The 91,788-nt window shown below is 72.8% G+C and carries 73 protein-coding genes, 1 tRNA gene, 4 pseudogenes and 1 riboswitch; of the genes and pseudogenes, 31 read left to right on the top strand and 47 right to left on the bottom strand.

The genetic code is table 11. The features are described 5' to 3' along the window. The 4 genes and pseudogenes from ACIQGV_RS02850 to ACIQGV_RS02835 form a co-directional block, all read left to right on the top strand. Positions 1 to 378, top strand: a pseudogene (locus ACIQGV_RS02850) (glucose-6-phosphate isomerase); the annotation flags it as partial. A gap of 2 nt (positions 379 to 380) precedes the next feature. Further along, the gene (gnd, locus tag ACIQGV_RS02845) at positions 381 to 1,256 is read left to right on the top strand and encodes a phosphogluconate dehydrogenase (NAD(+)-dependent, decarboxylating) (RefSeq protein ID WP_402489430.1); all 876 of its coding nucleotides are present in this window, start codon (positions 381 to 383) and stop codon (positions 1,254 to 1,256) included. Between the two features lie 8 nt (positions 1,257 to 1,264). Continuing rightward, the gene (locus ACIQGV_RS02840) at positions 1,265 to 1,867 is read left to right on the top strand and encodes a histidine phosphatase family protein (RefSeq protein WP_402489427.1); all 603 of its coding nucleotides are present in this window, start codon (positions 1,265 to 1,267) and stop codon (positions 1,865 to 1,867) included. Between the two features lie 34 nt (positions 1,868 to 1,901). Further along, positions 1,902 to 3,365 (top strand): membrane-associated oxidoreductase, encoded by a 1,464-nt coding sequence (locus ACIQGV_RS02835; RefSeq protein WP_402489424.1) that lies wholly within the window; start codon positions 1,902 to 1,904, stop codon positions 3,363 to 3,365. Positions 3,366 to 3,375: 10 nt separating this feature from the next. Here ACIQGV_RS02835 and ACIQGV_RS02830 read toward each other — a convergent pair whose 3' ends face one another. Next, on the bottom strand, positions 3,376 to 3,816 hold the full coding sequence (locus tag ACIQGV_RS02830) for a PPOX class F420-dependent oxidoreductase (protein ID WP_402489422.1): 441 nt from the start codon (positions 3,814 to 3,816) through the stop codon (positions 3,376 to 3,378). A gap of 127 nt (positions 3,817 to 3,943) precedes the next feature. Here ACIQGV_RS02830 and ACIQGV_RS02825 point away from each other — a divergent pair, with 127 nt between their 5' ends. The 3 genes from ACIQGV_RS02825 to ACIQGV_RS02815 are packed head-to-tail and all read left to right on the top strand — an operon-like array spanning position 3,944 to position 7,233. Next, complete coding sequence (locus tag ACIQGV_RS02825) at positions 3,944 to 4,555, top strand: TetR/AcrR family transcriptional regulator (protein ID WP_402489419.1); 612 nt, start codon at positions 3,944 to 3,946, stop codon at positions 4,553 to 4,555. 26 nt (positions 4,556 to 4,581) lie between these two features. Next, positions 4,582 to 5,943, top strand: a complete 1,362-nt coding sequence (locus ACIQGV_RS02820) for an MFS transporter (protein WP_402489416.1) — start codon at positions 4,582 to 4,584, stop codon at positions 5,941 to 5,943. A gap of 57 nt (positions 5,944 to 6,000) precedes the next feature. Then, positions 6,001 to 7,233 carry a serine hydrolase domain-containing protein gene (locus ACIQGV_RS02815; protein WP_402489413.1) on the top strand — a complete coding sequence of 411 codons (1,233 nt, stop codon included), beginning with the start codon at positions 6,001 to 6,003 and terminating at the stop codon, positions 7,231 to 7,233. On the opposite strand, the gene ribA is transcribed toward ACIQGV_RS02815, so the two are convergent. After that, positions 7,223 to 7,885 carry a GTP cyclohydrolase II gene (gene ribA / locus ACIQGV_RS02810; RefSeq protein ID WP_402489411.1) on the bottom strand — a complete coding sequence of 221 codons (663 nt, stop codon included), beginning with the start codon at positions 7,883 to 7,885 and terminating at the stop codon, positions 7,223 to 7,225. The genes ACIQGV_RS02815 and ribA overlap by 11 nt on opposite strands. Positions 7,886 to 7,922: 37 nt before the next feature. Between ribA and ACIQGV_RS02805 the strand changes: the two genes are divergently transcribed. Then, positions 7,923 to 8,705, top strand: coding sequence for a creatininase family protein (locus tag ACIQGV_RS02805; RefSeq protein WP_402489530.1), 783 nt, complete (start codon positions 7,923 to 7,925; stop codon positions 8,703 to 8,705). Positions 8,706 to 8,818: 113 nt separating this feature from the next. Here the strand turns inward: ACIQGV_RS02805 and ACIQGV_RS02800 are convergent. The 5 genes and pseudogenes from ACIQGV_RS02800 to ACIQGV_RS02780 all read right to left on the bottom strand — a co-directional run. Continuing rightward, positions 8,819 to 9,565, bottom strand: a pseudogene (locus ACIQGV_RS02800) (lysylphosphatidylglycerol synthase domain-containing protein); the annotation flags it as partial. Positions 9,566 to 9,762: 197 nt separating this feature from the next. Further along, a complete protein-coding gene (locus ACIQGV_RS02795) occupies positions 9,763 to 10,794 on the bottom strand; it encodes a class I SAM-dependent methyltransferase (RefSeq protein WP_402489408.1) in 1,032 nt (343 codons plus the stop codon). Beyond that, positions 10,791 to 11,936: a glycosyltransferase family 4 protein gene (locus ACIQGV_RS02790; protein ID WP_402489527.1), complete on the bottom strand. Its 1,146-nt coding sequence runs from the start codon at positions 11,934 to 11,936 to the stop codon at positions 10,791 to 10,793. Before ACIQGV_RS02790 ends, ACIQGV_RS02795 begins: the two co-directional genes overlap by 4 nt. A 98-nt stretch (positions 11,937 to 12,034) precedes the next feature. Then, a complete protein-coding gene (locus ACIQGV_RS02785) occupies positions 12,035 to 12,433 on the bottom strand; it encodes a 6-pyruvoyl trahydropterin synthase family protein (protein ID WP_402489405.1) in 399 nt (132 codons plus the stop codon). A gap of 115 nt (positions 12,434 to 12,548) precedes the next feature. Next, a complete protein-coding gene (locus tag ACIQGV_RS02780; RefSeq protein WP_402489403.1) occupies positions 12,549 to 13,526 on the bottom strand; it encodes a zinc-binding alcohol dehydrogenase in 978 nt (325 codons plus the stop codon). A 111-nt stretch (positions 13,527 to 13,637) separates the two neighbouring features. Here ACIQGV_RS02780 and ACIQGV_RS02775 point away from each other — a divergent pair, with 111 nt between their 5' ends. Together ACIQGV_RS02775 and ACIQGV_RS02770 are read left to right on the top strand one after the other, a co-directional pair. Then, positions 13,638 to 14,402 (top strand): CDP-alcohol phosphatidyltransferase family protein, encoded by a 765-nt coding sequence (locus ACIQGV_RS02775; protein WP_402489399.1) that lies wholly within the window; start codon positions 13,638 to 13,640, stop codon positions 14,400 to 14,402. A gap of 67 nt (positions 14,403 to 14,469) precedes the next feature. Further along, positions 14,470 to 16,338: a hypothetical protein gene (locus ACIQGV_RS02770; protein WP_402489397.1), complete on the top strand. Its 1,869-nt coding sequence runs from the start codon at positions 14,470 to 14,472 to the stop codon at positions 16,336 to 16,338. A 44-nt stretch (positions 16,339 to 16,382) separates the two neighbouring features. Here the strand turns inward: ACIQGV_RS02770 and ACIQGV_RS02765 are convergent, their stop codons facing one another. The 5 genes from ACIQGV_RS02765 to ACIQGV_RS02745 all read right to left on the bottom strand — a co-directional run bounded on the left by ACIQGV_RS02765 (position 16,383) and on the right by ACIQGV_RS02745 (position 23,001). Then, positions 16,383 to 18,263: a discoidin domain-containing protein gene (locus tag ACIQGV_RS02765; RefSeq protein WP_402489396.1), complete on the bottom strand. Its 1,881-nt coding sequence runs from the start codon at positions 18,261 to 18,263 to the stop codon at positions 16,383 to 16,385. A gap of 185 nt (positions 18,264 to 18,448) precedes the next feature. Further along, positions 18,449 to 19,807: a GH1 family beta-glucosidase gene (locus ACIQGV_RS02760; protein WP_402489393.1), complete on the bottom strand. Its 1,359-nt coding sequence runs from the start codon at positions 19,805 to 19,807 to the stop codon at positions 18,449 to 18,451. Between the two features lie 29 nt (positions 19,808 to 19,836). After that, the gene (locus ACIQGV_RS02755) at positions 19,837 to 20,691 is read right to left on the bottom strand and encodes a carbohydrate ABC transporter permease (RefSeq protein WP_402489390.1); all 855 of its coding nucleotides are present in this window, start codon (positions 20,689 to 20,691) and stop codon (positions 19,837 to 19,839) included. Beyond that, complete coding sequence (locus ACIQGV_RS02750; RefSeq protein WP_402489387.1) at positions 20,684 to 21,679, bottom strand: carbohydrate ABC transporter permease; 996 nt, start codon at positions 21,677 to 21,679, stop codon at positions 20,684 to 20,686. The genes ACIQGV_RS02755 and ACIQGV_RS02750 overlap by 8 nt, the downstream gene beginning before the upstream one ends. 5 nt (positions 21,680 to 21,684) lie before the next feature. Next, complete coding sequence (locus tag ACIQGV_RS02745; protein WP_402489385.1) at positions 21,685 to 23,001, bottom strand: ABC transporter substrate-binding protein; 1,317 nt, start codon at positions 22,999 to 23,001, stop codon at positions 21,685 to 21,687. Between the two features lie 199 nt (positions 23,002 to 23,200). On the opposite strand from ACIQGV_RS02745, the gene ACIQGV_RS02740 reads away from it, so the two are divergent. After that, on the top strand, positions 23,201 to 24,991 hold the full coding sequence (locus tag ACIQGV_RS02740) for a coagulation factor 5/8 type domain-containing protein (protein WP_402489382.1): 1,791 nt from the start codon (positions 23,201 to 23,203) through the stop codon (positions 24,989 to 24,991). A 40-nt stretch (positions 24,992 to 25,031) separates the two neighbouring features. On the opposite strand, the gene ACIQGV_RS02735 is transcribed toward ACIQGV_RS02740, so the two are convergent. The 3 genes from ACIQGV_RS02735 to ACIQGV_RS02725 all read right to left on the bottom strand — a co-directional run bounded on the left by ACIQGV_RS02735 (position 25,032) and on the right by ACIQGV_RS02725 (position 29,402). Beyond that, positions 25,032 to 25,952 carry an LLM class flavin-dependent oxidoreductase gene (locus ACIQGV_RS02735; protein WP_402489379.1) on the bottom strand — a complete coding sequence of 307 codons (921 nt, stop codon included), beginning with the start codon at positions 25,950 to 25,952 and terminating at the stop codon, positions 25,032 to 25,034. A 191-nt stretch (positions 25,953 to 26,143) separates the two neighbouring features. Next, positions 26,144 to 28,198, bottom strand: a complete 2,055-nt coding sequence (fusA, locus tag ACIQGV_RS02730) for an elongation factor G (protein ID WP_402489377.1) — start codon at positions 28,196 to 28,198, stop codon at positions 26,144 to 26,146. A 502-nt stretch (positions 28,199 to 28,700) separates the two neighbouring features. Then, positions 28,701 to 29,402 carry a DNA polymerase beta superfamily protein gene (locus ACIQGV_RS02725; RefSeq protein WP_402489375.1) on the bottom strand — a complete coding sequence of 234 codons (702 nt, stop codon included), beginning with the start codon at positions 29,400 to 29,402 and terminating at the stop codon, positions 28,701 to 28,703. A gap of 289 nt (positions 29,403 to 29,691) precedes the next feature. On the opposite strand from ACIQGV_RS02725, the pseudogene ACIQGV_RS02720 reads away from it, so the two are divergent. Next, positions 29,692 to 30,249, top strand: a pseudogene (locus ACIQGV_RS02720) (glycerophosphodiester phosphodiesterase family protein); the annotation flags it as partial. Positions 30,250 to 30,332: 83 nt separating this feature from the next. On the opposite strand, the gene ACIQGV_RS02715 reads toward ACIQGV_RS02720, so the two are convergent. Both ACIQGV_RS02715 and ACIQGV_RS02710 read right to left on the bottom strand, forming a co-directional pair. Next, on the bottom strand, positions 30,333 to 31,097 hold the full coding sequence (locus tag ACIQGV_RS02715) for a CbtA family protein (protein WP_402489372.1): 765 nt from the start codon (positions 31,095 to 31,097) through the stop codon (positions 30,333 to 30,335). 18 nt (positions 31,098 to 31,115) lie between these two features. Continuing rightward, a complete protein-coding gene (locus ACIQGV_RS02710) occupies positions 31,116 to 31,343 on the bottom strand; it encodes a CbtB-domain containing protein (RefSeq protein WP_402489370.1) in 228 nt (75 codons plus the stop codon). Between the two features lie 61 nt (positions 31,344 to 31,404). Further along, positions 31,405 to 31,492: riboswitch (cobalamin riboswitch) on the bottom strand. A gap of 112 nt (positions 31,493 to 31,604) precedes the next feature. Between ACIQGV_RS02710 and ACIQGV_RS02705 the strand changes: the two genes are divergently transcribed. Beyond that, positions 31,605 to 32,216 (top strand): histidine phosphatase family protein, encoded by a 612-nt coding sequence (locus ACIQGV_RS02705; protein ID WP_402489367.1) that lies wholly within the window; start codon positions 31,605 to 31,607, stop codon positions 32,214 to 32,216. Between the two features lie 215 nt (positions 32,217 to 32,431). Here the strand turns inward: ACIQGV_RS02705 and ACIQGV_RS02700 are convergent. From ACIQGV_RS02700 to ACIQGV_RS02630, 15 genes are all read right to left on the bottom strand, one after another. Beyond that, positions 32,432 to 32,516 (bottom strand) — tRNA-Leu (locus ACIQGV_RS02700). Positions 32,517 to 32,900: 384 nt separating this feature from the next. Continuing rightward, entirely contained in the window at positions 32,901 to 33,965 is a 1,065-nt protein-coding gene (locus ACIQGV_RS02695; protein ID WP_402489365.1) for a sugar phosphate isomerase/epimerase family protein, read from the bottom strand. A gap of 60 nt (positions 33,966 to 34,025) precedes the next feature. Next, entirely contained in the window at positions 34,026 to 35,423 is a 1,398-nt protein-coding gene (locus ACIQGV_RS02690) for a nucleotide pyrophosphatase/phosphodiesterase family protein (RefSeq protein ID WP_402489362.1), read from the bottom strand. Then, entirely contained in the window at positions 35,420 to 36,589 is a 1,170-nt protein-coding gene (gene eboE / locus ACIQGV_RS02685; RefSeq protein WP_402489359.1) for a metabolite traffic protein EboE, read from the bottom strand. Before eboE ends, ACIQGV_RS02690 begins: the two co-directional genes overlap by 4 nt. A gap of 3 nt (positions 36,590 to 36,592) precedes the next feature. Further along, positions 36,593 to 37,441 (bottom strand): TatD family hydrolase, encoded by an 849-nt coding sequence (locus ACIQGV_RS02680; RefSeq protein WP_402489356.1) that lies wholly within the window; start codon positions 37,439 to 37,441, stop codon positions 36,593 to 36,595. Next, on the bottom strand, positions 37,441 to 38,229 hold the full coding sequence (locus ACIQGV_RS02675; RefSeq protein WP_402489354.1) for an EboA domain-containing protein: 789 nt from the start codon (positions 38,227 to 38,229) through the stop codon (positions 37,441 to 37,443). Before ACIQGV_RS02675 ends, ACIQGV_RS02680 begins: the two co-directional genes overlap by 1 nt. Beyond that, positions 38,226 to 39,197: a sugar phosphate isomerase/epimerase family protein gene (locus ACIQGV_RS02670; RefSeq protein ID WP_402489351.1), complete on the bottom strand. Its 972-nt coding sequence runs from the start codon at positions 39,195 to 39,197 to the stop codon at positions 38,226 to 38,228. The genes ACIQGV_RS02675 and ACIQGV_RS02670 overlap by 4 nt, the downstream gene beginning before the upstream one ends. Beyond that, positions 39,194 to 40,219 (bottom strand): SCO3242 family prenyltransferase, encoded by a 1,026-nt coding sequence (locus ACIQGV_RS02665; protein WP_402489348.1) that lies wholly within the window; start codon positions 40,217 to 40,219, stop codon positions 39,194 to 39,196. Before ACIQGV_RS02665 ends, ACIQGV_RS02670 begins: the two co-directional genes overlap by 4 nt. Beyond that, positions 40,216 to 41,373 carry an inositol-3-phosphate synthase gene (locus tag ACIQGV_RS02660; RefSeq protein WP_402489346.1) on the bottom strand — a complete coding sequence of 386 codons (1,158 nt, stop codon included), beginning with the start codon at positions 41,371 to 41,373 and terminating at the stop codon, positions 40,216 to 40,218. Before ACIQGV_RS02660 ends, ACIQGV_RS02665 begins: the two co-directional genes overlap by 4 nt. A gap of 472 nt (positions 41,374 to 41,845) precedes the next feature. Then, on the bottom strand, positions 41,846 to 42,844 hold the full coding sequence (locus ACIQGV_RS02655; protein ID WP_402489343.1) for a sugar phosphate isomerase/epimerase family protein: 999 nt from the start codon (positions 42,842 to 42,844) through the stop codon (positions 41,846 to 41,848). A gap of 13 nt (positions 42,845 to 42,857) precedes the next feature. Then, positions 42,858 to 44,006, bottom strand: a complete 1,149-nt coding sequence (locus ACIQGV_RS02650; protein ID WP_402489525.1) for a Gfo/Idh/MocA family protein — start codon at positions 44,004 to 44,006, stop codon at positions 42,858 to 42,860. A gap of 220 nt (positions 44,007 to 44,226) precedes the next feature. Then, complete coding sequence (locus ACIQGV_RS02645; RefSeq protein ID WP_402489340.1) at positions 44,227 to 45,270, bottom strand: substrate-binding domain-containing protein; 1,044 nt, start codon at positions 45,268 to 45,270, stop codon at positions 44,227 to 44,229. Between the two features lie 17 nt (positions 45,271 to 45,287). Beyond that, complete coding sequence (locus ACIQGV_RS02640) at positions 45,288 to 46,307, bottom strand: ABC transporter permease (RefSeq protein WP_402489337.1); 1,020 nt, start codon at positions 46,305 to 46,307, stop codon at positions 45,288 to 45,290. Further along, positions 46,304 to 47,821, bottom strand: a complete 1,518-nt coding sequence (locus ACIQGV_RS02635; RefSeq protein ID WP_402489335.1) for a sugar ABC transporter ATP-binding protein — start codon at positions 47,819 to 47,821, stop codon at positions 46,304 to 46,306. Before ACIQGV_RS02635 ends, ACIQGV_RS02640 begins: the two co-directional genes overlap by 4 nt. A 350-nt stretch (positions 47,822 to 48,171) precedes the next feature. Beyond that, complete coding sequence (locus tag ACIQGV_RS02630; protein WP_402489333.1) at positions 48,172 to 49,353, bottom strand: ROK family protein; 1,182 nt, start codon at positions 49,351 to 49,353, stop codon at positions 48,172 to 48,174. A gap of 242 nt (positions 49,354 to 49,595) precedes the next feature. Between ACIQGV_RS02630 and ACIQGV_RS02625 the strand changes: the two genes are divergently transcribed. Continuing rightward, positions 49,596 to 50,768, top strand: coding sequence for a low temperature requirement protein A (locus ACIQGV_RS02625; RefSeq protein ID WP_402489330.1), 1,173 nt, complete (start codon positions 49,596 to 49,598; stop codon positions 50,766 to 50,768). 7 nt (positions 50,769 to 50,775) lie between these two features. On the opposite strand, the gene ACIQGV_RS02620 is transcribed toward ACIQGV_RS02625, so the two are convergent. Together ACIQGV_RS02620 and ACIQGV_RS02615 are read right to left on the bottom strand one after the other, a co-directional pair. Then, the gene (locus tag ACIQGV_RS02620; RefSeq protein WP_402489523.1) at positions 50,776 to 51,507 is read right to left on the bottom strand and encodes a GntR family transcriptional regulator; all 732 of its coding nucleotides are present in this window, start codon (positions 51,505 to 51,507) and stop codon (positions 50,776 to 50,778) included. Between the two features lie 192 nt (positions 51,508 to 51,699). Next, complete coding sequence (locus ACIQGV_RS02615; protein WP_402489328.1) at positions 51,700 to 52,647, bottom strand: beta-ketoacyl-ACP synthase III; 948 nt, start codon at positions 52,645 to 52,647, stop codon at positions 51,700 to 51,702. A gap of 238 nt (positions 52,648 to 52,885) precedes the next feature. Between ACIQGV_RS02615 and ACIQGV_RS02610 the strand changes: the two are divergent. The 3 genes and pseudogenes from ACIQGV_RS02610 to ACIQGV_RS02600 all read left to right on the top strand — a co-directional run. Then, positions 52,886 to 53,026: pseudogene (locus ACIQGV_RS02610) on the top strand (Fe-S-binding domain-containing protein); the annotation flags it as partial. A gap of 16 nt (positions 53,027 to 53,042) precedes the next feature. After that, entirely contained in the window at positions 53,043 to 53,891 is an 849-nt protein-coding gene (gene fdhD / locus ACIQGV_RS02605; protein ID WP_402489325.1) for a formate dehydrogenase accessory sulfurtransferase FdhD, read from the top strand. Between the two features lie 173 nt (positions 53,892 to 54,064). Next, positions 54,065 to 55,291: a DUF4185 domain-containing protein gene (locus ACIQGV_RS02600; protein WP_402489323.1), complete on the top strand. Its 1,227-nt coding sequence runs from the start codon at positions 54,065 to 54,067 to the stop codon at positions 55,289 to 55,291. Here the strand turns inward: ACIQGV_RS02600 and ACIQGV_RS02595 are convergent. Next, positions 55,227 to 56,276 (bottom strand): bile acid:sodium symporter family protein, encoded by a 1,050-nt coding sequence (locus ACIQGV_RS02595; protein WP_402489321.1) that lies wholly within the window; start codon positions 56,274 to 56,276, stop codon positions 55,227 to 55,229. The two genes, ACIQGV_RS02600 and ACIQGV_RS02595, sit on opposite strands and share 65 nt — an antisense overlap. 173 nt (positions 56,277 to 56,449) lie before the next feature. Between ACIQGV_RS02595 and ACIQGV_RS02590 the strand changes: the two genes are divergently transcribed. Then, positions 56,450 to 57,304: a LysR substrate-binding domain-containing protein gene (locus ACIQGV_RS02590; RefSeq protein WP_402489520.1), complete on the top strand. Its 855-nt coding sequence runs from the start codon at positions 56,450 to 56,452 to the stop codon at positions 57,302 to 57,304. A 164-nt stretch (positions 57,305 to 57,468) separates the two neighbouring features. Here ACIQGV_RS02590 and ACIQGV_RS02585 read toward each other — a convergent pair whose 3' ends face one another. Continuing rightward, positions 57,469 to 58,449, bottom strand: a complete 981-nt coding sequence (locus ACIQGV_RS02585) for an Lrp/AsnC family transcriptional regulator (RefSeq protein WP_402489319.1) — start codon at positions 58,447 to 58,449, stop codon at positions 57,469 to 57,471. A 126-nt stretch (positions 58,450 to 58,575) separates the two neighbouring features. Here ACIQGV_RS02585 and ACIQGV_RS02580 point away from each other — a divergent pair, with 126 nt between their 5' ends. The 3 genes from ACIQGV_RS02580 (at position 58,576) to ACIQGV_RS02570 (ending at position 63,098) form a co-directional block, all read left to right on the top strand. Next, positions 58,576 to 60,078 (top strand): MFS transporter, encoded by a 1,503-nt coding sequence (locus ACIQGV_RS02580; RefSeq protein ID WP_402489316.1) that lies wholly within the window; start codon positions 58,576 to 58,578, stop codon positions 60,076 to 60,078. Between the two features lie 237 nt (positions 60,079 to 60,315). Continuing rightward, entirely contained in the window at positions 60,316 to 62,142 is a 1,827-nt protein-coding gene (locus ACIQGV_RS02575) for an AMP-dependent synthetase/ligase (RefSeq protein ID WP_402489313.1), read from the top strand. A 119-nt stretch (positions 62,143 to 62,261) separates the two neighbouring features. Beyond that, entirely contained in the window at positions 62,262 to 63,098 is an 837-nt protein-coding gene (locus tag ACIQGV_RS02570; protein WP_402489311.1) for an aldo/keto reductase, read from the top strand. A 70-nt stretch (positions 63,099 to 63,168) separates the two neighbouring features. Here the strand turns inward: ACIQGV_RS02570 and ACIQGV_RS02565 are convergent, their stop codons facing one another. After that, the gene (locus ACIQGV_RS02565; protein ID WP_402489309.1) at positions 63,169 to 64,107 is read right to left on the bottom strand and encodes a class I SAM-dependent methyltransferase; all 939 of its coding nucleotides are present in this window, start codon (positions 64,105 to 64,107) and stop codon (positions 63,169 to 63,171) included. Between the two features lie 158 nt (positions 64,108 to 64,265). After that, positions 64,266 to 66,005: a glycoside hydrolase family 6 protein gene (locus ACIQGV_RS02560; RefSeq protein WP_402489306.1), complete on the bottom strand. Its 1,740-nt coding sequence runs from the start codon at positions 66,003 to 66,005 to the stop codon at positions 64,266 to 64,268. Positions 66,006 to 66,820: 815 nt separating this feature from the next. On the opposite strand from ACIQGV_RS02560, the gene ACIQGV_RS02555 reads away from it, so the two are divergent. Together ACIQGV_RS02555 and ACIQGV_RS02550 are read left to right on the top strand one after the other, a co-directional pair. After that, a complete protein-coding gene (locus ACIQGV_RS02555) occupies positions 66,821 to 69,733 on the top strand; it encodes a glycoside hydrolase family 48 protein (RefSeq protein WP_402489303.1) in 2,913 nt (970 codons plus the stop codon). A 109-nt stretch (positions 69,734 to 69,842) separates the two neighbouring features. After that, positions 69,843 to 72,506 carry a cellulose binding domain-containing protein gene (locus tag ACIQGV_RS02550; protein WP_402489301.1) on the top strand — a complete coding sequence of 888 codons (2,664 nt, stop codon included), beginning with the start codon at positions 69,843 to 69,845 and terminating at the stop codon, positions 72,504 to 72,506. Between the two features lie 52 nt (positions 72,507 to 72,558). Here the strand turns inward: ACIQGV_RS02550 and ACIQGV_RS02545 are convergent, their stop codons facing one another. Beyond that, positions 72,559 to 74,451, bottom strand: coding sequence for a rhamnogalacturonan lyase (locus ACIQGV_RS02545; protein ID WP_402489299.1), 1,893 nt, complete (start codon positions 74,449 to 74,451; stop codon positions 72,559 to 72,561). Between the two features lie 35 nt (positions 74,452 to 74,486). Then, entirely contained in the window at positions 74,487 to 75,455 is a 969-nt protein-coding gene (locus ACIQGV_RS02540; RefSeq protein WP_402489297.1) for a helix-turn-helix transcriptional regulator, read from the bottom strand. Between the two features lie 39 nt (positions 75,456 to 75,494). On the opposite strand from ACIQGV_RS02540, the gene ACIQGV_RS02535 reads away from it, so the two are divergent. Beyond that, a complete protein-coding gene (locus ACIQGV_RS02535; RefSeq protein ID WP_402489295.1) occupies positions 75,495 to 75,971 on the top strand; it encodes a hypothetical protein in 477 nt (158 codons plus the stop codon). A 30-nt stretch (positions 75,972 to 76,001) separates the two neighbouring features. On the opposite strand, the gene ACIQGV_RS02530 is transcribed toward ACIQGV_RS02535, so the two are convergent. After that, on the bottom strand, positions 76,002 to 76,745 hold the full coding sequence (locus tag ACIQGV_RS02530; protein ID WP_402489292.1) for a class I SAM-dependent methyltransferase: 744 nt from the start codon (positions 76,743 to 76,745) through the stop codon (positions 76,002 to 76,004). Positions 76,746 to 76,802: 57 nt separating this feature from the next. Next, the gene (locus ACIQGV_RS02525) at positions 76,803 to 77,108 is read right to left on the bottom strand and encodes a 4a-hydroxytetrahydrobiopterin dehydratase (protein ID WP_402489289.1); all 306 of its coding nucleotides are present in this window, start codon (positions 77,106 to 77,108) and stop codon (positions 76,803 to 76,805) included. Between the two features lie 73 nt (positions 77,109 to 77,181). Between ACIQGV_RS02525 and ACIQGV_RS02520 the strand changes: the two genes are divergently transcribed. Beyond that, positions 77,182 to 78,000: a helix-turn-helix domain-containing protein gene (locus ACIQGV_RS02520; RefSeq protein WP_402489287.1), complete on the top strand. Its 819-nt coding sequence runs from the start codon at positions 77,182 to 77,184 to the stop codon at positions 77,998 to 78,000. On the opposite strand, the gene ACIQGV_RS02515 is transcribed toward ACIQGV_RS02520, so the two are convergent. Next, positions 77,982 to 78,407: a hypothetical protein gene (locus tag ACIQGV_RS02515; RefSeq protein WP_402489285.1), complete on the bottom strand. Its 426-nt coding sequence runs from the start codon at positions 78,405 to 78,407 to the stop codon at positions 77,982 to 77,984. The genes ACIQGV_RS02520 and ACIQGV_RS02515 overlap by 19 nt on opposite strands. A gap of 219 nt (positions 78,408 to 78,626) precedes the next feature. Between ACIQGV_RS02515 and ACIQGV_RS02510 the strand changes: the two genes are divergently transcribed. The 6 genes from ACIQGV_RS02510 to narI all read left to right on the top strand — a co-directional run bounded on the left by ACIQGV_RS02510 (position 78,627) and on the right by narI (position 86,936). Then, positions 78,627 to 79,490 carry a helix-turn-helix domain-containing protein gene (locus ACIQGV_RS02510; RefSeq protein ID WP_402489284.1) on the top strand — a complete coding sequence of 288 codons (864 nt, stop codon included), beginning with the start codon at positions 78,627 to 78,629 and terminating at the stop codon, positions 79,488 to 79,490. Positions 79,491 to 79,538: 48 nt separating this feature from the next. Further along, positions 79,539 to 80,339 carry an SAM-dependent methyltransferase gene (locus ACIQGV_RS02505; RefSeq protein WP_402489282.1) on the top strand — a complete coding sequence of 267 codons (801 nt, stop codon included), beginning with the start codon at positions 79,539 to 79,541 and terminating at the stop codon, positions 80,337 to 80,339. 114 nt (positions 80,340 to 80,453) lie between these two features. Then, positions 80,454 to 84,122: a nitrate reductase subunit alpha gene (locus ACIQGV_RS02500; protein WP_402489279.1), complete on the top strand. Its 3,669-nt coding sequence runs from the start codon at positions 80,454 to 80,456 to the stop codon at positions 84,120 to 84,122. Next, positions 84,122 to 85,717: a nitrate reductase subunit beta gene (gene narH / locus ACIQGV_RS02495; RefSeq protein WP_402489274.1), complete on the top strand. Its 1,596-nt coding sequence runs from the start codon at positions 84,122 to 84,124 to the stop codon at positions 85,715 to 85,717. Before ACIQGV_RS02500 ends, narH begins: the two co-directional genes overlap by 1 nt. Then, positions 85,717 to 86,211 carry a nitrate reductase molybdenum cofactor assembly chaperone gene (gene narJ, locus ACIQGV_RS02490; RefSeq protein ID WP_402489271.1) on the top strand — a complete coding sequence of 165 codons (495 nt, stop codon included), beginning with the start codon at positions 85,717 to 85,719 and terminating at the stop codon, positions 86,209 to 86,211. Before narH ends, narJ begins: the two co-directional genes overlap by 1 nt. Continuing rightward, the gene (gene narI, locus ACIQGV_RS02485; RefSeq protein ID WP_402489268.1) at positions 86,208 to 86,936 is read left to right on the top strand and encodes a respiratory nitrate reductase subunit gamma; all 729 of its coding nucleotides are present in this window, start codon (positions 86,208 to 86,210) and stop codon (positions 86,934 to 86,936) included. The genes narJ and narI overlap by 4 nt, the downstream gene beginning before the upstream one ends. 28 nt (positions 86,937 to 86,964) lie before the next feature. Here the strand turns inward: narI and ACIQGV_RS02480 are convergent, their stop codons facing one another. From ACIQGV_RS02480 to ACIQGV_RS02465, 4 genes are all read right to left on the bottom strand, one after another. Beyond that, positions 86,965 to 87,417 (bottom strand): DUF2690 domain-containing protein, encoded by a 453-nt coding sequence (locus tag ACIQGV_RS02480; RefSeq protein WP_402489266.1) that lies wholly within the window; start codon positions 87,415 to 87,417, stop codon positions 86,965 to 86,967. 106 nt (positions 87,418 to 87,523) lie between these two features. Beyond that, the gene (dnaK, locus tag ACIQGV_RS02475; protein WP_402489263.1) at positions 87,524 to 89,380 is read right to left on the bottom strand and encodes a molecular chaperone DnaK; all 1,857 of its coding nucleotides are present in this window, start codon (positions 89,378 to 89,380) and stop codon (positions 87,524 to 87,526) included. A 69-nt stretch (positions 89,381 to 89,449) separates the two neighbouring features. Further along, on the bottom strand, positions 89,450 to 90,208 hold the full coding sequence (locus ACIQGV_RS02470) for a glycerophosphodiester phosphodiesterase family protein (protein WP_402489260.1): 759 nt from the start codon (positions 90,206 to 90,208) through the stop codon (positions 89,450 to 89,452). A gap of 4 nt (positions 90,209 to 90,212) precedes the next feature. After that, positions 90,213 to 91,571: a hypothetical protein gene (locus tag ACIQGV_RS02465; RefSeq protein ID WP_402489257.1), complete on the bottom strand. Its 1,359-nt coding sequence runs from the start codon at positions 91,569 to 91,571 to the stop codon at positions 90,213 to 90,215. Between the last annotated feature and the right edge of the window lie 217 nt (positions 91,572 to 91,788).

Here is a 91,788-nt window from a genome sequence, read left to right as displayed (position 1 = left end):
CTGCTGATGGCCAACTTCTTCGCCCAGACCCAGGCCCTCGCCTTCGGCAAGACGGCCGACGAGGTCCGCGCCGAGGGCGTCCCCGGGGAGCAGGTCGCCCACCGCACCTTCCACGGCAACCACCCCACCACCACGATCCTGGCCCGGGAACTGACCCCCTCGGTGCTCGGCCAGCTGATCGCGCTCTACGAGCACAAGGTGTTCGTGCAGGGCGCGGTGTGGAACATCGACTCCTTCGACCAGTGGGGCGTGGAACTGGGCAAGGTCCTCGCCAAGCGCATCGAACCCGCGCTCACCGAAGGCACCGACGTGCCCGGCCTGGACCCCTCCACCACCGCACTCGTCGCGGCCTACCGCGACCTCAAGGAAGTGAAGTAGCCATGCAGCTCGGTCTCATCGGTCTCGGCAAGATGGGCGGCAACATGCGCGAGCGGATCCGCCGCGCCGGCCACACCGTCGTCGGATACGACCGCAACCCGGACCTCGCCGACGTCGGCAGCATCGCCGAGCTGGTCGACAAGCTCGAAGGCCCGCGCGTGGTCTGGGTGATGGTCCCGGCCGGCGGTCCCACCCAGTCGGTCGTCGACGAACTGGGGAACCTGCTGTCCCCCGGCGACATCGTCGTCGACGGCGGCAACTCCCGCTGGACGGAGGACGAGAAGCACGCCCACGAGCTGGGCGCGAAGGGCATCGGCTTCGTCGACGCCGGTGTCTCCGGCGGTGTGTGGGGCCTGGAGAACGGCTACGCGCTGATGGTCGGCGGCGACGCCGCGAACATCGCCCGGGTGCAGCCGGTCTTCGACGCCCTCAAGCCGGAGGGCCCCTACGGCTACGTCCACGCGGGCCGGGTCGGCGCGGGCCACTTCGCCAAGATGGTCCACAACGGCATCGAGTACGCCATGATGCAGGCTTACGCCGAGGGCTGGGAGCTGCTGGAGAAGGTCGACTCCGTGGAGAACGTCCGCGAGGTCTTCCGCTCCTGGCAGGAGGGCACCGTCATCCGCTCCTGGCTGCTCGACCTCGCGGTGAACGCGCTGGACGAGGACGAGCGTCTGGACAAGCTGCGCGGCTACGCCGAGGACTCCGGCGAGGGGCGCTGGACGGTGGAGGCGGCCATCGACAACGCCGTGCCGCTGCCCGCGATCACGGCGTCGCTGTTCGCGCGGTTCGCCTCCCGTCAGGAGGACTCCCCGCAGATGAAGATGATCGCGGCCCTGCGCAACCAGTTCGGCGGCCACGCCGTCGAGAAGAGGTAGGACGCGCTGTGGGGGATCTGCTGCTGGTCCGCCACGGCGAGACGGAGTGGAGCCGCTCGGGACGCCACACCAGCTTCACCGACCTGTCCCTCACCCCGAACGGTGAGGGACAGGCCAAGTCCCTGGCTCCGCTGCTGTCCGGCCGGACCTTCTCGCTCGTCCTCGCCAGTCCGCTCACCCGCGCGGTCCGCACCGCGGAACTCGCGGGGCTGACCGGGGTCGTCACCGACTCCGATCTGCACGAGTGGGACTACGGCGGCTACGAGGGCATAACCACCGACGAGATCCATCGCACCCGCCCGGGCTGGGACCTGTGGCGCGACGGTGTGGCGCCCGGCCCGGAGCACCGCGGGGAGAGCCCCGCGGAGGTGGGCCTGCGCGCCGACCGGGTGCTCGCCCGGGCCGACGCCTCGCTCACCGGCGACGACGGCGATGTGGTCCTCATCGCCCACGCCCACTTCCTGCGGGTCGTCACCGCCCGCCGGCTGGGCCTGCCCCCGTCCGAGGGGCGGCTGTTCCAGCTGGGCACGGGCACGGTCAGCCGGCTGTCGACCGAACACGGCCGTCCGGTGATCGCCGAGTGGAACACCCGCCCCGCACAAGGCGGTTGACACCCGTTCCCCGGCCGGGTCAGAGTCACCGTCGATGGCGATCAACGATCTGACCCCGGCCGAGGCGCGGGTGTGGCGGGCCTTCGCCCGCGGGGAGAACGTGGACTTCCGCACCGGCCCCGACGAGGACCCGGCGACGGGCTCCGGCTGGGGGCCGGGGCGGACGGTGCGGGCCTCGGTCCTGCGGGCGCTCCTGGTCAGCGCCCCGCAGGAGGACGGGGAGATATCCGCCCTGCGGCTGACCGGCGCCCGGATCACCGGACGGCTCGATCTGACGCACGCGGTGCTCGACCGCCCGGTCCGCATGAGCCACTGCCACTTCGACGAGGCGCCGCAGCTCTACGGCGTCCAGCTCCCCCGGCTGAGCCTGCGCGGTTCGGTCCTGCCCGGGCTGGGTCTGGCCAGTGCCCGGATCGACGCCACGCTGGGGCTGAGCGAGTGCCGGGTGCACGGCCGGGTGATGCTCGCCGGGTCGCACATCGGGGGCGCGCTGTTCCTGGACGGCGCCCGGCTCGTCGCCCCGGACGCCGGGACACCGGCGCTCCAGCTGAACCAGGCCACCGTCGGCGACGACCTGTGGGCACCTGGCCTGAGCGTGGAGGGCGGGATCCGGCTCAGCGGCGCGAGCGTCGCCGGGTCGGTCGACCTCAACGAGGCGCGGCTGTGCCGTCCGGGACACTCCGCCCTCGACGCCGAGACCCTCGCCGTCGAGGGCGATCTGCTCGTCCGGCACGCCGAGGTGCAGGGCTGGTTCGGGCTGCGCGGCGCCCGGATCGCCGGGCGGCTCGACCTGTCGTACAGCCGTCTGACGCATCCGGACGGCACCTCCCTCAGGGCCAGCAGCTGCACGGTCGGCGAGCTGTGGCTGCGCCAGGGGCCGCCCATGGCGGGCACGCTGAATCTGCGGCGGGCCCAGGTCGACGTGCTGTTCCTGGATCCCGGCACCGTCCCGGACGAGGTGCTGCTCAACGGGTGCACCTACGCCGCCCTCACCCCGCAGGAGCCCGCCGAGCGGCGGCTGCCGATGCTGGAGCGTGACGGCGAGGGCTATGTGCCGCACGCCTACGAGCAGTTGACCGCCTCCTATCTGCGGGTCGGGGACGAGCGCTCCGCGCGTCTGGTGCAGCTCGCCAAGCAGCGCCGGCACCGCAGGACCCTCCCGTGGCCCGGCCGGCTGTGGGGCGTCGTCCAGGACCTCACCGTCGGCTACGGCTTCCGTCCGCTGCGGGCGGCGGGGTGGCTGCTGTCGCTGCTGGCGGCCGGCTCCCTGGTGTACGGGCTGCGTCCGCCGCGGCCGCTGAAGGCCGGTGAGGCCCCGGAGTTCAACCCGGTGTTCTACACGCTGGACCTGCTGGTGCCGGTGATCTCCTTCGGGCAGGAGGGCGCCTTCGGGCCGCGGGGGTGGTACCAGTGGGTGTCGTACGTGCTGGTGATCACCGGGTGGATCCTGGCGACGACGGTCGTCGCGGGTGTCAGCCGGTCCGTCAGCCGTCAGTGACCGGTCCGCGTCAGCGGCGCGGGATGCCGTACGCCCGGTCGACCCGCAGCCGCAGCACCAGCCGCCGGTCGCGGACCATCGCGGCGCGGTAGTCGTCCCAGTCGGGGTGCTCGCCCTGGACGTCGCGATAGAGGCGGATCAGCTCCTCGACCGTGTCGTCGTGCGGGTCGGCGGCGACCGGGGTGAGGTCGGCGGTGCCCTCGGCGACCGTGTAGGCCCATCGGTCCGCGCTGGTGACGTGGTAGGAGGCCCGGGGGTCGCGGCGCAGATTGCGGGTCTTGGCCCGCTCGTCGGTGATCGACACACGGACGACGCGCTCGTCGGGGTAGTAGGCGTGGCTGACGTTGGACAGCTGCGGGCGTCCGTCGCGTTTCAGGGTGACCAGCACCCCTCCGTGGCCCTCGGAGAGCAGCTTCAGCAGTGCGTCCTGGGTGGCGTCGCTCTGGGTCATGTCAGGTGCAACCCGTCGGCGGGCGCCGTCTGTTCCCGATCTTCCGGGACCGTTCCGCCTTTCTCGGTAGACACTGTCTACTCACCACTGGTAGACAGTGTCTATGCAGAGATCGGAGACAGAGCGCATGCCCGGGACGGAGCACCTGCCGGAGACGGACCACGGGGCGGAGGCCGGCCTGCGCGGCCGGCTGGTGGCGGTCGGCGTGGAGCTGGTGGCCCGCGAGGGCGTCCAGGCACTCACCCTGCGGGAGATCGCCCGCCGGGCGGGGGTCTCGCACGGGGCGCCGCGGCGCCACTTCCCCACCCATCTGGAACTGCTCTCGGCCATCGCGCGCCGCGGCTTCGCCGACCTCGCCGAACGCACCGCCCTGGCCCTGGGCGACCAGGAGGCGGGCCCGCGCGAGCAGCTCGCCGCGCTCGCCCGGACCTATCTGGAGTTCGCGCTGGACAACCGCGGCATGTACGAGCTGATGTTCCGTCACGACCTGCTGGAGAGCGGCCGGCTGGGGCTGCGCGACACGAGCCTGCCGCTCTTCGCCGCGTTCACCGAACTCGTCGCCGCCGTACGGCCGGACGCCGACGCCCGTGCGGTCGCGGGCGCGCTGTGGGCGAACCTGCACGGCATCGCCCAGCTGTGGAGCTGGGGCAGCCTCCAACTGGCGACCGGCAGCGAGGACTTCACTCCCCTGCTGGACAGCGTGCTCCGCGCCCACCTCGGTCCGGCGGGCGACCTGTGAGGGCCGGGCTGACCCTGACGTGCAGTGTGGCCGGCGCGGTGATCGTCGCCCTGGACGGCACGGTGCTCACGGTCGCGCAGCCGACCCTGCAACGGGACCTCCACACCGGCTTCGCCCAGGCCCAGTGGACCAGCACCGGATATCTCGTCGTGGTGGCCGGGCTGCTGGTGTTCGGCGGCCGGCTCGGCGACCGCCACGGACACCGGCTCCTGTTCGGGCTGGGCATGCTCGGCTTCGGCGTGACCTCCGCCGCCATCGGGCTCGCCCCGGGCATCGGCTGGGTGATCGCGCTGCGGGTCCTCCAGGGCGTGTGCGGGGCCCTGCTGCAACCGGCCACCCTCGGCATGCTGCGCGCCGCGTACCCGCCGGACCGGCTCCGCGGGCCCCTCGCCGTCCGCACGGCGGCCATCGGCCTCGCGGCCGCGGCCGGACCTCTCCTGGGCGGTGCGCTGGTGACGGCGTCGGGCTGGCGGGCGGTGTTCTTCCTGAACGTGGTCCCGGCGCTGGTCCTCGGCGCCCTCGCCCTGGCCTCCGTGCACCGCGACCGCGACCGCGAGCGTGTCCGCCCCGCGCCCGGCCTCGATCCCGCCGGGGCCCTCCTGCTCGCCGTCACCCTCGGGTGTCTGGTGTACGCACTGGTCGGGTCGCCGGGGTCCGGGTGGACGTCCGGGAACGGTGCCGCCCTCGCCGTGGCGGCCGCCGCCGGGGCCGGCTTCGTGCGGCACGAGCGTCGCACCTCCGACCCCCTCGTACCGCCGGAGCTGGTCGGGTCACGGGCGATCGGGGCGGCGCTGGGCGTCCTTGTCGCCGCGTCGGCGGCACTGCACGGGGCCCTGTTCGCCTGCGTCTACGTGCTGCAGGAGACCCTGGGCCTGAACCCGTTCGAGAGTGCGCTGCGCAGCCTGCCGCTCGCGGTGCTCATGGTGGCGGCGGCCGTCCTGTGCCCCCTGCTGCTGCGCCGGGCCGGTGTCCGGCGGGCCACCGCCGGGGCGACGGCCCTGCTCGCCACGGGGATCCTGCTGCTGGGCGGGGACTTCGGCACGCCGGTGATCTGCACGGCGTTCGGGCTGGTCGGGGCCGGGTTCGGGACGGTGATGGTGGCGGCGACCCAGGTCGTCGTACGGCAGGCGCCCGTGGCGTACGCGGGGGTGGCCGGCGGTCTCCAGCAGACCGCGCTGAACGTCGGCCCGGTGCTGGGGGTGGCCGCGGCGGCCGCGCTCGCCGGGGCCGGCGGTCCGCGGCTCCCGCTGCCCGTGCTGGCCGCGGTGGCCGCCGCCGGCACGGCGGCCGCCCTGCTGCTCCCGGACGCCTCCTCCCCCGCCTCGGGTACCCGGATCCGGGGGCGCGGGACGCCCCTGGTGCGCCCCCGGCGCGATCATGATGTCTGAGGCCCTCCCGGCGGGGTATGCCGGTCGCACCCCGTCGAACACAACCGGAGACGAGCGATGGCACGACTGCGGCAGGACACCGATCCCCACGAGGCAGGACTGGACGCGAAGGCGCTGGGCCGTCTGGACCGCCACTTCGCGCACGAGGTGGACGAGGGCCGGCTGCCCGGCTTCCTGGTGGCGGTCGCCCGCGGCGGCCGCGTCGCGCATCTGACGACGTACGGCATGCGCGACCTCGCGGCGGGGCTGCCCGTGGAGGCCGACACCCTGTGGCGGATCTACTCGATGACCAAACCGGTCACGGCGGTCGCCGCGCTGATACTCGTCGAGGAGGGCCGGCTGTCGCCGGACGACCCCGTCGCCCGCCATCTGCCCGCCTTCGCGAACCCGCGCGTGTACGTCTCGGGGGCCGGGGCGGACCTGCGCACGCGCCCGGCGGCCGGGCCGCTGCTGGTCCGCCATCTCATGACCCACACGGCGGGCCTGACCTTCGGCTTCTACCACACCCACCCCGTCGACGCCCTGTACCGGGAGGCGGGCCTGGAGTCCTCCGTGCCGCCGGGCGCGGACCTGGCCGAGGCGGTCGAGGTGTACGCGGGCCTGCCGCTGCAGTTCGAGCCGGGCACCGAGTGGAACTACTCCGTGGCGAGCAATGTGCTGGGCCGGATCGTCGAGGTCGTGTCCGGCCGGCCGCTGGACGAGTTCTTCGCCGAGCGGATCTTCCGCCCGCTCGGGATGGCCGACGCGGGTTTCCAGGTGTCGGACGCGCAGGCGCCGCGCCTCGCGGAGCTCTACGGCGAGCAGGAGGACGGCGGCATCGCGCCGGTCCCGGGGCTGCCGCTGCGCGGCGGCCGGCCCCGGCTGCTGTCCGGCAGCGGCGGCATGGTGGCGAGCGCCCACGACCAGCACCGGTTCATGGAGATGCTCAGGCGCCGGGGCGAGCTGGACGGCACCCGGCTGCTGGCGCCCGCCACGGTGGACCTGATGACGGGCAACCGGCTGCCGGGCGGCGCCGATCTGCGCGCCTTCGGCAGCCGGCCCGCCCACGACGAGCCCGGTAACGAGGGGATGGGCTTCGGGCTCGGCGTCTCCGTGGTGGTCGACCCCGAGCGCACCCGGACGCCCTCGGTGCGGGGCACCTTCGGCTGGAACGGCGTGGCCGGCACGACGTTCCTCGTCGCCCCGGGCCGTGATCTGACCGTGCAGTTCATGACCCAGGTGCGGCCACGCGGCTCCAGCCCCGTCTTCCCCGCCCTGCGGCGCCTGGTCCACGAGGCGGTCACGGACTGAACTGCCCCACCGCGTCCAGATGGGGCAGACGGTGGTCCATCCGCTCCCGCTTGGTGCGCAGATACGTGATGTTGCTCTCGCACGGCGGTATCAGCAGCGGCACCTCCTCGGCGACCTGGATGCCGTGGCGCACCAGCGCCTCGCGCTTGAGCGGGTTGTTGGACATCAGCCGCACCGAGCGCACCCCGAGGTCGCGCAGGATCTCCGCGGCGACGCCGTAGTCCCGGGCGTCCACCGGCAGGCCGAGGGCGAGGTTCGCCTCGACGGTGTCCAGACCCTCCGCCTGGAGCGCCATCGCGCGCAGCTTGCCCAGCAGCCCGATGCCGCGGCCCTCGTGCCCCCTGAGGTAGACGACGACGCCGCGGCCCTCGGCCACGACGGCCCGCATCGCCGAGTCGAGCTGGTCCCCGCACTCGCAGTGCTGGGAGCCGAAGGCGTCCCCGGTCAGGCACTCGGAGTGCAGCCGGGTCAGGACGTCGTCGGTGCCGATGTCTCCGTGGACCAGGGCGACTTGCTCCTCACCGCGGTCGTGGTCGAGATACCCGACCGCCGTGAACGGCCCGTACACGGTGGGCAGCGGGGCATTCACCACGCGTTCCACTCCGGTGCGCGGTGCGGACTTCTTGGCGAGGACGCCGAGCTTTTCTGTCATTATCTGTTCCTCAGCAGAGACGAAAGGCCGTGAAAAGATGAGTGGTTCGGACATACGGTCGGCGGCGTACGGTCAGGTGCCGGCGGACACGACGGACGACGTTCGGGAGCGGGAGTCGCGGATCGCGGTTCTGCCCGTGGGGAGTTTCGAGCAGCACGGTCCGTATCTGCCGCTGGCCACCGACACGCTCATCGCGTGCGCGATCGCCGGGGAGATCGCCGCCGCGTACCCCGTGCACCTCCTTCCTGCGGTCACGGTCTCCTGTTCGCACGAACACGCGGCCTGGCCGGGGACCGTCAGCATCTCCTCCACGACCCTTCATGCGGTGGTACGGGACATCGCGGCGTCGCTGCGCCGGTCGGGCGTCGACACGCTGGTGCTGGTCAACGGCCACGGCGGCAACTACGTCCTGGGCAACGTGGTCCAGGAGTCCTCCGCGCGCGGAGAGCATATGGCGCTGTTCCCGGCCGCAGAAGACTGGGAGACGGCCCGGGAGAAGGCCGGTGTGCACACCTCGCTGCTCACCGACATGCACGCGGGGGAAATAGAGACCTCCATCCTTCTGCACACTCGTCCGGAATGTGTGCGGCCCGGTTACGAGTCCGCCGATTTCGTCGCCGACGACCGGCGGCATCTCCTCACCGTGGGAATGTCCGCCTATACCGATTCGGGCGTCATAGGCCGTCCTTCCCTGGGATCCGCGGAAAAAGGAAAGGCTCTGCTGGCGAGTCTCACCGAATCCTTCGGCGCGTATTTCGTGCTGCTGACGGCACAGGAGACGGCGGAGGACGGGGCCGTGGAGGACGACGGGGCCCGGTAGTTCCGGGCGCGCAGCCCCCCGTACCAGCGCACGGCGATCACGGCCGCGCCGGGCAGGCTCGCGGCGAGGCTCAGCACGCCGTACACCACGGCCACGGCGAGCCCGTTGCCCGCGCCGAGCCCGGCGGCGCCGAACGCCCAGGCGGTGACGCCCTCGCGGGGGCCCCAGCCGCCGACGTTGAGGGGCAGGCTCATCGCCAGCAGGGCCAGCACCGCGAGCGGCACCAGCACCGGCGCGGAGGCGTCGGTGCCGGCCACGCGGGCGGCCAGCAGGAACATGCCGATGTGCCCGGCCAGCACGACGGCGGAGGAGGCCAGGACACCGGGCCCGTTGCGCCGGGAGAGCAGCGCCTCGCGCACCTCCCCCCACAGCGCGCGGCCCCTGCGGGCGGCGGCGCGCGGCCGGTTCATGCGCAGGGCGGCGACGATCGCGAACGCGCCCGCCGCGGCGATCCCGGCGAGCGCGAGCACCTGCCGGGTCTCGGCCCGCACGGGTGACGGCACGGCCGCCAGCACCACGCCGCCCACGACGGCGAGGACCACCTGCCCGGCGGTCCGCTCCAGCACCACGGCCCGCACGCCCCGGCCGAGGTCCCCCGCGCTCTGCCCGTGCCGCACGGCCCGGTGCACGTCGCCGAGGACCCCGCCGGGCAGGGCGGCGTTCAGGAACAGCGCCCGGTAGTAGTCGCCGACGGCCGGGCCCAGCGGCAGCCGGATCCGCAGGGCCCGGGCCACCAGCTGCCAGCGCCATGCGCTGAACAGGGTGGTGACCAGGCCGATGCCCAGCCCGCCGAGCAGCGCGGGTCCGTCGATCCGCCGCAGCCCGTCGAGGAACGCGCCCGTGCCGAGCCGCCAGGTCACGACCGCGAGGACGGCGAGACCGGCGACGGTGCCGAGCCGGGCGCGCAGGGCGCCGCCGCGGGCGGGACGCCGCGAGGCCGAGGGGGCCTCGGGCGCGTCGGCCGTCCCGCGGGACGTACCGTCCGGCGGGACGGGGACCCCGGGCGCCCCGGGCGCCGTACGGTCCGCTGCGACGGGTGCCCCGGCGGGCCGGGCGGTCACCGGGCGCTGCCCGACGGCCGGGGCAGGGCCAGCAGGTCGGCGTGGTGGACGGTCACCTTGAGTTCGCCCAGCGCGCAGGACGCCAGACGGGCCGCCAGATACGTCTCGGCGCGGGCCTTCAGCTCGGGCCGCTGCTCCACGGCGGCGCCGACCCAGCCGCGCAGCCACTGCGCGGTCAGGGGCGCCTCCGCCCGGCCGAGCCGCCAGGCGCTGGGCCGGACCTGGACGGTCGCGCCGTACTCGGCGAACGCCTCGCACGCCGCGCTGATCGCGTCGGGGCCGAGGAGTCCGGTGCGCTTCTGGTGGTCGTTGAACGCGTCGGCGATCTCGGTGTCCAGCGGGTCGGCCGGGGCGAGTTCGACCCGGCCGGCCACGGACAGCGTCAGCAGGGCCGGGCACCCGGCACCCGCGCAGGCCGAGGCGAGGGCCTCCGTCTCCTCGCGGGTGAGGACGTCCAGCAGCGCGGAGGCCGTCACCAGGGAGGCACCCGCGAGGGCGTCCGGGGTGAGCCGGGCGACGTCCCCGCGGCGGGTCTCCACGGTGACCCGGCTGCCGTCGGCGGCGGCCTTCGGGGAGGCCACGGCCGCGAAGTGCAGGAGGTAGGGGTCACGGTCGTGCAGCACCCAGTGCTGGGGGCCGTCGAGCCGGGGCGCCAGCCAGCGGCCCATCGAGCCGGTGCCGCAGCCGAGGTCGTGCACGACCAGTCCGCCCGCCGACCGGCCCGGCAGGTTCGCCAGCCGGATCCGCAGCGGGTCGAGCAGCTCCGGCGACCGCGCCGCCGCGTCGGCGCCCTCGCGCAGCTCCAGCCACTCGGGGGCGTAGCGCGGCGGCTCCTCGGGACCGTCGGGCCGCAGCCGTACGGTGGCCCGCTCGCCGGGACGCCCGACGGGTCCGGCGCCGGGGATCACGTCCGGGCCGGGCCGGTCCCCGTCGGCGGGGCCGCCGGGGGCGGGGATGCCCGCCGTGCCGTCGGACGCCTTCGTCGCGGTGTCCGTGTCGCCGCCCTCGACCGTCGTCTGCCTGCTCATGACGCCCTCCAGGGTTCGTTCGGGAGCCGGTGCAGGACGCCGGCCAGGGTGCGGGCCGTCGTGGCCCAGCCGTCGAGGGCGGCGCGGCGGCCCCGGGCGGCGGCCTTCAGCCGGCGGCGCACGTCCGGCTCGCCGAACCAGCCGCGCAGTTCCGCGGCGAGGGCGGCGGGGTCCTCCGGCGGGACGAGGATGCCGGGGACACCGCCGTCGGGGGCGCGGCCGACCGCCTCGGGGACACCGCCGACATCGGTGGCCAGCACCGGGATGCCGCGCGCCAGCGCCTCGGTGACGGCCATGCCGTAGGTCTCGGCGTACGAGGTGAGGACCATGAGGTCGGCGGCGGCGTAGCTCGCGTCCAGCGCGGCACCGGCCTGCGGTCCGGCCAGGTGGACCCGGTCGGTGAGGCCGTGCCGGTCGATCAGCGCGCGCAGCCGGGCGACGTACGCCGGGTCCTGGGTGAGCGCGCCGACGCAGGTGCAGCTCCACGGCAGGTCACGGGCCGCGGCGAGGGCCTCCACCAGCCGGTGCTGGCCCTTGCGCGGGGTGACGGCGGCGACGCACAGCAGCTGTGAGACACCGTCGGTCCCGGGGGCGAGCGGCGCGATGTCGGCTCCGGGCATGGCCGCGTGCACCCGGTCGGGGGCGAGGCCGTGGTGGGCGACGAGACGGCGGACCGCCCAGTCGCTGGTGGCGATCACGGCGGGCACCGCGCGCAGCACCTCGCGTTCGCGGGCGTCGAGCTCGGCGGCGGTGCCGGGCGCGAGGCCCGTCTCGTCGCCGAGCGGGAGGTGCACCAGCACGGCGAGGCGCAGGCGTCCGGTCTCGGGGACGACGGTCTCGGGCACCCCGCACGCCACCAGCCCGTCCAGCAGGACGACCGCCCCGTCCGGCAGCCGGCGCAGCACCCGTGCGAGTTCCGCGCGGTCGGCGTCGGAGGGCCGGGGCCAGGCGCCGGGCACGAGGTGCTGGTGGACCTGCCAGCCGAAGCCGGGCAGGTCCAGGCAGATGCGCCGGTCGTAGGCGTTGCCGCCGCTGGGGCTGGCCGGGTCGGCGACACCGCCCGGCACCACGAGGTGCACCGTGCGCAGGGTCATGGGCACGTACTCCGAGCCGCGCGCGGGCACCCGGTCGACGGAGGCCAGGGAGCCGCCGGTGGCGACGGGGACACCCGCGCCGACCGGACCGACAGAGCTGACGGAGCCGGCAGGGCCGACGGAGGGCCGTTCCACGGTCGTGTCGGTCACAGGCCACGCTCGTAACTCGCCCAGGCGACGTGGGACTCGTGCAGGGTGACCGTGAGGCCGGCCAGCCCCTTGGCGCCCTCGCCCATCGCCCCCTGGTGGATGCGCTCGACCAGACGGTCGGCGATGACCTTCGCCAGGAACTCGGTGGACGTGTTGATGCCCTTGAAGTCCGGTTCGTCGTCCAGATTGCGATAGTTGAGCTCGGCCGCCACCGCGCCCAGTTCACGGGTGGCCAGGCCGATGTCGACGACGATGTTGTCCTCGTCCAACCGGTCGCGCCGGAAGGTGGCGTCCACAAGGAACGTCGCGCCGTGCAGGCGCTGCGCGGGGCCGAAGACCTCGCCGCGGAAACTGTGGGCGATCATGATGTGATCGCGGACGGTGATGCTGAACAACGGACGACCCTCCAGTGCGGTGCGTCTGGTCCCCGGCCCGTTCCCTGCCGGGGGATGCCGTGTAGTACGGCCATTCGCTTCCCCGTGTTCAGCCGACTCTCACTCTTTTCTCAGGTCAGGCGTGTGCATACACCACCCGGTGGCACAGTGCGGGGATCTGTCCCGAGGCGAGCCTCGGCATCACGTCGGGGAGTTCCTCGAACGCGCACTCTCCGGTGATCAGCGCGTCGAGCGCGGGATCGGCGAGCAGGTCGAGGGCGAGGGCGAGCCGGTCGGCGTAGGTGCGGCTCGCGCGGGCCGGTGAGACGGTGCCGACCTGGCTGGCGCGCAGGGTCAGGCGCCGGGAGTGGAACGCCTCGCCGAGCGGCAGGCTGACGGTGCGGTCGCCGTACCAGCTCAGTTCGACGACGGTGCCCTCGGGGGCGAGGAGTTCCAGGGCGCGGGCCAGGCCCTGCTCGGTGGCGCTGGCATGGACGACGAGGTCGCAGCCGTCGAGGGCGTCCTCGGGCGCCGCGTAGCCGACGCCGAGCGCCTCGGCGGTCTTCGCGCGGGCCGGGTCGGTGTCGACGAGCTGCACGCGCACGCCCGGGAAGCGGGCGAGGAGAGCGGCGACCGAGCAGCCGACCATGCCGCCGCCGATCACGGCGATCCGGTCGCCGACCAGCGGGGCGGCGTCCCACAGGGCGTTCACCGCGGTCTCCACGGTGCCGGCGAGGACGGCCCGTGCGGCGGGGACGGAGTCGGGCACGGGGGTGACGGCCGAGGCCGGCACGACGTAGCGCGTCTGGTGCGGGTAGAGGCAGAAGACGGTACGGCCGACCAGGGAGGCGGGACCCTCCTCGACCACGCCGACGTTCAGATAGCCGTACTTGACCGGGCCGGGGAAGTCGCCCTCCTGGAACGGCGCCCGCATCGCCTCGTGCTGACTGCGCGGGACCTGGCCGCGGAAGACGAGCGTCTCGGTGCCGCGGCTGATGCCCGAGTACAGGGTGCGCACCAGGACCTCGCCCTCGGCGGGCCGGGGAAGGTCCGTCTCGCGTATCGCGCCGTCCCCCGGAGAGGTAAGCCAGAACGCGTGTGCGGAGTTGTTCATCCACATCCTCCTGAACGATCGGGAAGGTGTTCACGTACCGAGAAGTGCACAGGCCGCGCACCAGGTATACGCGGCGGTGATCGACTCTGTCATACGGCCGGAGGATGTGCGGTGGCCCTGAACGACACTTACGACGCGAGGCCGGTCCAGCAGGAGACCGCCGTCGGAGCGGGGGTGCAGCTTCTGCTGCTGGCCCTGCTCGGGACGGCGATCGGCATGGGACCGGCGGGCTGGCTGACCGGGCTGGTGTTCGCGTTCGCCACCTGGGCGGTGCTCTCCCGCGCCCTGCACCGCGCCCGGCCGGCGTCCTTCGGCCCCGCCAACCGGGTCACGCTCGGCCGGGCGATCCTGGTCGGCGCGGTGACGGCGCTGGTGGCCGACTCCTACCAGAGCTCGCCGCCGGTCACGCTGTTCGTGGGACTGACGGCGGTGGCGCTGATCCTGGACGGCGTCGACGGCAAGGTCGCCCGGCGCACCGGCACGTCGACGCCGCTGGGCGCGCGGTTCGACATGGAGGTCGACGCGTTCCTGATCCTGGTGCTGAGCGTGTACGTCTCGATGGCGCTGGGCCCGTGGGTGCTGCTGATCGGCGGTATGCGCTACGCGTTCGTCGCCGCGGCCCGCTTCTGGCCCTGGCTGAACGCGCCCCTGCCGCCGTCGACGGCCCGCAAGACGGTGGCCGCCGTGCAGGGCGTGTTCCTGCTGGTGGCGGCCTCGGACCTGCTCCCGCCCCCGGCGACGGCCGGCGTGGTCCTGCTGGCCCTGGGCTCCCTGGTGTGGTCGTTCGGCCGTGACGTGGCCTGGCTGTGGCGCACGTCGCGCGTCCTGCCGGTGCTCCCCGAGCGGGCCAGGGTGCTGGAGAGGGTGGGCGGCTGACGACGGCGCCGAACCCCTCTGACACGATGTGGCCAGCGAAGATCCATCAGCGCTCGGAGCCACTGCCATGCCGTCGTACGCGGAGGAAGACACCCGCAAGGTCCAGACAGCCGTGTCAGGGAACGCGGGCTCCGACGCACCGGTGTTCCTGCCCATGGACGCCGACGCGTTCGACACGTTCGTCCGCCGCCACCCCGGGCGGTCCTTCTACTGCGGCACACTCCTCGGCGGCTGCGGCCGAAGGCTGATCCCCAAGCAGTACCGGGACCGCAAGTGCCACTTCGCCCATGTCTCGGCCGCCGCGGACTGCCGCCGCGCCGATCGTGACGAGAGCAGCGCCGACCATCTGTACATCGGCCGCGCCCTGACGGAGTGGCTGAAACGGCAGGGGCGGCGCGGGGTGCAACCGTCGTACCGGCCCCGCGGCCTCCAGGTCCGCGAGGTGGTCGACGTGTCGTACGACATGGGAGCCAGGCTCGCCCGGGTGCAGCTCGCCCGGCGGTCCAAGCGGGAGTGGGAGGAGTCCGACTCCGGCCTGAGGGAGCGGCATGCCGGAGTCGACTGGTTCTTCGGTCCCGACAGCCTCGTCGCCAACTGGCACGTCGATCGCCACGGCTACGCCCTGCGGGTGCAGTGCCGTTCCGCCGGCGCGACCCGCGAGGTGCTGATCGGCACTCAGTTCGCCCAGGGGCCGGTGGAGTGGGTCCCGCTGTCCCGCTGCACCCTGACATCGGCCGGTGTCCTGACGCCGGGGCTGGTGCGGACCGGGTCGGGCATCGTGGCGCGGCACGCGGCACCACGTGAGGTGCGGCGAGAGGCCCGCCCGGCGCCCGTACCGCCTGCGCCTGTGCCTGCCCCTGAAGTGCCTGCGCCTGCCACCGGGCCCGAGTCCGTTCCGGCATCCGCACCCGCACCCGCACCCGCACCCGCACCCGTGCGAGAACCCTCCCCCCTCGTCCCTCTTCCCGGTGGTGCCCTCCTCACCGGTGCCCGGAGCACTGCCGCTCCACGTCTCCACGACGCCGAACTGCGCGTCCCCGTCCGCCTCGCTCTGCCCGCCGGGGCCGGACCCCTCGACCCCGCACTCGCCTACGTCCCTGTGGACGCGGCGCTGACGCGGGCCGAGGACGGGACCTGGGTCGTCGAGGTGACGTCGCTCCGGCCCGTGAGCCCTCCGCCGCAGCGACGGCGGACCACGCCCGTACGCGTCGCCGACGACCGGCGCGGGGCCGTCGACGCGCTGCTGGACGTGGCCGAGGAGGCCCGGCTCGAAGGAGACGCGGATTCCGTGCTGCGGGCCATGGCCGAGCTGGAGCGGGCGGCGCTGCGGCCGGAGGAGTCCGAGCAGGTCCGGGGGTTCGCCGACTGGCTGCAGGACCGGGCCGCGGACGAGCTGTACGCGGCGTGGGAGCGGCTTTCCGCTCTCGCCGCCCGTCTCGACACCGAGGGCGACGATCTGCATCCCGACATGCTGCGCAGCCTCCTCAGGGAGGCGGGCCGGCTCGCCGAGGAGGTCGGTGAGGAGCTCGCCGCGGAGGAACTGCGCTGCCTGGAAGGCTGGCGCCGGCACGAGGAGCAGCTCACCGCACGCCTCGGCCTGGACACGGTCCTCGCCCACGCGGCCACCGTGTGGGTCGCCCTGCGGCGGGCCGCGCGGGAGAGCCGTACGACCACCTGGGGCGAGCTGGCCCGGCGGACCGGGCTGCCGCTGGACACACTGCACCCGGACGACCGGCTCGCCGTGCTCGTCGAGGCCGACCGCGCCACCGCGGCGGGGAGCGCCCCGCTGTCGGCGCTCGTCACCGCGCACGGCGGAGGCCGGCCGCATCCGCTCTACGGCCCGGTGCTGTTCCATCTCGACCGCCCGCTGCCCCCGCCCGACGCGCTGACGGCGCACTGGCGGATGGCGGTCGGTGAGCTGCACCGGGGCCGCTGAGGGGACGGCCCGGCACGTCGCGCCGGGCCGTCCGTCGCGCCGGGTCAGCCCTTCTGCTCGACCCTCACCCAGTCCACCTCCGCCTGCACTCCCCCGCTCGCGACGCGGTCGACGCTGGACTGGGGCAGGCCCCAGTAGGGGGTCGTGACCTTGTTCCAGCCGGCCGGGTAGGCGCCGCCGAGGGCGAGGTTGAGGATGACGTACTGGTTGTGGTCGAAGACCCACTTCCCGCGGGTCGCCTCCAGCGTGTCCCGGGTGGTCTGCTGGACCAGACGGTCGTCGACGTAGAAGCGCATCGCGGTCGGTGTCCACTCCACCGCGTAGGTGTGCCACTGGTCGACCCGGCCGCCGCCGGGGAAGACCTGGCGGGCGCCGATGTTGCCGTCGGCGGAGTAGCCGGGGCCGTGCAGGGCGCTGCTGGTCCAGTCGGCGTAGCCGATGGCCTCCATGATGTCGGTCTCGCCGGAGGCGGGCCAGCCCACCGCCGGGTTGTCGACGTCGCTGCCCAGCATCCAGAAGGCGGGCCAGAGTCCGTCGCCGACGGGGAGCTTCATACGGGCGCTGACCCGGCCGTAGGTGAAGTCGAACTTCGTGTTGGTGTCGATGCGGCCGGAGGTGAAGTCGTAGGTGCCGCCGCCCGCGCGGGTGCAGCCCTTGCAGTACTTGGCGCGCAGGACGAGGTTGCCGTTCTCGGTGCGGATGTTGTCGGGCGAGTCCACGTACGCCTGCGACTCGCCGTTGACCGAGCCCATCTCGGTGCCGGTGCGTACGACACGCCACTTGGAGCGGTCGAGGCCGGAGCCGGTGAAGTCGTCGAAGAACGTGGTCCGGTACGTGCCCTGCTGCTCGCCGGGGAGGGCGGGGTAGGCGGCGTTCGCGCTGCCGCCGGTGCCCCACACCTCGAACTCGTAGAGGGAGTAGCCGAACTGGGCTGTGGCGGGGGCGGGGTTGTAGAAGGAGCGGCGCTCCTTGCCGAGCATGCGGACGTAGCGGCCGGTGGCCGGCTGCGGCAGGCGTACGGTGTCGCGCCGGCCGGTCGCCTCGCCGGGGGACTTCACGTCGGCGCGGCGGGCGGCGACCTCGGCGGCCGACGGCCGGTACACCGTGCGCCAGGAGCGGTTGTCGTCGGAGACCTGGATCTCGTAGTCGACCGCGTAGGCGGCCTCCCAGTACAGCTCGACGGTGTCGATCGTGGAGGGGGCGCCGAGGTCGACGCCGACCCAGCGGTCGGCGTTCCAGTCGCTGGACCAGCGGCTGATGTCGTCCTTGAGGTTCGCGGGGCGGCCGCCGTCGGTGACGAAGGCCGGCGAGTTGCCCGCGTGCTGGTAGAGGTTGGTGTACGCGGGGTGGTGCAGGGCGAGGTTGGTGCGGCTGGTGGAGGCGGGGGCCGGGGCGCCTCCGTACGCCTTGAAGGAGTACAGGGAGTAGCCCCAGGGCGTGCCGCGTTCGAGTCCGCGCAGCCTGAGGTACCGGCCTGTCACCTCTTTGGGGTACGTGTGGAGGTTGACGGAGCCGCCGGTGCCGGCGGTCTCGGTGTGGAAGGTCCGCCAGTCGGTGCCGTTGTCGGAGACCTCCAGGACGTACCGCTTGCCGTAGGCGGCCTCCCAGTCCAGGGCGACGCGGTCGATGCGCAGGCGCTGTCCGAGGTCGACGCGGATCCAGGCGGTGTCGCTGAAGTCGCTGGACCAGCGGGTGCCGGCGTTGCCGTCGAAGGCGAGGCCGGGCGCGGTCCCGCCGTTCTCGCTGCCGGAGGCGGTGACGGCGGCCGGGCTGGCGGCGTAGGCGGCGGCCGCGAGGTCGGTGTCCCAGGCGGCGGCCTCGGCGGCCGACGCGGCGGTGGCGGGGCCCGTGAGGGCGGGGACGCCGGCCAGGAGCGTGAGGGCGGCGAGCCCGGTCATGAGGATGCGGGGGGTACGGGATGGCATGCGGCTCTCCCTGGTCGGACACGTGCATGACGTGTACCTGACACGTGTCTGTTCCTATGTGATCTGACATGTACCTCGGCCGCAGTGGGGGCGGCCGTGCACGGAGGCGGCGGCTCGGCCGCCTCCGTCGAACGACCGCGGTGGGCGCGCGCTCCCAGTGCAGCGCCCACCGCGGGGTCTGTGGCTCAGGCGGCCCTGGCCGCCCGGTCCCGGTGGCTGCGGATGATCTCCGCGTAGCGGTGGCCGGTGCCCTTGATCGTGCGCGCCTGCGTGCGGTAGTCGACGTGGACGAGGCCGAAGCGCTTGTCGTAGCCGTACGCCCACTCGAAGTTGTCCAGCAGCGACCAGGCGAAGTACCCGGCCAGCGGGGCGCCCTTGCGCGCGGCCGAGGCACAGGCGGCCAGGTGCCCCTCCAGGTAGCTCTGGCGCTCGGGGTCGTCGATCGTGCCGTCGGGGCGCACCACGTCCGGGTAGGACGAGCCGTTCTCGGTGACGTAGAGCCGGCGGGCGCCGTACTCCTCGGTCAGGCGCAGCAGCAGCGTCTCGATGCCGGACGCGTCGACCTCCCAGTCCATGCCGGTGCGCCGGACGCCGTCGAGACGGACGGCCCGGGCGTGCGGGGCCGGACCCGTGGGGTCGTCGGCGATGGTCTGCGGGAAGTAGTAGTTCAGTCCCAGCCAGTCCAGCGGGGCCGCGATCGTCTCCGCGTCGCCCGGCTTCTCCGGGAGTTCGACGCCGTACACCTCCAGCATGTCGGCCGGGAAGCCGCGGCCGTGGACCGGGTCGAGCCACCAGCGGTTGACGTGCCCGTCCATGCGGCGGGCGGCGGCGACGTCCTCGGGCCGGTCGGAGGCGGGGTGGATGGTGGAGAGGTTGTTGACGATGCCGATCTCGGCGTTCGGGGCGGCGGCCCGGATCGCCCGGGCGGCCAGCCCGTGCCCGAGCAGCAGGTGGTAGGAGGCCCGGACCGCGGCTGTGAGGTCGGTCAGGCCGGGGGCCATCAGGCCCTCCAGGTGGCCGATCCAGGCCGAGCACAGGGGCTCGTTGAGGGTCGTCCAGTGCGTCACCCGGTCGCCGAGGCGCGCCGCGACCGTCTCCGCGTACGCCGCGAAGTGCTCGGCGGTGTCCCGCTCGGGCCAGCCGCCGCGGTCCTGGAGCACCTGGGGCAGGTCCCAGTGGTAGAGGGTGACGGACGGGGTGATGCCGGCCTCCAGGAGGCCGTCGACCAGCTCGTCGTAGAAGGCGAGGCCCTTGGCGTTGACCGGCCCGTCGCCGCCGGGGACGACCCGCGGCCAGGCGACGGACAGCCGGTAGGCGTTGGTGCCCAGCTGCCGCATCAGGCCGATGTCCTCGCGCCAGCGGTGGTAGTGGTCGCAGGCCACGTCGCCGTGGTCGTCGTTCGCCACGCGGCCCGGGGTGTGCGAGAACGTGTCCCAGATCGACGGGGAGCGGCCGTCCTCGGCCACGGCGCCCTCGATCTGATAGGCCGACGTGGCCGTGCCCCACAGGAAGTCGTGCGGGAGTGCGGCGAAGTCGATGGTCACGGAAGTCCCCTCGGAACTAGAGCTGTTGATCACTTGACGGCTCCTGCCGTCAGTCCGGCGACGAGATAGCGCTGGAGCAGCAGGAACCCGGCCACCACGGGAACGCTGACGACGAGCGAGGCGGCCATGATCTGGTTCCAGTACACGTCGTTGAGCGTGGAGTAGCCCTGGAGGCCGACCGCGAGCGTGCGGGTGGTGTCGTTGGTCATCACCGACGCGAACAGCACTTCGCCCCAGGCGGTCATGAAGGCGTACACGGCGACCGCGATGATCCCGGGCACGGCGGCCGGCACGACCACCCGGAACAGCGCGCCCAGCGGGCCGCAGCCGTCCACCATCGCCGCCTCGTCGAGATCGCGCGGCACCGAGTCGAAGTACCCGATGAGCATCCAGATCGAGAACGGCAGCGAGAAGGTGAGGTACGTCAGAATCAGCCCGCCGCGCGAGCCGAACAGCGCGATGCCGGTGGCGTTGCCGATGTTGACGTAGATCAGGAACAGCGGCAGCAGGAAGAGGATGCCGGGGAACATCTGCGTCGACAGCACGGTCACCGTGAACACCCGCTTGCCGCGGAACTCGTACCGGCTGACCGCGTAGGCGGCGAACACGGCGATGACCACCGAGCAGGCGGTCGCCGCGCCCGCCACGATCAGCGAGTTCACGAAGTACTTCGCGAGCGGCACGGTCGACCAGATGTCGATGTACGGCCGGATCGTCAGACCGCTGGGCACCCAGCGGAACTCGCCGGTGACGTCCGCGAGCGGCTTGAGCGAGCTGGAGACCATGACGTACACCGGCACGAGCACGAAGCCGGTGAGCAGGGTCAGGAAGATGCGGCGCGTCCACAGGAAGGAGCGCGGCGCCGCCATCGGGGACCTAGACATCGGCGGGCCTCCGTCCGCGCGAGGTGAGGGCGAGGTAGCCGCCCGTCACGACCAGAAGGAACAGCAGCAGCAGGACGGACATCGCCGAGCCGGTGCCGAAGTTCCAGGTGACGAAGGACGCCTGGTAGATGTGGACCGAGATCAGGTCGGCGGCCTCGGGGGCCGACTTGCCGAACATCACGTACGGCGTGTTGAAGTCGTTGAACGTCCACAGGAACAGCACCAGTACCAGCACCTGGTTGACCGGCCGCAGCGACGGCAGGGTGATGCGGCGCAGCTGCTGCCACACCCCGGCGCCGTCCAGCGCGGCGGCCTCGTACAGCTCCCGCGGGATGTTCTGCAGGCCGGCCATCACGATGAGGAAGGCGAACGGCCAGCCCTTCCACACGGACACGATGAGCAGCGCCCAGAAGCTGTTGTCGCCGATGAGCCAGAAGGAGTTCTCGTCGGTGATGCCGAGCTGGTCGTGCAGGACGTGGTTCACCAGGCCGTTGTCGCGCTGGAACATGAACACCCAGGTGATGACGGCCGTGTAGACCGGCAGGGCGTACGGGACCAGGAACAGCGCGCGCAGCAGGCCGCGGCCGCGGAAGGTGTCCTGCATGAACACCGCCGCCGCCGTGCCGATCAGCCAGCACAGGCCGACCGAGAGCAGGGTGAAGGAGCAGGTGACCAGGAAGGAACGGAGCAGCGACTCACCGACGGGGCCGTTGAAGTCGACCGACATCGTGTAGTTGTCGAGGGCGTTCCAGGGGGCCGCGCCCCAGTCCCGGAGGGTGAACTGGGTGAGCTCCTTGAAGCTCATCACGATGCCCATGACCATGGGCACCAGATGGACCAGGAGTTCGAGGACGAGGGCGGGCAGGAGAAGGAGATAGGGCAGCGAGGCGCGGTGGAGCCGCCCGGTGCGGCGGCGGGGGCCGCGCGCCGCACCGGGGGTGGACTTGACCGCCGGGCGCTCGACCGCCTGGGGGGTCGTGGTGGTCATCTCACTCACTTCGCCGGCATCTGCTGCTGGGCCTTCTCCAGCGCGGCCTTCACCGACTTCTCGGTCACCGGGCGTCCGGCGGCCACGTCGGCGAACAGTTCCTTCACGGCCGTGCCGACCGCGGTCTCGAACTGGGACTCGTCGGCGACCTGCGGCAGCGCGGCGGCGCTCTGGGCGAGGGTGTTCTTCAGGACGGCGTTCGCGGGCGTGTTGAACGCGGGGTCCTCCTGCGCGGCCTTGACCGGCGGGATGGAGCTGTACGCCTGGTTGAGGATCTTCTGCTCGGCGTCGCTGGTCATGAACTTCACGAACTCGGTCGCGCCGGAGATGTTGTCGGTGTTCTTGAAGACGGCGAGGTTGATGCCCGCGACCATGGAGTTGGCGCCGGTGCCGGTGCCGGGGGTGCCGGACTGCACGGGGATCGGGGCGATGCCGTAGGCGTCCTCGCTCATGCCCTGCGACTTGAGGTTGGCGGACGCCGACTGCCACATCAGCATCGCCGTCCTGCCCTTGGCGAAGTCGCTGACCGACTGGTTCTGCGCGTACTCGGCGTTGCCGACGGGGATGGCCTTGTCCTTGGCCATCAGGTCGACGTACTGCTTGACCGCGTCGACCGCGCCGTCGGAGGTGAAGTCGGGCTTGCCGTCGGCGGCGAAGAAGTCGGCACCGTGCTGCTTGGCGAAGACGAAGACGTGGTGGACGTTCTCCGTGGGGTTCGCCCCCTCGGCGCCCAGGACCTGCTTGCCGTCGGCGGATATCTTCTTGCCGGCCGCGACCAGCTCGGCCCAGGTGGCCGGCGGCTTGGCGACCCCGGCGTCGGCGAAGATCTTCTTGTTGTAGTAGAGGGCGTACGCCATCGAGTACAGCGGGACCGCGGCCGGGTCCTGGTCGGACGCACCGGTGGAGCCGAGGGCGGAGTCCACGAAGCGGTCGCGGCCGCCGATCTTGTCGAAGTTCGCCTTGTCCCAGGGCAGCAGGGCACCGGTGGCCTGGAGCGAGGCGGACCAGGTGTTGCCGATGTTGAGGACGTCGGGTCCCTGGCCGGAGGTGGTGGCGGTCAGGATCCGGTTGAGCAGGTCCGACCAGGGCACGACCTCCAGCTTCACCTTGATGCCCGTCTGCTTCTCGAACTTGTCGAGCTCGGGCTGGAGGACCTTCTTGTCGATCTCGACACTGGCGCCCTGGTTGGACGCCCAGTAGGTGAGGGTCTTGGGTGAGTCGTCGGATCCGCCGCCGGAGGACGAACCCCCTCCGCAGGCCGCGGTGACGAGGGCGAGTGAGAGAGTGACGGCGCCTGCCGCCGCGGCTCTGAGGTTGCGCATGGTTCGGCTCCCGAATGCCTCAGGACTTAATTTAGGACGTGAGTTAATCCTCCCGAAGCAGCACCGTCAAGAGTTGCGGCAGGATCCGCCCAGTCCGGTCCCAAGTCTTGACGTTCACGTTCGGACAGTTGAAGCATTCAATCGCGAGAGAGCGCTCCCAGACTCCCCACTGTTCACTTCCTGAAGCAGGAGCCGCCCCATGCCCGACATTTCGCCCCAGCGGTCCGCCGTCGGCCGCCGAGCCGTGCTCGCCGCCGCCGTCTCGGCGCCCGTGCTCGCGGGGCTGTCCACACCGGCCTCCGCCACCACGCCGTCCGCCGCCCGGGGCCGCCGCCCCCACGCCCTGCCCGGCGGCGGGGACCTGGGCCCGAACGTGCTGGTCTTCGACCCGTCCACACCGGACATCCAGGCCCGGCTCGACGAGGTCTTCCGCCGGCAGGAGTCCGCGCAGTTCGGCACCGGCCGCTACGCCCTGCTGTTCAGACCGGGCACCTACCAGGGCCTGAACGCCCAGCTCGGCTTCTACACCTCGATCGCGGGCCTCGGCCTCTCCCCCGACGACACCACCTTCCACGGCGACGTCACGGTGGACGCGGGCTGGTTCGGCGGGAACGCCACGCAGAACTTCTGGCGCTCGGCGGAGAACCTCGCCCTCGTGCCCGCGAGCGGGACCAACCGCTGGGCGGTCGCGCAGGCCGCGCCCTTCCGCCGGATGCACGTGCGGGGCGGCCTGGACCTCGCGCCCTCGGGCTACGGCTGGGCCAGCGGCGGCTACATCGCCGACAGCCGCATCGACGGCCAGGTCGGGCCGTACTCGCAGCAGCAGTGGTACACCCGCGACAGCTCGATCGGCAGCTGGCTGAACGGCGTGTGGAACATGGTCTTCTCCGGCGTCGAGGGCGCCCCCGCGCAGAGCTTCCCGAACCCGCCGTACACGACGCTGGACACCACACCCGTCTCACGGGAGAAGCCGTTCCTGTACGCCGACGGCGACCGGTTCCGGGTCTTCCTGCCCGAGAAGCGCGTCGCCGCCCGCGGCACGACCTGGGGGAACGGCACCCCGCGCGGCACCTCGCTGCCGCTGTCGCGGTTCTACGTCGCCCGGCCGGGCGTGTCCGCGGCCACCCTGAACCAGGCGCTCGCACAGGGCCTCCACCTGCTGCTGACGCCCGGCATCTACCACCTGGACCGGCCGATCCGGGTGAACCGGGCGAACACCGTGGTCCTGGGCCTCGGCTACGCGACCCTCGTGCCGCAGGGCGGGGTCACGGCGCTGCGGGTCGCCGACGTCGACGGGGTCCGGCTGGCCGGCTTCCTGATCGACGCGGGCCCGGTGAACTCACCGACGCTGCTGGAGATCGGCCCGAGCGGGGCCGGCCGTGACCACTCGGCCAACCCCACGACCGTCCAGGACGTGTTCATCCGCATCGGCGGCGCGGGCCCCGGCAGGGCCACCACCAGCATGGTCGTCAACAGCCGCCACACGATCATCGACCACACCTGGGTCTGGCGCGCCGACCACGGCGACGGCGTCGGCTGGGAGACCAACCGGGCCGACTACGGCGTCGTCGTCAACGGCTCCGACGTCGTGGCCACCGGCCTGTTCGTGGAGCACTTCAACAAGTACGACGTCCAGTGGTTCGGCGAGCGCGGCCGGACGGTCTTCTTCCAGAACGAGAAGGCGTACGACGCCCCGAACCAGGCCGCGATCCAGAACGGCAAGGTCCGGGGCTACGCCGCGTACCGGGTCGGCGACCGGGTGCGCACCCACGAGGGCTGGGGGCTCGGGAGCTACTGCTTCTACAACGTCGACCCGACGATCGTGCAGGACCACGGCTTCGCCGCGCCCGTCCGGCCGGGGGTGAAGCTCCACGACCTGCTCGTGGTCTCCCTCGGCGGCAACGGACAGTTCGCGCATGTCGTCAACGGCATCGGCGACCCGACCTCGGGCACGTCGACCGTGCCGTCGACGGTGGTGTCGTACCCGTGAGGGCCGTCCCGGCGGGCCGAGGGCCTCGCGCCGGGCGGGTTCAGGCGGTCCGGGCCGACAGGGTCGCCTCCCGGACCGCCGGGGCGATCTCCTCGGCCCAGCGGCCCAGGGTGACGTCGTAGGGAGCGGGGTCGCCGTCGACGCGGAAGTGGACGAAACCGGCGGCCCCGTGCTCCAGGACCGCGCCGGTCAGCTCCTCCACCCACTGTCCGGCCGAACCGCCCAGCCAGCGGCCCTCGCGGTCGCGCGGCGAGGCCAGCGGGGTGTCGGTGATGAGCCCGGGCAGGTTGTAGACGGTGACGACGTCCGCGGGGTCGCGCCCCGCCGCCGCGGCCGCCTCGTCGATCACCGGGCGGGAGTCGCGGTAGCGGGCGCTCAGCCAGTCGGCCGCGTGGCCCGGGATCCAGCCGTCGGCCACCCGGCCGGCGGCCGCGAGCGACTTGGGGCCGACCGAGCCCAGCCACACCGGCGGCGCCGCCACAGGCGCCGGTTCGAGGTCGCGCACCTGGTGGAACTCGCCCTCGAAGGTCACCGGCTCCCCGCCGCCGCACAGCGCGCGGATCAGGGTGACCGCCTCCTCCATCGCCCGCACGGCGGCCCCCGGGCCGAGACGCGGCACGCCCATCTTCCCGATCTCGTCCCACAGCCCGCCCGCGCCCATGCCCAGCACCAGACGGCCCCCGGTGAGCGCGGAGAGCGAGGTGATCTGGCGCGCGAGCATCGGCGCGGGGCGGGTGGGCAGATTGCTGACGCTGACCAGGCCCGAGATCCGCCGGGTGCGGCCGAGCGCGACCCCCGTGATCGAGTAGCCGTCGAGACGCCCGCCGAAGTACGGGTGGTCGGAGACGGTGAACAGGTCCAGGCCCTGCCGGTCGGCCTGCTCCGCCTGGCGCAGCGTGGCCTCGGCCTCGTGGACCCCGGTGAGGCCGCCGGTGCCGAACAGCGGCTTGCGTACGGTCATGGTGATCGATACCCCCGTATCATCAAGTTCGTACTACGAACTATTCGCACTACGAACTATATGGAGGTGGGGGCGCGTTGTAAACCGCACCCCCACCCGCCCCACAGGCGGCCGCGCCCCCACCCGCCCCACGGCCGACGGCGGCCCCGGCCGAGGAGGCCGGGGCCGCCAGGAGCGGGACCGACCGCGCGCTAACGCGTGGCCGCCACCGTCCCGGCCGGGGCCTGTGCGTACCCGGTCGGCCGGGCGGTGAACGTGCCCCGGCCCTGGGTGCGGCCGCGCAGACGGGTCGCGTAGCCGAAGAGCTCGGCCAGCGGCACCGTGGCGGTGACGACCGCCGACCCGGCGCGCGCGACCGAGCCGGTGACCCGGCCCCGCCGTGCCGCGAGGTCGCCCAGCACCCCGCCCACGGCGTCCTCGGGCACGGTGACGGTCACCTCCGCGACCGGCTCCAGCAGCACCATGACGCAGCCGCGCAGGGCCTCGCGCAGCCCGAAGCGGCCGGCCGTGCGGAAGGCCGTCTCCGAGGAGTCCTTCACATGGGTCGCCCCGTCGGTGAGGGTGACCCGCACCCCGGTCACCTGGTGCCCGCCCAGCGGCCCCTCGGCGAGGGCGTCCCGGCAGCCGGCCTCCACGGCACGGACGTACTCCTGCGGGACCCGGCCGCCGACGACGGCCGAGCGGAACTCGAACCCCGTGCCGCCCGTCGGCTCGACGTCCAGCACGACATGGGCGAACTGCCCCGCCCCGCCGTCCTGTTTGACGTGCCGGAACACCACGCCCGACACCCCCCGTTCCACCGTCTCGCGGTAACTCACCCTGGGGCGGCCCACATTGACCTCCAGGCCCAGCTCGCGGCGCATCTTCTCCACCGCGACCTCCAGATGCAGCTCGCCCATGCCCGACAGCACCGTCTGCCCCGTCTCCGTGTCGGTCCGCACCCTCAGGGACGGATCCTCCTCGGCGAGCCGGGCCAGCGCGGACGCCAGCCGCCCCGTGTCACGGGACGTACGGGCCTCCACCGCCACCGACACCACCGGGTCGGCGACGCCGGGCGGTTCGAGGACGACCGGCGCGTCGGGCGCGCACAGGGTCGAGCCCGCGCGGGCCGACTTCAGCCCGACCACGGCCACGATGTCACCGGCGACGGCGCGCTCCAGCGGGGCGTGCCGGTCGGCCCGGACCCGCAGGATGCGGCCGATCCGCTCGGTGCGCCGCGCGCCCGCGTCCCACACCGCGTCACCCTTCTCCAGCGTGCCGGAGTACAGCCGCAGGAACGTCAGCCGCCCGGTCGGGGTGGCCTGCACCTTGAACGCCAGTGCGGCGAGGGGTGCCTCGGGGTCCGCGGCGCGCTCCTGTTCCCCGCCCGCGTGCTCGCCCCGTACGGGCGGCACGTCGAGCGGGGACGGCAGATACGCCACCACGGCGTCCAGCAGCGGTTCGATGCCGCGGTTGCGGTAGGCGGAGCCGCACAGCACCACGACGCCGTCACCGCTGCGGGTCAGGTCGCGCAGAGCCGCGGTCAGGGCCTGCGCCGACAGGGTCTCCCGGTCGCAGAACTCCTCCAGCGCGGCCGGGTGGCGCTCGGCGACGGCCTCCTCCAGCATCCTGCGGCGGCGTACGGCCTCGTCGTACAGGCCGGCCGGCACCGGGCCCTCCTCGGGCGCCTCGGCACCGTCGGCCCACACCAGCGCCCGCATCCCGATCAGGTCGACGACGCCGGTGAAGCCGTCCTCCGCGCCGATGGGCAGCTGCACGACCAGCGGGACCGGATGCAGCCGCTCCCGGATGGAGCCGACGGCTCGGTCGAGGTCGGCGCCCGCACGGTCCAGCTTGTTGACGAAGGCGATCCTCGGCACGCCGTGCCGCTCGGCCTGCCGCCACACCGACTCGCTCTGCGGCTCCACGCCCGCCACGGCGTCGAACACGGCGACGGCGCCGTCCAGCACGCGAAGCGAGCGCTCCACCTCGTCGGCGAAGTCGACGTGGCCCGGTGTGTCGATCAGGTTGATCCGGTGGCCGTCCCAGGCACAGCTGACGGCCGCGGCGAAGATGGTGATGCCCCGGTCCCGCTCCTGCGGGTCGAAGTCGGTGACGGTGGTGCCGTCGTGGACCTCACCGCGCTTGTGGGTGGTGCCGGTGGCGAACAGGATCCGTTCGGTGACGGTGGTCTTGCCCGCGTCGACGTGGGCGAGGATGCCCAGGTTGCGGACGGTGGCGAGAGGGTTGCTGACGTTGGCGCGCACGGCCTTTGGCCTTTCGGATGGTTCCGTGGGAGGGCGGCGCGATTCACCGTGACGACGGCGCGCGACGGCGCGTCGGATCAGTGCGTGTGCAGAACCGTGGAGGTGTCCGTCACGGCGTCCGGTGCCGGCCGCGCAGCGGGCACCGGGCGGACGAGGACACCAGGATCACCTCGGACCGGGAGCGGGGAACGACGACAGCGGTGCGGTCACGCACGGCCCGGCTCCCCTCGCTCGACACGGCGGCACCCCACCCGTGGGAGAGGGCGGCGTGCTCTGGTGTGGCGAGTGTAGGGAACCGGACCGCGCGAAGGCACGGGGTTTTTCTCACCCCGCCCTTCCCGCACGGCACTTCCCGTACGACGCCGGTCGTACGGGGCCGGTCGTACGGGGCCGGTCGTACGGGGCCGGTCGTACGGGGCCGGTCGTACGGGACTTCTCCCGGGGCCTTCCCCGTAGGGCGTTCCCCGTGGGGCGCTTCCCCTACGACTCTCGGGTACGGCTCTCAGGCGACGGTGCCGGCGGACACGTAGAAGTGCCGGCGGACGCCGCGCAGCCAGGCGTCGGCCGCGGCCTCGTCCGGCTCCTCGGGCAGGGCGCTCCGGGTCTCGGCGAAGGCCGACTCGAAGTGGGCGAGCAGCGGGGCCGCGGCGTCGGGGTCGGCGGCGACCTGCTCGCCGAACCGGTGATAGCTGTCGGGGTCCTCGACCCGGATGGTCAGCCCACCCGTGCGGTACAGCTCGAAGCCCTGCTCGCAGAGCCGCTTGAGATGCCGGGCGTGCTTCGCGGTCCGCTTGCGGGTGTCGGCGGAGAACGACCCGTCGCCGCGGCTGACCAGCTTGCGGAACTGCTGGGTGGCGTAACCGAGATAGGCGTCGCGGACGCGCCGGGAGCTGAGGAACGACGCACGTATGCCGACGAGTTCGTCGCCGAGCGGGGTGCGCACCTCGTACAGCTCGTCGGGCAGCCAGACGAGTTCCATGACGGTCGGGTTGCCGCCGAGGGCGAGTCGGCACCACTTGGCCGCCTCGTGCAGGGTGCGGTCGGGGTGGGTGGTGACGTGGGAGTCCTTCGGGGTGCGCAGGCCGAGCAGCTGCTCGGTGGGGGTCGCGAACAGGCCGAGGCGGTCCACGTCGGAGCCCTCGCGGGCGAGGCCGTACGCGGTCGAGCCGACGACGCCGGACAGCAGGATGTTGGTGACGGTCACGAAGGCCCCCCGAGGTGCCGGAACTGCGGGAACGCGTACGCGGATGTACGACGCCGAACGGCCATGATGACCTGCGGGCCGGGGGGAGCTCCCCCGAATTTCGGGGGCGCGGCGCCGGGCGCGTCCTTGGCGACGCGTTTCCGGGTGGCCGGATCGTGTCGCCGTTCCTCCGGCGTTCACGGCGTTCCTCCGGCGTTCACGGCGATCTCATGCCGACGCCCTCGGCACACGCCCGGCGCCGCACTAGCGTCCTGTGGTCGTCACACCCGACACGACGAGTGAGGTTGCGATGTCCGTCGGACGCTTCGTCGCAGGCATGGCCCTGCTGCCGGTGCTCGCACTGCCCGCTCCCGCCCGTGCGGCGGAGCCCGGCCCTCAGGTGCAGCACCGCGGGGCCCGCTTCGACCTCCAGGCCCACCGCGGCGGCCTCGGCATGACGACCGAGTCGTCGCTGGAGGGTTTCGCCAAGGCGCTGCGGCTCGGCGTCTCCACGCTGGAGCTGGACACCCAGGTCACCAAGGTGGTCGTCACCCACGACCGTCAGGTCAGTGCCGTCAAGTGCAGGGACACCGCGCCGGTCGTCCCGGGCGACCCGGTGTACCCGTACGTCGGCAAGTACGTCAAGGATCTGACGCGGGCGCAGATCAGGACCCTGGACTGCGGCTACCGGCAGCTGCCCGGCTTTCCCGAGCAGGAGCGGATCGAGGGCCTGCGGATGGCCGAGCTGAAGGACGTGTTCGCCCTGGTCGAGCGGTACCGGGCCCGGCGGGTCACCCTCAACGTCGAGACGAAGGTCGAGGCGGGCGCTCCCGAACAGACCGCGCCGCGCGAGCTGTTCGTCCGCCGGGGCGCGGGCGGGACGGACGGGTGACTCGGTCGGACCTGCCGGGCGCGCCCCCGGCGGATCCGACCGCGTCGTTCCGCGCCGGACTACGTCGCGGAGAGGCTCGCCGCGCCGGCCTCGGCCGGGGCGGCCTGCCTCGGCACCAGGGCGCGTTCCGCCAGGAGGCCGAAGAGCAGCCCGAAGACGGCCCAGAGCAGGGCCTGGACACCGAGGGAGGCCATACGGAACTCCCACAGCTCGGTGGCCGGGAAACCGTCGGGCACGTTGTCGCCCGACGGCAGGAACACCATCGCGGCGGTCACGGCCGCCACGAAGGCCGCCCCGGCCGCGACGGAGGCGTTCCAGTTGCCCCACGCGGGGGCGAGACGGCGGCCCAGCAGGACGGCCGCGACGCCGAGCAGGACGCTCAGCGCGATCATCAGGAAGTACAGGGCGGTCCGCTGGTCGATGCTGCCGGGGTCGCCGACGGCCGGCGGATTGGCCGGGTACTTCAGGGTGGGCACCAGGTAGAGGGTGAGAAACGCGCCGAGCGCGGTCAGGGCGGCCGTGGCGCGGGGGCCGAACCGGCCGATCCGGCCCAGCGCGAAGCAGAACGCGAGCGCGGCGATGCCGCCCACGGCCACGCCGAAGACGAGGACGCCGGTGGCCAGACCCGCGGTCGACTGCACCGACCTGCTGACCAGTTCCTCCCCGCCGGCGGCGTGGTGGTGGGCGTTGCCCTCCTCGAAGGCGATCGCCGCGTCGACGGGTCCTTCACCGACCAGATACGCGAAGACGAAGGCGAGCAGTCCCGCGCCGAGGCCGGCGAGCATGCCGCGCACCAGCAGGGAACGCACTATGGCGGAGTTCATCGGTGTGTGTGCTCCCCGTCAGTGGCAGGGGAAGCCGAGCAGGTGGCGTCCGTCGTGCACCCACTCGTGGACCCCCTCGCCCGAGAAGACGGCGAAGGCACCCTGCTCGGCGCCGACGAAGTAGAGCAGGACGAGCATCATGAGGCCGAAGAACACGGCCCAGGGCAGGACGGCCCGGACGGGCAGCGGGGTGGCCGACGGCAGAGCTGCGGGGAAAGGGGCGGGGGCGGCAGTGGACTGCGCCATGGCGAGACCTCCTCGGGAACACGCGTCCCGTTTCGTGTGGAGCACTCGACGACGGCATCGGGTCTGACTCACCGCCGTCCCCCCACCCCGTGGGGCAGGAGCCGGCGGCACACAGTGGCGCGACCGTGCCGGTTTTCCACCGGACTTCCGAAGCGCCGTCGTCCTTGTCGCCCAGATAGTAGGGGCAGGACGACATCCGGCCAACATGGCGTGCGCCACCTAGGATGGCCGGTCGGTGTGGATTCGGCCAGGGGGGCTCATATGACGACACGGCTCACGCTGTTGTGCGCCGTCGCGCCGGCGGGGCGGGAGGTGCGCTTCGGCGATGCCGAGCCCGACGCGCGGGATCTGCGGCGGGTGCCTCCTCTCGCCGCGTCCCTGCCCGCGTCCGGCGACCGTCTCACGGCGCCCTCACAGCGCTGCCGCCGGACCGCGGAGGCCCTGGGGTGGCGGACCGCCGTCGTCGAACCGGCCCTGCGCGACATGGACATGGGCGGCTGGTCGGGCCGCACGCCGGACGAGGTCGTCACGGCCGACGCCACCGCGTTCGCCGCCTGGCTGAGCGATCCGGAGGCGGTCCCGCACGGCGGCGAGTCCGTGGCCGACGTGTGCCGCAGGGTCGCCGCGTGGATCGAGTCGCTGCCTTCCGACGCCGGACGGCTGCCGGCCGTGGTCGAGCAGGCAGTGGCGCGTGCCGCGGTGCTCTTCGCGCTGTCCGCTCCGCCGGAGTCGTTCTGGCGCGTCGACGTGCCGCCGCTGAGCGCCGTCCGGCTCACCGGCCGCGCCGGACGCTGGAACCTGCGGCTGGAACCGGCCTTCGGAGAGGGAACGGCCCCGGGAGAGGACCCGGAGGAGGACGGTGGAACCGGCTGAGCGGGCCGCCCGCACAACCGCTCGCCGACCACTCGTCCACCGCTTGTCGACCGCCCCTCGACCGCTCGTCCACCGCCTGTCGGCCGCTCGTCGAGCATCCGCCGGCTGTCCGTCGGTGCCGGCCGCTCGCCGGCTGTCTGCCGATCGCCTGTCGGCCGGTCATGCAAAATGCGGGCCGAGGCTGCTCGCCTCGACCCGCACATGTCGGTGATGAGTGTCCGAGGGGGGACTTGAACCCCCACGCCCGATAAAGGGCACTAGCACCTCAAGCTAGCGCGTCTGCCATTCCGCCACCCGGACAAGGTGTCTGCCGCTTTGAGCGGGGTGTTCCCCGCGGCGACATGGACAACGATACCAAGGTTTTGGAGTGCCTTTCACCTGCATATCCGCACCCCGTCGCAGGTCGGGGCACGTCCGCACGCTCCGGGCGCGGATCCTCACCGAAAGTGACCGAAGGCCGTCGGCCGCCCCCGGGACCGCCACCTGGGCACCTCGGTGGTGGTTCCTCCCTTCCGGACTGCGGCGGCAGCCCGGCCGCCTCGGCGATCCGTGCGGCCTGCGCCGAGGCGACGGCCATGGCGATGGTGACGGCGAGGAGACGGCGAGGAGGCGGCGCGGCCCGGACCGCACGACGTGAGGGGTCCTCCCCGGTGCCGGGGAGGACCCCTCACGTTCCGCCGCGGGTCAGCACTTCTCCCGCAGCGAGCGCAGGTGCTCGCTGGAGCGCCGGGCGAACGTGGACGACTCCGCCGGCTGGTCGTGCTCGGCCTGCCAGTGATGGGCGAGGCGTTCTCCGCGCAGCCGGGTGACGCCGGAGATGAACCGCCGGTAGTCGATGTCGCCGTCCCCGACGTCGGTCATGCGGTAGCCGAACGGGGTCGACGGGTCGCGCTCGCCGTCCTTGACATGGAACAGCGGGTAGCGGTGCGGCCGGCGCAGCACGTAGTCGAGCGGCTCGAAGGGCGCGGGGGTGCCGTCGGGGCGCGTGCCGAAGCGGAACTGGCCCACGTACGCCCAGAAGACGTCCATCTCCAGGAAGACCAGGTCGGGGTCGGTCTCGGCGAGCAGCACGTCGTACAGGCGGACCCCGGGGTCGTCGGTGGCGAAGGAGAACTCCTCGGAGTGGTTGTGCTGGTAGAACTTCATGCCGCGTGCCCTGGCCGCCGCGCCGTAGGTGTTGAAGTCCTCGGCGGCACGTTTCCACGCGTCGACGGTGGAGCCGTAGCGGAACGGCCCGGAGGCGGTGCCGATGTGCTTCAGGCCGAGGGCCTCGGCGTCGTCGAGGACCTTGGTGAGGTTCTGGGCGAAGGTGTAGGCGCCGGGGCTGTCGGAGTGGTAGCCGACGTGGCTGCCGATCGGGTTCAGACCGTGGTCGCGGGCCAGCCGCCCGAGCCGGGTGAGCGTGATCGGCCCGGCCGAGCCCTGGGTGTATCCGGCGAACTCGACCTCGTCGTAGCCGTACTTCTCCAGCTCGGCGAAGACGGGCGCGAAGCCGAGCGTGGAGACCTTGTCGCGGAGGCTGTACAGCTGGATGCCGAGGCGGCCCGGGGGCAGGACGGGGCGGCCGCGGCCCGGGGCGCCGCCCGTCGCGCCGGCGGCCTCGCCCGTGGCTGTCCCGTCCGCGGCCGCCGCGGGTGCCGCCGCGGCGCCCAGCAGCGCGGCCGCCGTGGTGCCCGCGGCGACGCCGAGCATGCCCCGCCTGGTGAGGCGGCGGGTGAGTTCGGGATCGGTGGGGGACTGGCGCTTCATGCCTGGAACTCCTCGTGGTCGCGGGGCGTTGTCGGTGGTGAGTGCTTCACTTGTGACCAGTCAGCACAGACCGGCGAGTCGGAGCAGCAGTGCTTTCACGTCGGTGGCCGCGACGCGGTCTCCGAGAGCGCGGGGGGTGGAGCAGATGAGGAGCGGACCTTCGTCGTCGCTCATGGGCATACGGCCGTGGCTGCCCCGAACAGGCGCCGGGTCGAGGGGCACGACGGCCATCCGGTAGCGCATGCCGATCTTCTTGCGGGCCAGCGCGGTGGCCGCCCTGACCTTGACGTAGGGGTCGAGGGGGTCCATGAACAGCTCGACCGGGTCGTAGCCGGGCTTGCGGTGGATCTCGACCAGACGTGCGAAGTCGGGGGCGCGGTCGTCGTCGAGCCAGTAGTAGTACGTGAACCATGCGTCCGGTTCGGCGATCGCGACGAGCTCGCCGGAGCGCGGGTGGTCCAGGCCGTGGTGCTTCTTGCCCTCGTCGTCCAGGAGTTCCTCGATGCCGGCCAGTTCCGCGAGAGCGGCGCGGGTGGCGGGCAGGTCCTCCGGGCGGCGGACGTAGACGTGGGCGATCTGGTGGTCGGCGACCGCGAAGGCGCGGGAGGCCATCGGGTCGAGGTACTCCATGCCGTCCTGGGTGTGCACCTCCAGCAGTCCGGCGCGGCGCAGGGCGCGGTTGATGTCGACCGGGCGGGTGACCGGGGTGATGCCGTACTCCGACAGCGCCACGACCGTCCGGCCCTGTGCACGGGCGTCGTCCAGCAGCGGGGCGAGGACGGCGTCGAGGTCGGCCGCGGCGCGGTGGGAGCGGGGGTCGTCGGGGCCGTGACGCTGAAGGTCGTAGTCGAGGTGAGGGAGGTAGCACAGGGTCAGGTCGGGCCGGTGGACGCTGTTGACGTGCCGGGTGGCGTCGATGATCCAGCGGCTGGAGACCAGGTCGGCGCCCGGGCCCCAGAAATGGAACAGGGGGAAGGTGCCGAGTCTGCCGGTGAGTTCGTCGTGCAGGGCGGGCGGGCGGGTGTAGCAGTCGGGTTCCTTGCGGCCGTCCGCGTAGTAGACCGGACGGGGGGTGACGGTGATGTCGGTGTCGGCTCCCATCGCGTACCACCAGCAGATGTTGGCGACGGTGTAGCCGGGACGGGCGCGGCGGGCGGCGTCCCAGAGCTTGTCACCGGCGACCAGGCCGTTGTGCTGCCGCCACAGCAGCACCTCACCGAGGTCGCGGAAGTACCAGCCGTTGCCGACGACGCCGTGCTCACGGGGCAGTGTGCCGGTCAGGAACGTCGACTGCGCCGCGCAGGTGACCGCGGGCAGGACGGTGCCGAGCGGTGCTCTGGAACCGGTGTCGGCGAGGGCCTTCAGGCGGGGCATGTGGTCGAGGAGACGGGGGGTGAGACCGACGACGTCGAGGACGAGGAGGGGCACGGGCGCCGAGCCCGCGGGACGGGGGTTCACGGCAGCTCCTTCAGGCCGAGGTCCGTGAGCAGGTCACGGGCGAGGGCGAGTTCGGCGGCGATGCCGTCCGCGAGCTGGGTGCGGGTGCGCGGGCGCAGCCCGGCCGGCAGGGCCTGCCAGGTGTAGGTCTCCACCTCCAGGTGGCGGGTGAGGGGGCGCGGGCCGCCCACCAGACGGGTCAGGGCGGTCTCCAGGACGGGGAGTGTGGAGGTGAGGGGCGCGGCGGGGGCCGCGTGGAGGGGGACGTGGAAGTGGGCGCGCCAGGGCGCTCCGTCGGGCAGGACGTCGCCGGTGACGGCCTCGTCGAGGTCGTCGGTGCCGCGCAGCCCCGCCGCGGTGGCGGTGCGGGTCTGGTGCAGGAAGCGGGGTTCGGCGAAGGCGGCGAGGGCTCGGCGGACCTCGGGCAGATGAGGGTGTTCGGCGTGCAGGGCGGCCGACAGCTGGGATTTGACGACGGGGACATGGGCTCTGGCGAGCGTGTCCAGGGCGGTGTCCGGATCTTCGAAGGAGGTGGCGAGGTGGCAGGTGTCGACACAGATGCCGATGCGGTGGTGGCCGATCTCGGTCAGCGGGGCGACGGCGTCCCGCGTGGTCTCCACGACACAGCCCGGCTCGGGTTCCAGGCCGATCCGGATCGAGCGGCCGGTGAGGTCCTCGAGGGCGTCGAGGCGTTCGCCGAGGGTGCGCAGGGCGGCATGGGCGGTCCCGGTCCGCCGTTCGTCGGCGGCGGTGCGCCAGGCGAGCGGAAGGGTGGAGATGCTGCCCTCGGTGACGTCGTCGGGCAGGAGCGTCGCGAGCACCCGGGCGAGGGCGGCGGTGTGCTCCAGGCGCTCGGGGTCGGCCCAGTCGGGCCGGTAGACCCGGTGCTTGACCTCCTCGGCGCCGAAACCCTCGTACGGGAAGCCGTTGAGGGTCACCACCTCCAGCCCGCGGCGGTCGAGTTCGGCGCGCAGGGTGCGCAGGGCCCCGGGGTCGGCGTCCAGGGCACGGGCCGCGCCGGCGGCGAGCCACAGGCCGATGCCGAGGCGGTCCCGGCCCAGGCGGCGGCGCACCGGCTCGCAGTGGTCGCGCAGTTGGGCCAGGACACCGTCTAGGGTCTCGGCCGGGTGGACGTTGGTGCAGTAGGCGAGGTGGACGACGGAACCGTCGGTGTGCCGGAACCGCATGGTTCACTCACCGCCGCGCAGCACGGAGTTGCCGGCGTGGGTGGCGGCGGGGGCGGAGACGTCGAGGTGCAGACGGCCGCTTCGGCTGTAGAAGGCGACGGGGTTGCGCCACAGCACGAGGTCGACGTCGTTCTCGTCGAATCCCTCGTCCAGCATCAGATCGGCGACCGCTCGGGTCTTGAGGGGATCGCTGCGGCCCCAGTCGGCGGCGGAGTTCACCAGGACGCGTTCGGGGCCGTAGGCGCGCAGGAGGGCGACCATGCGCTTCTCGTCCATCTTGGTGTCCGGGTAGACGGAGAAGCCGAGCCAGCAGCCGGCTTCCTTCGCGGCGCGCACGGTCGTCTCGTTGAGGTGGTCGACCAGCACATGGTCCGGGTCGAGGGCGGACTCGCGCACGACGTCGAGGGTGCGGTGCAGCCCGGCGAGTTTGTCGCGGTGCGGGGTGTGGACGAGCGCCGGGAGGCCGTGGTCGGCGGCGAGCTGGAGCTGGGCGGCGAGGGCGGTGTCCTCGGCCGGGGTCATGGAGTCGTAGCCGATCTCGCCGACGGCGACGACATGGTCCTTGACGAGATAGCGGGGCAGTTCGTCCAGGACGGGCGCGCAGCGCGGGTCGTTGGCCTCCTTGGGGTTGAGGGCGAGCGCGCAGTGGTGGGCGATGCCGTACTGGGCGGCGCGGAAGGGCTCCCAGCCCAGGAGGGAGTCGAAGTAGTCGAGGAAGGAGGCGGGGGAGGTGCGGGGCTGGCCGAGCCAGAAGGAGGGTTCGACGACGGCGCGGACGCCGGCGGCGCGCATGGCCTCGTAGTCGTCGGTGGTGCGGGAGGTCATGTGGATGTGGGGGTCGAAGAGGCGCATCAGGACTCCTTGCCGTGGGGGTCGTCCGTGCGGTGCCGGGCGGGGCGGGAGCTGCCGGTGCCTGAACTGCCGGTGTCTGTGCCGATGGGGTCCGGGCCGGTGGGCCCGCCGGGGCCCGCCGGGCGGGCGAGAGCCAGGACCCGCCGGAGGTCCTCGGGGACGGGACGGCCGGCGGCGGTGCGTTCGGCCGCGTAGTCACCGAGCATGCGGGCGAGTTCGGCGTCGGCCCGGGCACGCCGGTCCAGGTCGGCGACGTCGTCGACGGGAACCCCGGTGAACAGGCACTTCAGCACGGCGTGACGCCAGGCGTGGGCGTCCAGGTGCCGGGCGGCATAGGGGCCGACGGCTGCGGCGAGGAGGCCGGTGTCGTTGGTGCGCAGCGCGTCCTCGACGAGCGGGAGGGCGCCGGGGCCGGTCACCAGGTGGGGCAGGGCGTGCAGGACGGCTCGGCGTTCGGCGCCGGTGCCCTGGGCGTAGACCCGGGTCAGTGCGGCCGTGTCGGCGCGGGCGGCGTCCAGGATGAGGACGCGGGCGGCGTCGGCGTGCTCGGTGCCGCAGCGCCGGCCGGCCTCGGCGATGCGCAGTTCCCACACCGAGATGGGACCGTGCACTCCGGGATGGGCGGCGGCCTCGGCGAGGGCCCGGTCGAGCCAGGCGCGGGCGCTTGTGCCGAGACGGGCGCCGAGCTCGGCGTGCAGGGTGCCGGGCGGGACGAGGGCCGGCGAGGCGGCCCGGTGATGCCGGGGAGGCTGTGGGGCGCCCGGCTCGTGGGTGCCTGGGTGGGTCATCCGGGGCTCCCCTCTCGGGTGACGGCGGGCTCTCCCGTGGTGCGGCGTGCGGTGCGGGCCGGGGCCGCGGGGGCCGGGGCAGGGCTGTCCTCGGGGGCGGCCGCGCGGTGCAGGAACGGAAGGGACAGTGCGGCCAGGTCCGGCCCGGCGTGGGAGTGACGGGGCAGTTCCACGACGGTCAGGCCCTGGTAGCCGGTGGCGGACAGGGCACGCAGAACGGGAGGGAAGTCGATGTCGCCGTCTCCGAAGGGCAGGTGTTCGTGGATGCCGCGGCGCATGTCCTCGATCTGCACATGGCGCAGCCAGGGGGCGGCGGCACGCACGCAGTCGGCGGGCGGGAGCGGCTCCAGGCACTGGCAGTGGCCGATGTCGAGGGTGAGACCGAGGTGCTCGGGGTCGCCGAGGGCGTGGCGCAGACGGTGGAAGTCGGCGAGGGTGGCGAGGAGGTGGCCGGGTTCGGGTTCGACGGCGAGCGGGACGCCCGCGGCCGCGGCGGCGTCCAGGACCGGGCTGAGCGCGTCGGTGAGCCGGTCCCACGCCGTGCCGGTGCTCGTGCCGGGCGGGGTGACGCCGCTGAAGCAGTGGACGGCGTGGGCTCCGAGGTCCGCGGCGACACGGACGGCCCGGGTCAGCAGATCGGTCCGGCGTGCCCGGTCCCCGGGGTCGGCGTCCAGCAGGGACGGGCCGTGTTTGCGGCGCGGGTCCAGCACATAGCGGGCGCCGGTCTCGACGGTGACCTCCAGGCCCAGCGCGGCGAGTCTGCGGGCGACGCGCCCGGTGCGGGCGGCGAGGTCCGGGGCCAGCGGGTCGAGGTGCATGTGGTCGAGGGTCAGCCCGACACCGTCGTAGCCGAGGTCGGCGAGCAGCGCCAGCGCGTCGTCGAGCCGGAGGTCGGCGAGGCCGTTGGTGCCGTAGCCGAAGCGGAAGGGGCGGGCAGGGGGCGCGGTGCCGGGGTGGCGGGGCCTCATGTGATGCTCACCCGCCTCGCGGTCCGGCGGGCCGGTGGCGCGAGCGCGGCGATGAGCAGGGCCGTGCCCGGGGCTCCGCTGCGGGCGGCGAGTGCCGCCTGGAGCGGGATGGTGGCCCGGACACCGCCGCCGACGGCTCGCTGGACGAGCGGTGGGGAGGGGTTGAGGGCGGCGTGCCAGTAGGGGCGGCCGGCGGTGAGGGCGTAGGCGGCGCCGAGGGCGGTGCGTACGGCGTGGTGGTGGGGGCGGTCGTCGGGGGTGCTCCGACGGGGGCCGGCCGTGGTGAGGGCGTCCCGCACGAGGCGGCGAAGGGTGCCGTGCCGGGGCGCGGGGGCACCGGCGGCGGTCGGCGGGGCGGCTGAAGGGGTGGCGCTGCGGTCGGCCGGGGTGTTCGTCAGGAGGTGGGTCAGCAAGGCGGTCGCGGTGAGGGCGGCGAGGGGCGGGGCGGGTGAGGAGCCGGTGGTCTCGCCCCGGGAGACGGTGGTGACGGCGAGGGTGTGGGAGGCGAGCAGCGCGGCGCTGGGGAGCGCCGGCCGGGTGCGGCCGGTGGTGGCCGCCGCGCCGAGCAGCAGATCGAGGGCGCGCGCGGCGGCCATCGCCGCGGGACCGGCGGGGGTGTGTTTCAGGGCGAGGTCGTACGCCCAGACCGTCGCCGCGAGAGGCGTCGCGACGGCGAGCGCGGGGCGGCCCGCCCGGGCGGCCAGGGCCAGGCCCGCCGCGGTGAGGGTGCCTGCCGCCAGCAGCGCCGAGGCGGGGCGCACCCGGCCGGACGGGAGGGGGCGGTGCGGGCGTTCCCGGGCGTCCTCCTCCTGGTCGGCCCAGTCGTTGAGGACCATCCCGGCCTCGTACAGACAGAGGGAGGCTCCGATGCCGAGCAGGGTGCGCGGACCGGGCCGCTCACCGGTCGCCGCGGCTCCGGCCAGGGCGTCGCCCGGGACGGTGAACAGGGCGGGCAGTCGCAGCAGTTCGGCCCAGGCCCGTGGGTGCGGGCGGTGGCGCGGGGCGGCCTGTCGCCGGCTCATCGCCGGTCTCCCGTACCGGTCGCCTCCGCCGGGCCGGGTCTCAGCCGGACGGCGAGGGACAGAAGGGCGGCGTACTGCTCGGCCAGCGCGGCGGGGGCGTCCGCGAGCGGGTCCTTGAAGTAGAAGCCGAGTTCGGTGAGGGGGCCGGACAGGCCGGCTTCGTGGGCGCGGAGGGCGAGACGGGCCAGGTCGAGGACGAGCGGGGCGGCGAGGGCGGAGTCGCAGCCCTGCCAGATGGTCTGGAGGATCATGCGGGTGCCGAGGAAGCCGTCGAAGGCGATGTGGTCCCAGGCCGTCTTCCAGTCGCCGAGGGCGGGGACGTCGTCGATGTGGACCTGGCCCTCGGGGGCCGCGCCGAGCGTGTCGGTGAGGACCCGTTCCTTGCCCGCGTTCTTCGCGGCCGCGGCCGCCGGGTCGGCCAGGGCGGCTCCGTCGCCGCCGCCGAGGAGGTTGGTGCCGGACCAGGCCCGGACGGTGAGGGCGCGCTGGGCGAACATCGGGCCGAGGACGGAGCGCAGCAGGGTCTGCCCGGTCTTGCCGTCGCGGCCCGCATAGGGCAGGCCGCTGGAGGCGGCGAGGGGAGCCAGTGAGGGGTGGTGGAGGCCGGTGGAGGGGGTGAAGTTGACGTAGGAGCAGCCGGCGCGCAGGGCCGCGGCCGCGTACAGGGAGCTGGCGGGCCACTCCCCCGGCGCGGGTTCGGGCTCGGTGGAGGCGACGTTCACGACGACGGCGCGGTCCAGCCTTCGGCGTCGTAAGAAATCCTGGATGTCGGCGGTGAAGGCGGTGATCAGCTGCGAGGTGGTGCGGGTGTCGCCGGGAGCGGGACCGCCGGGCCGTATCTCCCGGTCCGCGGAGACGAGTTCGGCGGCGACGGCCGCGGTCAGGCCGGCGGGCAGGACACCGTCGGCGGTCAGGGCCTCCGCGCGTTTGGGCAGCGGGCAGTCGGTGATGTCGTGGCCGCCGAAGACCAGGTCCGCGAGTGCGGGCAGCCCGCTGCCGGTGAACGGGGCGGTCTCGGTGACCAGTCCGGTGGGCGGGCGCAGGCCCGCGGTGAGGGCGGCGCAGCCCGCGACGACGGTGGTGGCCACGGAGCCGCGTGCTCCGATGAGCCACACCCCCGTACGCGGTCGGGAAGGGGGAGCGGGCGCGGACATGAGGGGCCTCCTCGTCGTGCGTGGACCGGGACGAAGTCGGGGGGACGGGCCGGTGGAGCGATCGGTGACCACGACGGTCGTACGGCGTGGTGGCCGTACGGCGTGACAGTCGCACGGGGCGGTGGCCGTACGGCGTGACAGTCGCACGGGGCGGTGGCCGTACGGTGTGGCGGCCGCACGGGGTGACGGTTTGTACGGGGCGGTGGCCGTGCGGCGCGGTGGAGCCGGGCGGCGGTGGGCATCGGTGTGTGTCGGTGTGCCTTGAGCGCCGACGGCACACGCCAGGTGGGGGGAGGGCGACGGGCGGGAGTCCGGCGTCTCCCGCCCGCCGCCCGCTCGATCGCCCTGCGAGGCCGTGACGACGCTCCTCGTGGGCAGTGCGGGGGTGCGGGCAGTGCAGGCAGGTGCGGGCGAGTACAGGCAGCGCGAGCGGTCGCGGTGCACCGGGACCCCGGTCGCCGCGCAGCCGGGATCAGTGGGCGAAGGCGGCGTCGAAGGAGGCGGACGGCGGGTCGAAGTCGTACGCCTTGAGACGGGCCAGGGCCTCGGGGGCGCCCTGGAGCCGGTCCATGCCGGCGTCCTCCCACTCGACCGAGACCGGGCCCTCGTAGCCGATGGACCGCAGCATGCGGAAGACGTCCTCCCAGAGCACGTCGCCGTGCCCGGCGGAGACGAAGTCCCAGCCGCGGCGGGGGTCGCCCCAGGGCAGGTGGGAGCCGAGGCGGCCGTTGCGGCCGTCGAGGCGCTTGCGGGCCTCCTTGCAGTCGACGTGGTAGATCCGGTCGCGGAAGTCCCAGAGGAACCCGACGGGGTCGAGGTCCTGCCAGACGAAGTGGGAGGGGTCGAAGTTGAGGCCGAAGGCCGGCCGGTGCCCGACGGCCTCCAGGGCACGGTGGGTCGTCCAGTAGTCGTAGGCGATCTCGCCGGGGTGGACCTCGTGGGCGAAGCGGACGCCCTCGGCGTCGAAGACGTCGAGGATCGGGTTCCAGCGGGTGGCGAAGTCCTCGTAGCCGCGCTCGATCATCGACTCGGGGACGGGCGGGAACATCGCGACCAGATGCCAGATGGCGGAGCCGGTGAAGCCGACGACGGTGTCGACGCCGAAGGCGGCCGCGGCACGGGCGGTGTCCCTCATCCGCGCGGCGGCCCGCTGCCGTACGCCCTCGGGGTCGCCGTCGCCCCAGACGTCGGCGGGCAGGATGCCCTGGTGGCGTTCGTCGATGACGGCGTCGCAGACGGCCTGACCGACGAGATGGCTGGAGACGGCCCGGCACATCAGGCCGTACTTGTCGAGCAGCTGGTGCCTCGACGCGATGTAGGAGGGGTCGGCCAGGGCTCTGTCGACCTCGAAGTGGTCTCCCCAGCAGGCGAGTTCCAGGCCGTCGTAGCCGAAGTCGCGGGCGAGTCGGCAGACCTCCTCCAGGGGCAGGTCGGCCCATTGACCGGTGAACAGGGTGAAGGTGCGCGGCATCCTCGGGGCCTCCTCAGACCGCTATCGGGGTGAAGACGGAGTTCTTCTCGGCGCTCTCCTCCACGGCGGCGAGGACACGCTGGACCTGGAGTCCGTCGGCGAAGGACGGCTCGGGCCGGCGGCCCTCGGCGACGGCGTGGACGAGATCGCGGGCCTGGTGGACGAAGGTGTGCTCGTAGCCGAGCCCGTGGCCGGGCGGCCACCAGGCTTCCAGGTAGGGGTGGTCGGGTTCGGTGACGAGGATGCGGCGGAAGCCGGCGCGGGCGGCGGGCTCGGTGCCGTCGTGGAACCACAGCTCGTTCAGGCGCTCCAGGTCGAAGGCCAGCGAGCCGCGTTCGCCGTTGAGCTCCAGGCGCAGGGCGTTCTTGCGGCCGGTGGCGTACCGGGTGGCCTCGAAGGAGGCGAGGGCGCCGGAGGCGAACCGGCCGGTGAACACGGCGGCGTCGTCGACGGTGACCGTGCCGGTGCCGGCGGCCGACACCGCGGCGAGTCCGCTGGTGGTGCCCGTGGGCAGCGGCCGTTCGCGGACGAAGGTCTCGGTGAGCGCGGAGACACCCGCGAGCGGTTCGCCCGCCAGGTGCTGGGCGAGGTCGACGACATGGGCACCCAGATCCCCCAGGGCCCCGGAGCCGGCCGTTTCCCTGCGCAGCCGCCAGGTGAGGGGGAACTCCGGGTCCACGAGCCAGTCCTGGAGGTACGTCACCCGCACGTGCCGCAGGGCGCCGAGACGGCCCTCGGCGACCATCCGCCGGGCCAGCGCCGTGGCGGGCAGCCGACGGTAGTTGAAGCCGACCATCGCCGACCTGCCCCGCTCGTACGCCTCTTCGGCGGCGCGCGCCATCGACGCCGCTTCCTCGACGGTGTTGGCCAGGGGCTTCTCGCACAGCACATGCTTGCCGGCGGCCAGGGCGGCGACGGCGATCTCGGCGTGGCTGTCGCCGGGGGTGCAGATGTCGACGAGGTCGATGTCGTCCCGGGCGATCAGCGCGCGCCAGTCGGTCTCGGCCGAGGCCCAGCCGTGCCGGTCGGCCGCGGCGCGTACGGCGTCGGGGTCCCGGCCGCAGATCGCGGAGAGGACCGGGCGCAGCGGCAGGTCGAACACATGGCCCGCGGTGCGCCAGCCCTGGGAGTGGGCGGCCCCCATGAAGGCGTAGCCGACCATGCCGATGCGCAGCTCCGGCCGTGCTCCGCCGCCCCCGGCCTGCGAGGCCGGGGGCCGGGCCCGGCCTTCCCTTCCCGCCGAACCGTGCGGCTCTCCCGGCTCGCCCGCCGAACCGTGCGGCTCTCCCGGCTCTCCCGGCTCGCCCGGCTCGCCCGGCTGCTGCGGCTGATCCATGGGGTGCTCCTCCTCGTCGTCGTGGCGCGGTGGGGGTGCGGGCGCCTCACTGGAAGCCGGTGGGCATGTACTGATCGACGTTGTCCTTGTCGACGACGGCCGAGTAGAGGGTGATCGACGCCGGGATCTCGAACTCGGCGAGGCCGCCGACGCCCTGGCCCTGGCCGAGGGCACGGGCGAGGTCGATGGCGGAGGCCGCCATGGTCGGCGGGTACAGCACGGTCGCCTTCAGGACCCCGTCGCCCCGTTTGATCGCCTGGAAGGCGGAGAGCGCGCCCGCGCCGCCGACCATCAGGAAGTCGTCCCGGCCGGCCTGTTCGATGGCGCGCAGGGCGCCCACGCCCTGGTCGTCGTCGTGGTTCCACAGGGCGTCGAACTTCGACTGGGCCTGGAGGAGCTGGGCCATCTTGGCCTGGCCGGACTCGACGGTGAACTCGGCTGCCTGGCGGGCGACCTTCTTGATGTTGGGGTAGTTCTTCAGAGCGTCGTCGAAGCCCTGGGTGCGCTGCTTGGTCAGCTCCAGGTTGTCCAGCCCGGCGAGTTCGATGACCCGGGCGTCGGACTTGTCCTTGAGCTGCTCGCCGATGTAGTGCCCGGCGTTGAGGCCCATGCCGTAGTTGTCGCCGCCGATCCAGCAGCGGTACGCCTGCGGGGTGTTGAAGACGCGGTCGAGGTTGACGACGGGGATGCCGGCGCGCATCGCCTTCAGGCCGACCTGGGTGAGGGCCTTGCCGTCGGCGGGCAGGACGACCAGGACGTCGACCTTCTTGTTGATGAGGGTCTCGATCTGGCCGATCTGGGCGGCGGTGTCGTTGGAGCCCTCGGTGATCTCCAGGGTGACGTCGGAGTACTTCCGCGCGCGGCTCTCGGCGTTCTCGTTGATCGCGTTGAGCCAGCCGTGGTCGGCCTGGGGGCCGGCGAAGCCGATGGTGACCGGCTTGCCCGGCTTGGTGTCGGCGGCGGGCTGGGCGGACCGGTCCTGGCCGCCCTCGTCCTTGGGGTCGTTGCTCGTACAACCCGTGAGGAGGGCACCGGCGGAGACGGCGGCGGCCCCGAAGAGCAGTCCTCTGCGGCTCGTGTTCTCGGTCATGGCGGTGAACCCTTTCCTCAGGTCGTGCTCGCGGTACGGCGCTGGACCAGCACGGCGGCGACGATGATCGCGCCCTTGGCGATCTGCTGGACGTCGCTCTGCAGGTTGTTGAGGGCGAAGATGTTGGTGATCGTGGTGAAGATCAGGACGCCGAGCACGGAGCCGGTGATGGTGCCGCGGCCCCCGCTGAGCAGGGTGCCGCCGATGATCGCGGCGGCGATGGCGTCGAGCTCGTAGAGGTTGCCGTTGGTGTTCTGTCCCGAGCCGGACAGCACGATCAGCAGGAAGGCGGCGATGCCGCAGCACAGGCCGGACAGCAGGTAGAGGTACAGCCGCTGACGGCGTACGTCGATGCCGGCGAGCCGGGCGGCCTCGGCGTTGCCGCCCACGGCGACGGTGCGGCGCCCGAAGGTGGTGCGGTTGAGCACCAGCCAGCCGACGACGGTGACGAGGGCGAACACCAGCACCAGGGGCGGGACGCCGAGCACGTAGGCGTCGCGCTCGCCGAGGTCCAGGATGCCGTCGACGGTGACGATCTGGGTCCGGCCGTCGGTGATCTGGAGGGCCAGGCCGCGTGCCGAGGCGAGCATGGCGAGCGTGGCGATGAACGGGACCATACCGCCGTACGCGACGAGCAGGCCGTTGACCAGTCCGCAGCCCACGCCGACGATCACCGCCGTGAACAGGATGCCGGCGAAGCCGTACTCCTGGGTGGCGACGGTGGTCGCCCACACCGAGGCGAGGGCGACGATCGCGCCGACCGACAGGTCGATGCCGCCGGAGGTGATCACGAACGTCATGCCGACGGTGACGACACCGATCACGGACGCCTGGGTGAGGACGAGCTGGAGGTTGCGGGTGTCGAGGAACTCCTCCGGCCTGGTCGCGCCGCCGATGACGACGAGCGCGGCGAGCACGCCGAGGAGGGACAGGGTGCGGACGTCGGCGTGGCCCAGCAGGCCCCGCCAGGCGGGGAGTTCCCCGGCCGGTGCCGTCTTGCCGGTGCTGTCGCGGGGCGGGGACACATGCTGCGTCATGACGCCGGGCTTCCTTCCATGACCAGATCGAGTACGCGGTGTTCGTCGAGTTCGCGGGCGGGCGCGGTGTGGACGACGCGGCCCTCGCGGAGCACCAGGACGCGGTCGGCGAGGCCGAGGACCTCGGGCACCTCGCTGGAGACCAGCAGGACGGCGAGGCCCTCGTCGGCGAGCCGGCGCACGACCGCGTACAGCTCGGCGCGGGCGCCGACGTCGACGCCCCGGGTGGGTTCGTCGAGCAGCAGGACCCGGCAGCCCCGCAGCAGCCAGCGGGCCAGCACGGCCTTCTGCTGGTTGCCGCCGGACAGGGTGCGCACCGGCACGGCCGGGTTGTCGGGCCGCAGCGACAGCTCCCTGGTCGCCGCGCGGGCCGACTCCCGTTCGGCCGCGCGGTCGATCCATCCGGCCCGTGAGAAGCGGGACAGCGAGGAGACGGAGACGTTGCGGGTGACCGACTCCAGCATCAGCAGGGCCTGCGCCTTGCGCTCCTCCGGGGCGAGACCGAGCCCGGCCCGTACGGCGGCGCGGACGCTGCCCGGCTTCAGCGCACGCCCGTCGACCAGGACCTGGCCCGCCCCGGGCCTTCGGGCACCGTAGATCGTCTCCAGGATCTCGGAGCGGCCCGAGCCGACGAGTCCGGCCAGGCCGACGATCTCGCCGGGGTGCAGTTCCAGGTCGAGCGCCTCGAACTCGCCCTCCCTGGCCAGCCCCCGCACCCTGAGCACCGGTTCGCCCCGGGGCGGCTCGGCGGGCCGCGCAGGGAAGACGTACTCCACGTTCCGTCCGGTCATCAGCGCCACCACCTCGCGGGTCGGGGTGGCCCTGGCGGGCAGCCCGCCGGCCACCGCGCGCCCGTCCTTGAGGACGGTCACCCGGTCGCCGATGCGCCGGATCTCCTCCAGCCGGTGGGAGATGTAGACGACGGCCACCCCGTCCGCGGTCAGGTCGCCGACGATCCGGAAGAGGTTGTCGACCTCGTCCGGGTCCAGCGCGGCGGACGGCTCGTCCATCACGATGAGCCGTACGTCGTGGGAGAGCGCACGCGCCATGGAGACGATCTGCTGCTGGGCCGCGGACAGCTCGCCGACGAGCCGGGACGGGTCGATCTCGGGGTGCCCGAGCCGTTTCAGCAGCCGGACGGTCTGCGCCTTCGCGGTCTTGCCGCGGATGACGAACCCGGCGGTCGTGGGCTCATGGCCGAGATGGACGTTCTCGGCCACCGACAGATGCTCCACCAGGTCGAGTTCCTGGTAGATGGTCGCGATTCCGAGGCGCATCGCGGCGATGGGCGAGCGGAGGGTGACCGGTTCACCGTTCCAGCGGATGGTGCCGGTGTCGGGCTGGTGGGCTCCGGCCAGGACCTTGATGAGCGTGGACTTGCCGGCCCCGTTCTGGCCGAGCAGACAGTGCACCTCACCGGCCTGGACCTCGAGGTCGACGCCGTCGAGGGCCCGGACCCCGGGGAACGACTTGGTGATGCCGGACATGCTGAGCAGGAGTGGTTGTGGTGCCATGCGGATTCCCCTCGGCGGGCGTACGGGGCCGGTTCAGGGCAGGGCGAAGCAGAGCGCTGTGCCTGGAGAGCGGGGTGCTTGCGCGGACGGAACGTGTACGAGCGGAACGTGCGCGGGCGATACCTGTACGGGCAGTACTCGGGCGGGCGGGACGTGTACGGGCAGTACTTGTGCGGGCGGTACGTGCACGAGCGGTACGTGTGCGGGCGGTACGCGCACGAGCGGTACGTGTACGGGCAGTACTCGTGCGGGCGGTGCCTGGACGGGCGGCACGTGCACGAGCGGTACGTGTGCGGGCAGTACGTGCACGGACCGCCCGTTCAGGAGCGGTGCTTCCAGCGGGTGTTCGGCTACGCGGGTGAGAACAGGTGGTCGCTGATCAGGTGGGCGGCGCCGGTGACACCGGCGGTGGGGCCCAGCTCACCGAGCACGATGGGGAGGTTGCCGGTCGCCAGCGGCAGCGACTGGCGGTAGACCTGGGTGCGGATCGCGGCGAGCAGGGTGTGGCCGAGGCCGGTCACCCCGCCGCCGATCACCACCAGGCCGGGGTTGAAGAAGCTGACCAGGCCGGCGATGACCTGGCCGGTGCGGGTGCCGCCCTCACGGATGAGGTCGAGGCAGGTGGCGTCGCCCGCGGCGGCCGCGGCGGCGACGTCGACGGCGGTGAGCGTGCCGTGCGCCTCCAGCCGGGCCGCGAGTTCCGCGGACAGCCCCTGCCGCACCGCCTCGACGGCGTCCCGGGCCAGGGCGGCGCCGCTGAAGTGGGCCTCCAGACAGCCCCGGTTGCCGCAGGCGCAGGGGCGCCCGTCGGGCACGGCCTGGATGTGCCCGATGTCGCCCGCGCTGCCCGTCGTACCGCGATGGACGTTCCCGCCGACGACGATGCCGCAGCCGATGCCGGTGCCGATCTTGACGCAGAGGAAGTCGGCGACGCTGCGGGCGACGCCCGCGTGCTGCTCCCCCATCGCCATCAGGTTCACGTCGTTGTCGACCATGACCGGGCAGCCGAGTTCCTGGCTGAGCGCCTCCCGCACGGGGAAGCCGTCCCAGCCCGGCATGATCGGCGGCGCGACCGGCACGCCCTCGGGGAAGCGGACCGGTCCGGGGACGCCGATACCGGCGCCGTCGAAGCCCTCCGCGAGACCGGAGGCCCTCAGCTTGGCGGCCATCGACAGGACCTGCTCGAAGACCGCGACCGGGCCCTCGCGCACCTCCATGGGCTGGTTGAGGTGCCCGAGGATCTCCAGCTCGGCGTTGGTGACGGCCACGTCGATCGAGGTGGCCCCGATGTCGACGCCGAGGAAACGCAGTCCGGGGTTGAGCCGGACGTTGTGGGAGCGGCGACCGCCGCGCGAGGCGGCGAGGCCGTCGGCCACGACCAGACCCGTCTCCAGCAGCCGGTCCACCTCCACCGCCAGCTTGGAGCGTGACAGGTCGATCTGATCACCCAGCTGGGCACGGGAGTTGGGACCGCCGTCGCGCAGCAGCCTGAGCAGCCGGGCCTGATGGCCGTTCGCGGGTCGTGCCGTCATCCGTCTCACATGCCCCTCCCCGCCTGTTTCCGGCCACCGCCGTCGGGCTTTCGAGGGGAACGTAGCAGCGGCCGCACGGACTGGGAAGAAGTTGCGCAGCAATTGCCGCAGACTTCTTCCACTGAGAGGACAAAGAAGTCGGCCCGTCTCACGGAGCGGGACCTGACACCCCCTCAACCGGCCCTGGAGCCTACGATCTTGGCGCCCAGGCGCCAGGCCGGGGCGACACAGGGGGAACTCGCATGAACGCCGCAGTGGAGGAGCCGGGTCGCAGGGTGACGACCCTGGAACTCTTCTTCGATCTCGTCTTCGTCTTCACGCTCACCCAGCTCACCGTGCTGCTCGCCGACGACCTGTCCTTCGCGACGGCCGGGCGGGGGGCACTGATCCTCGTCGTGCTGTTCTGGATGTACGGCGCGTACGCCCATCTCACCAACCAGGTGCCGCCGGACCGCCCCGCGCGCCGGCTGCTGCTCATGCTGGGCATGGCCGCGTTCCTCGTGTGCGCGCTGGCGATCCCGAGGGTCTTCGAGGACAGCGGCGTGGCCTTCGGCCTCGGCTTCCTCGGTGTGGTGGTGGTGCACACGGCGCTGTACACCCGCAGTCACGGCACGGACTCGATCTGGTACGGCGTGCCCAACGCGCTGGCCGCCCTGTCGGTGACGGCCGCCGGGCTGTTCGACGGACTCCGGGCGGACGGGCTGTGGCTGCTGGCGGTGGCGCTCCAGTTCGTGACGCCGTTCGTGGCCGAGCACGGCCCGCGGCGCAAGGACGGGCGCACGGCGGACGTGATGCGGATCCAGCTGGGCGACCTGGACCCGGCGCACTTCGTGGAGCGGCACGGTCTGCTGCTGATCGTCGCGTTCGGCGAGTCGCTGATCGCGATCGGCATCGGGGTGCGCGAACTGCCGCTCACGGTGGGAGTGTTCGGCGGTGCGTTCCTCTCCCTGGCGGTGGCGGTGGCCCTGTGGTGGACATACTTCGTGCGTGACGAGCAGCTCGCCGAGGAGGTGTTCCGCACGACGCCCGCGCCGGCCCGCTGGCGCCTGGCGATCAACGCCTACTACTACGCCTTCCTGCCGATGCTGCTCGGCATCGCCTTCCTGGCCGCGGGTGTGAAGAAGGCCATCGGGCATCTCGGCGAGCATCTGCACACGGGCCCGGCGCTGGCGCTGTCCGGCGGTGTCGCGCTGTTCCTGCTGGGGGACTGCGCGTTCCGCGCGGTGCTCCGGCTGCATCCGACCCGCTACCGGCTGCTGGCGGCTCCCGTCGTCCTGGCCGCCGCCCTGCCGGGCATCGCGCTGGACGGGGCCGCCGAACTGCTGTTCCTGGTGGTCGCGCTGGCGTCGATGCTCGCGCTGGAGGCCCGCCCGGGCAGGACCGGAGAGAACAGCCGGGCCCTGGCACGGGCGTAGTCGCACGTCAGCGGGGTGCCCCTGCCCCGCGCCCGGGTGCGTCCGGCCCGGGCGAGGGAGCTCGGTCCTTGCCCCGGGCGTGGTACGAGCGGCGGGTGTGCTCGGTGTGCTCGCGCATCAGGTGCCCCGCCCGCTGTTCGTCGCGGTCCCTGATCGCGGCGACGAGGGCGCGGTGCTCGATCCACGACTGCTCGCCCCGCTGCCGGGCGGCCGGGGTGTGGTACCAGCGCACCCTCCGGTCGACCTGTCCGGCCAGCTCGGCGAGCACCGCGTTGCCCGCCAGTTCCATGACCTTCGCGTGGAAGCGGGCGTTGAGCGCGACCGCGGTGTCCGCCTCGTCGGCGGCGGCGGCCCGCTCGCCCTCGGCGCACAGCTCCTCCAGGGCGTCCACCCCGGCGCTTCCGGCGTGCGCGGCGGCCAGCCGTGCGGCCTCGGCCTCCAGCAGGGTGCGCACGGTGAGGAGCTGGTCGGCCTCCTCCTCGGTCGGCTCGTGCACGAACGCGCCCTGGGCGGGCCGCAGGTCGACCCAGCCCTCGGTGTTGAGCCGCTGGAGCGCCTCCCGTACGGGCTGCCGCGAGACACCGAGGTGTCCGGCGAGCTCGCTCTCGACGAGGTGCTGGCCGGGCTTCAGGGCGCGGGCCGTGATGAGTTCGAGCAGAGCCTCGTAGACCCGCTCGCGCAGCGGTCCGGGCCGTTCGAGCCTGGGCACCGCCCCCTGGGGCAGTCCTGACGACAAGATCACGGTCCCTCCTCGGCAGGGCCGGGCACAGCAGCCGGAGAACCAGTATGAATTGGTTTTCGTCTACAGTCTACGGTGCACAATCCCGGCCCCGCCCCTGCCCGGAGGGGCGCCGGCCCCTTCCGGAGGCGGCACACCACCTGCCCGCGCACGGCTTCCGGAGCCGGCGCACCACCTGCCCGCGCGCGCCTCTCAGGGGCAGCGCACGACCTGCCCCGCGTACGACAGGTTCCCGCCGAAACCGAACAGCAGGACCGGGTCGCCGGCCGAGACGGTGCCCTGTTCCACCAGCTTGGAGAAGGCCATCGGGATGCTCGCGGCCGAGGTGTTGCCGGACTCGACGACGTCGCGGGCGACGACGGCGTTGACCGCCCCGATCTTCCCGGCGAGCGGCTCGATGATCCTGAGGTTGGCCTGGTGCAGCACGACCGCCGCGAGCTCCTCGGGCGCGAACCCCGCCCGCTCGCACGCCTGCCGGGCGAGCGGCGGCAGCTGCCGGGTCGCCCAGCGGTACACGCTCTGCCCCTCCTGCGCGAACCGGGCGGGCTCGCCCTCGATGCGCACGGCGTGCCCCATCTCGGGCACGGACCCCCACAGCACGGGGCCGATCCCCGGCTCCGTGCCGTCCGGGCACGCCTCGACCACGGCGGCCCCCGCGCCGTCGCCGACGAGGACGCAGGTGGTGCGGTCGGTCCAGTCGGTCACCGCGGACATCTTGTCGGCGCCGATGACCAGGGCACGGCGGGCCGCTCCCGCGCGCACGGTGTGGTCGGCGGTGGCCAGGGCGTGGGTGAAGCCGGCGCAGACCACGTTGACGTCCATGGCGGCGGGCTGCGGGATGCCGAGGCGGGCGGCGACCCGGGCGGCCATGTTCGGCGAGCGGTCGACGGCGGTGGAGGTGGCGACCAGCACGAGGTCAATGTCGGCGGGGTCGAGGCCCGCGCCCGCCAGCGCCTTGGCGGCGGCGTGGGCGGCGAGTTCGTCGACGGGCTCGTCGGGCCCGGCGATATGGCGGGTGTGGATGCCGACGCGGGACCTGATCCACTCGTCGCTGGTGTCGACCATGTCCGCCAGCTCGGCGTTGGTGAGTACCCGGGCGGGCTGGTAGTGGCCGACGGCGGCGATGCGCGAGCCGTTCATGTCTGGTGGTCCCCCTCGTTGGCCTCGGTTGCGGGATTCACCAGTCTTGTCAGTGACTCATGGGTAGCCCGGCAGGTGAAGTCACAGGAAACCGGGGCCCTGGTTGTCGGCTTCCGTCAGAGAGGGCGGCCACCGTGCGCGAACCCGGCGGCCGCCGTGCGCGAACCCCTGTCGGCATCGCTTCCATATCGTAGACAATATTTCGTCGACAGAATTTCTCCCCGGTACTCCCTGCCGAGGAGCGGGCGGCGGTCCGACGCTGCACGTGCAGGACAATGAGACCGTCGAGGTCACCTCGCCGCACGACGGCCCGGTGCCCCACGGCATCCTCTGCATCAAGGGCCGCTTCGGCTTTCAGCACGTACAGAACCGGGACTGACGGGACTGATCGGGACATGGGACGAGTCACGGAACGACGCAAGGTGATCCGCATCCGGGACGGGGCGATCTCCACCCGCCCGGACACGCTCGTCGCCGAGGAGCCCCTGGAGATCAGGCTCGACGGCAGGCCGCTGGCGATCACCATGCGCACGCCCGGCGACGACTTCGCCCTCGCGGCCGGATTCCTGGTGAGCGAGGGGGTGCTGGCCCGGCGGGAGGACCTGCACAACATCGTCTACTGCGCGGGCGCGACCGCCGACGGCTCCAACACCTACAACGTGGTGGACGTCAGGACCGCGCCCGGCGTGGTGATCCCGGACATCACCCTGGAACGCAACGTGTACACGACGTCGTCGTGCGGTCTGTGCGGCAAGGCGAGCCTGGACGCGGTGCGCACGACGACCCGCTGGCCCGTCTCCGACACGCCCGCGCTGCGGATGACGCCCGAGCTGCTGGCGGGCCTGCCGGGCCGGCTGCGCGCGGCCCAGCGGGTGTTCGACCGCACGGGCGGGCTGCACGCGGCGGCGCTGTTCGACGAGCACGGCGAGCTGGTCGACGCGGCCGAGGACGTGGGCCGGCACAACGCGGTCGACAAGCTGGTCGGGAAGGCGCTGCGGGAGGGGCGGCTGCCGCTGTCGCGGTCGGTCCTGATGGTGTCGGGGCGGGCCTCGTTCGAGCTGGCGCAGAAGGCGGTGATGGCCGGGATCCCGGTGCTGGCCGCGGTGTCGGCGCCGTCCTCGCTGGCGGTGGACCTGGCCGCCGAGACGGGGCTGACCCTGGTGGGCTTCCTGCGGGGCAGCTCCATGAACGTGTACGCGGGTGAGGACCGCATCGCCCTGCCGGCCCCGGCCGCCCGGGGCTGACCGGTCCCCGAGGCCCGGGCGGCGGGACCCCGGCCCGGCGGGGAACGCCCCCTGCGCCCCCGGGGTCCCGCCGCGGCCCGGCCCGGCCCGCGGAGAGCGGCCACGGCGCCGGGCACCTCCTGCCCCCGAGGCCCCGTGGACCGTGCGGCCCGCAGCCGCTAACGTCGCCCGACGTGTCCGCCGACGCATCCGTGCGACAGCGCCAGGGAACCGGACTCGGCCTGCTGCTGGCCCTGGTTCTCGCAGCCGTGCTGCTCACCGCCCTGCCGGACGACGAGGGGGCGGACGCCGGGGCGTGCGCGCCGCGGGCCGTGGGCTCCTGGTCCGCCGACGAGCGGCTGACCGGCGAGTTCACCCGCTACGGCGACGACGCCGGCCGCACCGACGACTGGACCGGCGGCGACGGCACCCACTCGGTGCGGCTGCCGGACGGCCGGCTGCTGTGGCTGTTCTCCGACACCTTCCTCGGCCCGGTGCACGCCCCGCCCAACCCGGCCGGCGAGTCGGCGTCCTGGCGCGACGTCACCGCCCCCATGGTGCGCAACTCGGCCGTGGTGATGCGCGGCGACCGTCTGGAGAGCACCCTTCCCGCGCCGCTCCTGCCCGATCCCGGCCCCGGCCGTTGGCGCTGGCCGGTCGCGGCCCGCGTCGAGCCCCGCTCCCCCGGCGCGGACGACCTGGTCGTACGGGTCCTGCTGTGGCTGCGTACCGCCGGGCAGCCGCCCTGGATCTACGGTGTGCCCGTCGCGACCGAGGTCGCCACCCTGTCCCTGCCGGACCTGAGGGTGGAGTCGGTGGTGGAGGTGTCCGGCCAGCAGACGGTCCCGGACCTCTCGCGGCGGGTGCTGTTCGGGACCACGCTGGTCGAGGAGGACGGCTGGACGTACGTCTACGGCGGCGACGACGGCCGGCCCGCCGGCCGGCCGGTCTCCTCGGCGTACGTCGCCCGGGTGCCCGAGGGCGGACTCGGCGACCCCGCGGCGTGGGAGTACTGGACGGGCCGGGAGTGGGCCACGGGGGTGCGGCCGCACGCGGTCCTCGGCGACGGACGGCGTGCCGGGGTGGGCAGCGCGTTCTCCGTGGTCCGGGACGCGGACACGTACGTGCTGTTCACCATGGCCGCGGGCACGGCGGGGCTGCACACGGTGACGTCGTACTGGTCCTGCTCCCCCACCGGGCCCTGGCACGGACCGGGCCGTGGCTTCGGCCCGCCGCTGCCGCGCGCCGGGGTCGCCGCCTACAACCCGCAGGCGCACCCCGCGCTGAGCGGCGGCGGACGGATCGCGCTCAGCTACGACGTCAACTGGCTGGAGACGGCGGGCGCCGCGGCGCAGATCAGCGCGGACGTGGCCCTGTACCGGCCGCGCTTCGTGACCCTGCGGCTGAGGAGCCCGCGCTGACCGGGCCGACCGGGCCGACCGGGTCGTGCGAGCGCCGCTTGGCGATCACCGCGCACACCATGAGCTGCATCTGGTGGAAGAGCATCAGCGGCAGCACCGCCAGGGACGCCTGCGGGCCGAACAGCACGCTCGCCATGGGCAGCCCCGAGGCCAGGGACTTCTTCGAGCCCGCGAACTGGATCGCGACCCGGTCGTCCCGGCCGAAGCCGAGCGCCTTGGCGCCGTACCAGGTCAGCGCCAGCATGACCGCCAGCAGCACGGCCTCCACCAGCAGCAGGCCGCCGAGCCGCAGCGGGCTGACCTGGTGCCAGATGCCCTGGACCATGCCCTCGCTGAACGCGGCGTAGACGACCAGCAGGATCGAGCCGCGGTCGACCAGGCCCAGCACCTTCTTGTGCCGGGCGACGAAACCGCCCAGCCAGCGACGCAGCAGCTGTCCCGCCAGGAACGGCACCAGCAGTTGCAGCACGATCTCCACGAGCGAGTCCGCCGAGAACCCGCCCACGCCGGAGCCCAGCAGCAAGGCGGCGAGCAGCGGGGTGAGGACGATGCCGACCAGCGAGGAGAAGGAGCCGGCGCAGATCGCGGCGGGCACGTTGCCACGGGCGATCGAGGTGAAGGCGATCGACGACTGGATGGTCGACGGGACCAGGGTGAGGAACAGCAGGCCCTGGTGGAGCGGCTCGGTCAGCAGCACCGGGACGAGGCCGCGGGCGGCCAGGCCGAGCAGGGGGAAGACCACGAAGGTGCAGGCCAGGACCGTGAGATGCAGCCGCCAGTGCCGGAGCCCGTCCAGTGCCTCGCGGGTGGACAGCCGCACGCCGTAGAGGAAGAACAGGAAGGCGATGGCGATCTTGGAAGCCGCGTCGACCACGTCGGCGCCCGTGCCGTCGGCCGGCAGCAGTGCCGCGAGACCCACCGTCGCGAGCAGCAGCAGGACGTACGGGTCGATCGGCAGCCGGCTCGGCGGTCGCAGGCTTCTCACAGTGCTCCACTTGCCTTCGGGGTCACGGTCGCGCCGGCGCGCGCCCTCACTCGTACGCAGGGTGACAGGAGGGATCCGAGGGGTTCCCCTCTCCATCGTGCTCGCTCCCCGAGTGATCGGGAATCCCGAACACCACACTTACTGTCATCATGATCCGCGATAGCCTGGGCTCCGTGTACGACCCCGCCCAGCTGCGCACCTTCCTCGCGGTGGCGCAGAACCTGAGCTTCACGCAGGCCGCCCGGCGGCTCGGGCTGCGCCAGTCGACCGTCAGCCAGCACGTACGGCGGCTGGAGGACGCCACCGGGCGGACGCTGTTCACCCGGGACACCCACTCGGTGGAGCTGACCGAGGACGGCGAGGCGATGCTGGGCTTCGCGCGCCGGATCCTCCAGGTGCACGAGCAGGCGACGGCGTTCTTCACCGGCACCCGGCTGCGCGGGCGGCTGCGCTTCGGGGCGTCGGAGGACTTCGTGCTCACCCGGCTGCCGGAGATCCTGGAGCGCTTCCGGCACGACCATCCCGAGGTGGACCTGGAACTCACGGTCGAGCTGTCGGGAACGCTGCACGAGCAGCTCACCGCCGGGAAGCTGGACCTGGTGCTGGCCAAGCGGCGGGCCGAGGACACGCGCGGGCAGCTGGTCTGGCACGACCGTCTGGTCTGGATCGGCGCCGAGCGGCTGCGGCTGGACCCCGACCGGCCCGTGCCGCTGATCGTCTACCCGCCGCCCGGCATCACCCGGGCGATGGCCCTGGAGGCGCTCCAGCGGGAGGGCCGCGAGTGGCGCGTCGCGTGCACCAGCGGCAGCCTCAACGGTCTGATCGCGGCCGCCCGGGCCGGCCTCGGCGTGATGGCCCACTCCCGCGGCCTGATCCCGCCCGGTCTGGTCCGGGTGCCGGACCGGGCGGGGCTGCCGCCCCTGGGCAAGGTCGACTTCGTCCTGCTGCACACCTCCCGCCCGGGCCCGGCCCAGGGCCCCGCCGAAGCCCTGGCGGCCGCCGTACTGGCAGGCGGCGTACGCCCCTGACCCCCTTCGGCCCTCACCCCCAGGGACGCGGGGAACCGCGCGACCGGCCACGACGAACCCGCACCCGCACAGCCCCGGTCACCGCCCCGTCGGCCGAGGCTCCCCCCAGGGACGCGGGGAACCGCGCGACCGGCCACGACGAACCCGCACCCGCACAGCCCCGGTCACCGCCCCGCCGCCTGGTACGTCAGCTGCTTCACCCGCCGCAGGAACGGAGACGCCTCGACCTGCCGCACCCCCTCCAGCCGCCCGAGCGGCCCGCTGAGATAGTCGTAGAGGTGCGCGGTCGATTGCACGACGACGGTCGCGACGATGTTGCACGGCCCCGCCGTCGCCGCCGCGTGGGCGATCTCGTCATGGGTGGCGAGCGCCTCGCCGACGGAGGTCAGCGCGGCCGGCGAGGTGGTGATCCACAGCACCGCCGCCAGCGGATACCCGAGCGTCTCGGACCGGTACTCGATGTCGATGTAGAGGGCCCCGGAAGCCAGCAGCGCGGCCAGCCGCCGCTTCACCGCCGACTCCGAACGGCCGGTGGCACGCTGGAGCTCGGGGTACGTGGCCCGCCCGTCCCGCTCCAGCGCGGCGACCAGCGGCTCGTCCTCCGCCTCGATCCGCGCGGGCCCCTCCGCCGCCGGCAGCTCCGCCCGCAGCGCGGCGACCTGCTCGTCGCCGAGGACGCGGAACCCCCGCAGCCAGCCCGTCGGTCCGCCGTAGAAACGGTGGAGCAGCTGATAGGCGCGGATCTCCAGCACCCGCGGGGTGCGCGGCAGCTTGCCCAGCAGCAGGTCGTCCCGGTCGCCGGGGCTGCGCGGCCGGGTGCCGACGATGATCTCGGTGCCGCCCGCGGCCAGCCCGATCCAGCTGGTGTCCCTCCGTTTGGCGAGCGCGTCCGCGACGGTGAGCGCGCTGTCGGGGACACAGCGCAGCCGCAGTGTCCACTGGTCCTGGCCGAGCCGCTCGGCGTCGCGGACGGCGACCACCCGCAGTCCGCCCTCGGCGCACAGCCTGCGGTAGCGGCGCGCGACGGTCTGGTCGGAGACACCGAGCACCGCGCCGATCCGGCTGAACGAGGCGCGGCCGTTGACCTCCAGGGCGTCCAGGATCTGGAGGTCGAGCTCGTCGAAGATGTCGGATTCCAGCCGCATCGAGCACCCTTCCCTCGGATTCCACCGGCAAGCGAACCGATTCCGCCGCGATCGGCCGCGCGCGGTCCATCGTACGGAGCGCAGGGTGGTTCGGCAGGGACCGCCGGGAGAGACGAGGAGTGGGACATGCGGACATGGGGGCCGCTGACGGCGGTGTGTCTGGGCACGTTCATGCTGCTGCTGGACGTGACGATCGTGATCGTCGCGCTGCCGGACATGGCGGGTGCGCTGGACGCCTCGCTCAGCGATCTGCAGTGGGTGATGGACGGCTACGCGCTGGCGCTGGCCGCGCTGCTGCTGGGGACCGGGGCCGCGGCCGATGTGCTCGGGCGGCGGCGGACGCACGTGGCGGGCGTGGCGCTGTTCGCGGTGGCGTCGCTGCTGTGCGGGCTGGCGTCCGGCCCGGCGGTGCTGGTCGCGGCGCGGGTGGCGCAGGGCCTGGGCGCGGCGGCGATGCTCGCCACCACCCTGCCGCTGCTGGGCTCGGTCTACCAGGGGCGGCAGCGGTCGGTGGCGCTCGGGGTGTGGGGAGCGGTCAGCGGCGCGGCCGCCGCGGTCGGCCCGGTGCTCGGCGGGCTGCTGACGGACGGTCCGGGCTGGCGCTGGATCTTCTACGTCAATCTGCCGGTCAGCGTGGCCGCGGTGTGGCTGACCCTGCGGGCGGTGCCCGAGTCGAAGGGCGCGGCGGGCCGCCGGATCGACTGGGCCGGCACGGCGCTGTTCGCCGGCGTGGCGGGAGCGGTCACCTACGGCGCGGTGCGGGCCGGCGCGGACGGCTGGGGCGACCCGGGGGCCCTCGCCGCGTTCGGCCTGGGGGCCGCGGCGCTGGTCTGCTTCGTCGTGGTGGAGCTGAGGAGCGCCGATCCTCTGCTGGACCCGCGGCTGTTCCTCAGGCCCGCCTTCACCGGGGTCATGCTGGGCGCGCTCGCCTTCACCGGGGCGGCGTTCGGGCTGCTGCCGTACACGTCGATCTGGCTCCAGACGATGCTGGGGATGAGCCCGGTGGGCGGCGGGCTGGTGTTCCTGTGGCTGTCGCTGGCCTCGTTCGCGGTGGCCGCGGCGGGCGGGCGGCTGCTGCACGGGGTGCCCGCGCGGTTCACGGTCGGCGGCGGTCTGCTGCTGATCGGTCTGGGGCATTTCTGCATGGCGTTCCTGGACGCCGGTTCGACCGCGTCCGCGCTGGTGCCGGGCCTGGTGCTGGTGGGACTGGGGACCGGGTTCACGGCCCCGGGGATCGCGGGCGCCGCGCTGGCCGCCGTACCGCCGGAGCGGTCGGGCATGGCGGGCGGTGCGGTGAACGCCTTCCGCCAGCTCGGCTACGCGATCGCGGTCGCGGTCTTCGGCACGGTGCTGACCTCGCGCATGACCGGCACGCTGCCCCGGGAGGCGGCGCACACGCTGGCGGGCGGCGGCGCGGACGCGCTGCGCGGGGCCGTCGGAGAGCAGGCCCTGCGGGCCGCGTTCGCCTCCGGTCTGAACACCACGGCGGTGGTCGCCGGGGCGGTCGGTGTGACGGCCGGGCTGCTGGTGCTCGCCCTGGTGCGCCCGCCTCGCCCGCGGGTGGCCGGCGTGACGGATCCGGCCGCTGCGGCGCTGAGCGAAGAGAGGTCTGCCCGCGCCTCCGGCTGACGCCGGAGGAGGGCCCGGAACACGGTGCTCGGGTCGTACAGATTCCGTGGAGATTACGGTCCCGGAACTTACTGGATCGTCAGGAATCTGTCCGGCCCTTCCCCATCTGGATACATTTTCCCTCGCTGACCAGCGCGGATCTGATCACCGCCCCGTTCTCCGGGCCCTCCCGCCGCACGAACGCGTGGGGTAGCTTTCACGGCGCTGTGCGGAGCGCCATGACGAGCGGGAGCGGGTTTGCGCGAGTTCACCAACCCTCCGTCGGCGTCGGCACCGCCGGTGGGCGGTCTGGCCGACGTCGTCTTCCGGTACGCCGCGGAGGATCCGCACCACGTCGCGCTCGGCCGCAAGGACGAGACCGGGCAGTGGCGGGACGTGACCTCGGCCGGATTCCGCGACGAGGTCCTCGCCCTGGCCAAGGGGCTGCTCGCCCAGGGCGTCCGGTTCGGCGACCGGGTCGGCATCATGTCCCGCACCCGCTACGAGTGGACGCTGTTCGACTTCGCCCTGTGGACGATCGGCGCCCAGGTGGTGCCCCTGTACCCGACGTCGTCCGCCGAGCAGTGCTTCTGGATGCTGCACGACGCCGAGGTGACGGCCGCGGTCGTGGAGCACGAGGACCACGCCATGACCATCGCCACGGTCATCGACCGGCTGCCGCGGCTGGAGCGGCTGTGGCAGCTCGACGCAGGATGCGTGCAGGAGCTGTACGACGCCGGCGCGCACCTGGACGACGAGGTCGTGCACCGGCACCGGCGCGCGGTCACCCCCGAGTCGGTGGCGACCGTCATCTACACCTCGGGCACGACCGGCCGCCCCAAGGGCTGTGTCCTCACCCACGGCAACTTCATGTTCGAGGCGGACACCGTCATCGAGCGCTGGGAGCCGGTGTTCCACTCCCGCCGGGGCGACGAGGCGGCCACCCTGCTGTTCCTGCCGCTCGCGCATGTCTTCGGGCGGATGGTGGAGGTCGCCGCGATCCGCGGCAGGGTCCGCTTCGGGCACCAGCCACGCCTCGACGCCGCCGCCCTGCTGCCGGACCTGGCCGCGTTCCGGCCGACCTTCGTCCTCGCGGTGCCGTACATCTTCGAGAAGGTGTTCGCGGCGGCCCGGCGCAAGGCAGAGAAGGAGGGCCGGGAGGGTCCCTTCGACAAGGCCGTCGAGGCCGCCGTGAAGTACGCCGACGCGATGGAGGCGAAGGCATGGGGCACCGGGCCCGGCCCGTCGGCGGGGCTGCGGATGCAGCACCAGCTCTTCGACAAGCTCGTCTACGCCAAGGTCCGCGCGGCCATGGGGGGCCGGATCCGCAACGCGATGTCGGGCGGCTCGGCGATGGACCGGCGGCTCGGCCTGTTCTTCGCGGGCGCGGGCGTGCAGATCTACGAGGGCTACGGCCTGACCGAGTCCACGGCGGCCGCCACCGCCAACCCGCCCGGGCGCACCCGCTACGGCACGGTCGGCATGCCCGTGCCCGGCACGAGCGTGCACATCGCCGAGGACGGCGAGATCTGGCTGCACGGCCCCCACGTCTTCCAGGGCTATCTCGGCAATCCCAAGGCCACCGACGAGGCCCTGCACGACGGCTGGCTGGCCACCGGCGACCTGGGCCAGCTGGACGAGGACGGCTATCTCACCATCACCGGCCGCAAGAAGGAGATCCTGGTGACCTCCGGCGGCAAGAGCGTCTCCCCCGGCCCGCTGGAGGAGCGGGTGCGCGAGCATCCGCTGATCCACCAGTGCGTGGTCGTCGGCAACGACCGCCCGTTCGTCGCCGCGCTCGTCACCCTCGACCGGGACGCCGTCGACCACTGGCTGACCATGCACAACAAGCCGCAGCTCACCGACGCCGAGCTGGTGCGGGACCCGGAGCTGGAGGCCGAGGTGCGGCGGGCGGTCGTCGCGGCCAACACCCTCGTCTCGCAGGCCGAGTCCATCCGCACCTTCCGTGTCCTCGCCCAGCCCTTCACCGAGGAGCACGGGCTGCTCACCCCGTCGCTGAAGCTCAAGCGCAAGGCGATCGAGAAGGCGTACACCGACGAGGTCGACGCCCTGTACCAGGTGTGACGTCGACGGGACCGGTGTTCTTCCGTCCGCGGACGGATTCCGCGGTCCGGAATGTTTGGCCGCACGTGATCGTTGACGATGTGAGTATCACCTGACGACAACCGAAGGATCGAGAGCTCGTGAGCAGCAAGGTCCCCCTGATCACCCTCAACAACGGCGTCGAGATGCCCCAGCTGGGCTTCGGCGTCTGGCAGGTGCCGGACGACGAGGCGGAGCAGGCGGTCGCCACCGCGCTGGAGGCCGGGTACCGCAGCATCGACACAGCGGCGATCTACGGCAACGAGGAGGGCACCGGCAAGGCCGTCGCCGCCTCCGGCGTTCCGCGTGAGGACGTCTTCGTCACCACCAAGCTCTGGAACAGCGACCAGGGCTACGACTCCACCCTGCGCGCCTTCGACGAGTCCCTCGCCAAGCTGGGCCTGGACTACGTGGACCTGTACCTGATCCACTGGCCGACGCCCTCGCGCGACAGGTACGTCGACAGCTACCGCGCGTTCGAGAAGCTCCTCGCCGACGGCCGCGTGCGGGCCGTGGGTGTCTCCAACTTCCTGCCGGAGCACCTGGAGCGGCTCGTCGCCGAGACCTCGGTCGTCCCGGCGGTCAACCAGATCGAGCTGCACCCCCATCTCCAGCAGCAGGCCGCCCGCGCCTTCCACGCCGGGCGGGGCATCGCCACCGAGGCATGGTCCCCGCTGGGCCAGGGCAAGGGCCTGCTGGAGGTCCCGGCGATCGTCGCGATCGCCCGCAAGCACGGCCGCACCCCGGCCCAGATCGTCCTGCGCTGGCACCTCCAGCTGGGCAACGTCGTCATCCCCAAGTCCGTGACCCCGTCCCGGATCAGGGAGAACATCGAGGTCTTCGACTTCGACCTGGACGCCGAGGACCTGGCCGCGATCAGCGCCCTCGACGAGGACCGGCGCCTGGGCCCGGACCCGGCGACCTTCGAGATGGCCTGACCCGCCGGCATTCCACGGCGCCCCGGGAGCCTCACGGCTCCCGGGGCGCCCGTGCGTCGCGGGGAGGAGGTCACAGGGGCCGGGCGGCCGTGTGCACGGTGTGCGCCGCCAGCACGAACAGGTCCGGACGGCGATGGACGCTCCCGGGGTCGGACGCGTCGAGGAGACGGTCGAGCGTGGCCAGGTCGCCGGGGTCCAGCTCGTCGCCCACGGCCTCCCGCAGCCGGAACAGGTGCGCGGCGGTGTAGGCCCGGGCGCGGTCGGTGGCCGGGGCGGGCAGGTCGAGGAGGAAGGTACGGCTGCCGGTGGGCTTCAGACCGGCCGCGGCGAGCAGCGCGGGCCAGTCCTCGGCCTCGTCGACCGTGTCCGGCAGGGAGGCCCGCATCCGGGCGAACCACTCGGACTCGACCACGTCGAAGCGGGCCTGGAGGCCGGGGCGGCCGAAGCCGATGTCGCGGGGCAGGAAACGGGCGGGCAGTCCGCCCTCCATCAGGGCGAGGGTGCCGCCGGGGGCGAGATGCCCGGCGAACGCGGCGAGGGCGGCCCGCTGGTCCCCGAGGTGGTGCAGGCTGCGGCTGGCCCACAGCAGGTCGGCCGGGTAGTCGAGGTCGCCGAGGACTTCGGGCAGCTCACCGGCGAGGGTGCCGAAGCGGTCGGCGACGCCCAGCCGTGCGGCCCGGTCCCGGGCACGCTCCAGCAGCGGCTCGTTGCCGTCCACGGCGACCACGCGCGCACCGGGGAAGGTGTCCGCGAACAGACAGGCCACCACACCGGGACCGCTGCCCGCGTCCACGACCAGGCCGGGCTCGGTCTGCCGCTTGGCGAGCCAGGCCAGCGCGTGCTCGTACAGCGGGGTGAACAGCTCCGCCTGCGACTCCAGCAGCGGCCCCGTCTCGGCCCAGTCGATGTCGGTGGTGTCGTGACGGTGGTGTCCGGCACCGGGTGCGCCGTGCTCGTGCCGGTGCGGCTCGTGCCGGTGGTCCGCGGGCTGTTCGGGTGCGTGCGCCATGGTGGTCAGCCTCTCCTCGGAATACGGCCAGCGTGCGCCGACGCACCGGGAAGAGGCCAGTCGTGTTGCCGGAACCGCAGAACGGGATCCCGGAAAGCGCCGGTGACCCGCCGGGACCGGACGTGGGGCCGGTCCCGGCGGGTCGTGCCGTCGTCCGGTCAGGACAGCGGCGGGTACGCGTTCTGCATCAGCTGCTGGAACTGCGCGGAGAACCACTGCCCGGACAGCGGCGCGTCCGGGAGGGAGCCGGACATGCTGTTGCCGTTGCGGGCGTTGCCGGTGTACGTCGGGTCGCACATCCGGTCGAAGCCCTTGCCCTCGTTGTTCGGGATCTCCTTGCTGGCGCCGTCGGACTCACCCGGGGGCTTCATCCAGACGTAGGCGTCGATGCCCGCCTCGGGTGCCGCCTTCGGACGTTCGCCGAGACCGGCCCCGGCCTGGTTGCACCAGTTGCCGAGGTGGATCCGGCGGTCGTAGCGGCCCCCGTTGACATAGGTGTCCACGCTGGTGGTGGCGCCGGGACCGGCCGGCCGCTGGGTGCCGCCCCAGCCGTTGCGGGAGGTGTCGATGAGCATGCCCAGCCTGGAGTCGAAGCCGATCGAGACCAGCTTGTCCCGCATGGCCTGGGCGTACGACAGCTCGTCGGTGTAGCGGTTCCAGTCGACCCACTTGGACTGGCGCACGGACGTGCCGTTCACGGTGTCCGTGATCTTGAAGTTGTTCTCCTTCAGGGCGCTGTAGTTGGCGGTGTTGACGATGAAGCCGTGCACGTCGGCGACGGTCGCGCCCTCGGCGGTGGCCGCGGACTTGAACATGTCCGCGGAGGCGCCGAAGTTGTCGTCCCAGCCGAGCCAGCCGTGGTGGCCGGCGTCGATGTAGTTGTAGACGTTGGGGACGTCGCCGAGCTTGTTCAGGGCGTAGCCGACGCCCTTCTGGTAGTTGCCGTTGGCCTTCATCACGTCACAGTTGGGCGTGGCGGTCGGCCGTCCCGAGACGTTGGTGACCAGGTTCGGCAGCGAGTCGATCTCGACCGTGGTGACGATCCGCAGGCCCCGGTACTTGGAGTCGGCAAGGATCGCGGCGATCGGGTCGATGTACTGCGTCTTGTACTTGTCGATCTCCGTCGGGCCCAGCTCGCCGTTGGAGGCGAGGGCCGCGCAGTCACGGCCGGGCAGGTTGTAGACGACGAGCTGGACGACGAGCTCGCCGGAGCCCTTCTGCCGCAGCGCCTCGTCGAGGTGGGCGCGCAGGCCCATCCCGCCGTTGACGCCGTTGATCGCGGCGATCCGGTCCAGCCACACACCGGTGGGCTGGTTGGAGACACGGCTGCCGCCCGGCTCGGCGGCGGCCTTCGCGGACCACTCGGGGTTCACGTACACCTTGGCACCGGCGTAGGGGTTGTCGACCCGGCCTGTGCCGGGGTCGGTCGGGCCCGGGTCCGTGGGGCCGGGGTCGGTCGGGCCGGGGTCGGTCGGGCCGCCGTCGACGTTGCAGGTGACGCCGTCGAGGGTGAAGGCGGCCGGGACCGCGTTGCTGCCGCTGTAGGTGCCCTGGAACCCGAAGCTGACCGAACCGCCGGTCGCCAGCGAGCCGTTGTAGCTCTCGTTGGCGGCGGTGACGGCCGCACCGGACTGGGTGACCTTGGCGTTCCAGCCGTTGGTGATCCGCTGGTTCCCGGCGTACGACCACTTCACGGACCAGGCCGACTTGGCGGCCGAGTTGTTGGTGACGGTGACGTTGGCGGTGAATCCGGAGCCCCAGTCGTTCTGCACCTTGTAGTCGACGGTGCAGGGCGCGGCGGCGAGGCCGACGTCGCCGGGGACGACCGCGAGGGCGGTCCCGGAGGCACCGGCGACGAGCGCCAGGGCGGCAAGCATCGCTGTTCTGCTACGGCTCATGAGTGCGGGTTTCCTTCTTCCGGTACGGGATTGCGGGTACGGGAGTACGGAGGTACGGAGGTACGGAAGTACAGGTCGACGCCGCGCGGGTGATCGCGCAGCACGGTGCCGCACGACGCCTGAGTGGCGTCGTACGCCGTGGTCAGGACCGGCCCGAAGGCGCGGTCGCGGGTGTTCCGGGTCCGCCTCGGGCAGGGTGGCGGGGCGCGCACGTCGCACCGCGCCGTGACACGGCCGGCGAAGGCGTGCACGCAGGTGTTCTCGCCGGTCCCGGCCGCGCCCGGGGAACCCGGGCGGCGACGGGCGCGACGCGGACGGCACCGGCGTGCTCCGGCCCGGCGCCGGACATGCCCGGCCGGTACTCCTCGCCGGGCGCCGCCGAGTTGCCGGTGATCGTCACGGGCCCCTGGAAGCCGGTCTCCCGCCGGCTGACGGCGGAGTGCTCCGCCGCACGGACCGGCACGGCTCCCGCCGCCGTGACCACCGGTGCGGCCACCGTGCCCACAGGGGCGGCGGCGGCCGTGCCGGCGAGTAAAAGAGCTGAACGCGGGGGGTGTCGCATGAGCGATTCCTTGCAGCTCGGACGCGCTGTGACAGCACGCGTCGACTGGTGGAGTCGCTCCCACTGGTGCGAAGGAACGTAGCGCCAAGTGACGGCAAAAGACAGGGGATCGGCTTGACTTTTCATCGAACGCGACCGTCGAATCTTTTCGACTCTTCAAACACCTTGACCGAATACCACCCCGTCTTCACTATGGGAGCGCTCCCACTGGTTCAAGCCTTGACTTCTCCGAGCCGCGAGGAGGAACCAGCACGTGCACCCCCCAAGCAGACGCAGAACCGTACGGAGAGCGTGGACCGCTGTCGCGGCGGCCCTCGCCCTTCCCCTGACGATGCTGAGTTCGGGTTCGACTCCCGCTCAGGCAGCGGCACTTCAGTGCAGTGTCGACCAGAAGACCAACGACTGGGGTTCCGGCTTCACCACGGACCTCACGATCACCAACCGCGGGTCGGACCCGATCGGCGGCTGGACGCTGACGTACGCCTACACGGGCAACCAGCGGCTGAGCAACGGCTGGAACGGCACCTGGTCCCAGTCCGGCCAGTCGGTCACCGTGCGCAACGCGAGCTACAACGGCACGATCGCCGCCGGGGCCGCGGTGTCGACCGGCGCCCAGTTCACGTACAGCGGCACCAACGCGGCACCGACGTCCTTCGCGGTCAACGGCACCCCGTGCACCGGCGCCCACCAGCCGCCGATCACCGTGCTGACCAGCCCGACCGCGGGCGCGGTGTACACACAGGGCAACGCGGTCCCGCTCGCGGCGACCGCCGCCGCGGCCGACGGCGCGACCGTCAGCAAGGTCGAGTTCTACGACGACACGACCCTGCTGGGCACCGACACCAGTGCGCCCTGGTCGCTCTCCGCCACAAACTTGTCCGTGGGCAGTCATTCTCTGGTGGCGAAGGCGTACGACAGCCTCGGTGCCTCCGCCGACTCCACCCCGGTGGGCATCACGGTCGCCTCCGGGCCGGCCGTCGTCGCCACGCCCGCCCAGCTGCCGGTGCAGCAGGGCAGGACGGGCACGTACGAGGTGAAGCTGTCCACCCAGCCCTCCGCGAACGTCACCGTCACCACGGCCCGTACCGGCGGCAACACCGGACTGTCGGTGTCCGGCGGGGCGAGCCTGACCTTCACGCCGTCGAACTGGAACACCGCGCAGCGGGTGACCGTCGCCGCCGACTCCTCGGGGACCGGCGCGGCCACCTTCGACTCGACGGCGACCGGACACGCCAAGGCGACGGTCACGGTGACGCAGATCGGCGCCACCAAGGAGTACGACGCCCGGTTCCTGGAGCTGTACGGGAAGATCACCAACCCGGCGAACGGCTACTTCTCCCCCGAGGGCATCCCCTACCACTCGGTCGAGACGCTGATCGTCGAGGCGCCGGACCACGGCCATGAGACCACGTCGGAGGCGTACAGCTATCTGCTGTGGCTCCAGGCCATGTACGGCAAGGTGACCGGCGACTGGACCAAGTTCAACGGCGCCTGGGAGATCATGGAGAAGTACATGATCCCCACCCACGCCGACCAGCCGACGAACTCCTTCTACAACGCCTCCAAGCCGGCGACCTACGCGCCCGAGCACGACACCCCGAACGAGTACCCCTCCGCCCTGGAGAACGGGGTCTCGGTCGGTCCGGACCCGATCGCGGGCGAGCTGAAGTCCGCCTACGGCACGGACGACGTCTACGGCATGCACTGGATCCAGGACGTCGACAACGTCTACGGGTACGGCAACTCGCCCGGCAAGTGCGAGGCGGGCCCGGCCGACACCGGCCCCTCCTACATCAACACCTTCCAGCGCGGCCCGCAGGAGTCCGTGTGGGAGACGGTTCCGCAGCCCACCTGCGACGCCTTCAAGTACGGCGGCCGCAACGGCTATCTGGACCTGTTCACCAAGGACGCCTCGTACGCGAAGCAGTGGAAGTTCACCAACGCCCCCGACGCGGACGCGCGCGCCGTGCAGGCCGCGTACTGGGCGGACATCTGGGCCAAGCAGCAGGGCAAGGGGGCGGACGTCACCGCGACCGTCGCCAAGGCCGCGAAGATGGGCGACTACCTGCGCTACGCCATGTTCGACAAGTACTTCAAGAAGATCGGCAACTGCACCAGCCCGTCCTGCCCGGCCGGCACCGGCAAGGACGCCTCGCACTACCTGCTCTCCTGGTACTACGCCTGGGGCGGCGCGACCGACTCCTCGGCGGGCTGGGCCTGGCGCATCGGCTCCAGCCACGCGCACGGCGGCTACCAGAACCCGCTGGCCGCGTACGCGCTGAGCGCCTACGACCCGCTGAAGCCGAAGTCCGCCACGGGCACGGCCGACTGGGGCAGGTCGCTCACCCGGCAGATCGAGTTCTACCGCTGGCTGCAGTCCAGCGAGGGCGCGATCGCCGGCGGCGCGACCAACAGCTGGGCGGGCCGGTACACCACCCCGCCGTCCGGCACGCCGACCTTCTACGGCATGTACTACGACGAGAAGCCCGTCTACCACGACCCGCCGTCCAACCAGTGGTTCGGCTTCCAGGCGTGGTCGATGGAGCGGGTCGCCGAGTACTACCGGCAGACGGGCGACGCCGCCGCCAGGACGGTGCTCGACAAGTGGGTCGACTGGGCGCTGTCCGAGACGACCGTCAACCCCGACGGCACCTTCCGCATCCCCTCGACGCTGAGGTGGACGGGCCGGCCCGACACCTGGAACGCCGCAAGCCCCGGCGCCAACAACGGGCTGCACGTGTCGGTGGCCGACTACACCGACGACGTCGGTGTGGCCGCGGCGTACGCCAAGACCCTGACGTACTACGCGGACCGCTCGGACGACACCGCCGCGGCCTCCACGGCCAAGGCGCTGCTCGACGGCATGTGGAAGAACAACCAGGACGCCCTGGGCATCGCCGTCCCGGAGAACCGCGCCGACTACAACCGCTTCGACGACGCGGTCTACGTCCCGAGCGGCTGGACCGGCACGATGCCGAACGGCGACGCGGTCGACTCGTCGTCCACGTTCGCCTCGATCCGTTCCTTCTACGAGGACGACCCGGCCTGGTCGAAGATCGAGTCGTACCTCGCGGGCGGTGCCGTGCCGTCCTTCACGTACCACCGGTTCTGGGCGCAGGCGGACATCGCCCTCGCCATGGGCTCGTACGCGGAGCTCCTCGAATAAGTCCCCGCTGAAACGCTCCGCGTACCTGGGCCGGGCGGTCCCCTCCCGCACTGGGGGCCGCCCGGTCGTTCCATGCCTTTCCACCGAATCAGGGAGAGGACTCCCCACCGTGCGAAGAACCCGCATCCTCACGGCCGTCGTCGCGCTGGCGGCCGGGCTGCTCTCGGGGGCGCCCGCCGCCGCCGGCGCCCCCGGGACCGAACGGCAGGCGGTCGCCGCCGACACCTACACCTGGAAGAACGCCCGCATCGACGGGGGCGGCTTCGTCCCCGGCATCGTCTTCAACCGCAAGGAGAAGAACCTCGCCTACGCCCGGACCGACATCGGCGGCGCCTACCGCTGGGTGCAGTCCACGAAGACCTGGACACCGCTGCTGGACTCGGTCGGCTGGGACGACTGGGGACACACCGGCGTGGTGAGCCTCGCCTCCGACCCGGTGAACCCCGACAAGGTCTACGCGGCCGTCGGGACGTACACCAACAGCTGGGACCCGGGCAACGGGGCCGTCATGCGTTCCTCGGACCGCGGGGCGACCTGGCAGAAGACCGCCCTGCCGTTCAAGCTGGGCGGCAACATGCCCGGCCGCGGCATGGGCGAGCGGCTCGCGGTCGACCCGAACCGCAACAGCGTGCTCTACCTGGGCGCGCCCAGCGGCAAGGGCCTGTGGCGGTCGACGGACTCGGGGGTGACCTGGTCGCAGGTGACGAACTTCCCCAACCCCGGTAACTACGCCCAGGACCCGAGCGACACCTCCGGCTACGCCTCCGACAACCAGGGCGTCGTCTGGGTCACCTTCGACGAGTCCACCGGCACCTCCGGCGGCGCGACCCGCACCCTCTACATCGGGGTCGCCGACAAGGACAACTCCGTGTACCGCTCGACGGACGCCGGGGCCACCTGGTCGCGGCTGGCCGGGCAGCCCACCGGGTACCTGGCCCACAAGGGCGTGCTGGACGCGGTGAACGGCCATCTGTACCTCGCCTACAGCGACAAGGGCGGTCCGTACGACGGCGGCAAGGGCCGGCTGTGGCGGTACGCGACCGCGACCGGCACCTGGACGGACATCAGTCCCGTCGCCGAGGCCGACACCTACTACGGCTTCAGCGGGCTGACCGTCGACCGGCAGCGGCCGGGCACGGTGATGGCGACCGCGTACAGCTCCTGGTGGCCCGACACCCAGATCTTCCGCTCGACGGACAGCGGCGGCACCTGGACGAAGGCGTGGGACTACACGTCGTACCCCAGCCGCTCCAACCGCTACACCATGGACGTCTCGTCGTCGCCGTGGCTGACCTGGGGCGCGAATCCCTCCCCGCCCGAGCAGACGCCGAAGCTCGGCTGGATGACCGAGTCGCTGGAGATCGACCCGTTCGACTCCGACCGGATGATGTACGGCACCGGTGCGACGGTCTACGGCACCGAGAACCTCACCGACTGGGACGGCGGAAGCCAGTTCACCATCAGGCCGATGGTGCAGGGGCTGGAGGAGACCGCCGTCAACGACCTGGCCTCTCCCCCGTCGGGCGCCCCGCTGCTCAGCGCCCTCGGTGACATCGGCGGCTTCCGGCACACGGATCTCACCAAGGTGCCGGCGATGATGTACACCTCGCCGAACTTCACCTCCACGACCAGCCTGGACTTCGCCGAGAGCAACCCGGGCACGGTGGTGCGGACCGGCAATCTGGACTCGGGGCCGCACATCGCGTTCTCGACGGACAACGGCGCCAACTGGTTCGCGGGCAGCGACCCCTCCGGGGTGAGCGGAGGCGGCACGGTCGCCGCCGCGGCCGACGGCAGCCGCTTCGTGTGGAGCCCGCAGGGCGCCGGGGTGCACTTCGCCACCGGCTTCGGCAGCTCCTGGACGGCGTCGTCCGGCATCCCGGCGGGCGCGGTCGTCGAGTCGGACCGGGTCGACCCGAAGGTGTTCTACGGCTTCGGCTCCGGGAAGTTCTACGTCAGCACGGACGGCGGCGCGAGCTTCACCGCCTCCGCCGCGACCGGGCTGCCCGCCGGCGACAGCGTCCGCTTCAAGGCGCTGCCCGGCACGAAGGGCGATGTCTGGCTGGCGGGCGGCGCGAGCGACGGGGCGTACGGCCTGTGGCACTCCACCGACGGCGGGGCGACCTTCACCAGGCTGGCGAACGTCGAACAGGCCGACACCGTCGGCTTCGGCAAGGCCGCGCCGGGAGCCTCGTACCAGACGCTGTACACCAGTGCGAAGATCGGCGGGGTGCGCGGCGTCTTCCGCTCCACCGACAAGGGCGCCTCCTGGACCCGGATCAACGACGACGCCCACCAGTGGGGCTGGACGGGCGCCGCGATCACCGGGGACCCGCGGGTGTACGGCCGGGTGTACGTGGCGACCAACGGCCGGGGGATCGTCTACGGCGACACCTCCGGCACGGGCGGAGGGGACGGCGGGGGCGGCACCGATCCCGGCCCCGGTCCGGCCGGCGGCTGCGCCGTGACGTACAGGATCACCAACCAGTGGTCGGGCGGCTTCCAGGCGGATGTGCAGCTGACCAACACCGGGACCACCGCGTGGTCCGGCTGGGCGCTGGGCTGGGCCTTCCCGAACGGCCAGACGGTCTCGCAGATGTGGAACGCCGAGCACTCCGCCTCGGGCGGCACCGTCACGGCGAGGAACGTCGGCTGGAACGCCTCCGTGGCCGCGGGCTCCTCGGTGGGCTTCGGCTTCACCGGAAGCTGGACGGGCACCAACGGCAGACCGGCCGTGTTCAAGGCCGGCGACCGGACCTGCACCGTGAGCTGAACCGGAAGAAGGGCGCGCACCGCACGGTGCGCGCCCTTCGTGCTGCCTGCGGTCAGGGCGTCCGGACCGCCGGGCGGGGCGCGGTGGGCATGCCGCCGCCGAGGAAGAAGCTCGGGTGCGGGGGCTGGTTGTAGGCGGTGTTCTGCCAGGCCAGACCCGTGCGGTACATCGTGTCGTGGAGCAGGGTCGTGATCCTCGTGGTGGTCTCGTGGGGGGTCGAGTAGACCCGCAGGGCCGTGTTGTCGGCCGTCGGCCAGACGACCTCCTCGCGCCAGTCGCCGAGGATGTCGCCGGAGAGCGACGGGGTGGCCTTGGTGCCGTTGTTGGAGTGGACGCCCGAGGCGGTCAGCAGACGGGTGTCGGCCGAGGCGCCGTACTTGTCGATGCGGGTGGCGTCGAGGAGTTCGCGGACGGTGTCGCCGTCCCACCAGGCCAGGAAGTTCACCGACGAGGGTTCACGGCCCTTGACGGCGCCCGCCTCGTCGCGGATCGAGGTGTCGGAGGCCGACCAGACCTCGGCGCCGTCGTTCCCGGCCCAGATGTCGCCGGCCACGCCCCGGCCGTTGTCGCAGCAGGCGGCGAGCTTCCAGCGCACCGTGCCGTCGGCGGGGTCGACGTACAGCGCGGCGGGCTGCGAGGCGGACTCCGACACCTTGAAGTACTCCAGGCCCGCCCGGGAGGGGTCGAGGTCGCCGAGGTGCTGGGCGTCGCCGTGGCCGGTGCGAGTGGTCCACAGGCCGTTGCCGTTGTCGTCGACGGCCATGGCGCCGTACACGATCTCGTCCCGGCCGTCACCGTCGACGTCGCCGACGGACAGGCTGTGCGAGCCCTGACCGTCGTAGCCCTTGCCGGAGTTGGTGGAGGAACCGGTGTCGAAGGTCCAGCGGCGGGTGAAGGTCCCGCCCCGCCAGTCCCAGGCGGCGATCACCGTACGGGTGTAGTAGCCGCGGGCCATGATCAAGGAGGGGCGGGCGCCGTCCAGATAGGCCGTGCCGGCGAGGAAGCGGTCGACGCGGTTGCCGTAGGAGTCCCCCCAGGAGGAGACCGTGCCGCGGGCGGGGACGTAGCCGACGGACTGCATCGCCCGGCCCGTGCGGCCGTCGAACATGGTCAGGTACTCGGGCCCGGACAGCACGTAGCCGCTGGAGTTGCGGTGGTCCGCGGAGGCGCTGCCGATCACCGTGCCGGTGCCGTCGACCGTGCCGTCGGAGGTCTTCATCGCGATCTCGGCCCGGCCGTCGCCGTCGTAGTCGTACACCTGGAACTGCGTGTAGTGCGCGCCGGAGCGGATGTTGCGGCCCAGGTCGACGCGCCACAGACGGGTGCCGTCCAGGGTGACGCCGTCGACGACCGTGTTGCCGGTGTAGCCGGACTGGGAGTTGTCCTTGGCGTTGGTGGGCTGCCACTTCAGGACGAAGTCGAGCCGGCCGTCGCCGTCGAGGTCCCCGACGGAGGCGTCGTTGGCCTCGTAGGTGTAGGCGACGCCGTCGGGGGTGGTGCCGCCGGGAGGCGGACTGATCGGCACGTCCTTGTACCCGGTGCGCAGTTGCACGGCGTGCACGGAGTCGCCCTGCTCGACGCCGTTCACGATCGCGCGGACCGTGTAGTCGGCCTGCGCCGGGGCGCCGGGGTGGAAGAAGTTCGTCGAGCCGGTGACCGGGCTCGTGTTGACCTTCGTGCCGGCCCGGTAGACGTTGAAGGACACGTTGTCCGGGTCGGTGCCCAGCCAGCGCCAGCCGACCAGGTTGCCGGCGTCGGTGTGGACGCTGACCACGCCGCGGTCGAGGGCCTCCACCTGACGTGCGGTGGCCGCCTCGGCGGTCTTCGGGGTGAGCGCGGTCAGTCCGGCGCCGGCCAGGACGGTCGTGGCGGCCACCGCGGCCAGGACGGCCGAGCGGTGTCCGCGGTGCCCCTGCGGGCGGGTGCGGGGGTGCGGGTGCCTCACGGGACGTACCTCCCGAGGAAGACGGATGTTTCCCCTCAGTCGCCGCCACGCCCCGGGAAGTTGCCGTACCGGCGGGCCAGTTCGGCGGCCGTCGCCGCGATCCGCTCCCGCAGCTCGGGCGGCTCCAGCACCTCGGCGCCGGTACCGAGCCGCAGGAACTCGCCGACGGCGTGGTCCACGGACTCGACGGGAACGGTCGCCACCGTCCAGCCGGCCTCGTCCGTGCGGCCGTTGGCCCGTACGGCCTCCCCCGCAGGCCCCGCCGGCACCACCCCGGGCGCGAACCGGACGACCGCTTCCGCGCGGTGCAGCCGGGACAGGAAGTCGCGCTGGTACGCCGTCCAGTACGCGGCCAGATCGAAGTCCGCGGGGCGGTCGAACTTCTCGTCCGACAGGTCGAGTTCGAGGATCTGGTCGACCCGGAAGGTGCGCGGCCGCGGCCCCGCGACGACGTACCAGCGGCCCGCCTTGAGGACCAGCCCGTACGGCTCCAGCCGGCGCCGCACATCGGTGGGCTCGCGCCAGCGGCGGTACGTCACCCGCAGCACCCGTCCGTTCCAGACGGCGTCGGCGACCTCCGGCAGGAACGGCGCCTCACCGGCGTCCGCGTACCAGCCGGGGGCGTCCAGATGGAAGCGGCCGCTGATGCGGTCGGCGTGCGTCCGCAGCTCCGGCGGCAGGGCGGCCCGCACCTTGAGCTGGGCGGCGGCCAGCACCGGGCCGATGCCGAGCTGGGCCGCCGGCCCCGGCAGGCCGGACAGGAACAGCGCCTGGGCCTCGCCGGAGGTCAGACCGGTGAGGCGGGTGCGGTAACCGTCGAGGAGGCGGTATCCGCCGGCGTGGCCCGCGTCCGCGTACAGCGGCACCCCCGCGGCGGTGAGCGCCTCGACGTCCCGGTAGACCGTGCGCACCGACACCTCCAGCTCCGCCGCGAGCTGGGCGGCGGTCATCCGGCCGCGGGTCTGGAGCAGCAGGAGGATCGAGACGAGCCGGCTGGACTTCACTGACATATGGTGTCAGTGATCGGCCTCTAGCGTCCTGTCATGGCTTTCGAGGAGAAACTGCTCACCGTGCCGCCTCCGGTCGAGGTCGCCGGGCGGCACGTCAAGCGCTACCACGTCACCGCCGACCCCGCGGGCATCGCGCCCGAGGTGAGCGAGGCGGCGTACGCGATCCTGCCCCAGCTGCTGCCGGACCCCGACGGCACCCCGCCCGCGACCTTCGTCGTGCTGCACCGGGGCGGCGACGACGGCGCCTATCTGAACGTGTACAGCTGGGTGTGGGACAACGTGCTGCACTTCCGCGGCGCCGCCGCCGGGCAGCCGGTGCTCGGCTGCCCCGACCGCGATCCGACGCACTTCGTCGCGCTGGAGCGGCCCTGGATCGGCTGCGTGTGGGAACTGCCGCCGATCCAGCACGAGCGGGACGCCTGGGTACGGCACCTGCTCCGGCCCGACGCCCCCGACCTGGCCGGGTATCTGGCCGACAGCATGCCCGAGGGCACCACCGGCCCCTTCTGAGCCCTGCCCGACGACGGCCTTCCGCCGGGCTCAGGGACCGGGCCGGCGGAAGGCCCGCAGGCTGAACTCCGGATCCGGACGGGGGCGGTCCTGGTCGGGGAGGACGGCCAGACGGGCGGCGAACTCCTCGGTGCGCGGCTCGCCCGGCGGCAGGGTGACGAACCAGCCGCGGCGCAGGTCGGCGATGGTGCGGCGGGGGCTGCGCCCCTGTCCGCGGCCGGGAAAGCGGGCCTGTCCGGCGGGGTCCAGTCCGTGCCCGGCCGCGAGGGCGGCGACGGTGTCCGCGGCGTCGTGGACGGGACTGCGCGGACGGGAGGCGAGCACGGCGTCGATGTCGCTGCCCACGTTGTGCGCGGCGGCCTTGTCGACCGTGGTGACGTAGACCCCGCCGGGCCGCAGCACGCGGGCGCACTCGGCGACGACGCCCCGCACGTCGGCGTCGTCGAGCAGATGCAGCAGCCACACGCTGACGACCGCGTCGAAGGAGGCGTCCGGGAAGGGCAGCCGGCGGCTGTCGCCGACGAGGACCCGGCCGGGAAGCCGCGCCGAGGCCATCCGGGCCATGGCGACGGCCAGGTCGACGCCGGTCACCCGGGTGCCGGGCCGGGCGGCGGCGAGGCGCCGGGTCACTATGCCGGTGCCGCAGGCCACGTCGAGCAGTTCGGCGCCGTCCGGCGGCAGCAGGCCGAGCACCGCCTCGGCGGCGGCGGCCGCGCGGGGCTCACCGCCGCGGGAGATGTCGTAGGCGTCGGCTTCCTTCTCGTAGTCGAGCATGCGTGTCCCCCGCCCCCGGCCCGGGGTCCGCCGGGCCCTGTTGATCGATCAACGAGGTCAGCTTGCCCCATGTGCGGGCGCCAGGTCCGCCACCTTTCGCGCCAGGCTGAAGTCCAGCTCGGTGAGGCCGCCCCCGGCACTGTGGGTGTTCACCGCGAGGCGCACGGTGTTGTAGCCGAGGGTCAGGTCGGAGTGGTGGTCGAGCTCCTCCTGCACCTGGGCGACGTGCACGACCAGCGCGGCGGCGGCGCCGTGGGTGGCGAGCCGGAAGGTACGGGTGAGACGGCCCTCCTCGACCGCCCAGCCGGGCAGCTCGGCCAGCCGGTCCTCGATCTCCTTCTGCGACAGGGGTTCGACGGCCACGGCAGGGCTCCCTTCCTGGGGGACCGGGATCACGTACCTGTCCAGCCTGCCTCGCTCGACTACGGTCGTCCACATGACGACACCCCTGTCCGTGACCACCACCGCTCCCTGCGAGGGCGTCGGCACGCTGCTGCGGGCCTGGCGGGAGCAGCGCCGGGTCAGCCAGCTGGAGCTCGCGCTGCGCGCCGGTTCCTCCGCCCGGCACATCAGCTTCGTCGAGACGGGCCGCTCGCGCCCCAGCGAGGAGCTGCTGCTGCGGCTCGCCGAGCATCTCGACGTGCCGGTGCGCGAGCGCAACGCCCTGCTGCTGGCGGCCGGTTACGCCCCGCACTACCCGGAGACCCCGCTGGACGACCCGGCGCTGCGGTCGCTGCGGGAGGGCATGGAGCGGCTGATCCAGGGCTACGAGCCCTATCCGGCGCTGGTGGTGGACGCGCGGTACGACGTGGTGGCCGCCAACCGGGGCATCCTGATGCTGCTGGACGGGATGCCCGAGGAGCTGCTCGCGCCGCCGCTGAACGCGATGCGGCTGACGCTGCATCCGAGGGGGCTGGCGCCGCGCATCCGGAATCTGCGGGAGTGGCGCGGGCATCTGCTGGCGCAGATGGAGCGGCAGATCGCGCTGCGCCGGTCGCGGCCGCTGCGGGAGCTGTACGACGAGGTCGCCGCGTACCCGGTGCCCGAGCCGGCGCCGGGCGCGGAGCCCGGGGAGCCGGTGCCGTACTTCGCGCTGCCGCTCCAGGTGGAGCACGAAGGGAGGGTGCTGTCGTTCATCTCGTCGATCTCCACCTTCAACACCCCGATGGACGTGACCGTCGCCGAGCTGGCCGTCGAGACGCTGCTCCCGGCCGATCCGGCGACGGTCAAGTACCTTCACTCGCTGATGTCCTGACGGTTCCTCAGGGACATGTGCTGGAGCAGGGCGAACCCGGCGACGGTGACGGCCTGGAGGACGGTCCACACCGCGCCGGCGGTGGTGGGGTCCAGCCACAGCCCGAGCGCGGCGAGACTCAGTGCGGCCCAGGCGAGGTTGGCCTCGACGACGGCACGGACCGGCAGCGCGGCCGGGCGGGCGCGGGAGGCGAGGACCCCCACCCCGATCGCGTACGCCGTGAGGAACGCGCCCAGTCCGAGCAGCAGGTCCGCGTCGACGCCGAGGAGGCGGCCCAGCGGTCCCGGGGCGGCGAGGTAGGCGAGGCCGTTGACGCCGGTCACGACCGCGTCCAGGGCGAGGAAGCGGCGCAGGACGGCGCCCGGCTCGGACGTGCGGGCGAGAGCGGCGAGCGTGGTCACGGACATGGGATCGGCCTCCTGGTGGTCCGGGATGCGGTCGGTGGCCCCACCATGGCCCGGCGGGGCGGGACGGGTCGATTACCCGCCGGGTAATGCCCGGGTGCCGGACGGGGCGGCGGGGGCCGGGGCGCGGACGTGGTGAGCGCCTCATGTCCGGCCCGGTGAGCCCCGCGTGACGTCATGGCAGACTGCCCCCAGACTTTCGGCGCGTAGGGGAGGCGTGGCGTGAGTGAGCGGCGGCCCGCGCCCACCGTCGGGCAGGTGGTGCTCGGCAAACGGCTCCAGGAGCTGCGGGAGGCGGCCGGGCTGAAGCGCGAGGAGGCCGCGCGGGTCCTGCACGTGGCCCCGGCGACCGTGCGCCGCATGGAGATGGCCGAGGTCTCGCTGAAGATCCCGTACGTGCAGGTGCTGCTGGAGACGTACGGGGTGGCGCAGGAGGAGGCCCGGGCGTTCCTCGGCCTCGCCGAGGAGGCCAACCGGCCCGGCTGGTGGCAGCGTTACCACGACGTGCTGCCGGACTGGTTCAGCCTGTACGTCAGTCTGGAGGGCGCCGCCCGGCTGATCCGCTCCTACGAGCCGCACTTCGTGCCCGGGCTGCTGCAGACCGAGGACTACGCGCGTGCCGTCCTGGACGCGGGCACGATCGGGCAGACCGGGTCGGAGACCGTCGAGCGGCACGTGTCACTGCGGATGGAGCGCCAGCGGCTGCTGGAGCGGACGGACCCGCCGCATCTGTGGGTGATCATGGACGAGACGGTGCTGCGCCGGCCGGTGTGCAGCCGTGCCGAGGTGATGCGGGACCAGCTGGACCGGTTGCTGGAGGTCGCCGAGCTGGACCGGGTCACGCTCCAGGTCGCCGAGTTCGCGAGCGGACCGCACCCGGGCACCTACGCGCCGTTCTCGCTGTTCCGCTTCGCCGAACCGGAGCTGCCTGACATGGTGTTCACCGAGTATCTGACCGGCGCCCTGTATCTCGACTCGCGCCGGGAGGTCTCCGCGCACCTGGAGGTGCTGGACCATGTCACGGCGCACGCGGCGTCGGCCCGGCACACCAAGAAGATCCTCCAGGAGTACCGCGAGCGCTACTAGCCGTCCGCAGCAGCAGGACCGACCCCCCTCATCAGGAGTGCACCCCCCATGACCGGACCCGACGCCGACGTCCCCCGCATCGACACCAGCAGGCCCCACCCGGCCCGTGTCTACGACTGGTGGCTGGGCGGCAAGGACAACTACCCGGTGGACGAGGAACTGGCCCGCCGCATCCTCGCCGTGGACGGCACCGTCGTGCGCGGCGCCCGCGCCAACCGCCGCTTCATGCAGCGGGCGGTCCGCACGGTCGCCGAGGCCGGTGTCCGCCAGTTCCTCGACATCGGCACCGGCATCCCCACCGAGCCGAACCTCCACCAGGTGGCGCAGCGGATCGCGCCGGAGGCCAGGGTGGTGTACGCGGACAACGACCCGATCGTGCTGCGCCACGCCGAGGCGCTGCTCGGCGGCACCCCCGAGGGCAGCACCACGTACGTGCACGCCGACGTCCGGGACATCGGGGCCCTGCTGGCCCGTGCCGAGGACTCCCTGGATCTCGCCGAGCCCGTCGCGCTGTCGCTGGTCGCACTGACCCACTACCTGGACGACGACGTGTACGAGCTGGTCGGCCGGTACGTCGACGCGCTCGCGCCCGGCAGCCACCTCGTCCTGTCGCAGGTCACACCCGATCTGAACCCGCGGGCCGTCGAGCAGGCGGCGGAGAGCTTCCGGCGCAGCGGCACTCCCTTCTTCCCCCGCACCCTCACCGGGTTCGCCCGCTTCTTCGACGGCCTGGACCTGCTCGGCCCGGGTCTGATCCCGGTGCACGGCTGGCGCCCGGACCCCGAGGACGTGGCCGCCCAGGCGGAGGGCATCGTCCCGGTCTACGCGGGAGTGGCCCGCAAGCCCTGACCCACGGCCGGTGCCGGGCCCGGGGGCGGGGCGTGACCCGGACGGGTGCCGTGGGCGGGTGGGGTGCCGTGGTCGCCTCTAGGTTCGAAGCACCTGGCGACCGAGGGAGCGCACGTGACCGATACGCGGACCCCGCCGAGCGAACCCGGCGCGGCGCTGCTGCGGGCCGGGCGGTTCTTCCGGCCCGGTGCCCCCGCGCCCGACCTGCACAGCATCGGTGTGGTCGGCGGCCGGGAGGCGGACGCCTTCTACCGGGACCGCTGGAGCCACGACAAGGTCGTCGACTCCACGCACGGGGTGAACTGCACGGGTTCGTGCCGGTGGAAGGTGTACGTCAAGGACGGCATCATCACCTGGGAGACCCAGCAGACGGACTATCCGTCGGTGGGCCCGGACCGCCCCGAGTACGAGCCGCGGGGCTGCCCCCGCGGCGCGGCCTTCTCCTGGTACACCTACTCCCCCACACGGGTGCGCCACCCCTATGTCCGGGGCGTGCTGCTGGAGATGTACCGCGAGGCGAAGGCCCGTCTGAAGGATCCGGTGCTGGCCTGGGCGGACATCCAGGGCGACCCCGAGCGCCGCCGCCGCTACCAGCGGGCCCGCGGCAAGGGCGGTCTGGTGCGGGCGGACTGGGACGAGGCCGTGGAGCTCGTCGCCGCCGCGCACGTCCACACCATCGGCACCTACGGACCGGACCGTATCGCGGGCTTCTCGCCCATCCCGGCGATGTCGATGGTGTCGCACGCGGCGGGCGCCCGCTTCCACTCCCTGATCGGCGCCCCGATGCTGTCGTTCTACGACTGGTACGCCGATCTCCCGGTCGCCTCGCCGCAGGTGTTCGGCGACCAGACGGACGTGCCCGAGTCGGGCGACTGGTGGGACGCGGCGTATCTGATGATGTGGGGCTCCAACGTCCCCGTGACGAGGACCCCCGACGCGCACTGGATGGCCGAGGCCAGGTACCGGGGCCAGAAGGTGGTCGTGGTCGCGCCCGACTACGCCGACAACGCCAAGTTCGCCGACGAGTGGCTGCACCCCCATCCCGGCACGGACGGGGCACTGGCGCTGGCGATGGGCCATGTGGTCCTCAAGGAGTTCTTCGTCGACCGGGAGACACCGTTCTTCACGGACTACGTACGGAGGTTCACCGACCTGCCCTTCCTGGTCACCCTCGCCGAGCGGGACGGGGCCCATGTGCCGCACAAGTTCCTGCGCGCCCACGAGGTGGGGCAGGACGGGGAGGGCGCGGAGTGGAAGACGGTCGTGCTGGACGGGGCGAGCGGCCGGCCCGAGGTGCCGAACGGTTCGCTCGGCTTTCGCTGGACGGAGTCGGGCAAGGGCCGCTGGAACCTGGAACTCGGCGGCATCGAGCCGCGGCTGACGCTGTTCGGCAGCCCCGGGACGGAGGTGCTGCTGCCGCGCTTCGACACCGAGGGCGGTGAGCACGGGCAGGGGCGCGGCGAGGTCGTGCGGCGCGGGGTGCCCGCGGTGCGGCTGCCCGGGGGGCAGCTGGTGACGACGGTGTTCGACCTGCTGCTGGCCCAGTACGGGGTCCGCCGCCCGGGGCTGCCCGGCACCTGGCCGGTCTCCTACGAGGACGCGGACTCGCCCGGCACCCCGGCCTGGCAGGAGGCGCACACCTCGGTGCCGGCCGCGAAGTGCGTGAGGATCGCGCGCGAGTTCGCACGGACCGCCGAACGGTCCGGGGGACGCTGCATGATCCTGATGGGCGCCGGGACCAACCACTGGTTCCATTCGGAGACGATCTACCGCGCCTTCCTGGCGCTGCTCCAGCTCACCGGCTGCCAGGGCCGCAACGGCGGCGGCTGGGCGCACTACGTGGGCCAGGAGAAGTGCCGCCCGGCGACCGGCTGGGCCACGCTCGCCGCCGCCTCGGACTGGTCGCGGCCGCCGCGGCAGATGATCGGCACCGCGTACTGGTTCCTCAACACCGACCAGTGGCGCTACGACCGGTTCACCGCAGATGTGCTGGCCTCGCCGCTGGGCGAGGGCCGGTTCACGGGGATGACGGGCGCGGACTGTCTCGCCCTGTCGGCGCGCACCGGCTGGATGCCGTCGTACCCGACCTTCGACCGCAACCCGCTGGAGCTGGGCGAGGCGTTCGGGGACCCGGTGGCGCGGGCGGTCGCCGAACTGCGGGCCGGGACACTGAAGTTCGCGTGCGAGGACCCGGACGCGCCGGAGAACTGGCCGCGGGTGCTGACGCTGTGGCGGGCCAATCTGCTCGGCTCGTCGGCGAAGGGCGCCGAGTACTTCACCCGGCATCTGCTGGGCACCCATTCCTCGCTGCGGGCCGAGGAGGCCCCGCCGGAGGTGCGCCCCCGGGACGTGACCTGGCGGGCCGAGGCGCCCGAGGGCAAGCTCGATCTGCTGCTGTCGCTGGACTTCCGGCAGACGTCGTCCACGCTGCTGTCGGACGTGGTGCTGCCGGCCGCGACCTGGTACGAGAAGCACGACCTGTCCAGCACCGACATGCACCCCTATGTGCACTCGTTCACCCCGGCGGTGGACCCGCCCTGGCAGGCGCGCACCGACTTCGAGACGTTCAAGGCGCTGGCGGAGAAGCTCAGCGAGCTGGCCGTCGGCCGTCTGGGGGTGCGCAAGGACCTGGTGGCCTCGCCGCTCCAGCACGACACCCCGGGCGAGACGGCCCAGCCGGGCGGGGTCGTACGGGACTGGAGGCGCGGCGAGTGCGATCCCGTGCCGGGCAGCACGATGCCGAACCTGACGGTGGTCGAGCGGGACTACACCGCGATCGGGAAGAAGTTCGGCGCGCTGGGGCCGCTGGCGGAGAAGCTGGGACTGCCCGCCAAGGGCATCGTGCTGCACCCGGACGAGGAGGTCGCGCGTCTGCGGCAGCAGAACGGGACCGGGTACGAGGGCCGCCCCTCGATCGACACGGCCGTGAAGGCGGCGAACACGATCCTCGCGCTGTCCGGCACGACCAACGGCCGGCTCGCCACGCAGGGCTTCCGCACGCTGGAGGCACGGACCGGGCAGGAGATGGCCCATCTGGCGGCCGAGCACGAGGGCAGGCGGATCACCTACGCCGACACCCAGGCGGCTCCGGTGCCGGTGATCACCTCTCCGGAGTGGTCCGGCAGCGAGGCGGGCGGGCGCCGCTACACCGCGTTCACGCTCAACACCGAGCACCTCAAGCCCTGGCACACGCTCACCGGCCGCCAGCACTTCTTCCTCGACCACGACTGGATGCACGAGCTGGGCGAGGCGCTGCCGGTGTACCGGCCGCCGCTGGACATGAACCGGCTGTTCGGCGAGCCGCGCCTCGGGGCGGACGGACAGCGGGAGGTGACGGTCCGTTACCTCACCCCGCACAACAAGTGGTCCATCCACTCCGAGTACCAGGACAACCTGTTCATGCTGGCGCTGTCCCGCGGCGGCCAGTCGATCTGGATGTCGCCGCAGGACGCCGACGCGATCGGGGTCGCGGACGACGACTGGATCGAGGCGGTCAACCGCAACGGCGTGGTCGTGGCCCGGGCGATCGTCTCGCACCGTATGCCGCCCGGCACGGTGTACATGCACCATGCCCAGGAGCGCACGGTGAACGTGCCGAGGACGGAGACGACCGGGATGCGCGGCGGCATCCACAACTCCCTGACCCGGCTGATCCTCAAGCCGTCCCATCTCATCGGCGGCTACGCCCAGTTGAGCTGGGCGTTCAACTATCTGGGACCGACCGGCAACCAGCGCGACGAGGTGACGGTGATCCGCCGCCGCAGTCAGGAGGTCGAGTACTGATGAGAGTGATGGCCCAGATCGCGATGGTCATGAACCTCGACAAGTGCATCGGCTGCCACACCTGCTCGGTCACCTGCAAGCAGGCGTGGACCAACCGCCGGGGCATGGAGTACGTCTGGTTCAACAACGTCGAGACCCGGCCCGGACAGGGCTATCCGCGCCGCTACGAGGACCAGGAGACCTGGCGCGGCGGCTGGGAGCTGAACCGGCGCGGCGCGCTGCGGCTGAGGGCGGGCGGCCGGTTCAAAAAGCTCGCCGGCATCTTCTCCAACCCGAGGCTGCCGGAGATCAAGGACTACTACGAGCCCTGGACGTACGAGTACCGCAATCTCACCGACGCCCCTCTCGGGGACGACTACCCCGTCGCCCGTCCGGTGTCCCAGCTCGACGGCAAGCCGATGAAGATCGGCTGGTCCTCCAACTGGGACGACAACCTGGCCGGAGCGCCCGCCTACGGCGATCTCGACCCGATGGTGGAGCGCACCCGGCGGCAGGCCGCGGACAAGGTGCGGTTCGAGTACGAGCAGGCGTTCATGTTCTATCTGCCGCGGATCTGCGAGCACTGCCTCAACCCGTCCTGTGTGGCCTCCTGTCCGTCCGGCGCGATGTACAAGCGGACCGAGGACGGGATCGTGCTGGTCGACCAGGACCGCTGCCGGGGCTGGCGGATGTGCGTGACCGGATGCCCGTACAAGAAGGTCTACTTCAACCACTCCACCGGCAAGGCCGAGAAGTGCACCCTGTGCTATCCGCGGATCGAGGTGGGTCTGCCGACGGTGTGCTCCGAGACGTGCGTGGGCCGGCTGCGCTATCTGGGGGTCGTCCTCTACGACGCGGACAAGGTGACCGCGGCCGCCGCGACCGCCGACGAGAAGGATCTGTACGAGGCGCAGCTGGGCGTCTTCCTGGATCCGGAGGACGCCGAGGTGCGGCGCGCGGCCGAGCGGGCGGGGATCCCGCACGAGTGGACCGAGGCGGCCCGGCGCTCCCCCGTGCACGCGCTGATCAGCCGGTACCGGGTGGCGCTGCCGCTGCACCCGGAGTACCGCACGATGCCGATGGTCTGGTACATCCCTCCGCTGTCGCCCGTGGTGGACGTGCTGGCCGAGACCGGGCACGACGGCGAGGACGCGCAGAACCTGTTCGGCGCGATCGACACGCTGCGGATCCCGCTGGAGTACCTGGCGGAGATGTTCACGGCCGGTGACGTGGCGCCCGTGCGGGCGTCGCTGGAGAAGCTCGCCGCGATGCGCTCCCACATGCGGGCCGTCAATCTCGGTGACGCGCCGGACCCGTCCGCCGCGGCCGCCGTCGGCATGGAGCCGGACGACATCGAGCGGATGTACCGGCTGCTGGCGATCGCCAAGTACGAGGAGCGGTACGTCATCCCGACGGCGGCCGTGGGCGACGCCCGCCGGCTGGAGGAGTCCGTGCTGCCCGACGGGTGCAGCCTCGACTACACGGGAGGTCCCGGCATGGGCGGCGACGGGCCCTTCGGCCAGGACTCCGGCCGCCGGCGGCTGCCGCTGGTGTCGGTGGAGAACTTCCACCGTCTGCGCAGGCGGCAGACCTCCGACGACGTGAAGGAGACCTGATGCCCTCGGACGCCGTGCTGTACCAGGCCGCCGCGCTCTGCCTGACCTACCCCGACGACGACTTCCGCGCCCGGCTGCCGCTGCTGCGCGAAGCCGCGCCGCAGCTGCGGGAGTTCACCGACCACGCCGCCGTCACCCCGGCGCGCGAGCTGGCCGAGCACTATGTGCGGGTCTTCGACCTGAAGAACCGTCACAGCCTGTATCTGACCTGGTGGACCGACGGGGACACCCGGCGGCGCGGGATGTCGCTGGTGCGCTTCAAGGACTTCTATCGCGCGCACGGTCTGGAGTTCTCCGGCGAGGAACTGCCCGACTTCCTGCCCGCGGTGCTGGAGTTCGCCGCGCGGACCGGCGAGACCGGCCTGCTCACCGAGCACCGTGACGGCCTGGAGCAGCTCCGCTCCCGGCTCACCGGCTTCGGCACGCCGTACGCCTGCGTCCTGGACGCGGTGTGCGCGACGCTGCCGTCCGCACCCGCCGGAGCCCGCCGATGAAGGTCTTCCTCTGGGGTGTCCTGCCGTATCTCGCGTTCGTTTCGCTGGTGGCCGGTCTGGTCTGGCGCCACCGCTACGACAAGTTCGGCTGGACCACCCGCTCCTCGCAGATCTACGAGTCCAGACTGCTGAACATCGCCTCGCCCGTCTTCCACTACGGCATCCTGTTCGTGCTGGCGGGCCATCTGGTGGGGCTGTTCGTCCCGATGTCGTGGACCGGGCGTCTCGGGATCAGCGAGCACACCTACCATCTGTTCTCGCTGTACGGCGGCACGGCGGCCGGTGCGCTCACGGTCGCCGGGATCGTCCTGCTGATCTACCGGCGGCGCACCAACGCGCCGGTGTTCCGGGCGACGACCGTCAACGACAAGGTCATGTACGTGTTCCTGCTGGGCGCGATCGTGCTGGGCATGGCCGCCAAGCTCGCCCACTCCTCCGGCGACGGCTACGACTACCGGGAGTCGATCGGCCCGTGGGCCCGCAGCCTGTTCACGCTCGCCCCGGACACGGCCCTGATGGAGGGTGTGCCGGTGCTGTACGAGATCCACGCGGTGATCGGCATGCTGCTGATCGCGCTGGTGCCGTACACCCGGCTGGTGCACATGTTCAGCGCGCCCGTGCAGTATCTGACGCGCCCGTACATCGTCTACCGCAGCCGCGACCCCAGACAGCTGGGGCCGCGGCCGGAACGGCGCGGCTGGGAGCGGACGGGCCCGCCCCGCTAGCGCGGGGGGCCGCTCACCCGCGGGCCGGTCACCAGTAGCCGCTGCACGTGAGGCCGCCGGTGCCGCTGTCGCTGATGCACACGCGGTAGTAGTAGCCGCTGCCGCCCAGCATGTTGGACCAGTCGCTGCCCGGGTCGGGGACCCTGACGGACAGGCTGCGCACGAGCGGGCCCGCGTAGCCGTTGTGCTTCTCGATGTGGCCGTAGCGGTCCCACCAGTAGCCGCCGCTCTCCGGCTTCTTCACCCGGACCCAGGCCGCCTGGCACTTGGCGGACCAGCGCAGTTCGGCCGTGGTGAAGCCGTCGCTGACGGACTTCTTGGTGACCGCGTCGAGGTCGCAGCCGTACGACACCGGACCGAGGTTGTCGCAGCCCGCGCCGGAGCAGCTGCCGGCCGCGTAGGAGGTGCCCGCCAGCGGAATCAGTGCGGCGGTGACCGCGGCGGCGGAGACCGCCGCGGTCTTCGTCAGGAACCGTCTCATGCCTGTGCTGTGCCCTTCGTGCAGCCAATGGGAAATCCGCGCGCGCTGAGGGCAGTTGATCTATCCCGCTGGTGGTGAGCACGTCAAGACACCGGACAATTCGGACTCAGGTGGCCCCTCCTCCGCGGTCCTTCTCGTCGTCGACGATCTCGGCGTCGACCACGCCCTCCTCGTCCTGCGGCGGCGGAGTCCGCTGTTCGCCGGCCGGCTGCCGGGCCCGGGCGTACATCGCCTGGCCCATCCGCTGGCTGACCGAGGCGAGCTTCTCGGTGCCCGCGCGCAGCGGCGCGGTGTCGGCATGCTGTTCCAGCAGGTCCTTCAGCCCGGTCACGGCCGACTCGACCTCGGCGCGGGTGTCGGCCGGCACGGCGTCCTGGTTGTCGCGCAGGAACCGCTCGGTCTGGTAAACGAGCTGCTCGGCCTGGTTGCGGGCCTCGGCGGCCTCGCGCAGACGGTGGTCCTCCTCCGCGTACTCCTCGGCCTCGCGCATCATGCGGTCGATGTCCTGCTTGGGCAGGGCCGAGCCGCCGGTGACGGTCATCCGCTGCTCACGGCCGGTGGCCAGGTCCTTGGCGGAGACGTGCATGATGCCGTTGGCGTCGATGTCGAACGCCACCTCCACCTGCGGCACCCCCCGCGGCGCGGGCGGCAGTCCGGTCAGGTCGAAGGTGCCGAGCTTCTTGTTGTACGCGGCGACCTCGCGTTCGCCCTGGTAGACCTGGATGCCGACGGAGGACTGGTTGTCCTCGGCGGTGGTGAAGATCTCCGAACGCCGGGTGGGGATCGTGGTGTTGCGCTCGATCAGCCTGGTCATGATGCCGCCCTTGGTCTCGATGCCCAGGGACAGCGGGGTGACGTCGAGCAGCAGGACGTCCTTGACGTCGCCGCGGATGACACCGGCCTGGAGGGCGGCACCCAGGGCCACGACCTCGTCGGGGTTGACGCCCTTGTGCGGCTCCTTGCCGGTCAGTTCGCGGACCAGGTCGCTCACGGCCGGCATCCGGGTGGAGCCGCCGACCAGGACGACGTGGTCGATGGCGGAGAGCTTGATGTTCGCGTCCTTCACCGCCTGGTGGAAGGGCGTTCTGCAGCGGTCCAGCAGATCGGCGGTGAGCTCCTGGAAGCGGGCGCGGGTGAGTTTCTCCTCCAGGTGCAGGGGTCCTTCGGCGGAGGCGGTGACATAGGGAAGACCGATGGTCGTCTCCGAGGAGCTGGACAGCTCGATCTTGGCGCGCTCGGCGGCCTCCCTGAGACGCTGCACGGCCATCTTGTCCTTGCCGAGGTCGATGCCGTACCGGCTCCGGAACTGCCCGATCAGGTGCTCCACGATCCGCTGGTCCCAGTCGTCGCCGCCCAGGTGCGTGTCGCCGTTGGTCGCCCTGACCTCGATGACGCCGTCGCCGATCTCCAGCAGGGACACGTCGAAGGTGCCGCCGCCCAGGTCGAAGACCAGCACGGTCTGCTCCTCGCCCCGGTCCAGGCCGTACGCCAGGGCGGCCGCGGTCGGCTCGTTGATGATCCGCAGCACCTTCAGGCCCGCGATCTCCCCGGCCTCCTTGGTGGCCTGGCGCTGGGTGTCGTCGAAGTAGGCCGGGACGGTGATCACCGCGTCGGTGACGTCCTCGCCGAGATACGCCTCCGCGTCCCGCTTCAGCTTCTGCAGGACCCGCGCGGACAGCTCCTGGGCCCGGTAGCGGGTGCCGTCCACGGAACCCTGCTCCGGGAAGCGCCACCGCCCGTCGCCCATGTGCCGCTTCACCGAGCGCGCGGTCCGCTCGACGTTGGTCACCGCCTGCCGCTTGGCCACCTCGCCGACCAGGACCTCGCCGTTCTTCGCGAACGCCACCACCGAGGGCGTGGTGCGGGCGCCCTCCGCGTTGGCGACGACGGTGGACTCACCGCCCTCCAGCAGGGCCACCACCGAGTTGGTGGTCCCCAGATCGATGCCGACCGCACGTGCCATCGCCGTCCCCTTCCGCCAGGGCCTGCCCGATCGCCTGCACCTCCAGCAGAAAACTTGAGTGCGTGCTTGTCAATGGGCCCTCGGGCCCGGCGTGGTACGGCCCACGGCCTCCCGCAGCGCCACCGCGCGCCGGGGCCGGTCGGTGATCAGCACGTCCACCCTCGGGTCGGCCAGGAAGGACCGTATGGCGGGGTCGTCGTTGACCGTCCACACCATGCAGAACAGCCGGTTGCGCGCCGCCTCGCGCAGTACGCCGGCGTGTGCCAGCCACCGGTGCACGGCCACACCCTGGGCGCCGCAGGCACGTACCCGGCGCAGCGGGAACAGCTCGCTCAGCCGGGTCGGGGCAAGCCGCGCCACGCCGACCTCCCGGCGGTCGCGGCCCAGGGACAGCGCCGTGCGCACCCCGGGGAAACTCCGGGTCACCGCCGCGACGGAGCGGTCCTCCAGGGTGGTGGCGACGAAGCCGTCCCGGCCGAGCAGGGCCACCGCCCGGTCGATCACCTCGTGCTCGTAGCCGGTCTCCTTCAGGTCCAGATGCCCGACCAGCCTCCCGGCGATCAGTGCCATCACCTCGTCCACGACGGGCACGGGGTGTCCGGCCCGCTCGCTCAGCTCGGCGTGGGTGATCCGGGACAGCGGCGGGCCGGTGCGGCCGGCGCGGGCGTCGTGGTGCACGACGAGGACCCCGTCGGCGGTGCGCCGGATGTCGAACTCGGCGTACTCCGCGCCCGAGCGCAGGGCGTCCTCGTACGCCTCCCGGGTCGCGGCGGCGCGGCACTCGGTGCCGCCGCGGTGCGCGGAGACGGCGGGGCGGGGCGTCGTCATCGCGTCACGGCACGCCGGGGTGCCGGGGCCCCGGCACCGGCGCGGGGGCCGGCCCGGGCGGCGCGAGCAGGTGCGGCGCACGTCCGGGGCGGCGCAGCAGGAGCAGTCCGACGCCGACCAGGAGGACGAACGGCGTCCAGGCCAGCAGATACGCCCACCGGTACGTGCCGAGGTCGAGGATGGAGTGGTCCTGGTGGACGTCGGTGCCGTTGACGCCGAAGAACGCCAGCAGCAGCGTCGGCGGCAGGGCGATCAGCGTGGCGACGGCCACCAGTACGGAGACGACACGGTCGCGGTGCTCCTTGCCCTCGGCGACGGCGGCGTCGTGCGCGGCCGAGCGGGCGCCGATGACCGAGGTGAGGCGCTCGATCATGCGCGCCGAGTTCTCCAGGCTCTCGTGGATGCCCCACTCCTCCCCCAGGGAGGTCTGGAAGCTCTCCGTGAGCATCTCCGGCACGAGCAGGCTGTCGACGTACGCCTCCACCCCGAAGGCGAGGTCCAGCTGGAGTTCGTTGACCCCCGCGGACAGTTCGGAGATCAGCTCGCGGGCCTCACGGGGCGACGGGGCGGCGCGCTGGTTGGACTGCATCATCCCGAAGGACTTGACGCGGGTGCGCTGGAGCACGGCGAGGGCGGAGAGCAGACCCATCACGACCAGGGTGAGGACGTTCTCCGCGTGCGGGGCCCAGCCGGCCTGCACGGACACACCGCGGCCGTGCGCGGCGACGGTGACGCCCTGGTTGCGCAGGTTCGGCGGGCCGCCCGCGCCGGACAGCCGGCCGCGGTAGATCATCTCGTTGAGCGGGGCCGCCAGCGCCGGCTCGTCGGACGACGCCGCCGCGAGCAGGCCGGCGAGCAGCCGGCCGCCGGGGAAGACGAGCTGATGGACGTTCTGCCCGTAGGCGAGGGGGCCGGGCAGCGACAGCCGCTCGCGGACGACGTCCGGCAGGGGCCGGCCGCGCAGGGTGAACGCCTCGCGTTCGAAGCAGGTCGCCGCCAGCCAGGAGGCGAGCGCGGCGGACGGGGTCTCGCCGGCGAAGTCGCAGTCCATGACGAGCGTGGCGTCCCCGCGCGGGGTGGTGACGACCAGCAGCCCGGCCCCGGCGAGCCGCAGCCCGTGGTCGCCGCCCGGCAGGACCAGCTCGTCCGGCGCGACCCGCTCGGCGAGCACCGGCACGGGCAGCAGCGCCTCACCGGAGTGCAGGTGCGAGCCGAAACGTCCGAAGCCGAAGCGGTCGACGAGCCGGCCGACGCCGTGCCCCGGGTCGATCCGCCCGGTCAGGCTGAACAGCAGCCGCACACGGGTGGCCGCGCGGGTGGCGGTGTCGAGTGCCGTCGTGGCGGCGGACGTTCCCTGGACCATCGCTGTCCCTCTCGGCCGGTGACAGGGCGCGCGCCCCCGTGTTCCAGGGCGTCGATACCCGGCGCCCGGCCCGTGAACCGCCGTGGGGGGCGCCCCCCCCGGGGGGGGGGGGCCCCGGCCCCCCCGCGGGCCCCCGCCGGCCCCCCCGCCCCCCCCCCCGCGGCGGCCGCCCCCGGGGGGGGGGGGGGGGGGGGGGGGGGGGGGGGGGGGGGCGGGT

This window comes from Streptomyces sp. NPDC093094, assembly GCF_044754345.1.
In the GTDB taxonomy this organism is placed as follows: domain Bacteria; phylum Actinomycetota; class Actinomycetes; order Streptomycetales; family Streptomycetaceae; genus Streptomyces.
This window is presented reverse-complemented; position numbering and strand designations above follow the sequence as displayed.

Excerpts from the sequence above, each read along its gene's own strand:
- ACIQGV_RS02705 (WP_402489367.1), top strand. The coding sequence starts at position 31,605 with ATGACGACACGGCTCACGCTGTTGTGCGCCGTCGCGCCGGCGGGGCGG.
- ACIQGV_RS02805 (WP_402489530.1), top strand. The coding sequence starts at position 7,923 with ATGAGTGGTTCGGACATACGGTCGGCGGCGTACGGTCAGGTGCCGGCG.
- ACIQGV_RS02655 (WP_402489343.1), bottom strand. The coding sequence starts at position 42,844 with ATGCCGCGCACCTTCACCCTGTTCACCGGTCAATGGGCCGACCTGCCC.
- ACIQGV_RS02765 (WP_402489396.1), bottom strand. The coding sequence starts at position 18,263 with ATGCCATCCCGTACCCCCCGCATCCTCATGACCGGGCTCGCCGCCCTC.
- ACIQGV_RS02670 (WP_402489351.1), bottom strand. The coding sequence starts at position 39,197 with ATGAGGCCCCGCCACCCCGGCACCGCGCCCCCTGCCCGCCCCTTCCGC.
- ACIQGV_RS02770 (WP_402489397.1), top strand. The coding sequence starts at position 14,470 with ATGCCGTCGTACGCGGAGGAAGACACCCGCAAGGTCCAGACAGCCGTG.
- ACIQGV_RS02745 (WP_402489385.1), bottom strand. The coding sequence starts at position 23,001 with ATGCGCAACCTCAGAGCCGCGGCGGCAGGCGCCGTCACTCTCTCACTC.
- ACIQGV_RS02470 (WP_402489260.1), bottom strand. The coding sequence starts at position 90,208 with ATGACGACGCCCCGCCCCGCCGTCTCCGCGCACCGCGGCGGCACCGAG.
- ACIQGV_RS02465 (WP_402489257.1), bottom strand. The coding sequence starts at position 91,571 with ATGGTCCAGGGAACGTCCGCCGCCACGACGGCACTCGACACCGCCACC.
- ACIQGV_RS02560 (WP_402489306.1), bottom strand. The coding sequence starts at position 66,005 with ATGAGCCGTAGCAGAACAGCGATGCTTGCCGCCCTGGCGCTCGTCGCC.
- ACIQGV_RS02750 (WP_402489387.1), bottom strand. The coding sequence starts at position 21,679 with ATGACCACCACGACCCCCCAGGCGGTCGAGCGCCCGGCGGTCAAGTCC.
- ACIQGV_RS02535 (WP_402489295.1), top strand. The coding sequence starts at position 75,495 with ATGGCTTTCGAGGAGAAACTGCTCACCGTGCCGCCTCCGGTCGAGGTC.
- ACIQGV_RS02630 (WP_402489333.1), bottom strand. The coding sequence starts at position 49,353 with ATGACGGCACGACCCGCGAACGGCCATCAGGCCCGGCTGCTCAGGCTG.
- ACIQGV_RS02565 (WP_402489309.1), bottom strand. The coding sequence starts at position 64,107 with ATGGCGCACGCACCCGAACAGCCCGCGGACCACCGGCACGAGCCGCAC.
- ACIQGV_RS02740 (WP_402489382.1), top strand. The coding sequence starts at position 23,201 with ATGCCCGACATTTCGCCCCAGCGGTCCGCCGTCGGCCGCCGAGCCGTG.
- eboE (WP_402489359.1), bottom strand. The coding sequence starts at position 36,589 with ATGCGGTTCCGGCACACCGACGGTTCCGTCGTCCACCTCGCCTACTGC.
- dnaK (WP_402489263.1), bottom strand. The coding sequence starts at position 89,380 with ATGGCACGTGCGGTCGGCATCGATCTGGGGACCACCAACTCGGTGGTG.
- ACIQGV_RS02505 (WP_402489282.1), top strand. The coding sequence starts at position 79,539 with ATGACCGGACCCGACGCCGACGTCCCCCGCATCGACACCAGCAGGCCC.
- ACIQGV_RS02795 (WP_402489408.1), bottom strand. The coding sequence starts at position 10,794 with ATGAGCAGGCAGACGACGGTCGAGGGCGGCGACACGGACACCGCGACG.
- ACIQGV_RS02515 (WP_402489285.1), bottom strand. The coding sequence starts at position 78,407 with ATGTCCGTGACCACGCTCGCCGCTCTCGCCCGCACGTCCGAGCCGGGC.
- ACIQGV_RS02585 (WP_402489319.1), bottom strand. The coding sequence starts at position 58,449 with ATGCGGCTGGAATCCGACATCTTCGACGAGCTCGACCTCCAGATCCTG.
- ACIQGV_RS02480 (WP_402489266.1), bottom strand. The coding sequence starts at position 87,417 with ATGAGACGGTTCCTGACGAAGACCGCGGCGGTCTCCGCCGCCGCGGTC.
- ACIQGV_RS02650 (WP_402489525.1), bottom strand. The coding sequence starts at position 44,006 with ATGGTCGGCTACGCCTTCATGGGGGCCGCCCACTCCCAGGGCTGGCGC.
- ACIQGV_RS02530 (WP_402489292.1), bottom strand. The coding sequence starts at position 76,745 with ATGCTCGACTACGAGAAGGAAGCCGACGCCTACGACATCTCCCGCGGC.
- ACIQGV_RS02755 (WP_402489390.1), bottom strand. The coding sequence starts at position 20,691 with ATGTCTAGGTCCCCGATGGCGGCGCCGCGCTCCTTCCTGTGGACGCGC.
- ACIQGV_RS02710 (WP_402489370.1), bottom strand. The coding sequence starts at position 31,343 with ATGGCGCAGTCCACTGCCGCCCCCGCCCCTTTCCCCGCAGCTCTGCCG.
- ACIQGV_RS02780 (WP_402489403.1), bottom strand. The coding sequence starts at position 13,526 with ATGAACAACTCCGCACACGCGTTCTGGCTTACCTCTCCGGGGGACGGC.
- ACIQGV_RS02520 (WP_402489287.1), top strand. The coding sequence starts at position 77,182 with ATGACGACACCCCTGTCCGTGACCACCACCGCTCCCTGCGAGGGCGTC.
- ACIQGV_RS02695 (WP_402489365.1), bottom strand. The coding sequence starts at position 33,965 with ATGAAGCGCCAGTCCCCCACCGATCCCGAACTCACCCGCCGCCTCACC.
- ACIQGV_RS02635 (WP_402489335.1), bottom strand. The coding sequence starts at position 47,821 with ATGGCACCACAACCACTCCTGCTCAGCATGTCCGGCATCACCAAGTCG.
- narI (WP_402489268.1), top strand. The coding sequence starts at position 86,208 with ATGAAGGTCTTCCTCTGGGGTGTCCTGCCGTATCTCGCGTTCGTTTCG.
- ACIQGV_RS02615 (WP_402489328.1), bottom strand. The coding sequence starts at position 52,647 with ATGAACGGCTCGCGCATCGCCGCCGTCGGCCACTACCAGCCCGCCCGG.
- gnd (WP_402489430.1), top strand. The coding sequence starts at position 381 with ATGCAGCTCGGTCTCATCGGTCTCGGCAAGATGGGCGGCAACATGCGC.
- ACIQGV_RS02830 (WP_402489422.1), bottom strand. The coding sequence starts at position 3,816 with ATGACCCAGAGCGACGCCACCCAGGACGCACTGCTGAAGCTGCTCTCC.
- narH (WP_402489274.1), top strand. The coding sequence starts at position 84,122 with ATGAGAGTGATGGCCCAGATCGCGATGGTCATGAACCTCGACAAGTGC.
- ACIQGV_RS02715 (WP_402489372.1), bottom strand. The coding sequence starts at position 31,097 with ATGAACTCCGCCATAGTGCGTTCCCTGCTGGTGCGCGGCATGCTCGCC.
- ACIQGV_RS02580 (WP_402489316.1), top strand. The coding sequence starts at position 58,576 with ATGCGGACATGGGGGCCGCTGACGGCGGTGTGTCTGGGCACGTTCATG.
- ACIQGV_RS02640 (WP_402489337.1), bottom strand. The coding sequence starts at position 46,307 with ATGACGCAGCATGTGTCCCCGCCCCGCGACAGCACCGGCAAGACGGCA.
- ACIQGV_RS02625 (WP_402489330.1), top strand. The coding sequence starts at position 49,596 with ATGAACGCCGCAGTGGAGGAGCCGGGTCGCAGGGTGACGACCCTGGAA.
- ACIQGV_RS02735 (WP_402489379.1), bottom strand. The coding sequence starts at position 25,952 with ATGACCGTACGCAAGCCGCTGTTCGGCACCGGCGGCCTCACCGGGGTC.
- ACIQGV_RS02825 (WP_402489419.1), top strand. The coding sequence starts at position 3,944 with ATGCCCGGGACGGAGCACCTGCCGGAGACGGACCACGGGGCGGAGGCC.
- ACIQGV_RS02835 (WP_402489424.1), top strand. The coding sequence starts at position 1,902 with ATGGCGATCAACGATCTGACCCCGGCCGAGGCGCGGGTGTGGCGGGCC.
- ACIQGV_RS02680 (WP_402489356.1), bottom strand. The coding sequence starts at position 37,441 with ATGCGCCTCTTCGACCCCCACATCCACATGACCTCCCGCACCACCGAC.
- fdhD (WP_402489325.1), top strand. The coding sequence starts at position 53,043 with ATGGGACGAGTCACGGAACGACGCAAGGTGATCCGCATCCGGGACGGG.
- ACIQGV_RS02660 (WP_402489346.1), bottom strand. The coding sequence starts at position 41,373 with ATGTCCGCGCCCGCTCCCCCTTCCCGACCGCGTACGGGGGTGTGGCTC.
- narJ (WP_402489271.1), top strand. The coding sequence starts at position 85,717 with ATGCCCTCGGACGCCGTGCTGTACCAGGCCGCCGCGCTCTGCCTGACC.
- ACIQGV_RS02665 (WP_402489348.1), bottom strand. The coding sequence starts at position 40,219 with ATGAGCCGGCGACAGGCCGCCCCGCGCCACCGCCCGCACCCACGGGCC.
- ACIQGV_RS02815 (WP_402489413.1), top strand. The coding sequence starts at position 6,001 with ATGGCACGACTGCGGCAGGACACCGATCCCCACGAGGCAGGACTGGAC.
- ribA (WP_402489411.1), bottom strand. The coding sequence starts at position 7,885 with ATGACAGAAAAGCTCGGCGTCCTCGCCAAGAAGTCCGCACCGCGCACC.
- ACIQGV_RS02675 (WP_402489354.1), bottom strand. The coding sequence starts at position 38,229 with ATGACCCACCCAGGCACCCACGAGCCGGGCGCCCCACAGCCTCCCCGG.
- ACIQGV_RS02645 (WP_402489340.1), bottom strand. The coding sequence starts at position 45,270 with ATGACCGAGAACACGAGCCGCAGAGGACTGCTCTTCGGGGCCGCCGCC.